Source organism: Acinetobacter sp. GD03645 (assembly GCF_029845285.1).
Classification (GTDB): Bacteria; Pseudomonadota; Gammaproteobacteria; order Pseudomonadales; family Moraxellaceae; genus Acinetobacter; species Acinetobacter corruptisaponis.
This window is the reverse complement of the sequence record NZ_JAOCLL010000002.1, coordinates 54,827-170,169: the sequence shown is the minus strand read 5'-3', so window position 1 is coordinate 170,169 and position 115,343 is coordinate 54,827. Positions and strand designations below refer to the sequence as shown.

General features: G+C 42.7%; 104 protein-coding genes and 1 pseudogene (2 of these 105 running past the window's edge). 68 read left to right on the top strand and 37 right to left on the bottom strand.

The window, feature by feature from the left end; all coding sequences use genetic code 11:
- The 8 genes from N5J47_RS02300 to N5J47_RS02265 form a co-directional block, all read left to right on the top strand.
- Positions 1 to 994 carry the 3' portion of a sulfate ABC transporter substrate-binding protein gene (locus tag N5J47_RS02300; RefSeq protein WP_267980801.1) on the top strand. It extends 2 nt beyond the left edge of the window, so the window shows 994 of its 996 coding nt (coding positions 3–996); its start codon straddles the left edge of the window (only 1 of its three bases is visible, at position 1); its stop codon occupies positions 992 to 994.
- A 197-nt stretch (positions 995 to 1,191) separates the two neighbouring features.
- A complete protein-coding gene (gene rsmH / locus N5J47_RS02295; protein WP_279958708.1) occupies positions 1,192 to 2,118 on the top strand; it encodes a 16S rRNA (cytosine(1402)-N(4))-methyltransferase RsmH in 927 nt (308 codons plus the stop codon).
- On the top strand, positions 2,115 to 2,453 hold the full coding sequence (ftsL, locus tag N5J47_RS02290) for a cell division protein FtsL (RefSeq protein WP_004683425.1): 339 nt from the start codon (positions 2,115 to 2,117) through the stop codon (positions 2,451 to 2,453). Before rsmH ends, ftsL begins: the two co-directional genes overlap by 4 nt.
- Before the next feature lie 10 nt (positions 2,454 to 2,463).
- Positions 2,464 to 4,296: a penicillin-binding protein PBP3 gene (gene ftsI, locus N5J47_RS02285; protein ID WP_279958707.1), complete on the top strand. Its 1,833-nt coding sequence runs from the start codon at positions 2,464 to 2,466 to the stop codon at positions 4,294 to 4,296.
- Between the two features lie 3 nt (positions 4,297 to 4,299).
- Positions 4,300 to 5,799: a UDP-N-acetylmuramoyl-L-alanyl-D-glutamate--2,6-diaminopimelate ligase gene (locus N5J47_RS02280; protein ID WP_279958706.1), complete on the top strand. Its 1,500-nt coding sequence runs from the start codon at positions 4,300 to 4,302 to the stop codon at positions 5,797 to 5,799.
- Between the two features lie 22 nt (positions 5,800 to 5,821).
- Complete coding sequence (murF, locus tag N5J47_RS02275; protein WP_279958705.1) at positions 5,822 to 7,231, top strand: UDP-N-acetylmuramoyl-tripeptide--D-alanyl-D-alanine ligase; 1,410 nt, start codon at positions 5,822 to 5,824, stop codon at positions 7,229 to 7,231.
- Positions 7,232 to 8,350, top strand: a complete 1,119-nt coding sequence (gene mraY, locus N5J47_RS02270) for a phospho-N-acetylmuramoyl-pentapeptide-transferase (protein ID WP_267980796.1) — start codon at positions 7,232 to 7,234, stop codon at positions 8,348 to 8,350.
- Between the two features lie 61 nt (positions 8,351 to 8,411).
- A complete protein-coding gene (locus N5J47_RS02265; protein WP_279958704.1) occupies positions 8,412 to 9,230 on the top strand; it encodes a putative RNA methyltransferase in 819 nt (272 codons plus the stop codon).
- Between the two features lie 13 nt (positions 9,231 to 9,243).
- On the opposite strand, the gene ponA is transcribed toward N5J47_RS02265, so the two are convergent.
- Positions 9,244 to 11,835: a penicillin-binding protein PBP1a gene (gene ponA, locus N5J47_RS02260; RefSeq protein WP_279958703.1), complete on the bottom strand. Its 2,592-nt coding sequence runs from the start codon at positions 11,833 to 11,835 to the stop codon at positions 9,244 to 9,246.
- A 162-nt stretch (positions 11,836 to 11,997) separates the two neighbouring features.
- On the opposite strand from ponA, the gene N5J47_RS02255 reads away from it, so the two are divergent.
- The 11 genes from N5J47_RS02255 (at position 11,998) to N5J47_RS02205 (ending at position 27,222) form a co-directional block, all read left to right on the top strand.
- Entirely contained in the window at positions 11,998 to 13,056 is a 1,059-nt protein-coding gene (locus tag N5J47_RS02255; protein WP_279958702.1) for a pilus assembly protein PilM, read from the top strand.
- The gene (locus tag N5J47_RS02250; RefSeq protein ID WP_279958701.1) at positions 13,056 to 13,685 is read left to right on the top strand and encodes a PilN domain-containing protein; all 630 of its coding nucleotides are present in this window, start codon (positions 13,056 to 13,058) and stop codon (positions 13,683 to 13,685) included. Before N5J47_RS02255 ends, N5J47_RS02250 begins: the two co-directional genes overlap by 1 nt.
- Positions 13,682 to 14,425, top strand: coding sequence for a type 4a pilus biogenesis protein PilO (locus tag N5J47_RS02245; protein WP_279958700.1), 744 nt, complete (start codon positions 13,682 to 13,684; stop codon positions 14,423 to 14,425). Before N5J47_RS02250 ends, N5J47_RS02245 begins: the two co-directional genes overlap by 4 nt.
- Positions 14,425 to 14,952, top strand: coding sequence for a pilus assembly protein PilP (locus N5J47_RS02240; RefSeq protein WP_279958699.1), 528 nt, complete (start codon positions 14,425 to 14,427; stop codon positions 14,950 to 14,952). The genes N5J47_RS02245 and N5J47_RS02240 overlap by 1 nt, the downstream gene beginning before the upstream one ends.
- A gap of 15 nt (positions 14,953 to 14,967) precedes the next feature.
- Positions 14,968 to 17,142 (top strand): type IV pilus secretin PilQ, encoded by a 2,175-nt coding sequence (gene pilQ / locus N5J47_RS02235; RefSeq protein WP_279958698.1) that lies wholly within the window; start codon positions 14,968 to 14,970, stop codon positions 17,140 to 17,142.
- 19 nt (positions 17,143 to 17,161) lie between these two features.
- Positions 17,162 to 17,722: a shikimate kinase AroK gene (gene aroK / locus N5J47_RS02230; RefSeq protein ID WP_279958697.1), complete on the top strand. Its 561-nt coding sequence runs from the start codon at positions 17,162 to 17,164 to the stop codon at positions 17,720 to 17,722.
- A gap of 21 nt (positions 17,723 to 17,743) precedes the next feature.
- Entirely contained in the window at positions 17,744 to 18,826 is a 1,083-nt protein-coding gene (gene aroB / locus N5J47_RS02225) for a 3-dehydroquinate synthase (RefSeq protein ID WP_279958696.1), read from the top strand.
- Positions 18,827 to 18,845: 19 nt separating this feature from the next.
- The gene (locus N5J47_RS02220) at positions 18,846 to 19,724 is read left to right on the top strand and encodes a hypothetical protein (protein ID WP_279958695.1); all 879 of its coding nucleotides are present in this window, start codon (positions 18,846 to 18,848) and stop codon (positions 19,722 to 19,724) included.
- Positions 19,725 to 20,188: 464 nt separating this feature from the next.
- Positions 20,189 to 24,667 (top strand): glutamate synthase large subunit, encoded by a 4,479-nt coding sequence (gene gltB, locus N5J47_RS02215; RefSeq protein ID WP_279958694.1) that lies wholly within the window; start codon positions 20,189 to 20,191, stop codon positions 24,665 to 24,667.
- Positions 24,668 to 24,738: 71 nt separating this feature from the next.
- A complete protein-coding gene (locus N5J47_RS02210; RefSeq protein ID WP_267980785.1) occupies positions 24,739 to 26,160 on the top strand; it encodes an FAD-dependent oxidoreductase in 1,422 nt (473 codons plus the stop codon).
- A 171-nt stretch (positions 26,161 to 26,331) separates the two neighbouring features.
- Positions 26,332 to 27,222, top strand: a complete 891-nt coding sequence (locus tag N5J47_RS02205) for a metal-dependent hydrolase (RefSeq protein ID WP_279958693.1) — start codon at positions 26,332 to 26,334, stop codon at positions 27,220 to 27,222.
- Positions 27,223 to 28,183: 961 nt separating this feature from the next.
- On the opposite strand, the gene N5J47_RS02200 is transcribed toward N5J47_RS02205, so the two are convergent.
- Complete coding sequence (locus N5J47_RS02200; RefSeq protein ID WP_279958692.1) at positions 28,184 to 28,657, bottom strand: BLUF domain-containing protein; 474 nt, start codon at positions 28,655 to 28,657, stop codon at positions 28,184 to 28,186.
- 184 nt (positions 28,658 to 28,841) lie between these two features.
- Here N5J47_RS02200 and N5J47_RS02195 point away from each other — a divergent pair, with 184 nt between their 5' ends.
- The 7 genes from N5J47_RS02195 to N5J47_RS02165 all read left to right on the top strand — a co-directional run bounded on the left by N5J47_RS02195 (position 28,842) and on the right by N5J47_RS02165 (position 35,258).
- Positions 28,842 to 29,432: a LemA family protein gene (locus N5J47_RS02195; RefSeq protein ID WP_279958691.1), complete on the top strand. Its 591-nt coding sequence runs from the start codon at positions 28,842 to 28,844 to the stop codon at positions 29,430 to 29,432.
- A 33-nt stretch (positions 29,433 to 29,465) separates the two neighbouring features.
- Positions 29,466 to 30,521, top strand: a complete 1,056-nt coding sequence (locus tag N5J47_RS02190; RefSeq protein WP_279958690.1) for a TPM domain-containing protein — start codon at positions 29,466 to 29,468, stop codon at positions 30,519 to 30,521.
- Entirely contained in the window at positions 30,515 to 31,075 is a 561-nt protein-coding gene (locus tag N5J47_RS02185) for a TPM domain-containing protein (RefSeq protein ID WP_279958689.1), read from the top strand. The genes N5J47_RS02190 and N5J47_RS02185 overlap by 7 nt, the downstream gene beginning before the upstream one ends.
- Before the next feature lie 404 nt (positions 31,076 to 31,479).
- Positions 31,480 to 32,022: a pilin gene (locus N5J47_RS02180; RefSeq protein WP_279958688.1), complete on the top strand. Its 543-nt coding sequence runs from the start codon at positions 31,480 to 31,482 to the stop codon at positions 32,020 to 32,022.
- A gap of 218 nt (positions 32,023 to 32,240) precedes the next feature.
- Positions 32,241 to 32,759, top strand: coding sequence for a pilin (locus N5J47_RS02175; RefSeq protein WP_279958784.1), 519 nt, complete (start codon positions 32,241 to 32,243; stop codon positions 32,757 to 32,759).
- 44 nt (positions 32,760 to 32,803) lie between these two features.
- On the top strand, positions 32,804 to 33,535 hold the full coding sequence (gene tfpZ / locus N5J47_RS02170; RefSeq protein ID WP_279958687.1) for a TfpX/TfpZ family type IV pilin accessory protein: 732 nt from the start codon (positions 32,804 to 32,806) through the stop codon (positions 33,533 to 33,535).
- Positions 33,536 to 33,617: 82 nt separating this feature from the next.
- Positions 33,618 to 35,258, top strand: a complete 1,641-nt coding sequence (locus N5J47_RS02165; RefSeq protein WP_279958686.1) for an O-antigen ligase family protein — start codon at positions 33,618 to 33,620, stop codon at positions 35,256 to 35,258.
- 69 nt (positions 35,259 to 35,327) lie between these two features.
- On the opposite strand, the gene bfr is transcribed toward N5J47_RS02165, so the two are convergent.
- The 6 genes from bfr to gmk all read right to left on the bottom strand — a co-directional run bounded on the left by bfr (position 35,328) and on the right by gmk (position 40,297).
- Positions 35,328 to 35,792, bottom strand: a complete 465-nt coding sequence (gene bfr, locus N5J47_RS02160) for a bacterioferritin (RefSeq protein WP_279958685.1) — start codon at positions 35,790 to 35,792, stop codon at positions 35,328 to 35,330.
- Positions 35,793 to 36,031: 239 nt separating this feature from the next.
- Positions 36,032 to 36,226, bottom strand: a complete 195-nt coding sequence (locus N5J47_RS02155; protein ID WP_004678751.1) for a bacterioferritin-associated ferredoxin — start codon at positions 36,224 to 36,226, stop codon at positions 36,032 to 36,034.
- 220 nt (positions 36,227 to 36,446) lie between these two features.
- Complete coding sequence (locus N5J47_RS02150) at positions 36,447 to 36,830, bottom strand: RidA family protein (protein WP_267980760.1); 384 nt, start codon at positions 36,828 to 36,830, stop codon at positions 36,447 to 36,449.
- Between the two features lie 164 nt (positions 36,831 to 36,994).
- Positions 36,995 to 39,103: an HD domain-containing protein gene (locus N5J47_RS02145; RefSeq protein ID WP_279958684.1), complete on the bottom strand. Its 2,109-nt coding sequence runs from the start codon at positions 39,101 to 39,103 to the stop codon at positions 36,995 to 36,997.
- A 206-nt stretch (positions 39,104 to 39,309) separates the two neighbouring features.
- A complete protein-coding gene (rpoZ, locus tag N5J47_RS02140) occupies positions 39,310 to 39,588 on the bottom strand; it encodes a DNA-directed RNA polymerase subunit omega (RefSeq protein WP_004678747.1) in 279 nt (92 codons plus the stop codon).
- 85 nt (positions 39,589 to 39,673) lie between these two features.
- The gene (gene gmk, locus N5J47_RS02135) at positions 39,674 to 40,297 is read right to left on the bottom strand and encodes a guanylate kinase (protein WP_279958683.1); all 624 of its coding nucleotides are present in this window, start codon (positions 40,295 to 40,297) and stop codon (positions 39,674 to 39,676) included.
- Positions 40,298 to 40,399: 102 nt separating this feature from the next.
- Between gmk and ispH the strand changes: the two genes are divergently transcribed.
- The 18 genes and pseudogenes from ispH (at position 40,400) to rplS (ending at position 59,655) form a co-directional block, all read left to right on the top strand.
- Positions 40,400 to 41,350, top strand: coding sequence for a 4-hydroxy-3-methylbut-2-enyl diphosphate reductase (ispH, locus tag N5J47_RS02130; protein ID WP_279958682.1), 951 nt, complete (start codon positions 40,400 to 40,402; stop codon positions 41,348 to 41,350).
- Positions 41,351 to 41,490: 140 nt separating this feature from the next.
- Positions 41,491 to 41,994 carry a GspH/FimT family pseudopilin gene (locus tag N5J47_RS02125; protein ID WP_279958681.1) on the top strand — a complete coding sequence of 168 codons (504 nt, stop codon included), beginning with the start codon at positions 41,491 to 41,493 and terminating at the stop codon, positions 41,992 to 41,994.
- A complete protein-coding gene (gene pilV, locus N5J47_RS02120; RefSeq protein ID WP_279958680.1) occupies positions 41,994 to 42,539 on the top strand; it encodes a type IV pilus modification protein PilV in 546 nt (181 codons plus the stop codon). Before N5J47_RS02125 ends, pilV (N5J47_RS02120) begins: the two co-directional genes overlap by 1 nt.
- Complete coding sequence (locus N5J47_RS02115; protein WP_279958679.1) at positions 42,539 to 43,543, top strand: PilW family protein; 1,005 nt, start codon at positions 42,539 to 42,541, stop codon at positions 43,541 to 43,543. The genes pilV (N5J47_RS02120) and N5J47_RS02115 overlap by 1 nt, the downstream gene beginning before the upstream one ends.
- Positions 43,540 to 44,397 carry a PilX N-terminal domain-containing pilus assembly protein gene (locus N5J47_RS02110; RefSeq protein ID WP_279958678.1) on the top strand — a complete coding sequence of 286 codons (858 nt, stop codon included), beginning with the start codon at positions 43,540 to 43,542 and terminating at the stop codon, positions 44,395 to 44,397. Before N5J47_RS02115 ends, N5J47_RS02110 begins: the two co-directional genes overlap by 4 nt.
- A 22-nt stretch (positions 44,398 to 44,419) precedes the next feature.
- Entirely contained in the window at positions 44,420 to 48,580 is a 4,161-nt protein-coding gene (locus N5J47_RS02105) for a VWA domain-containing protein (protein ID WP_279958677.1), read from the top strand.
- Between the two features lie 35 nt (positions 48,581 to 48,615).
- Complete coding sequence (locus tag N5J47_RS02100) at positions 48,616 to 49,143, top strand: type IV pilin protein (RefSeq protein ID WP_279958783.1); 528 nt, start codon at positions 48,616 to 48,618, stop codon at positions 49,141 to 49,143.
- A gap of 2 nt (positions 49,144 to 49,145) precedes the next feature.
- Positions 49,146 to 49,601 carry a prepilin-type N-terminal cleavage/methylation domain-containing protein gene (locus N5J47_RS02095; protein ID WP_279958676.1) on the top strand — a complete coding sequence of 152 codons (456 nt, stop codon included), beginning with the start codon at positions 49,146 to 49,148 and terminating at the stop codon, positions 49,599 to 49,601.
- 315 nt (positions 49,602 to 49,916) lie between these two features.
- Positions 49,917 to 50,354: pseudogene (locus N5J47_RS02090) on the top strand (GspH/FimT family pseudopilin); the annotation flags it as partial.
- Entirely contained in the window at positions 50,351 to 50,839 is a 489-nt protein-coding gene (pilV, locus tag N5J47_RS02085; protein ID WP_279958674.1) for a type IV pilus modification protein PilV, read from the top strand. The pseudogene N5J47_RS02090 and the gene pilV (N5J47_RS02085), both read left to right, overlap by 4 nt.
- Position 50,840: 1 nt before the next feature.
- On the top strand, positions 50,841 to 51,866 hold the full coding sequence (locus N5J47_RS02080; RefSeq protein WP_279958673.1) for a PilW family protein: 1,026 nt from the start codon (positions 50,841 to 50,843) through the stop codon (positions 51,864 to 51,866).
- A gap of 2 nt (positions 51,867 to 51,868) precedes the next feature.
- Positions 51,869 to 52,609 (top strand): PilX N-terminal domain-containing pilus assembly protein, encoded by a 741-nt coding sequence (locus N5J47_RS02075; RefSeq protein ID WP_279958672.1) that lies wholly within the window; start codon positions 51,869 to 51,871, stop codon positions 52,607 to 52,609.
- 14 nt (positions 52,610 to 52,623) lie between these two features.
- Positions 52,624 to 56,769: a PilC/PilY family type IV pilus protein gene (locus tag N5J47_RS02070; RefSeq protein ID WP_279958671.1), complete on the top strand. Its 4,146-nt coding sequence runs from the start codon at positions 52,624 to 52,626 to the stop codon at positions 56,767 to 56,769.
- Between the two features lie 64 nt (positions 56,770 to 56,833).
- The gene (locus tag N5J47_RS02065; protein WP_279958670.1) at positions 56,834 to 57,313 is read left to right on the top strand and encodes a type IV pilin protein; all 480 of its coding nucleotides are present in this window, start codon (positions 56,834 to 56,836) and stop codon (positions 57,311 to 57,313) included.
- 163 nt (positions 57,314 to 57,476) lie between these two features.
- Positions 57,477 to 57,734, top strand: a complete 258-nt coding sequence (rpsP, locus tag N5J47_RS02060; protein ID WP_279958782.1) for a 30S ribosomal protein S16 — start codon at positions 57,477 to 57,479, stop codon at positions 57,732 to 57,734.
- Positions 57,735 to 57,753: 19 nt separating this feature from the next.
- Positions 57,754 to 58,302 (top strand): ribosome maturation factor RimM, encoded by a 549-nt coding sequence (gene rimM / locus N5J47_RS02055; RefSeq protein ID WP_279958669.1) that lies wholly within the window; start codon positions 57,754 to 57,756, stop codon positions 58,300 to 58,302.
- A gap of 45 nt (positions 58,303 to 58,347) precedes the next feature.
- A complete protein-coding gene (trmD, locus tag N5J47_RS02050) occupies positions 58,348 to 59,088 on the top strand; it encodes a tRNA (guanosine(37)-N1)-methyltransferase TrmD (protein WP_279958668.1) in 741 nt (246 codons plus the stop codon).
- A 195-nt stretch (positions 59,089 to 59,283) separates the two neighbouring features.
- Positions 59,284 to 59,655 carry a 50S ribosomal protein L19 gene (gene rplS / locus N5J47_RS02045; protein WP_004660214.1) on the top strand — a complete coding sequence of 124 codons (372 nt, stop codon included), beginning with the start codon at positions 59,284 to 59,286 and terminating at the stop codon, positions 59,653 to 59,655.
- Between the two features lie 59 nt (positions 59,656 to 59,714).
- On the opposite strand, the gene N5J47_RS02040 is transcribed toward rplS, so the two are convergent.
- Positions 59,715 to 60,689, bottom strand: a complete 975-nt coding sequence (locus tag N5J47_RS02040; RefSeq protein ID WP_267980742.1) for a triacylglycerol lipase — start codon at positions 60,687 to 60,689, stop codon at positions 59,715 to 59,717.
- A gap of 106 nt (positions 60,690 to 60,795) precedes the next feature.
- Positions 60,796 to 61,839 carry a lipase secretion chaperone gene (locus tag N5J47_RS02035; RefSeq protein ID WP_279958667.1) on the bottom strand — a complete coding sequence of 348 codons (1,044 nt, stop codon included), beginning with the start codon at positions 61,837 to 61,839 and terminating at the stop codon, positions 60,796 to 60,798.
- Between the two features lie 137 nt (positions 61,840 to 61,976).
- On the opposite strand from N5J47_RS02035, the gene truB reads away from it, so the two are divergent.
- From truB to N5J47_RS02020, 3 genes are all read left to right on the top strand, one after another.
- Positions 61,977 to 62,870: a tRNA pseudouridine(55) synthase TruB gene (truB, locus tag N5J47_RS02030; protein WP_279958666.1), complete on the top strand. Its 894-nt coding sequence runs from the start codon at positions 61,977 to 61,979 to the stop codon at positions 62,868 to 62,870.
- A gap of 11 nt (positions 62,871 to 62,881) precedes the next feature.
- Complete coding sequence (locus N5J47_RS02025) at positions 62,882 to 63,652, top strand: TSUP family transporter (protein ID WP_279958665.1); 771 nt, start codon at positions 62,882 to 62,884, stop codon at positions 63,650 to 63,652.
- 153 nt (positions 63,653 to 63,805) lie between these two features.
- Positions 63,806 to 64,252: a hemerythrin domain-containing protein gene (locus N5J47_RS02020; protein ID WP_279958664.1), complete on the top strand. Its 447-nt coding sequence runs from the start codon at positions 63,806 to 63,808 to the stop codon at positions 64,250 to 64,252.
- 28 nt (positions 64,253 to 64,280) lie between these two features.
- Here N5J47_RS02020 and N5J47_RS02015 read toward each other — a convergent pair whose 3' ends face one another.
- From N5J47_RS02015 to serA, 3 genes are all read right to left on the bottom strand, one after another.
- The gene (locus N5J47_RS02015) at positions 64,281 to 65,150 is read right to left on the bottom strand and encodes an EamA family transporter (protein ID WP_279958663.1); all 870 of its coding nucleotides are present in this window, start codon (positions 65,148 to 65,150) and stop codon (positions 64,281 to 64,283) included.
- On the bottom strand, positions 65,147 to 66,016 hold the full coding sequence (locus N5J47_RS02010; RefSeq protein ID WP_279958662.1) for an EamA family transporter: 870 nt from the start codon (positions 66,014 to 66,016) through the stop codon (positions 65,147 to 65,149). The genes N5J47_RS02015 and N5J47_RS02010 overlap by 4 nt, the downstream gene beginning before the upstream one ends.
- 115 nt (positions 66,017 to 66,131) lie before the next feature.
- A complete protein-coding gene (gene serA / locus N5J47_RS02005; RefSeq protein WP_279958661.1) occupies positions 66,132 to 67,364 on the bottom strand; it encodes a phosphoglycerate dehydrogenase in 1,233 nt (410 codons plus the stop codon).
- Between the two features lie 356 nt (positions 67,365 to 67,720).
- On the opposite strand from serA, the gene N5J47_RS02000 reads away from it, so the two are divergent.
- The 3 genes from N5J47_RS02000 (at position 67,721) to N5J47_RS01990 (ending at position 71,428) form a co-directional block, all read left to right on the top strand.
- Positions 67,721 to 69,130: an FAD-binding oxidoreductase gene (locus N5J47_RS02000; protein ID WP_279958660.1), complete on the top strand. Its 1,410-nt coding sequence runs from the start codon at positions 67,721 to 67,723 to the stop codon at positions 69,128 to 69,130.
- A gap of 76 nt (positions 69,131 to 69,206) precedes the next feature.
- A complete protein-coding gene (locus tag N5J47_RS01995; RefSeq protein ID WP_279958659.1) occupies positions 69,207 to 70,658 on the top strand; it encodes an AbiH family protein in 1,452 nt (483 codons plus the stop codon).
- Between the two features lie 5 nt (positions 70,659 to 70,663).
- Entirely contained in the window at positions 70,664 to 71,428 is a 765-nt protein-coding gene (locus N5J47_RS01990) for a nucleotidyltransferase domain-containing protein (RefSeq protein ID WP_279958658.1), read from the top strand.
- A 28-nt stretch (positions 71,429 to 71,456) separates the two neighbouring features.
- Here N5J47_RS01990 and N5J47_RS01985 read toward each other — a convergent pair whose 3' ends face one another.
- From N5J47_RS01985 to N5J47_RS01975, 3 genes are all read right to left on the bottom strand, one after another.
- Entirely contained in the window at positions 71,457 to 71,771 is a 315-nt protein-coding gene (locus N5J47_RS01985) for a putative quinol monooxygenase (RefSeq protein ID WP_279958657.1), read from the bottom strand.
- Position 71,772: 1 nt separating this feature from the next.
- Positions 71,773 to 72,372 (bottom strand): NAD(P)H-dependent oxidoreductase, encoded by a 600-nt coding sequence (locus N5J47_RS01980; protein WP_279958656.1) that lies wholly within the window; start codon positions 72,370 to 72,372, stop codon positions 71,773 to 71,775.
- Between the two features lie 105 nt (positions 72,373 to 72,477).
- Positions 72,478 to 73,350, bottom strand: a complete 873-nt coding sequence (locus N5J47_RS01975) for a DUF4349 domain-containing protein (RefSeq protein WP_279958655.1) — start codon at positions 73,348 to 73,350, stop codon at positions 72,478 to 72,480.
- A 180-nt stretch (positions 73,351 to 73,530) separates the two neighbouring features.
- On the opposite strand from N5J47_RS01975, the gene N5J47_RS01970 reads away from it, so the two are divergent.
- On the top strand, positions 73,531 to 73,902 hold the full coding sequence (locus N5J47_RS01970; protein WP_279958654.1) for a hypothetical protein: 372 nt from the start codon (positions 73,531 to 73,533) through the stop codon (positions 73,900 to 73,902).
- A gap of 375 nt (positions 73,903 to 74,277) precedes the next feature.
- Positions 74,278 to 75,489, top strand: a complete 1,212-nt coding sequence (locus N5J47_RS01965) for an MFS transporter (RefSeq protein ID WP_279958781.1) — start codon at positions 74,278 to 74,280, stop codon at positions 75,487 to 75,489.
- A gap of 100 nt (positions 75,490 to 75,589) precedes the next feature.
- Here the strand turns inward: N5J47_RS01965 and sodC are convergent, their stop codons facing one another.
- Entirely contained in the window at positions 75,590 to 76,171 is a 582-nt protein-coding gene (gene sodC, locus N5J47_RS01960; protein ID WP_279958653.1) for a superoxide dismutase [Cu-Zn] SodC, read from the bottom strand.
- 398 nt (positions 76,172 to 76,569) lie between these two features.
- Positions 76,570 to 77,664, bottom strand: coding sequence for an AI-2E family transporter (locus N5J47_RS01955; protein ID WP_279958652.1), 1,095 nt, complete (start codon positions 77,662 to 77,664; stop codon positions 76,570 to 76,572).
- 340 nt (positions 77,665 to 78,004) lie between these two features.
- On the opposite strand from N5J47_RS01955, the gene N5J47_RS01950 reads away from it, so the two are divergent.
- Complete coding sequence (locus N5J47_RS01950) at positions 78,005 to 78,409, top strand: hypothetical protein (protein WP_279958651.1); 405 nt, start codon at positions 78,005 to 78,007, stop codon at positions 78,407 to 78,409.
- 69 nt (positions 78,410 to 78,478) lie between these two features.
- Here the strand turns inward: N5J47_RS01950 and N5J47_RS01945 are convergent, their stop codons facing one another.
- Entirely contained in the window at positions 78,479 to 79,123 is a 645-nt protein-coding gene (locus N5J47_RS01945; RefSeq protein WP_279958650.1) for a ParA family protein, read from the bottom strand.
- Positions 79,124 to 79,222: 99 nt separating this feature from the next.
- Between N5J47_RS01945 and N5J47_RS01940 the strand changes: the two genes are divergently transcribed.
- Positions 79,223 to 79,690 carry a Holliday junction resolvase-like protein gene (locus N5J47_RS01940; protein WP_279958649.1) on the top strand — a complete coding sequence of 156 codons (468 nt, stop codon included), beginning with the start codon at positions 79,223 to 79,225 and terminating at the stop codon, positions 79,688 to 79,690.
- Here the strand turns inward: N5J47_RS01940 and N5J47_RS01935 are convergent.
- Complete coding sequence (locus tag N5J47_RS01935) at positions 79,687 to 80,328, bottom strand: class I SAM-dependent methyltransferase (protein ID WP_279958648.1); 642 nt, start codon at positions 80,326 to 80,328, stop codon at positions 79,687 to 79,689. The two genes, N5J47_RS01940 and N5J47_RS01935, sit on opposite strands and share 4 nt — an antisense overlap.
- Positions 80,329 to 80,494: 166 nt before the next feature.
- On the opposite strand from N5J47_RS01935, the gene N5J47_RS01930 reads away from it, so the two are divergent.
- Entirely contained in the window at positions 80,495 to 81,058 is a 564-nt protein-coding gene (locus tag N5J47_RS01930; protein WP_267980721.1) for a hypothetical protein, read from the top strand.
- Positions 81,059 to 81,115: 57 nt separating this feature from the next.
- Here the strand turns inward: N5J47_RS01930 and N5J47_RS01925 are convergent, their stop codons facing one another.
- A complete protein-coding gene (locus tag N5J47_RS01925) occupies positions 81,116 to 81,685 on the bottom strand; it encodes a hypothetical protein (protein WP_279958647.1) in 570 nt (189 codons plus the stop codon).
- A 12-nt stretch (positions 81,686 to 81,697) separates the two neighbouring features.
- Entirely contained in the window at positions 81,698 to 82,483 is a 786-nt protein-coding gene (locus N5J47_RS01920; RefSeq protein ID WP_279958646.1) for a class I SAM-dependent methyltransferase, read from the bottom strand.
- A 121-nt stretch (positions 82,484 to 82,604) separates the two neighbouring features.
- Between N5J47_RS01920 and N5J47_RS01915 the strand changes: the two genes are divergently transcribed.
- Complete coding sequence (locus tag N5J47_RS01915) at positions 82,605 to 83,882, top strand: hypothetical protein (protein WP_279958645.1); 1,278 nt, start codon at positions 82,605 to 82,607, stop codon at positions 83,880 to 83,882.
- 52 nt (positions 83,883 to 83,934) lie between these two features.
- Here the strand turns inward: N5J47_RS01915 and N5J47_RS01910 are convergent, their stop codons facing one another.
- The 7 genes from N5J47_RS01910 to glyQ all read right to left on the bottom strand — a co-directional run bounded on the left by N5J47_RS01910 (position 83,935) and on the right by glyQ (position 90,119).
- The gene (locus N5J47_RS01910) at positions 83,935 to 84,510 is read right to left on the bottom strand and encodes a hypothetical protein (RefSeq protein ID WP_279958644.1); all 576 of its coding nucleotides are present in this window, start codon (positions 84,508 to 84,510) and stop codon (positions 83,935 to 83,937) included.
- A 155-nt stretch (positions 84,511 to 84,665) separates the two neighbouring features.
- Entirely contained in the window at positions 84,666 to 85,112 is a 447-nt protein-coding gene (locus N5J47_RS01905) for a hypothetical protein (RefSeq protein WP_279958780.1), read from the bottom strand.
- A gap of 36 nt (positions 85,113 to 85,148) precedes the next feature.
- Positions 85,149 to 85,550 (bottom strand): hypothetical protein, encoded by a 402-nt coding sequence (locus N5J47_RS01900; protein WP_279958779.1) that lies wholly within the window; start codon positions 85,548 to 85,550, stop codon positions 85,149 to 85,151.
- A 145-nt stretch (positions 85,551 to 85,695) separates the two neighbouring features.
- Entirely contained in the window at positions 85,696 to 86,526 is an 831-nt protein-coding gene (locus N5J47_RS01895; protein ID WP_279958643.1) for an OST-HTH/LOTUS domain-containing protein, read from the bottom strand.
- 69 nt (positions 86,527 to 86,595) lie between these two features.
- A complete protein-coding gene (gene glyS, locus N5J47_RS01890; protein WP_279958642.1) occupies positions 86,596 to 88,662 on the bottom strand; it encodes a glycine--tRNA ligase subunit beta in 2,067 nt (688 codons plus the stop codon).
- 46 nt (positions 88,663 to 88,708) lie between these two features.
- Complete coding sequence (locus N5J47_RS01885) at positions 88,709 to 89,104, bottom strand: tautomerase family protein (protein WP_267980713.1); 396 nt, start codon at positions 89,102 to 89,104, stop codon at positions 88,709 to 88,711.
- Between the two features lie 34 nt (positions 89,105 to 89,138).
- Positions 89,139 to 90,119, bottom strand: coding sequence for a glycine--tRNA ligase subunit alpha (gene glyQ / locus N5J47_RS01880; protein WP_279958641.1), 981 nt, complete (start codon positions 90,117 to 90,119; stop codon positions 89,139 to 89,141).
- Positions 90,120 to 90,494: 375 nt separating this feature from the next.
- Between glyQ and N5J47_RS01875 the strand changes: the two genes are divergently transcribed.
- From N5J47_RS01875 to N5J47_RS01855, 5 genes are all read left to right on the top strand, one after another.
- On the top strand, positions 90,495 to 91,682 hold the full coding sequence (locus N5J47_RS01875) for a TCR/Tet family MFS transporter (RefSeq protein ID WP_279958640.1): 1,188 nt from the start codon (positions 90,495 to 90,497) through the stop codon (positions 91,680 to 91,682).
- A 118-nt stretch (positions 91,683 to 91,800) separates the two neighbouring features.
- A complete protein-coding gene (locus tag N5J47_RS01870; protein WP_279958639.1) occupies positions 91,801 to 93,063 on the top strand; it encodes a putative DNA modification/repair radical SAM protein in 1,263 nt (420 codons plus the stop codon).
- A gap of 2 nt (positions 93,064 to 93,065) precedes the next feature.
- Entirely contained in the window at positions 93,066 to 93,860 is a 795-nt protein-coding gene (locus tag N5J47_RS01865; RefSeq protein ID WP_279958638.1) for a TIGR03915 family putative DNA repair protein, read from the top strand.
- A gap of 126 nt (positions 93,861 to 93,986) precedes the next feature.
- On the top strand, positions 93,987 to 95,252 hold the full coding sequence (locus N5J47_RS01860; protein ID WP_279958637.1) for a hypothetical protein: 1,266 nt from the start codon (positions 93,987 to 93,989) through the stop codon (positions 95,250 to 95,252).
- A gap of 701 nt (positions 95,253 to 95,953) precedes the next feature.
- Positions 95,954 to 97,063 carry an HPP family protein gene (locus N5J47_RS01855; RefSeq protein WP_279958636.1) on the top strand — a complete coding sequence of 370 codons (1,110 nt, stop codon included), beginning with the start codon at positions 95,954 to 95,956 and terminating at the stop codon, positions 97,061 to 97,063.
- A 70-nt stretch (positions 97,064 to 97,133) separates the two neighbouring features.
- On the opposite strand, the gene N5J47_RS01850 is transcribed toward N5J47_RS01855, so the two are convergent.
- Positions 97,134 to 97,403, bottom strand: coding sequence for a PspC domain-containing protein (locus tag N5J47_RS01850; RefSeq protein WP_267980705.1), 270 nt, complete (start codon positions 97,401 to 97,403; stop codon positions 97,134 to 97,136).
- A 351-nt stretch (positions 97,404 to 97,754) separates the two neighbouring features.
- Here N5J47_RS01850 and N5J47_RS01845 point away from each other — a divergent pair, with 351 nt between their 5' ends.
- Positions 97,755 to 98,399: a hypothetical protein gene (locus N5J47_RS01845; RefSeq protein ID WP_279958635.1), complete on the top strand. Its 645-nt coding sequence runs from the start codon at positions 97,755 to 97,757 to the stop codon at positions 98,397 to 98,399.
- Positions 98,400 to 98,511: 112 nt separating this feature from the next.
- Here N5J47_RS01845 and N5J47_RS01840 read toward each other — a convergent pair whose 3' ends face one another.
- Both N5J47_RS01840 and N5J47_RS01835 read right to left on the bottom strand, forming a co-directional pair.
- Positions 98,512 to 99,708, bottom strand: coding sequence for a hypothetical protein (locus N5J47_RS01840; RefSeq protein WP_279958634.1), 1,197 nt, complete (start codon positions 99,706 to 99,708; stop codon positions 98,512 to 98,514).
- Between the two features lie 150 nt (positions 99,709 to 99,858).
- Positions 99,859 to 101,682: an acyl-CoA dehydrogenase C-terminal domain-containing protein gene (locus N5J47_RS01835; RefSeq protein ID WP_267980702.1), complete on the bottom strand. Its 1,824-nt coding sequence runs from the start codon at positions 101,680 to 101,682 to the stop codon at positions 99,859 to 99,861.
- A 239-nt stretch (positions 101,683 to 101,921) separates the two neighbouring features.
- Between N5J47_RS01835 and N5J47_RS01830 the strand changes: the two genes are divergently transcribed.
- Positions 101,922 to 104,228, top strand: a complete 2,307-nt coding sequence (locus tag N5J47_RS01830; RefSeq protein WP_279958633.1) for a hypothetical protein — start codon at positions 101,922 to 101,924, stop codon at positions 104,226 to 104,228.
- 65 nt (positions 104,229 to 104,293) lie between these two features.
- Here the strand turns inward: N5J47_RS01830 and aroE are convergent, their stop codons facing one another.
- Positions 104,294 to 105,082 (bottom strand): shikimate dehydrogenase, encoded by a 789-nt coding sequence (gene aroE / locus N5J47_RS01825; RefSeq protein WP_279958632.1) that lies wholly within the window; start codon positions 105,080 to 105,082, stop codon positions 104,294 to 104,296.
- 60 nt (positions 105,083 to 105,142) lie between these two features.
- A complete protein-coding gene (locus N5J47_RS01820; RefSeq protein WP_279958631.1) occupies positions 105,143 to 106,624 on the bottom strand; it encodes a PLP-dependent aminotransferase family protein in 1,482 nt (493 codons plus the stop codon).
- 103 nt (positions 106,625 to 106,727) lie between these two features.
- Here N5J47_RS01820 and N5J47_RS01815 point away from each other — a divergent pair, with 103 nt between their 5' ends.
- A complete protein-coding gene (locus N5J47_RS01815) occupies positions 106,728 to 107,183 on the top strand; it encodes a GNAT family N-acetyltransferase (protein WP_279958630.1) in 456 nt (151 codons plus the stop codon).
- Between the two features lie 47 nt (positions 107,184 to 107,230).
- Here the strand turns inward: N5J47_RS01815 and N5J47_RS01810 are convergent, their stop codons facing one another.
- A complete protein-coding gene (locus N5J47_RS01810) occupies positions 107,231 to 108,760 on the bottom strand; it encodes a PLP-dependent aminotransferase family protein (protein ID WP_279958629.1) in 1,530 nt (509 codons plus the stop codon).
- Positions 108,761 to 108,796: 36 nt separating this feature from the next.
- Between N5J47_RS01810 and N5J47_RS01805 the strand changes: the two genes are divergently transcribed.
- Positions 108,797 to 109,573, top strand: a complete 777-nt coding sequence (locus tag N5J47_RS01805) for an aldolase (RefSeq protein WP_279958628.1) — start codon at positions 108,797 to 108,799, stop codon at positions 109,571 to 109,573.
- 9 nt (positions 109,574 to 109,582) lie between these two features.
- Positions 109,583 to 110,467, top strand: coding sequence for a dihydrodipicolinate synthase family protein (locus N5J47_RS01800; protein WP_279958627.1), 885 nt, complete (start codon positions 109,583 to 109,585; stop codon positions 110,465 to 110,467).
- 49 nt (positions 110,468 to 110,516) lie between these two features.
- Here N5J47_RS01800 and hemF read toward each other — a convergent pair whose 3' ends face one another.
- Complete coding sequence (gene hemF / locus N5J47_RS01795; protein ID WP_279958626.1) at positions 110,517 to 111,458, bottom strand: oxygen-dependent coproporphyrinogen oxidase; 942 nt, start codon at positions 111,456 to 111,458, stop codon at positions 110,517 to 110,519.
- A gap of 132 nt (positions 111,459 to 111,590) precedes the next feature.
- Positions 111,591 to 112,193 carry a GTP cyclohydrolase II gene (gene ribA / locus N5J47_RS01790; protein WP_279958625.1) on the bottom strand — a complete coding sequence of 201 codons (603 nt, stop codon included), beginning with the start codon at positions 112,191 to 112,193 and terminating at the stop codon, positions 111,591 to 111,593.
- A gap of 305 nt (positions 112,194 to 112,498) precedes the next feature.
- On the opposite strand from ribA, the gene dxs reads away from it, so the two are divergent.
- Positions 112,499 to 114,406: a 1-deoxy-D-xylulose-5-phosphate synthase gene (dxs, locus tag N5J47_RS01785; RefSeq protein ID WP_279958624.1), complete on the top strand. Its 1,908-nt coding sequence runs from the start codon at positions 112,499 to 112,501 to the stop codon at positions 114,404 to 114,406.
- Between the two features lie 132 nt (positions 114,407 to 114,538).
- A protein-coding gene (locus N5J47_RS01780) for an inositol monophosphatase family protein (RefSeq protein ID WP_279958623.1) crosses the window boundary here: on the top strand, positions 114,539 to 115,343 show its 5' portion. It continues 26 nt past the right edge of the window; only the first 805 of its 831 coding nucleotides appear in the window; its start codon is at positions 114,539 to 114,541; the stop codon falls past the right edge of the window.

Sequence of the window (115,343 nt, the reverse complement as noted above, 5' to 3'; positions counted from 1 at the left end):
GAAAAAATTAATTGCGACTGCTGTATTGGCATTGGGTCTGGGTGGAGTGGCACAGGCGGCAACAACTTTCCTGAATGTTTCCTATGATCCAACACGCGAGTTCTATCAGGAATACAATCAGGCATTCGGGCAATACTGGAAACAACGTACAGGTCAAGAAGTTGACTTTAAGCAATCTCATGGCGGCTCTGGCAAACAGGCGCGGTCTGTGGTTGATGGTTTGCAGGCGGATGTGGTGACCTTGGCACTGGCCAATGACATTGATGAAATTGCCAATGCAGGCCTGATTCGAAAGGACTGGCAAAAACAGTTCAAGGATAATTCCGCACCGTATACCTCAACCGTGGTATTCCTTGTGCGCAAAGGCAATCCTAAAAATATCAAGGACTGGAATGACCTGACCAAAGAGGGTGTGGAAATTATTACCCCAAATCCAAAAACAGGGGGTGCGCCTCGCTGGATTTATTTATCTGCCTGGGGCTATGCATTGAAGCAGCCAGGTGGAAACGATGCAAAAGCGCGTGATCTGGTGAAAAAGCTGTATCAAAATGTCAAGGTGCTGGACTCTGGTGCGCGTGGTTCATTAACCACGTTTGCTGAGCGTGGCATTGGTGATGTGCTGTTGTCCTGGGAAAATGAGGCTTTATTGGCGACTCAGGGACTCGGCAAGGATAAATATGAAATTGTTTATCCATCCATTTCAATTTTGGCAGAACCCTCGGTTGCAATCGTTGATAAGACCGTGGATAAAAATGGAAACCGCCAGTTGGCGCGTGGCTATTTAAACTTCCTTTATTCACCGTTGGGACAGGAGCTGGCGGCGAAACATTATTTCCGTCCGCGTAATCCTCAGGTTGCGGCAAAATATGCAGCACAATTCCCAAAAATTAAGTTGTTTAGCATTAATGATGTGTTCGGTGGATGGGCAAAGGCGCAGAAAACCCACTTTGTAAATGGTGCGGTCTTCGACCAGATTTATACAGAAAAGCAATAAACACTCAGAACAAAAGCAGCGTAAATAAACGTGAAAAGCAAATACACAGGATGTATTTGCTTTTTTCTTTGCCAAAAAGATCAAGAAAACGGTTTTATCTATAGAAAGTTAAGAATTCTCTACAAAAAGTCGTTTGGTACTGGCATAAAACAAGGTAATAATGTGCAGTTACATTTTTAGCTATTGATCTATTTCTTATGTCGCATATTTCTGTCTTACTTCATGAAACCGTTGATGGCGTATTGGCAGGTCGCGACACAGGCATTTATGTCGATGCCACCTTTGGTCGTGGCGGACATACCCGACTGTTGCTCTCAAAGCTGGATCAGGATGCGCGTGTTTACGCATTTGACAAAGATCCGCAGGCGCTTGAGGTTGCGGCACAACTGGAACAGGAAGATTCCCGTTTCAGGATCATCCATGCCAGTTTTGCCGATATGCAGGCTGAGCTTACTAGGATCGGCATTACTGAAGTCGATGGCATTATGGCGGATTTGGGCGTGTCATCGCCGCAGCTTGATCAGGCAGAGCGTGGCTTTAGCTTTATGCAGGACGGGCCACTGGATATGCGGATGGATAATTCGCAGGGTCCAACCGCAGCACAATGGCTGCTTGAAATCGAAGAAGAAAAACTGGCCAATATTATCTATCAATATGGTGAAGAACGTTACAGCCGCCGTATCGCCAAAGCGATTAAGCAGGCGGGTGAAATCACCACCACCGCGCAACTTGCTGAAATTGTCAAAACCGCACATCCAAAATGGGAAAAGCATAAGCATCCCGCAACCCGTAGCTTTCAGGCCATTCGTATTGCCATTAACAAGGAGCTGGATGACATTGAGACATTCCTGCCGCAGGCGGTAGAATTGCTCAAGGCAAAAGGGCAGTTGGCGGTGATCAGCTTCCATTCTCTGGAAGACCGTTTAATCAAGCAGTTTATTCAAAAAGAATCGAGTCTGGCTGAGGATTCAGGCTGGGGCATGCCACAGGCACAGGTGGATACCCGACGTTTAAAGAAAGTTTCACGTGTTCGCGCCAGTGAAGCGGAAGTCAAGGCAAATCCTCGTTCGCGGAGCGCATGGTTGCGCGTGGCGGAGCGTTTAGAGCAAAAAGGCAAACAATGAATAACAACAATAATGATGATATTTTATCAAGCGGCAACAAGGGACTAAAAAAGGTTGTTGTTTACGCTGTACTTGTTGCACTGGTGTTTGTCAGTGCAATGATGGTGGTGTTTCAGGTATTTGAGTATCGCCATGATTATCGTGACTTAAGTGCCTACATGCGTGAAAAGGATGACTTAAACGCGGAATGGGGCCGTTTGCTGATTGAGCAGCAAACCTTTGGTGCCACAGCACAGATTGGTTCCCGTGCGGTCACGCAACTGCGCATGTTTTCACCACCTGCGGCACAAACGGTTGTGATTTCTTTACCTATGACTTCAAAGCAAGACAAATAAGGCATGCTGTATGGCAGATAAGCGAAGCAAACCAATACGAAAAAAACAGCAGTCCATTTCGGAAAGACCCACCCTTGCGCTGGATATGTGGCGATTTTACTTGCTTTGGGGAACGGTGCTGCTGTGCTTTGTGGTGATTGTGGCGCGCGCTTTCTATGTACAGGTGGTCAATAAGGATTTCTTGCAGAACAAGGCCAATGCCAACATTTTACGAACTGAGCGTCTAGAGGCAATGCGTGGGGTGATCAGTGACCGTCATGGCGTGCCACTTGCGATCAGCACCCCAATTATGAAGATTGTCATCGACCCAAGGGATTATTGGGAAACCAAGCAGCTTTATGATGAAACGATGGCTGAGCTCAAAAAAGACCCGACCAGTCGTAAATTAAAACGTCAGTTGCCTGATAAAAACCTGAATCTGGATGAATTGGCGGATGCTGTGGGTGTTGATCGCCAAAGTTTGAAGAAGCAGATGAATGATCGTCCACGGTCACGCTATTTGGTACTGCAAAAAGAAATTCCACCGCAACAGGCCGATTTAATTGTTAAGCGTAACTTTCAGGGTGTCTACGCGGAAAAAAGTTATAAACGCTACTATCCGCAACCCCAGCCCAATGCCCAGATTATTGGCCTGACCAATAGTGAGGGAACAGGGATTGAGGGACTGGAAATGCAGTTGAACAAGCAACTGGCAGGACTGGATGGCGAACAAAAAATTATTCGGGATAAAAAAGGCAACCGTTTAAAAGTTTCAGAAGTCATTAAGGAAGTTGAATCGGGCGAAAATATCACCCTGAGTATTGATTCACGTTTGCAGTACATTATGTATCGTGAACTGACCGCCGCTGGGGTGGCAAACAATGCACGTTCCGCAACCGCGATTGCGGTGGATGTGAAAACAGGTGAAATTCTGGCAATGACCAGTTGGCCGTCCTATAACCCGAATGATAAAAATGGGCTTTCCAATAAGGACGCGATGCGTAACCGTGGTGCCATTGATATGTTTGAGCCAGGTTCAACCATGAAGCCGTTTACGGTTGCGGCGGCATTGGAAAGTGGCAAATATACGCCGAACACCATTGTCAACACTTCACCAGGTTCGATGCGTTTGGGTTCGCATACGATTCGTGATACCCATAACTATGGCGCCTTGACCCTGACAGGCATTATCGTTAAATCTTCGAACGTGGGGTCAGCCAAATTAGCCTTGTCCTTGCCTAAAGATGCCATACCCTCTTTCTTCCGTCGAGTGGGTTTTGGTCATCGTTCAGATGTTAAATTTCCAGGGGAAAGTGCAGGTCTGCTGTACTCAGGTGATAAGTTGAATCTATCACAATTGGGGACGATGGCTTATGGTTATGGCTTAAGTGCAACGATTTTGCAGTTGGCGCAAGGTTATGCCATGTTGGCAAACCATGGGGTGGAAGTACCATTAAGCCTGCATAAACTGGATCAGCCGCCTAAGGGTACACAGGTGCTTGATCCTAAAATTGCCGATCAAGTGTTGATGATGCTGGAGCAGGTTACCATGCCAGGCGGAACAGCGACCCAGGCCAATATTCCTGGCTATCGTGTAGGGGGTAAAACAGGAACGGCACACAAGTTGCGTGCAGACCGTAAAGGCTATTCCAGTAATGAGTACCGAGCCTTATTTGCTGGCGTTGCACCGATTAGTGATCCACGTTTGGCCATGATTATTGTCGTGGAAAATCCACAGGGACGTTATTACGGCGGTCTGGTTGCCGCACCTGTGTTTGCGCGAATGATGCAGGAGTCTTTACGCCTGCTCAATGTTCCACTGGATAAGCCACTCGATACCCCACAAAACCCAATCCGTAGGTAGATTATGTCGATTAGTTTTCAACAGATACATCAAATCAGCATAGATGCGGCTTGGTATACACAACCGTTTAAAGGCTTCTGTCTGGATAGCCGTAAGGTTGAAGCAGGGCAAATCTTTATTGCCTTAAACAGTTATAGCCAACCTGAAAAAACGCGTTTATTTGCTGAGAATGCCTTGAATGCGGGTGCATTGGCAGTGATTAGTGAAACAGATCTAGGTCTTGCAAAGGAATGGGTCTGTCCCGAAGTCCGTTATTTAATGGGTGAATGGCAGAAGCAATATTTACAGGTAGTCGATCCTGTGACAGCGCTGCGTGGAATTGCAGTCACAGGCACCAATGGCAAAACCACCATTTCACGCCTGATTGCCGAATTGATTAGCTCGCAGGGCCAAGGCTGTGCAGTGATGGGAACAACAGGCAATGGCATTCTGCCAAACCTTATGCCATCAACACATACCACTTTGGATGCCTTGCAGTTGCAGAACGCATTGCATGACTATGCCAAACAGGGTGCCAATTTTGTTGCACTTGAAGCTAGTTCACATGGTCTGGAGCAAGGCCGTTTAAATGGCTGTGCGATTGAAATTGCGGTTTATAGTAATTTAAGCCGTGACCATCTGGATTATCATGGCACACTTGAAGCCTATGCTGCGGCAAAGGCTTTGCTGTTCAGGTTTACAAGCTTAAAAGCCGTCATCATTAATCTGGATGATGCCCATTCCAGTCTCATGCTGGATGCAGCCAAAGCCAATCCATCCCAGCCTAAAATTTTGACTTATTCCCTGACCCAGACAAATGCCGATTATCATATTGCCGATTTGCAATACCGTTTGAGTGGGGCAGGTTTTACGCTTATTAGCCCAGCGGGTCGTTATACAGTTCAAAGTCCACTGCTTGGACATTTTAATGTTGAAAACCTATTGGCGAGCCTGATTGCAGCAGAATATGCAGGTTTTGCCCTGGCTGATCTGGTGCAGTTTGTACCACAGCTCAAGGGTGCGCCAGGGCGGATGCAGGTGATACAGGATGCTGACCGCTTATTTGTTGTCGATTATGCGCATACCCCTGATGCCTTGATTCAGGTGTTGACGACTTTAAAACGGCATGTCACTGGACAGCTTTGGGCAGTATTTGGCTGTGGCGGTGACCGTGATCGTGGCAAGCGCCCCCTCATGACTCAGGCCGCACTGGATCATGCCAACCCTGTGATGCTGACTTCAGACAACCCGCGTACTGAAAATCCTAAACAGATTTTTACAGATATGAAGCAAGGAATTGATTTTGCTGATCATATTGTGCATGAAATCCATGACCGTCGTGAAGCGATTAAATTTGCGGTGGCACATGCACATGCGGGAGATATTGTGGTGATTGCAGGCAAGGGGCATGAGAACTATCAGGAAATTGATGGGGTTCGTCACTGGTTTGATGATGTGGTGGAAGTACAGTCAGCGATTGCTGCACAGTCACATTCTGTAGATTCGGCTTATCCTGCACAATAGGATCAAAAGGTAAATAAAAACCATGCATACCTCAACCACCAGCACTGTACCGCTTGAACCGTGGACCGCAGAGAAACTTCAACAGGCAACTCAGGGTGAATGGCATCAGCATAAGATTCCTCAAGGGGAAATTAAGCGAATTTTGACTGACTCACGTCATGCTGAAGAGGGTGATGCTTTCCTTGCATTAAAGGGTGAGCGTTTTGATGCGCATAACTTTGTAAAGCAAGTGGCAACACAGGGTTGCCAGATCGCCATTGTCGAGCGACCAGTTGATGTGGATATTGCCCAACTGATTGTAAAAGATACCCGTGTGGCCTTGGGGCAGCTTGGCGCCTATCGCCGTCAGCAGAATCCACAGCTCAAGGTGATTGCCCTCACAGGCAGCAGTGGTAAAACCACCACCAAGGAAATGCTCGGCAGTATCCTGTCGCGTTTAGCACCCACCCTGATTACGCGGGGGAACCTGAACAATGATTTAGGTGTGCCGATGATGTTGCTGGAACTGCGTCCAGAACATCAATATGCAGTGATGGAGTTGGGAGCCAGTCATCAGGGTGAGATTGATTACACCTCAAATTTGGTGCAACCGCATGTGGCTGGGATTCTGAATATTGGAACAGCACATTTGGGTGAGTTTGGTGGACGTGATGGAATTTGCTGTGCCAAGTCAGAAATCTACACACATATCTTGCCGAATGGTACCGCAGTTGTCCCTGCACATGATGATTTCACGGCCACCATTCGCCAAAATGCAGATAATCACCCCATTCTGAGTTTTGGCGAGGGCGGTGATGTGTATGCAAGCGAAATTCAGCTTAATCCACAGTCCGCACAGTTTAACCTGCATACGCCGCAAGGTAGCCGAGCAGTGAGCCTGCCATTTGCAGGGGCGCATAATGTGCAGAATGCAGCGGCGGCAACGGCTTTTGCCTTGGCGATTGGTATCGAACTTGATGATATTGTCCAGGGTCTGGAGCAGGCGCAGGGAGCGAAAGGCCGTCTGAATTTCATTCAGCAGCAACATTGTTTATTTATTGATGACACCTATAATGCCAATCCAACCTCAATGCGTGCAGCAGCACAGGTATTGTTGCAGCAGCAGGGGGTAAAAGTCATGGTGATGGGGGATATTGGCGAACTGGGTGACAGCAGTTGGCAGGAGCATCATGACTTGGGCTGTGACCTGTCAGCATTGCCGCTAGACCATTTGGTCGTGGTGGGTGAGTTTGCTACGGCAGCCCAGCAGGGTTCGGCGCATTCAGAAAAGTTACACGCATTTGCAACACAGGCAGACGCTTTACCATTTTTAGTTAATTTAGTCCAAACATACGGATTAGGCGAATCCGCACAGCCGATCAGTTTCCTGTTCAAGGGGTCACGTTATACCCATATGGAAACGCTGATGGCTGACTTGATGGAGAAAATTTAAATGTTGTTATGGTTATTTGAACATCTGGCGGGCTATGAAAGCTCATTTCAGGTGATTCGTTATTTAACACTGCGTTCGCTACTCAGCATCCTCACTGCCTTGACGATTGGTTTGGTGCTTGGCCCAATCATGATCCGCAAATTGCAGGCATTAAAATATGGTCAGGCAGTCAGCTCATTTGCACCTGAAAACCATGCCAAGAAAATGGGTACGCCGACCATGGGTGGGGTGCTGATTCTCCTGTCGATTGGGATCAGTACCCTGCTTTGGGCGGACTTATCCAATCCCTATGTCTGGATTGTTCTAGGTGTCATGGTGGTATTTGGTGCTGTGGGCTGGGCAGATGACTGGATCAAGATTCGTTACAAAGACAATGCGGGCCTACCTGCACGCAAAAAATTCTTTTGGACTTCAGTTGCTTCGCTAGGTGCGGGTATTGCCTTATATATCATTGCAAAACAGCAGGATAATCCTGTTTATACTGCGAATATGCTGGACTTGCTGATCCCTTTCTTTAAAAACCTTTCCATCCCACTTTCGGCTGTTCCATTAGGTCTGGCATTTATTGGCTTTACCTATCTGGTGATTAACGGGGCATCCAATGCGGTGAATCTCACCGATGGTCTGGATGGTCTGGCGATTATGCCGATTGTGATGGTTGCGGCAGGTCTAGGTGTGTTTGCCTACTTGTCAGGTGACATCCGTTTTGCCAACTATCTACATATTCCATATGTGAAATATACATCAGAATTGGTGGTGATCTGTTCTGCCATGGTGGGTGCTGGTCTGGCATTCCTTTGGTACAATGCCCATCCTGCACAAATCTTTATGGGTGATGTTGGTGCTTTAGCATTAGGTGCAATGTTAGGTACGATTGCAGTGATGGTTCGTCAGGAAATCGTGTTTGCGATTATGGGTGGTGTATTTGTGATGGAAGCGGTTTCGGTATTCCTGCAAATCGGCTCCTTGCGGATGCGCAACAAGCGTGTATTCCTAATGGCGCCTTTGCATCACCATTATGAAAAACAGGGCTGGAAAGAAACCCAGGTGGTGATCCGTTTCTGGATTATTACCATTTTCCTGGTCGTGTTGGGACTAATGACGTTAAAATTACGTTAAGCCATGATTCAAGAGAGAAGCTGGTGTGAATACCAGCTTTTTTTATGTTTGGAGAAAATAGATGAGTGTATTGATGTGTCCTGTTTGTCGCCAAGCATTGAATTTGGTCGCAAATTCTTGGCAGTGTGAAAAAGGGCATCATTATGATGTGGCCAAACAAGGCTATGTCAATCTGCATGTGGTCCAGCATAAACACAGTAAAACCCCAGGCGATACGCCAGAGTCGGTACTGGCGCGCCGAGAATTTTTACAGGCTGGTTTTTATCAGCCCTTACAGCAGGTGATGGTGGAGTTGCTGCAACAACTCAAGCCCAAAACAGTTTTAGATATCGGTTGTGGCGAGGGCTACTATACCCATGCCATGCAGCCTTGTACAAAACACTGTGTTGGTGTTGATATTGCCAAAACCGCAGTGCAAAGGGCAGCAAAACTCAATTCACGGGTAGTCTGGGTGGTGGGGACAGGGGCAATATTACCTGTACAGGATCGTTCGATTGATGTCTGTAGCAGCCTATTTAGTCCCATTCCTCAGCAGGAAATTACAAGGGTATTGAAAGATGAGGGTTATCTAATCATTGCCACGCCTGCACCAAGACATCTTTATGCATTGCGTGAGGCATTGTTCGAACAGGTCAACCTGCACGAGCCGCAGAAATTTGTTGAGCAGCTGAATACTGAGTTTGAATTGAAACAGGAACAGGTTGTTGAAGCACCCCTATCATTGGATCAGCAGGCATTAAGGAACCTGATTGCCATGACACCTTATGCATATAAAGCCAACCCAGAACGACGAAAAACGATTGAGCAGCAACAGCATTTTGCAGTGACAGCCGTGTTTCAAATTTATGTTTTCCAGAAAAGAAACAGGCCATCAATTTGATGGCCTGTTTCTTTTACTGAATTTCATTGATGAGGTTTTCAATCCGATCCCGTTGAGGGGGAGGATTTTGTGGCGTAGAACCCATCGCTGGTGGTTGTTTTCGGGTGGGCACCATGATTTGCTCCTCACCCGAGGCTGAATCAGGTAGGTCTGAGAAGTCATTTTGTGCTGAGCGATCAGGTGCTGGTGGTGCTGGACGGTACAATGGACGTGCTAAAGGAGGGGATGCGCGATATTCCTTTTTGTCGTCACCTTGCTGGACCTGTAGTTTATCGCGGGAAATAGGCTCTTTTGCCTCCTTGTCCAGACGTACCCAGGCAGATGGCGTATCTTTGAGTGAGTTCGCCATAAAGTTGGTCCAGATTGGCAAGGCTGCGACACCACCATATTCGCGGCGACCCAGAGTCCGTGGCTGGTCAAATCCAACCCAGGCAATTGCAACCAGTTTTCCATTAAATCCAGCAAACCAGGCATCCTTGGCATCATTGGTGGTTCCTGTCTTGCCGCCCAAGTCATCACGACCAATTTTGAGTGCGGCGCGACCCGTACCATGCTGAATCACATCACGTAAGATATTCGCCATGTCATAGGCCGAGCTTGATTTTAAAATACGTTGTGCCTGACGATAGTCACTGTTGGTTTTTGTTTCTTTATCAGTGTCTGTAGCTGTAATTTGGGTTTCAGAAGCAGCAGTTGCATCATCCAGAGTCTGATTGGTGATTTCCTTAACGTCTCCATCTTCCTGTTTTTGAGTTTCGTCAGGTTGTTGCTCATTATAGGCATTTGGATCATTAATACATGGAATACAGGCATACTCAGGCTTGGTTTCGTAAATCACCTTACCCGATGCATCTTCAATTCGCTTGATGAAATGAGGCTGGATTCGATAGCCACCATTGGCAAAGGTGGCATAACCTGTCGCCATTTGTACAGGCAGTACCTGTGGGGTTCCCAGTGCAATGGTGTAGTTACGGGGAATCTGTTCCTCTTCCAGACCAAAATCCATAAACAGTTGGCGTGCACGCTCAATACCCACATTTTGCAATAGTCGGACTGATACGGTATTTCGTGATAAATAGAGTGCACGACGGAGTGGAATCATCCCCAGATAGCGTCCATCAGAGTTTTTAGGGGACCACTTGCCAATGGTGATTGGACTATCGTTCACCATGGTGTATGGGGTCATGCCACGTTCTATTGCAAGTGCATAAACGAAAGGCTTAATGGTTGAACCAGGCTGTCTCCAGCCCTGTACAGCACGGTTAAACTTGGACTGATAGAAGTTATAGCCGCCAACCACCGCTTCAATTGCCCCATCATTTGGATTGAGGGCAATCAATTGTCCCTGAACTTTAGGTACCTGAACCAGAGACCAGACGCTCTTGTTCTCATTTGGGCGCAGGCGAATGATATCTTTTACTTTTACAATTTGAGAGGCATTTGAGGGACCACCACCAACACTGTTGGCATTACGATAGGGTCTTACCCAGGACATACCTGACCAATTCACCGTAACTGTGGACCCATCCTGCATTAATGCTTCAAATGAATTATTATTGACCTTGACCACTTCTGCTGGATAAGTGTTGGCATAGGCCATAAACTGACTGAGTGGTTTATCATGTGCCTCAGGACCGCGCCAGCCATGACGGCGGTCATATGCTTCCAAACCCTCCTGAACAGCCTCTTCTGCATAACGCTGGCGGTTACTGTCAATGGTGGTATAGACCTTGTAGCCAGAATCAATTGCCTGTTCACCAAAATGCTCAACCAGCTCAGACCGTACCATTTCTCCCACATAAGGAAAGACATTGCTTACGGAACGGTCAATCATGTTGAGGTTAATTGGTTCAGCAACAGCTTTCTGGTATTGGGCCTGATTGATATAACCCAATTGCAGCATGCGTCCAAGAATCCAGTTTCTCCGCTCAAGCGCACGTTCTGGGTTGACCACAGGATTGTATTTGGAAGGTGCTTTTGGCAAACCTGCAATCATTGCCATTTGTGCTGTAGTTAATTCATTAATATTTTTGTTGTAATAGATTCTTGCCGCCGCCGCAATGCCGTAGGCATTTTTGCCCAGAAAGATTTTATTGACATAGGAACTTAAGATTTCCTGCTTGGTCAGGTTTTGCTCTATTTTTCGGGCTAGAAACACCTCGGTGAGTTTACGTCTTAGCGTTCTTTCAGGACTTAAATAATAGTTTTTTGCCACCTGCATGGTAATGGTTGAACCGCCTGTTTGCACATCTGAACCTGTCACGGATTCAGTTAGAGCTCGCCCCAAGCCCTTGAAACTAATACCATTATGCTCAAAAAATGAGGAATCCTCAGCAGCCAGAAAAGCATGGATAAAGGTAGGAGGAATATCTTCATATTTCACAGGGATAGAGAGTTTGCCGCCATACTCCGCAATGAGTTTGTTATCCGCCGTATAGACCTGTAATGGTTTTAATAAAGGTGCCTTTTTTAATGAACTCATATCTGGCAATGAGGGTGCTAGATAGAGATACATGCCATAAAATCCCATTGGAAGTGAGACTAAGATAATAATAAGGATCAAAAAAAATGGGCGAACAATACCAGAACTGGATAGCTTTTTCATAATAAGTAAGTTTTAATAAGAGCGAATGGCAAACTAATTGTGGTCAGTATATCCTTTAGACATACGGATTGTTAGATGAGATATTGTATCCGTATCAATTAAAGACCAAAACAGATTAGTGAGTTGTACTTTTGGGGATAAAAAAATAAATAGGAAAGAACTGTGCTCAGGTTATATCGTAAACCAAGTAAGGGGTTAGTAGGGGTCGATATTAGTTCGACAACTGTTAAGTTATTAGAGCTCTCTGTAAAGAACGGTAGATATTGGGTTGAAAGTTATGCCGTGATGCCACTGCCTGAAAACAGTGTGGTGGAGAAAAGCATTCTCAATCCAGAAGCAGTGGGTGATGCACTTGAACGAGTCATCAACCTTGCGAACCCTCACACCACTCATGTGGCAATTGCGGTGCCTACCTCAATGGTGATTCATAAGATCATTGAAATGGATGCCGATATGTCGGATGAGGAGCGAGAAGTTCAAATCCGTATGGATGCTGAGCAATATATTCCATTCCCACTAGATGAGGTTAGTCTTGATTTTGAGGTTTTGCCAGACCGTCTGGCAAACCCGAATCGTGTTAATGTGCTTTTGGTGGCCACGCGAACTGAAAACGTGGATACCCGTGTTGAAGTTTTGGAACTTGCTGGTCTAAGCGCGAAAATTGCTGATGTCGAAAGCTATGCTATGGAACGTGCTTTTAGCGTGTTCGCCGATACCTTGCCAATGGGCGCAAATACCGTTGGTATCTTGGATATCGGCCATACCATGACAACCTTGTCTGTTATGCAGAAAGGCAAGATTATTTATACTCGTGAACAGGTGTTTGGTGGCCGTCAATTAACCCAGGATGTTCAGAGTCGCTACGGTTTGTCTTTCGAAGAGGCTGGACGTGCGAAAAAAGAAAGAACATTGCCAGATGACTATGATACTGAAGTGCTAGAACCATTTCTTGATGCAGTAGTTCAACAGGCTGCCCGTTCACTTCAGTTCTTTTTCTCCTCTTCTCAATTTAATGAAATTGACCATATTTTGCTTGCGGGCGGAAATGCAAATATCCCAGGGCTGGCAAAATTGTTACAACAAAAATTAGGTTATCGCGTCACCATTGCCAATCCATTTTTACAAATGGGTTTTTCTCCCCAAATTGATATTAAAAAAATTGAAAATGATGCTTCCTCATTGATGGTGGCATGTGGTCTAGCATTGAGGAGTTTTGATTAATGGCAAAGATTAACCTACTCCCTTGGCGTGATGAGCTAAGAGAACAACGAAAGAAAAAGTTTGTTGCATTTTGTGTTGGGGTTGCCGCATTAGGGGTTGTATCAGTTTTTTCTGGGTGGGTGTATTTTGATCAGAAGCTGGATGATCAGGAACAGGCCAATCAATTGATTGTCAGTACCAACCAAAATTTGGATACGCAACTAAAATCGTTGGATGGCCTGCAAGAGCGCCGCAATGCAATTATCGAGCGTATGAAGTTGATTCAGGGATTACAGGGACAACGTCCAATTACAGTCCGCTTGGTTGATGAATTGGTACGTGTCACACCGCCAACCATGTATCTTACTAAATTTACCCGTACAGGGGATAAATTTACCATTGAAGGGAAAGCGGAAAGTCCAAATACAGTGGCTGAATTATTGCGTAATCTTGAAGCATCGCCTTGGTACCGCAATGCCTTTATGAATTCGTTCTTGGCGGCCGAAGAGAATAAAAATAAAACAGCAAGTTCTTTGGTTCCTCGCGTTGAAGAAAACTATGGAAGTTTTGTTGTAACTGTAGACTTAGGTGAAATAGGGACAACAGCTGAATCTGAATCAGCAACACCAGCCGCAGGGGTGACACAATGAGCCAAGAAGAATTAAATGATTTTAACCAAGAAGTCACTTTAAAGAAAAAGAAGATGACAGTAGATCAGTTCTTCCAACAGTTCAATACATTGGATATGAACAATTACGGTAGCTGGCCAGCATCTGTTAAAATTACCTGTTGGATTTTTATTTTCCTAGCTGTACTTGCGCTTGGTTATTTTGTGGTGATTAAGTCACAGTTGGAAGCAATTGCAAATGCGCAGGCAAAAGAGCAGAGCCTACTGAATGAGTTTAAGGAAAAAGACTCCAAACTACGTAATTTGCAACAATATCAAACACAATTGCAGGAAATGGAAGCAAATTTTAATCAGCAACTACAGCAGTTACCAAAAGAAACTGAAATTCCAAGTCTAGTTGAAGACATTAACTTGACTGGGGTGAACTCTGGTTTGAAATTTAAAAATATTCGTTTGGAAAGTGAAGTTAAGCAAGAGTTCTTTATAGAGCAGCCAATTAGCATTGAGGCCACGGGGGATTACCATGCTTTTGGTGCATTTACGACAGGAATTGCGGCTCTACCACGTATTGTAACCCTGCATGATTTTACGGTTGAAGCAAAAGAGGATACTCAGAAAAAATCTGATATTCCAGTCATTAATTATACAGTAAAAGCAAAAACTTATCGCTATGTAGGTGTGGACGAGCAAGCAGAGACCAATCCATCTACAGGTGTAACAAATTCTACAAGTACTCCACCTGCACAAGGGGGACAACATTAATGAATAATTATAAAATTTTCCTTGGATTGGTATGGGTCGTTGGATTGGTCGGGTGCGATTCCCGTATCGATGCAGTCAATCAACAGATGGCAGAAATTCGTAATCAACCACCCTTGCCAATTGAACCTGCACCAGTATTTACACCTGTGCCATTATTCAACTATGCAGCGCATCAGTTAAAAAGCCCATTTATGCCAAGTTCCTTGGCTGCTGAGCTTAAGATTATGGCAGGTAAGCGTGTTTATCCTAATTTTAATCGTCAACCACAACCATTAGAGAGTTATGCTTTAGAATCGCTTAATATGAAAGGCAGTATGCGTGGTAAAGCCAATGATACAATTGCCTTAATTCAAACTCCTGATGGACAGATTGAGCGTGTTCAAGTGGGCAGTTATCTGGGAATGAACCAAGGGCGCATTATTAAAATTAGTCCAACTCAAATCGATTTAGTGGAGATTGTGCCAGATGGGCGAGAAGGGTATGTGGAAAGGCCTAGAACACTCGTTTTAATTGGACCAGCACAGTAGATTAAGGGAATAACAATGAAAAAACAGTTTAAAGATTCTTTATTTGGGGAAGCGAAGACCATGAATCATGCATTCCGTCAGTTTTCTATGGGTGCTGTTGCTATCGCAATTATGCAGTTTGCGTCAGCACAAGTGAGTATGACCAATATTGTGCCAATGAGCTTGGCTGATCAGGGTACAGAAATCCGTGTCATGTTTAATGGCTTACCTCCCCAACCACAAGCATATCAGCTTGAACAACCAGCCCGTTTAATTCTGGATTTTGATAAGGCACAGCAAAGTCTAAAGCAGACCTCAATTCCTGTATCAACCAATGAAGCCAGTTCTATTGAGGTTGCTGCCGATGATCAGCGCTCTCGTGTAATTGTGAATTTAAAGGAGGCAGGTGCATTTACCACACGTGTGGAGGGAAATACCTTTGTTCTTAAAATTAACTCAGCACGTCCATCTTTAGCAAATGTATCTACGTTATCCCGCCAGCCTCAACAGGGTATCTCCAATATTGGATTCCAACGGGGTAAAGATGGTGAGGGGCTGGTTGTTATAGATTTGTTGGGGAATAACACTCCAGTCGATGTACAACAACAAGGTAGCAAGATTATAGTACGGACGATGGGAAATAAGGTTCCAGTGCATTTGGCTCGTCGTTTGAATACCAATGATTTCGCCACTCCAGTGGCAAGTGTTGATGCCTATAATGATAAAGGTAATGGTGTGATTACTATTCAGTCTGCAGGCAGTTATGAGTATATGGCTTATCAGGCAGAAAATAAGTTAACGATTAGTTTAAAGCGCCCAGAGGATAAATCTCCAACAAAAGCAAAAGCTCAAACTTATACCGGCAATAAAATCTCTTTAGATTTCCAGGATATTGAAGTTCGCCGTGTCTTACAACTTCTTGCAGATTTCACTGGCATCAATATGGTGGCAGCTGATACTGTACAAGGTAATATTACTCTTCGTTTGAAAGATGTGCCTTGGGATCAGGCTTTGGACATTGTATTAAAAACCAAGAATTTGGATAAGCGCCGTAATGGTAATGTGATTTGGATTGCACCTGTAACAGAGTTAATTAAGGCTGAGGAAGAAGAGGCCAAGGCAATTGCTCAAAGTGTAAAACTAGCTCCAATACAGTCAGAGTATATTACGCTAAGTTATGCTAAAGCTGCCGATGTCTTGAAACTGATAGAAGACTCTCGTGATGGTAAAGGAGCTATAGCAAATGGTACAGCAAATTCGGGCTCATTAGCGTTAGAGAGTTTATTAAGTTCTCGTGGCAGTGCTGTAGCTGATACACGAACAAATACTTTGATTGTTAATGATACTGCTCTTAATATTGATAAGATTCGTAGAATGGTTGATTTACTGGATGTATCAGTTAAACAAGTGATGATTGAAGCACGCATTGTGAGTGCAAGCACCGATTTTACCAAAGAGATGGGGGTGAAATGGGGAGTATTATCACAAGGAATTACCAGTAATCGGAATTTATTGGTAGGTGGAAGTGATACGACTTTATGGAATTTACGTGAGCCAGAAAAGGATTCCGAAACAGGTAGTTATAAGTATACAATTGAACGTCCAGATAACCTGAATGTAGATTTGGGTGCGGTAACGCCAGGTGCGAGTCGTATTGCTTTTGGTTTAATTAGCTTGTCTGACTTTATGCTGGATCTGGAGCTTTCAGCAGTGCAGGCAGATGGCTATGGTGAAGTCATTTCAACACCAAAAGTGATGACTGCAGATAAGCAAGCTGCGAAAATTGAGTCGGGTACACAAATTCCATATGCTTCCTCCTCAGGTTCTGGTGCAAATGCGGTACCGAAAACAGAATTTATTAATGCTACCCTCAGTTTAGATGTAACCCCAAGCATTACTCCTGAGGGTAAGGTTATGATGAAACTGAATATTACTAAAGATGCACCAGGGCAGCCAACCCCAACAGGTCAGTTAACCATTAATAAGAACGCCATAGATACAAATGTATTGGTGGACAATGGTGAAACGGTGGTGTTGGGAGGTATTTTTGAACAAGAAAATATCAATTCCCAAACTAAGGTGCCTTTCTTGGGGGATATCCCGTTTGTTGGAAAATTATTCCGTCGGGATACCAAAAAGGATAGCAAGCGTGAGCTACTTATTTTTGTGACCCCGAGAATTGTTAATGACACTTTGACTAGAAATCATTAATATATTTTCAATCGTTGCAATGAATATAGGTGGCGCGTTGCCAAGCAAAGCGTTTGAAACCCTACCAAATATTTATTTGGTAGGGCCAATGGGAGCAGGTAAAACAACAGTTGGTCGGCATTTGGCGGAGTTGTTAGGGCGAGATTTTCTTGACAGTGATCATGAGATCGAACGGAAAACAGGTGCTACCATTCCCTGGATTTTTGAGAAAGAAGGTGAAGCTGGATTTCGGTTGCGTGAAACCAATGTAATAAATGAGTTAACTGCTCGTTCTGCACTGGTTTTAGCGACTGGTGGTGGTGCTGTTACCCAATCTGCAAATCGAGAATTTCTTAATCAACGAGGCATTGTCGTCTATCTTTATACACCTGTAGAACTTCAATTACAGCGAACTTATCGCGATAAAAATCGTCCATTATTACAAGTCGAAAATCCAGAACAAAAACTACGAGATTTATTGACCGCACGTGATCCTTTATACCGTGAAGTTGCGCATCATATTATTGAAACAAATCAGGGTGCTGCACGTGATTTAGCACAACGGATTCTCCAAATTATTTTATCCCAGTCCGTTCAATGAATTTCTTAGTGGTTTAATTATATGCAAACATTACATGTTGAATTAGGTGAGCGTCGTTATCCAATTTTTATTGGCAGTCATTTAGATCCTAAGGTATTGCTTGAACCTTATTTGCGTGGTCGGCAAGTGATGCTGGTTTCAAATACAACAGTGGCCCCTTTATATATGCAGCATTATGTGGGTGCACTGACTGCTTTGGATAAACAGGTCGCACAATGTATATTGCCTGATGGTGAGCAGTATAAGGATATTCAGCATTTAAACCTGATTTTTGATGCTTTACTTGAGGCTGGCTTTAACCGCGATTGTACGGTGTTGGCTTTGGGTGGTGGAGTGATCGGTGATATGGCAGGCTTTGCATCGGCCTGTTTCCAGCGTGGGGTCAATTTTGTACAAGTACCAACCACCTTGTTGTCTCAGGTTGACTCAAGCGTAGGTGGCAAGACGGGTATTAACCATTCTTTGGGTAAGAATATGCTGGGTGCTTTCCAGCAACCACAAGTTGTATTGGCAGATATGGCCCAATTGGATACTTTGCCTGACCGTGAGCTGTCTGCAGGTTTAGCTGAGGTAATTAAGTATGCCTTGCTGGGTGATGTGGATTTTCTGGTCTGGTTGGAGCAGAACATGGATGGATTGGTAGGACGTGATGCCAACCTGCTGGCGGAGGCAGTATATCGTTCATGTGCCCATAAATCCAGGATTGTCGCCAATGATGAAAAAGAACAGGGTGAGCGTGCACTATTAAATCTGGGTCATACCTTTGGTCATGCGATTGAGTCCTATCTAGGCTATGGAACCTGGTTGCATGGTGAGGCCGTTGCAACGGGTATGGTGATGGCGGCAGATTTGTCCCATCGCCTGGGCTGGATTTCAGCTGAAGATGTGCAACGTACAAAAAATATCATTCAACGTGCCAATTTACCGATATCATGTCCAAAAATTCCATTAGATGAGTTTCTGGCTTATATGTCACATGATAAAAAAGTCTTAAATGGTCAGTTGCGCCTAGTTTTACTTAAGAGGTTGGGGCAGGCTGTAATCACCAAGGATTTTGATATTGAGCTCATGAAGCAATCCATTCTTGCGAATCAATCTGCATAATTAAACATTTGGGAAAAGCATGGCTGTGTCACGATCAATCTGGCAAAATATTCAACAGTACAGTTGGCTGGTTTTTGCGCTGGCTTGTTTAATTGCCGCATTGGTTTTTTGGGCGATTACAGATAATAAAGCATTGGTAGAGGTCGAACAGCCAGCTAAAACTGAAGCACAGGTGCAGATTCAGCCAGAGAAAGTTGCCGCGACCGCTCATTTGGGAGCCCTTTCTGATGAGGTAAAACCATTGGATTTAACCACACGGGTGGTGGTGTCCAATGAGCATGCGCCTGAATTTCGGGGCACAAAGTTTGTTAAGGAAAATCAGCGTCAATGGACCATGGAAATTTTCCGTAGTTCAGATGAGGCGATTGTGAAAAACTTCCTGTTAAACCGTGCTGATCGGAAAAAGTTTATCTATTTCCGTTTAAGTGGTCAGGATCAGGCTGAGCAGTATGTTTTGGCTTATGGTGTATTTACGAATTCGGAAGACGCAAACCGTCAATTTACACAATTGAATCTGGTTTTGCCTGAATCTATTCAACCCAAAGCCCAGCAACTATCAACCTATGCCGATTTTGTAAATGATTTGGGTTCTGATGAACTAAAATCTGCTGCAAATCAGTTATATGCGATTCAATTAAAACCAGTAGCTCTTCCGAAAGTTGATGAAACTCTGCTGATTGGTGCCAACACATCACAAAAAACAGCGTTAGCTGGGGGTGAACGAACACTAAGCGACCCAACCACAACCGTGAAAACGATAGTGACACAACGTGATGCGCAGGGGAATGTTGTGAATGTAAAACAGAGTCAGTCTGCACCTCAACCCATTTCCAGTTCTGAAAAATTAAAAGAAAATTCAGATTCCCAGAGAAGAGAGATCAGTGATCCATTTAACTAATATTGCACCAATATGAAACAATATTGATTCTTTTTATGGCATTGTGATTTTTTTTGGTGCAATTTTATTTCTTGGTCTTTAGTGCTTAGTTTCTATAATTTAAAGTTATTTTAATTTTTTTAATGATTTAGTAAATGTGTATTTATTTGGCATGTTTTTTGCTTTCTTGTGGTGCTAATTTGTCTGCTCATTGCCCTTTTTTGTGCTAAAAGATTCATTAATTGAGTGAAATGGAAAGTTTTTTATACTTTACAAGTATTTGTTAAAGTGTAATAACTGAAAACACTTTATATAGTGAAATACGCTGATTCTTGCATAAGAAAGGCGTATATTTGCAAATCCGCCAGTGAAAATGTTTTTGCGAAGCATTGAACTTTAAATGAGTTAATCGACAATATCGCAGAAAATGAATTGATTGTTTGTTGCTCGAAAGAGCCATGTTGAAAGAAGGGTACGCTATGCACATGCCATCGCCTAATACTGTAGCTCCCGCTCAAGGTCTATATCAGCCTGATGAGTTTAAGGATAACTGTGGTTTTGGTCTGATTGCCCATATGAAGGGTGAATCAAGCCATCATCTGGTCGAAACCGCGATTCACAGTTTAAGTTGCATGACGCACCGTGGTGGTATTGCCGCAGATGGTAAAACGGGAGATGGATGCGGATTGTTGTTGGCAATGCCAAAACAGTTCTTTCGTGATGAGGCACAGAAATTAGGTGCAAATCTCACTGAGATTTTTGCGGCAGGTACAATATTTCTCAATATTGATCCTGCATTAGCGCAAAATGCCAAGAATATCCTAAATAAGGAAATTGCTGCTGAAGGCCTGACTGTTGCGGCATGGCGTATTGTACCCACAAATAATGATGCTCTAGGTGAAATTGCACTGCAATCGTTGCCTGCATTTGAACAAATTCTGGTTAATTGCCCAATGGGCTTAACTGAGGTTGAGTTTAACCGTAAACTCTTCCTGGCACGCCGTCGTGCTGAACAACAATTACAAAATGATCCTTTGTTCTATGTCACCACTTTGGCGACAACGGTCATCAGCTATAAAGGCTTGATGATGCCAGCAGCAATTGCTGACTTCTATACCGATCTGGCTGATGCGCGTTTGACTTCACACATTGTGGTGTTCCACCAGCGTTTCTCAACCAATACCTTGCCGCGTTGGCCATTGGCACAACCATTCCGTTATCTTGCACATAATGGTGAGATTAACACCATTACTGCCAACCGTAACTGGGCATTGGCACGTACGCCTAAATTTGAAAACCCATTATTGCCAGGTTTAACTGAGCTTAATCCGATCGTAAACCGTACTGGTTCGGATTCATCAAGCTTGGACAACATGCTTGAAATTCTTGTGGGTGGTGGCATGGATCTATTCCGTGCGCTACGTATGCTTGTTCCACCAGCATGGCAAAATGTTGAAACCTTGGATGCGGATCTACGTGCATTCTATGAATTTAACTCTAAGCACATGGAAGCTTGGGATGGCCCAGCAGGTCTGGTGATTCAGGATGGTCGTCATGCGATCTGTATGCTTGACCGTAATGGCTTGCGTCCAGCGCGTTGGGTCATCACTAAAAATGACTACATTACGCTTGCATCTGAAATCGGTGTATGGGGCTATGAGCCAGAAGATGTGGTGTCTAAAGGTCGTGTTGGTCCTGGTCAAATTTTGGTTGTTGATACATTGACTGGCAAAGTGCTGGATACCAAAGATGTCAGCAATCACCTGAAAAATATGCGCCCATACCGTGAATGGTTGCGTGATCATGCGATTCGTTTACAAGCCAACCCACAGCTTGAAGAGCAGTTGCTTGATCAGGGGCTAACAGGTGACAAGCTAAAAGCCGCACAAAAAATGTTTATGGTGACATTTGAAGAGCGTGATCAACTGTTACGTCCTATCGCAGAAAGCGGTCAGGAAGCAGTCGGCTCAATGGGTGATGATACCCCAATGGCAGTATTGTCCCGCCAAGTGCGCCATGTGTCTGACTATTTCCGTCAGCAGTTTGCTCAGGTGACCAACCCGCCAATCGATCCATTGCGTGAATCGATTGTGATGTCACTGGAAACTTGCTTGGGCCGTGAACAGAATGTGTTTGAGCAAGGTCCAGAGCATGCAGACCGTATCATCATTTCCAGCCCTGTATTGTCTAATTCAAAAATGCATCAGCTTCGTGATGTTGAAAAAGAGCGCGAAGGCTATGGCGTTGTTGATATTGACCTGAACTATGCTGAAGCTGAAGGCTTACAAGCAGCAATTGCTCGTATTTGTGAAGAAGCAGCTCAGGCAGTACGTGATGGAAAAACACTGATTGTATTAACAGATAAGAATTTCCGTGAAGGCTTCTTACCTGCGAATTCAGCATTGGCAACAGGTGCCGTGCATCACCACTTAATTAAAACTGGTTTACGCACAGATGCGAACATTCTAGTTGAGACTGGTTTTGCCCGTGATCCGCACCAATTTGCAGTATTGCTCGGCTTTGGCGCAACAGCGGTTTACCCTTACCTGGCTTATGATGTGATCAATGACTTGGTTGCAAAAGGTGAGCTATTGGGTGACCCAATCCATGCGCAAGCAAACTTCCGTAAAGGCATTGAGAAAGGTCTATTAAAAGTTCTTTCTAAAATGGGTATCTCAACGGTTGCTTCTTATCGTGGTGGTCAGTTGTTTGAAGCGGTTGGTCTTTCTTCTGAGGTCGTTGATAAATGCTTCCTTGGCGTACCAAGCCGTATTCAGGGTGCGACTTTTGCTGACCTGGAAAATGACCAGAAAAAATTGGCAAGCACAGCTTGGTCAAATCGTAAACCAATTGATCAGGGTGGTTTGCTGAAATTTGTATTTGGCAAGGAATACCATGCCTTTAATCCAGATGTAATCAATGCCTTGCATAGAGCGGTACGTTCTGGTCAATATCAAGACTTTAAAGAATATGCTGAACTGGTGAATAACCGTCCAGTGGCAACCATTCGTGACTTGTTCAAGTTAAAAACAACTGATTCAATTGCGATTGATCAGGTTGAAACGATTGAAGAGATTCTGCCACGCTTTGACTCTGCGGGCATGTCTTTGGGTGCATTGTCACCTGAAGCGCATGAAGCGATTGCGATTGCCATGAATATCATTGGTGGTCGTTCGAACTCAGGTGAAGGCGGTGAAGACCCTGCACGTTATGGCACCATCCGTAACTCGAAAATCAAGCAGATTGCATCGGGTCGTTTTGGTGTTACGCCTGCCTATTTAACTTCTGCGGAAGTGTTGCAGATTAAAGTGGCACAGGGTGCAAAACCAGGTGAGGGTGGTCAGTTACCAGGTGGTAAAGTGAATGGCCTGATTGCACGTTTACGTTACTCTGTACCAGGCGTAACGCTGATTTCTCCACCGCCACACCATGATATTTATTCGATTGAAGATTTATCGCAATTGATCTTTGACTTAAAACAAGTCAATCCTCAAGCGATGGTGTCAGTGAAACTGGTGTCTGAACCGGGTGTTGGTACGATTGCTGCGGGTGTGGCAAAAGCATACGCTGACTTCATTACCATTTCAGGCTATGACGGTGGTACAGCTGCATCACCACTTTCATCTATTCACCATGCGGGTTCGCCTTGGGAATTGGGTTTAAGCGAAGCGCATCAAGCCCTACGCGTAAACGACTTGCGTGGCAAAGTCCGTGTTCAAACCGATGGTGGTCTGAAAACAGGTCTAGACGTCATCAAAGCAGCGATTTTAGGTGCTGAAAGCTTCGGTTTCGGTTCTACACCGATGATCGCATTGGGTTGTAAATACCTGCGTATCTGTCACTTAAATAACTGTGCGACTGGTGTTGCAACCCAACAGGATCATTTACGTCAGGAACACTATATTGGTGAACCTGAAATGCTGATCAACTTCTTCAAGTTTATTGCAGAAGAAACCCGTGAATGGCTGGCTGCATTGGGTGTTGCATCACTGAAAGACTTGATTGGTCGTGTGGACTTACTTGAAGTTTTACCTGGTGAAACTGACAAACATGCACACCTTGATTTAAGTGCGTTATTGACCTCACACCCTGCGGCTGAAGGTAAGGCGCAATATTGCCAGGTTCAGGGCAATGCACCATTTGATAAAGGTGTCTTGGCTGAGAAAATGGTGGCTGAAATGTTGCCAGCGATTGAAGCAGGCACAGGTGGTTCATTTAACTTTACTGTAGGCAACTGTGACCGTTCAATCGGTGCTCGTATCTCAGGTGAAATTGCTCGTCGTTATGGCAACTTGGGTATGGAAGGCAGTCCTGTTGTAATGAACCTTGTCGGTACAGCAGGTCAATCACTGGGTGTTTGGAATGCGGGCGGTTTGCATATCAAACTTGAAGGTGATGCCAACGACTATGTCGGTAAAGGTATGGCAGGCGGCCGTGTATCGATCTTCCCACCGAAAGGTTCACCGTTCCAAACGCAAAATACTGCGATTATTGGTAACACCTGTTTATATGGTGCAACAGGCGGTAAGGTCTTTGCAGCAGGTACAGCAGGCGAGCGTTTTGCGGTGCGTAACTCAGGTGCATTTGCCGTGATTGAAGGTGCAGGCGACCATTGCTGTGAATATATGACAGGTGGTGTGGTGACTGTGCTTGGTAAAGTTGGACATAACTTCGGTGCAGGTATGACAGGTGGTTTTGCTTACGTGCTTGACCTTGATAATGACTTTGTCGATTACTATAACCACGAGTTGATTGACCTGAATCGTATCTCTACGGAGTCGATGGAAGACCATAAAGAAAACCTGTTGCGTATTCTTGATGAACATATCAAGGAAACAGGTAGTGCTTGGGCATACAAAATCCGTAATGAATTTGACTTCTATAGTCGTAAGTTCTGGCTTGTGAAACCAAAAGCTGCTAATTTGCAAACGCTTTTGAAAACAACCCAAGCTGATCCACAATAATTCCACGACTGCAACGACATAGGCAGGTGCAGAGATGAATGACATCACTGCGCCTACCCACGGAGAGAGACATGGCAGAACGCCTCAATAATGACTTTCAATTTCTGGATGTACCACGTCAGGATCCAGAGAAAAAAGATATTACTGTCCGCAAAGCAGAGTTTGTGGAAATTTATAAACCTTTTACTGCGGAAGTGGCTTCAAACCAGACACATCGCTGTTTAGGCTGTGGTAATCCATATTGTGAATGGAAATGTCCAGTACATAACTACATTCCAAACTGGTTAAAGCTGATTGCGGAAGGCCAGATTTTCCAGGCGGCTGAACTTTGCCATCAAACCAATACATTGCCAGAAGTCTGTGGTCGTGTGTGTCCACAAGACCGTCTGTGTGAGGGCGCTTGTACCTTAAACGATGGTTTTGGTGCAGTGACGATTGGTAATGCTGAAAAATATATCAATGATACCGCCTTTGCTTTAGGCTGGCGTCCAGATATGTCTGGCGTGAAGTGGACGGATAAAAAAGTTGCAATCATTGGTGCAGGTCCAGCAGGTTTAGGCTGTGCGGATATCCTTGCCCGTGGTGGTGTGAAACCAGTGGTATTTGACAAGCGCCCTGAAATCGGTGGTCTTCTTACATTCGGTATTCCAGAATTTAAAATGGAAAAAGATGTGATGAAACGTCGTCGTGAAATCTTCACGGGGATGGGCATTGAGTTCCGTTTAAATACTGAAATTGGTGTGGATGTCACGATTGAACAACTGCTTGCTGAATACGATGCCGTATTTATGGGTATGGGAACCTACACCTACATGAAAGGTGGCTTTCCAGGTGAAGACCTGAATGGTGTTTACGATGCACTGGATTTCCTGATTGCCAACGTGAATCGTTGCCAAGGTTGGGAAAAAGATCCAAGTGAGTACATCAGTGTTGATGGTAAAAAGGTAATTGTTCTTGGTGGTGGTGATACTGCAATGGACTGTAACCGTACCTCATTACGTCAAGGTGCGCATGATGTGACTTGTGCTTATCGTCGTGATGAAAGCAACATGCCAGGTTCTGCTCGTGAAGTGAAGAATGCCTATGAAGAGGGTGTAAAATTCCTGTTCAACCGTCAACCGATCGAGATTGTTGGCGAAAATGGCAAAGTGACAGGCGTGAAAGTGGTGACTACACAGATGGGTGAACCTGATAGTCGTGGCCGTCGTAGTCCTGAGCCAATTCCAGGTTCTGAGGAAGTATTACCAGCAGATGCGGTGTTACTTGCATTTGGTTTCCGTCCAAGTCCAGCAGACTGGTTTGGTTCAGCAAATGTTGGCCTGGATGGTTCAGGTCGTGTGGTTGCGGCTGAACAGCAAGAGTTCAAGTTCCAAACCTCTAACCCAAAAATCTTCGCAGGCGGAGATATGGTGCGTGGTTCTGATCTGGTTGTGACTGCAATCTGGGAAGGTCGCCAAGCTGCTGAAGGAATCTTGGATTATCTTGGTGTCTAATTAAACATTCTATAAGTCGTATTTCAATAAAGCCTGCTTATGCAGGCTTTATCTTTTTCACTTCATCTTTTTGGTAGTTTTGGCAAACCTTATAAGCTTTTTCGCCCTGTCGCTGAGGTTTTTCTGGCGCAATACTCGAAGATGGACTAGGAAATCATGCAGGCAACAACGATGGCTCTTGCAAATACGAATATGGAAAAAACCTATTTAAATCGCCCCAAGGCATTGGGAATTACGGTACGACGGCTACAGTTCAACCCTAAAAAAATAAAACGGCATTATTTTGCCAACTCACCGTTAATGTCACATCTTTTAACCGCACTTTCTTCAACCTTTCCAATTGGTGAACAGTATTTTGTCAACAGTGTTCGCAATGTGCGTGATAAAGTAAAAGACCCGCAGTTGCAAGCGCAAATTGCTGCCTTTATTGGGCAGGAGGCGATGCATTCCAAGGCCCATACCGAGTTTAATGATGCATGGCGTCGTGATGATTATAATCTGGACCGCTTTCAGGCCTGGCTGGCAAAGCGTGATCATGCACTTCGGAATATCCACCCTAAATTACAGTTGGCCTTAACCTGTGCCTTTGAGCATTTTACTGCCATGCTGGGAGGGTATGTGCTTAAACATCCAGAAGTCTTGAGCACGCTGGATGATGACGCGATGAAACTCTGGGTTTGGCATGCGATTGAGGAAATTGAGCATCGTTCTGTTGCATTCGATGTGTATCAGGAAATTTATGGTGATGATCGTATTCGCCGCCTGCTCATGCGTAGTGTAACAACAGGGTTTGCGAGCTTAACATTTTATGCCACCACCCGATTGATTTGGCAGGATAAATGGGAAAGTTTGCCCAAAGTTGGTGGAAACCTGTTTGGAATCTATTTATTAGCTAAGATGTTGGTTCAATTGATCCCAGAATACCTTTCTTATTATCAGGCTGATTTTCATCCTGCAAAGCATGACTATACGAAATTGGTGAATTACTGGAAAGCACGAATGGCCGATGAGTATGGCATGATCTCTTTTCAGGAGGAAACAGCTTCAAGACTCTATAGTTGATATTGATTGGGTAAGAGCTATTTTATATATAAAATAGCTCAGTTTTTTTAGATATTTATCTTTCTGTTTCCATGAATACTGAGATTTTGTTGTTTAACATTTTATTTTGATATACTTTTAACAAGTAGTTAATTATAGCTTTTATATTTAAATAACTGGTGAGAGTAATTAAAAACATCAAAATTACTTTTGAATCTAAACTCATAAAAAGAATACTGATGTAGAAAATACTAAGTAATGAAAGAATGAATTTGGTGTTATAAAAGCAATAAGCACAAAAGACACCATATATAAATGCTGAAAGACATAGATTAAAAATGGGAGGAATTCCAATATGGTTGAAAAAAATAATAAAAAGGCATAAAGCAATCGCTGATATGGAAAACACCAGTACATCTTTCAATATATACATACTCTACTCTCACTCTAATTGAACATTAAAAATATTACCCTGTTCTTTCCGCGCTGTAGAAAGAACAGGGTACTCATCTTTGTTATTCGCTACTGTTACTTATTGAGTTTGTAAAAACCTAAAAACAGGGTCGTGAAAGCCAGTTTTTTTATAGATATTCTAATTGAATTCAATAAGTAACGCTTTCTTGCTGAGTTTTTCCATTATAAAAAAGAAGATGAAAGCGAAAATAAGAAATAACTTACATGATTGTAGGAAATGGCTTACATTTGTATAAAAAATAAACAAAATTAACAGTTCAGTTTATTGTGAAAAGTTTTTATATATCATTTGGTTATGGTTGTTTTTTGCTATTTTGTTTTTAAATTGGTTTTTACAAAAGTGTACATTACTTTAACATTATGAATTTACTGAAAATTAAGGTTTATTTATGTGGGAATAGGGTAATAGATCTTAATAGGTATGAGTTTTATGAATAAAGCAGCAATTTGATATATCAATTTAAATTACTAAAGCTAAATAAAATTCTATTGAATGGAAAATTAATTCCTATATTAAAGGGTTGACCCCCCTATACTTAAAACCAATTTTTTTCTTTGGTTGTACTTTATTTTGAGTCGCTTTTATCAATATATTTAAGCATTTGGTTAAGCTTTCTGAATCTAATTGATCAGGAGAAGACGGTTGGTCCTTTTGTTCTTTTAAGAATGCTTTTAGGATTGAATTGCGTCGTACATATTTCATTGACCATTCTCTAAAATGACGTTGTTCAATATTTTCTGTTTGTAGATGTATAACCTGATAATGTCGTTCATCAGACTGAATACTTGCAAAAAGTGTTTCAACGATACTTTTCTCTCCTTCCAGACATTGAAAAAACCTATGGTCGGCATAATAAAGCACACCACAGATATCATGCTGAGCATTAAAATTACGTGCTGTGATGAGAATATCCTGTAATTCCTCCAATAGATTTTCTCGATTTTGATCTCGTTGACTTACATAGCACAAACGGATGATCATTCACTAATGCTCTGAAAAATAAAAAATTATTATAGACTAATATGAGGGGGAAATAGTAAGTTTTCAGATGACTCTATGCAATGATATAAAGATTTCAACAAATAAATGTTACACAGCAAACAAAAAATATTATTACAATGATTTTATGCACAAATATAAAGAAAAACTTGAGGATAAATTTTTTATGAAAGTGATCAAACAAACTGCGCTCGCAACTGTATTGGCAAGCACCTTATTGTTCACAGGCTGTGGTTATAATACCTTGCAGGTGAAAGATGAGGCGGTCAATGCTTCCTGGTCTGAAGTACAAAACCAGTATCAACGTCGTGCTGACCTTGTGCCTAATTTGGTCAATGTAGTGAAAGGTTATGCCAAACATGAAGAGCAGGTGCTTACAGAAGTCACGCAGGCGCGTTCCAATGTTGCAGGTTTAAAAGTGGATAAGGAAGTGCTGGAGGATCCAGCGCTGTTTGAAAAATATCAACAGGCACAGAGTCAGTTGACGGGTGCCTTATCACGTTTGATTGCAGTTTCTGAAAACTATCCTGATCTAAAGGCTAATGAACAGTTCCGTGATTTGCAAGCCCAGCTCGAAGGAACGGAAAACCGTATTGCTGTGGCACGTAACCGTTATATTACAACAGTTCAGGACTACAATGCCTATGTCCGCCAGTTCCCGCAAGTGATGACTGCAAAAGTAATTGGGATGAAAACCAAGGAAAATTTTAAGGCAGACTCATCTGCACAACAGGCGCCAACAGTTTCATTTAATTAATCGTTGAAATTGTTTTCGGCTTAGGAGGGGCGTATGTTGATCAAGTTAAAGCAAAAATTAAAATATGTTTTAGCCATCATTTTTGCGATGCTTTGTTTTCAACATACAACCTGGGCTGAGATCGCCACTGCGACAGATCAGGGTGATCTAGTGGTTGCTGGAAAAATTATTCAGCAACAGCAGCAACAAAATAAATCAACTACAACCATAACACCAGAACAGGCTCCAGTACTACCTACAGTTGCCAATGATATGGCAGATGGGGAATCTATACGTGGTTTACCCACTTTAAACCAACCTGTGATTGATCAAGCTAAGATATTGAACGAGGCTGAAATACAGCAACTCAATCAAAAAATTCTAGCGCTTTATCAACAAGGTAAAGCTCAAATTGGTGTCATTATTGTACCCACCACAGGTCAGGAAGCGATTTTTGATTTTGCCTTGCGCACAGGTGAAAAATGGCAGCTTGGTTCAGCAAAACGTGATAATGGCTTATTAATAGCAATTGCGGTGAATGACCGTAAAATTCAGATTCTAACAGGGTATGGTCTGGAAGGTGTTTTACCTGATGTAGTGCTCAGCCGTATTATTCGCAACCAAATTACGCCTGCATTTAAACAGGGACAATATGCACAGGGAATTTCAGCTGGGCTGGATGAGATTAGCCGTATTGTAAACCTTGACCCTGAAATTGCCCAGCAGGCTGCACAAGAACTTAAGGATCGGCATGACCAAGCCTTACATGAGCAGCAAGCTAAAGACAACACATTGACTATGGCACTCTTTATCCTGATTGCTGGTGTCGTAGGTTCCTTTATTGTGGGTAATCGTTTAAGTGCTTCCACTGCGGCTGTGGCAGTAACTGTTGCGGGACTGGTCAATGGTGCTGGTCTTGTGATGAGCCTGTTGTTAGGCATCGGAATTTTCTTTCTACTGATTACTTCATTGGCACAGCTTATTTTTCAAGCCTTTTTGTCGGGTGGTGGACGAGGGGGCGGTGGAGGAGGCTTTGGTGGCGGCAGTGGAGGTGGTTATAGTGGTGGTGGCGGCAGTTTTGGCGGGGGAGGAGCATCAGGCTCATGGTAACAAAGACAGATACAACACAGATTATTACTCAGCCTAAACTGGATGCGCATGTTCAACCAAGTTTAAAGCGTTGGTTTAAACACTTCCTTTATATATCTTCTACGCATCGTTATTTCAATAAGCAAGATAGAATGCACATAGCTAATGCTGTGCAACAGGCTGAAAAAGGTCATGTCGGTGAAATTCAGGTGGTGATAGAGGGACATATTCCCTGCTCTCAGGCGTATCACCAGAATACACAATTACGTGCTCAACAGCTTTTTGCTGAGTTGGGGGTATGGGATACTGAACTCAATAGTGGTGTATTACTCTACTTAAACCTTTGTGAGCGCAAAGTTGAAATTGTGATTGATCGGGGTTTGAAAAATGCAACGCAAACTACGACATGGAATAAAATTTGCCAAAATATCGTTGTTACCTTGACTCAAAAAGAATATTTGCGAGCTGTGACTGATGGTGTGAATGAAATTGGGAAAGTTTTAGATCAATACTATGTAAAAACTGATCTACAAGATCAAAATGAACTCCCTAATGAGCCTATTATACTGAAATAAATTGGTTTTTTTGTTATTGTTTTTTTTTGGAATGAATTGTAAATATACTGATCTGTATATTTAAAGTTCCATTGAAAGGATGTTTTCTTTATTCCGATAAACGGTTGATTAAATTTTTAGCTTTATAAAGATTTTTTTTGTGATTTATTTCGCTCATTTTTAAAACAATTAGAAAATAATCAAGATTGATACTCTCTAACATAAAGGATAAAAAGCTAAAGTTGACATTTTTTGTCATTTTTTTCTTTCATGTGTCAGGATTGGTTTATATGTGAGCAAATAGAATATTCTTTAAGTCTCTGTTTTTTTGCGTTAAAATTGGCTAAGCTAAGGATTGGCATAGAACATGCTAAATACAAAGTAGCTCGAAAGGCTTATAAAAATTTATACATTGGAGAAATGTTATGAACACAATGCAAAAGGGTTTTACTCTTATCGAATTGATGATTGTTGTAGCGATCATTGGTATTTTGGCTGCAATTGCAATTCCTGCATATCAAAGTTATACAGTACGTACAAAAGTAACTGAAGGTCTAACTTTAGCAAATGCTGCAAAAACTGCAGTTGCTGAAACTTTTGCAACACGTAACTCAGGTACGATTGCGGCTTATTCAGGAACTGGTACTTCTGCCGCAGGTTCTTATGGTTATGAGTATACTGCGGGTGAAAATGTAGCTTCTATTGAGATTGCAGAAATTACAAATGTATTAGCTCCTGTATTGAATACATCAGGTGTAATTACAATTACTTATGCAGGTCAATTGGCTTCTACATTAGCTTCTACAATTCGTTTGGTACCTGGTAGTGGTGTGGTCAATAGTGGAACTACAGGTTTACCTGCAGCTGCATTATCGCAAGCTGCACCAGTAGTTTGGGGTTGTACATTACAGTCTGGTAAAGAAGCATCATTTAAATATGTACCATCAAATTGCCGTTACGCTAACTAATATTTAGTTGTATATAATAGTAAAACGCATCTTCGGATGCGTTTTTTTATTTTTATTGCTATAGAGGCCCTAATCGCAATAAATGAGAATAATCTGACAAAAATTGTTATCAATAGCTCTATGCTTTAAATTAAGATGTTGTTATATATGAAAAAAAAAGTTGGCATCAAAATTGTAGTAATAAAATTAGTTATGCTTAAAGGAGTTAGATAATGAAGATCATAAAAGGTTTTACACTTATTGAATTGATGCTCGTTGTTGCTATTATTGGGATATTGGCTGCGATAGCTATTCCTGCATATCAGAGCTATACCATACGTACAAAAGTTTCCGAAGGACTACTATTGGCTAGCGGTGCGAAACTTGCAGTGGTTGAGATGTTGGGGTATATGATTAGTGGGAGTGTGGCACCTTATAGTGGTTCTGGTCCTAATATAGGAGGATCTTATGCTTTTCAATTCACTCCTACTGAGAATGTGAGTAGTATTAGTATTTCGGGTATTATTAATCTAGCCGCACCAGTCATGGATGAAGGGCAAATCGAAATTGAGTATACAGGTGTTTTAAATGCTGCATTAGGTTCTAATCTGATATTGACACCAGGTTCGGGAAATGTAAGCAATTCAGCTCGTCCTAGTACTGCTGTTATTTCAGGGCAACCCATTGTATGGGGATGTGGTGTACGTTCAACTATGGCTTATAAATATATCCCAAGTAATTGTCGTTATATATTATAAGGCATAAAATATACAAACTTTCATGGATGGAATATAGGAATCAAATGTCTGCTCGTCTTAAAGCTTTTTTAATACATGCTTTGTTTTCTATTGGTATTGCACTTATAGTTATAGGAATAGTATTTTTTATTTGGTATCCAGCGCCGTTGGCAAAAGCAGTTGGTGTAACAAATATCTTTTTTATGATGTTGGGGATAGATGTTATTTTAGGGCCACTTTTGACATGGGTTGTTTATAAGCAAGGGAAAAAAACACTGATTTTTGATTTAACTGTCATTGTGATATTACAAGTTTCAGCTCTAGGTTACGGTCTATGGACAATTTCTCAAGGTAGGCCAGTTTGGTTGGTTTATAATGTAGATCGTTTTGACAGTGTTCGGGTAAATGATATTGACAGCCGTGGTCTTGCTAAAGCAAAAGTAGAATATCGAAACCCCTCATGGATTTATCCGCAATGGATTGGAGCAACAGCTTCAAACAATACAGAGGAAAATAATAAAATTATCTTTGAGTCAGTTTTTTCTGGTATTGATATTCCACAACGTCCAGAGCGATATGTTTCTTTATCTGAAGTTAAGTTACAGATTCAAAATCGTAAACAAAATTTAGAGTTACTTCAACAATATAATAATTCACAGCAAGTCAAAAATGTATTAGGCCAATATCCTCAGGCAACAGCTTTTGTACCTTTAAAGGCGAATGTTGTTGATATGGTGGTTTTGTTGGATAAAAACAACGATGTTATTAAAATTGTAGACCTTCGCCCTTGGAAGTAAATTGTAGTTTTTATCTTATATTTGATTTGTATGTTAAGGCTTAGCGATATAATTCAATGAGCTTTTCTATCCTGTAAAATTTATGCCATCTGTATGCCTCATTCTCGCTAGCCTCTTACTTAGTTTTGCGTGGCTAGCTCCATTTCATACCTATCCCTGGGTGACTTTTTCCAGTGAATTGGCAACTTTCGGTGCTGCATTAGCTTTATTTTCACTCTTTCTCAATCAAAATGTTCAGATACCCAAACTACAACTTTATATATTGCCAGTTGCATTTGTTCCCTTATTGCAATGGAGTAGGGGCTTAGTCTCTGATTTTAGTGTTGCCTTATTGAGTATAGTATATCTATTGGGTTTTTGGGCCATGGTGGTGATGGGGTATAACCTATTGTTACAACCAAGTGTTCGTGAACAGTTGATGCAAAGGGCTTGTTGGCTGTTACTTATTATTGCGAGTGTTACTAGCCTGATGGCGATGATACAATGGCTGGGGCTTGAATCAAGTGTATATGGCATTATGGAGCTTAAAGGCAATCGTCCCTATGCCAATTTTGGTCAGCCAAACAATATGGCGACTTTTTTGGTGATGGGGTTAATGGGGGCTTTATATTTATATGAGAAACAAAAGGCTTCCGTATGGTTGCTTGCTTCTGCAAGTTTAGTCATCCTGTTTGCAATTGCATTGAGTCAATCCCGAACGTCATGGGTAGTATGTTTATTTATTTTCATCTATTGGATTTACAAACAGTTTAGACAAACCCCACGTTTAAATGTTCTCAAGCTGTCGTTATGGTGTGCTGGTTTTTTCGCAATAGCAGCTTGGGGGATTCCTGCCTTTACCCATGCGATTGAAAGTTCTACTGGAACGGCGGTCATTGAGGCTGATAGCATTGTAGAGCGAGCAAGTTCAGGCTATCTGCGTTTCGAAATCTGGACTCAAATGCTTTTGGCATTAAAAGAGCAGCCTTGGCTTGGATATGGCTGGAATCAAACCAGTGTTGCACAAATGACGATTTTCCATCTACATCCGTCACATGAATGGGTGACTAGCGGACACAATGTGTTGCTGGATATTCTCGTCTGGAACGGGATTCCTCTAGGGCTTTTGATTATTGCCTATATGGCGGTATGGCTACTTTGGCTTAATAAAAATACGAAAGACACTACTTCAATTGTTGCGATGCTGATGGTGAGTGCCATCCTGATCCATGCAATGCTTGAATTTCCACAGCGTTATGCCTATTTTTTATTGCCCATGGGCTTTCTGTTGGGATTGATTCAGGCTCAAACACCTAACTTAAAAGCTATCACACTTCATAAAAATGTGATTCTTGGTTGCTGGGTACTTTCACTTATTTTGCTATTCATAATCTGGAGGGACTATAAGGTTTTTCAGGAAAATAGCCAATTGTTATTCAAGGGACAGCAACCTACAGCAGAGATTATGGGGAGTTCACGTATTTTATTACTGACTCAATTCCAACAACGCCTAGTTTGGATTGCATTAAAACCAACGGTATCTATGTCGGATCAGGATTTAATGCAGTGGGGGGATATGGTTAAGAACAAGGCAACGCCTTATAACCTGAAGAAATATGCCCAGTTATTGGTTTACAACCAAAAGATGGCTGAAGCAGAGCAACAGCTTTTTATATTGCAACAGTTGTATGGAGAGAATATAGGGTTGGCTGACATTGTTGAAGTAAATCATAATTTAAAATAATAACTTTTACTTGGTTCTATGCTAGGCTGAAACCAAAGATTACCTTGGTTTCAGCCTGAAACTGATTGTTTAAATCTGGCTTTGGATATAGTTTTCAATACCCACATTTTCAATGAGGTCGAGTTGGGTATCGAGCCAGTCCCAATATTCTTCTTCTTTCTCTAGGATTTCCTGTACCAAGTCACGGGTAACATAGTCCTGTTGAGCTTCTGCCAGTTCAACTGCCTGTTTAATTGCGACTATATTTTCCTTAACCTTGCGAATATCGCAATTAAGGACTTCTTCTGTATGCTGACCGATATAAAGCTTGCCGAGGTGCTGTAGATTCGGTAATCCCTCTAAAAACAAGATACGTTCAATGACCTTGTCCGCATGCTTCATTTGGCGAATGGACTCTTTATATTCAGCTGAACCCAGTTGTGAGATTCCCCAGTCGTTAAACATGCGGGAATGTAAAAAATATTGGTTGATTGCAGTCAAATGGTGATAAAGCACCTGATTCAGTTGATTAATGACTTCACGATTGCCTTTCATTGCCCTTACTCCAAAAACACCAAGTGATGCCCTAGCAACTAAGGCAATTTATATGATTTTAATCAACAAATAATGATCTGGCGAGTGGTTTATGGAACGGCAAATGAAAATCACAATCAAAAACATCCTGATATTATTATGATTTTTATAAAAAAACCGCTTTGATGAGGAACGGTTAAAGTTCTACAGGAAGCGGTGGAGTCGTAAAATAATAGGTTAAATATAGTTAAAGAAAGAGGTTATGCAGCAACAGAAATACGTGCGGCAATTTCAGCAAGCTCATCACTGATGATGGCGCGAGCTTCTGGAGCACAGCGACCACAGCAGGTGCCTAAGTCGAGTAAATCACGAATTTCACGATAACTTTCAGCGCCATTTGCAACGGCATCCTTGATATCCTGATCTGTGATTCCACGGCATAAACAAACATACATGGGAGTGATCCACAAATATAAATGCGATAATTGATATTATTGATAATTATTATTGTTTGTCAATGAATTTCATTCTAACAAGGGAAATATTATCATTGGGAATTTGAATAAAAAAATATCACCTGAGCGGAAATCCGAGTGCTGCTCGGATTTTCACGCAAGAGTGATGCATAATTTAGGACTAAAATCTTTTAAGTTGAATATTAAACTTATTTTTAATTTATTGATTAATAATAACAATACCATCCATTTCTACCAATGCTCCTTTTGGTAGGCTTGCCACACCAAGTGCGGCACGCGCTGGATAGGGTTGAGCAAAATATTCACCCATGATCTGGTTTACAAGTTGAAAATGGGAAAGGTCGGTCAGGAAAATATTCAGTTTGGCAATATCTGCCAAGCTTCCGCCAGCAGCGGCACAGACCGCCTTAAGGTTGTCAAATACTCGGCGAATCTGGGCTTCAATTCCTTCAACAAGTTCCATACTGTACGGGTCTAAACCAATCTGTCCTGAAAGGTAGAGCGTATTGCCAACCAGAATTGCCTGAGAATATGTTCCAATAGCAGCAGGGGCGTGTTCAGTATGAATAACTTGACGTGACATTAAGCTCTCCTATGTCATTTTTTCTATCTTGCAACCCTGTGACTTTAACACAAAAGTATAGGTGCGAAACTGTTGAATACTGTGTAGTCGTTATTGTTTTCAAATTTTTATTTTTGGTAAATCAGCTTCAATATTTACCTGACATATCTTTGCCTCAAAATACCTTAGCCGACTTTGGCGACGTCAGCCTGCACAATTGGCATATTTAGGCGCTCAATGCGAGGAAAGCCAAAGTGCATACGCAGGTCACGGATGATTTGAGCAATCTGTTTACGGTTGCTGACCACGATATTCACGTAGGTTTTTTGATCATGGGAATCGACTGTTTCCACCCCGATTTTGGCTTTACGGCATTGGTAGATCAACTCTGAAATCTGTTCATCATTCATGATCATATGGATGCAGAGATAGGCACTGAAACGTACATCATCCACTTCTTCAGACTGCCAATGTAGTGGCATGATATTTTCTGGATGCAGGTGTTGTTCATGTAGTAAATTACGACAGCGCGAGCGATGCACGATTAAGCCACGTCGAGATAAATGTCCCTGAATGGGATCACCCAAAACGGGATTGCAGCAGTGCGCATATTTGACATCAACCCCTTCAGTACCCAGGATCAGGCGATCAGATGTCTCATGGTGCTGTGAATGGTAATCTTGTGCAAATAGATGGTTTGCGACGAGTTGGGGCAATAGGTCACCCACCGCAATTTGTTCGAATAGGGTGTCTTTACTACTCAAATGTCGCCATTCTAAAACGTTAATCCAGTCAGTTTGGGAAAGGTCATCAATTGAGCGATGAAATAGTTTTAAAGCACGATTGAGCGCCTGTTGGCCAACCAGACGTTGTTCGTCAATATCCTGTTCTCTTAGCATGTTTTGCAAGGCACGACGTGCTTTCTGGGTATTAATGAAGCTCAGCCAGTCTGGGTTTGGGGTTGCTAGTACATCAGTAATAATTTCGATGACCTGACCACTATGCAACGGGGTGGAAAGAGGGCGAATTTCACCATCAACCTTAGCACCTACCGCATGGTTACCTAGGAACAGGCTTGCGGAATAGGCAAAGTCCACCACAGTCGCACCTTGAGGCAGTTCATGCAATTGTCCATGTGGCGTGTATACCCAGATTTTTTCCTGATGCAGGTAGTCAAGCAAATCGCTAAATGTGGTTTTGGCGCAGTCACTATCAATCAGGGTGTTAAGATTCTGCATGGAGGCCTGAATGGCTGAACGGCAGGCCTGAGGCGCATTTTCCCCCAGTACCACCCCAAAGCGGGCAGCCTTACGCATCAGTTCAGTCTGGATGGTCAATGAAAGTGTGGTTTTTTCACCTTTCAGTTTGATCATTAAGGACTGGTTGCCACCAGGTAAGGGGCGGCGAATATGGTCTTTATATTGTAGAACCTGAAAGTTGTCTTTAAGCGCATCTACCAGACGGTCACAATCTGCAATGCTTTGTAAAATAATTTCAAAGGCATGACTATGACTAAGTTCGTTTAGGTCAATCTCATTTTTTACAAAGTGGCGCAACAGTTCAATATTATTATTTTTCTTTTTAATACGACCTTTCAGGTCATGGCTTTTTAACAAATTAGTTAGTTTCTGTTCCCATACCGCCTGATATTCACAGCGTTTAGGCTTGGTTTCTAACAATGCGGTTTGCACATCATTAAACATGTCCAGATCAAGGTTCTGATAACACAGATGTTCCAGGTTGTCCGCCATTTCATTCATACCGACAAGACGGGCCATAGGTACAAAAATATCAAAGGTTTCCTGTGCAATGCGTGCGCGCTTGTCTGGGCGCAACGCACCCAATGTGGTCATATTATGATAACGGTCAGCGAGTTTAATAATAATGACACGTGGGTCCTGTAAGGTGGCCTGCAGAATTTTTCGGAAAGAGGCTGCCTTGTTATATTCCTTGTCACTGGAATGGCTGAGCTTGGTCACACCATCAACTAGTTCCGCAACCACAGTACCGAACTTCTGGCCAATTTCTTCCTTGGAGAACTCCGTGTCTTCAATCACATCATGTAATAAGGCTGCCATAAGTGTATCCGCATCAAGACGCATATGTGCCAGAATACAGCTGACAGCAATCGGATGCAGAACGTAGGGTTCTCCACTTTTACGGGTGATGCCACTATGCGCTAAATCGGCAAAATCACAGGCAGCAAGCACGTGTTGAACATCACTATCCTTAAGATAGGCATCAATAATCACTTTAAGTTGTTGCTTGGCTTGGCTGACCTCTTCGCCTGGCATAAAACACCTTTTTGATATGAATTAGAATAAAATGACACTAGTCTCTAATGAAAAGCATATTACTAAACTTGTCAATTTGTTCATTATAAAAACTCGTAAATTTTTCCAATGAAGTATATTGCTTTTATCAATATATAAAGCAGTTTTTTTCCAAAACAAAAAAGCCCAGTGTATTCACAGTGGGCTTTATGCAAAGCAAATTCGTTTTAGAAAGTGAAGCCTTCTAAATTTAATGAATTTGTAGACAATACCATATCAAGGTTTGAAGTCTGATAGTCCTGGTCGCGTTGTTTTAGAATCTCTTTAGTGACATGACCCACTGCAATTTCACGTAATGCAACCACGGTTGGTTTGTCATTATCCCATTCTACAGTTGGTTCGATACCTTGACGTGCCAATTGACGTGCACGTTTACTCGCCACCAGTACCAACTCGAAGCGGTTATCTACATGGTCTAAACAATCTTCAACGGTTACACGTGCCATAAGTTGTCTCGTCTGAACATCACATTTGAAAGACTGAGTAGTATAAAAGGCTTTTATGCAAGACTCAAGCCATTCCTGACTAAAGTCAGTCGCGATTAAGCGTAATCAGGTTTGCGATGAGCTGTTGGTGGCGAGCGCTTTGCTGCAAGGTGACCAAGCGGTTGGCAGTGATGATCGCCTCCAAATCATGAACGGCCTTGTTAAAATCGTCATTGATAATCACGTAATCAAAATTTGCAAAATGACGCATATCTTCCACTGCACAGCTCAGGCGGTGTTCAATTACTTCAACTGAGTCTGTACCACGGTTGGAAAGACGTTGTCTTAAATCGTACTGGGTCGGGGGGAGGATAAAAATTTGCTTGGATTCAGGAAAAAGTCGACGCACCTGTTCAGCACCCTGCCAGTCAATTTCGAGTAATACATCGTGGCCTTGTTGTAGTTGTTCTTTTACCTTGGCTTGCGATGTGCCGTAATAATTTCCGAATACGTCGGCGAACTCAATAAAACCGCCCTGTTCAACCTGGGCTAAAAAATGGTCTTTGCTGGTAAAATGATAGTGAACGCCGTCAAGCTCACCAGGGCGTTGGCTTCGTGTGGTGTGTGAGACAGAAACATGCAAGTTGCTGACACGATCGAGTAGGGCTTTAACCAAGGAGGTTTTGCCTGTTCCTGAGGCCGCAGAAACGACAAACAATAGACCCGACATGATATTTTTCCTGATATGATAAAATATCTTGGCTATTGTAGTGTAGCGTGCCATGAAACGAAATAGTTTGGCATAAATATTCAGATGATGAGAGAGGATGTTATGGAAATTGTACTCGCCAATCCACGAGGTTTTTGTGCTGGTGTTGACCGTGCGATTGCCATCGTCAATCGAGCATTGGAATGTTTTAATCCACCAATTTATGTACGCCATGAAGTGGTGCACAACAAGTTTGTGGTGGATGACCTACGTCAGCGTGGTGCTGTTTTTGTAGATGAGCTTGATCAGGTTCCTGATGATTCCATTGTCATCTTTAGTGCACATGGTGTTTCCAAGGCTGTACAGCAGGAGGCGGATCGCCGTGGCTTAAAAGTGTTTGATGCAACCTGCCCACTCGTCACCAAGGTTCATATTGAAGTGACCAAGTACGCGCGTGAGGGTACTGAAGCGATTCTGATCGGGCATGAGGGGCATCCTGAAGTTGAAGGAACGATGGGGCAATACGATAAGTCCAGAGGTGGAGAGATCTATCTGGTTGAGGATGAACAGGATGTTGAGGCCTTAATGGTGAGACATCCTGAAAAAGTGGCATTTGTGACCCAAACAACACTCTCGATTGATGATACGGCCAAAGTAATTGATGCCCTAAGAACCAAGTTTCCAAAAATTCAGGGGCCACGTAAAGATGACATCTGTTATGCAACGCAGAATCGTCAGGATGCAGTACGTGATCTTGCAGAAAAATGTGATGTCGTATTGGTCGTGGGTTCGCCAAATTCATCCAATTCAAACCGTTTGCGTGAACTGGCTGAACGTATGGATAAATCAGCTTATTTGGTTGATAATGCGGATGAACTTGAAAAAGATTGGTTTAAGCCAGACAGTAAAATTGGTGTGACAGCTGGTGCATCTGCACCTGAAATTCTAATCAAGCAGGTCATTCAGCGTTTACAGGATTGGGGAGCGACCCCTCCTCAAGAGCTTCAAGGGCGAGAGGAAAATATCACTTTTAGCCTACCTAAAGAGTTACGAATACAGGTGATACAGGCCTAATTTGTATAGAAAAATGTGAACTTAAAACGGATGGACGACACTCCATCCGTTTTTTTATAATTCTTATCTGCTTTGTATTGGTTCTGTAAAAAATAAATTTAATATAGAGTAAGGAATTTTAAAAGAGTTGGGTGTAGGCGATGGGGAAAAATCGGGGATTCACCTTAATCGAGTTGATAGTGACAATTGCTATATTGGCGATTATTGTGACATTGGCTGCTCCATCTTTTGGCAATATGATGACAGAGCAAAAGCTCAATGCATCGACACGTGAATTAGCCCTTGCAATTAATCAGGCAAAATCACAAGCCGCAATGATGAAAACAACTGTAGCATTATGTCTAAATAAAACGAATACAGATAATGATTTTACCAAAGACAAATGTGCAACAGCAGTTGTACTTCCTGGCTATGCAGCCATGTCAGCAGCAGAAAAAGTAAAAGCACAACAAAATCGTGTAATTTCTGTGCAGATTGATTCACTAATCGTAGTTGAATCTACAAGTGCGGTAGGAGTTCTATTTACTGAAATAGGTAGTACCACTACAGCAACAACAATATTTAGTTTCTGTAAATCAGGCAAAAAAAGAGAAATAAAAGTAACAAGGTTTGGAAATGAGAAGCCAGTTGAAGGAACATGCTAATGAATCTCAATAATAGATATCAAAAAGGGGTGGGGTTGATCGAAGTATTGGTTGCTTTGCTACTACTTGCTGTTGGCGTGTTGGGATATACCATTTTACAGCTTAGAGCTGTTGATGCTTCTGGTGAGGCTTTAATGCGCTCTCAAGGAATCATGGTCTTGCGTGGGTTGACAGAGAATATGCGAGCGAACCCTGCTGCTCAAAATAATTATCCAGTTGCTGTAAGAAACTATACCAATATAACTTCGACACCTACAGCCCCGACAAAAACCTGCCTAAACCCATCTATAACCTGTACTCCAGCAGAAATGGCAACCTATGATGCTTTTTTGACAGCAAAAAATGCCTTTGATCTTGGCATGAATATTACTATGGATATTTGTCCTGGAGTTACGTCTGCGCCAGTAAAAAGACAATGCCTATATGCCGCTTGGGGGGATACTACAATTAGTGCAACTAACATGGCTGCTGATGTAAGTAAATGTATGAGCGCGACGGGTGTATATGTAAATAGTTCTAACTGTTTGATGATGGAGGCATATTAATGAAAACTCCATATACTGTTTTTCATAGATCAATGCAGCAACAAGGTTTTACCCTGATTGAACTCATGGTCGCTTTAGCATTGGGGTTGGTTATCACAGCCGCAGCTATACAACTTTTTACTGGAGGGCTATTGAGTTCTAGAATGCAAGAAGCAAATGCGGAGTTGCAAAATAGTGGTGTATTTGGTTTGGATTATGTAGTGCGTGATATTCGTTTAGCCAATTATACCAACATTAATAATCCAGCACTAACTGAACAAACTCCTTGGGGGGGGGTTGTATTAACTGCCCGTACTGGAGCAGGAACAAATGTTAACCTTCCAATTCCAGACAAAGCGCCTTTTATCTCAAACGGTTTACTCACACATAGCGTAGGGTCAACTGAGGCTGCCAGTACAGTGAAGAATGAGTGGCGCGGCCTCTCAAATGTTGATTTGTCAAGTGATCAACTCACGATTCAATTCATTGCACCAAATGCAATGGTCAATTGTGAGGGAGCAAACGTGCAGGAGGGCGATTATGTGATTCAGCGTTATTTTTTACGCCCTGCTGATGATCCTGATAGTACAACAAGCACAGAATATGGCTTGGCTTGTGATGCAAATACTCCCGTATCATCAAAACCAGACCCACTAAAAATCGTACCTACAGGTTTCGGTGATGCAGGTCAGGTGATTATGCCACGAGTTGACCACTTTACGATACAGCTTGGTACACGGGCGGCAAATGGTAACCTTGCCTATTATACAGTGAATCAGTATCGGACCCTTGCAGCTGCAGCGCGTGCGGCTGCTCCTCCTACAGTTCCACCTCGAATTGTTTCTGTAAAACTGGGGGTGTTGGTTCGTTCTGTGGACAACACTCGCAATAGTGCAATTGATCCCACCCAAAAAATTGATATTTTAAATCAAAAAGTCGAATTAAAAGATAAAGATACCAAATATGCACGTCGTGTATATAGTACCACGGTTGCGCTTCGCAATGGTTTGGGAGAAAGACTATGAAGTCCAGGACAATATCTCGCCATCAACAACAAGGCGCAACCCTGATTGTTGTACTGATTCTATTATTGCTCATTACGATTATTGGTATTATTGCAATACGTACAGCCATTACTTCACTCAACATTGCAACTAATAGTCAAATTGGGCAACTATTGGTACAGACAGGTGATACTCCTACGAACCAGTTCCTTAATGTGGCAGATTATAAAATGCTTAATGGGGTTGATATTGTGATTGGGGCTGCAGTAAAGGAGCATCAAACTGCACCTGGCAAAGAATATATTTTTTGCTATAAACCTACATCAAATCAACAAATGGCTGCGAGTATGGATGCAACGGTTTTAGTTCCTCCTGATGCAAATGCTGTTTGGGATACCAAGGCGACTATAGATTCAACGCAAACGAGTCGAAATGGCTTTTGTAACTTGGAACAGGATTTTGGTAGCGCACGTGAAGCTGTGGTGACTCAGGTTGCTGTCAGAATTCCGACTGATGCAGACAAAAGTTTGGAGGCTGGCGCACTTTTAGAATCTGGCGGTGATTTATCTCTCAATTCAGTTGCACAGAATAGTAAAACACCAGTTACACGGGTACGGATAACAACCACGTCGATTTTACCAAGTTATGCAAGCGCTGATTTGGCTACAGTACAAAAAGACTGTATTGGTGGTGCCTCATCGGTAGGCTATATCAATGACGCCTTGGACGAGGGAGTGGCAGGTACGACTGGTAAAAGAACGGTGGCAGATTGTTTGGCAAGTTATGGTATTCCTGTCAATGTGCAAGTACAGGAAATCATTTTGCGTGAACTTGAACCTGAAAACACTTCACCAGCATCGGCATGGTCACCATGATCATAAAAATTGGAGAATGATGATGACAAAATTAAAAAATAGGTTAATTCCAAAAAATCATACTCGTCATGTTCAGCATGGTGTGTCGTTTATATGGGCGTTTACGGGAACCATGTTGGTTGCTTCATCCATTGTGCAAGCAAGTGATTTGCAGATTTATGCAGTGCCGACCGCAGGTAAAAAAACCATTGTAATGATGCTGGATACTTCTGGATCAATGGCGTACACGGATTCAGGTCAAACGGGAACACGATTAGCCCGTTTAAAAACAGGAATGAACACCTTTCTTGATAGTAATAATCCTATATTGGACGAGGTACGAGTCGGTTTGGGGCATTACTCTGTAGGTGGAGATGGAAAATCTAGTCGTATCCTTGTCAAAGCTGAAAAATTAGGTCCTGTAGGTTCTACTCAGCGTACAGCTTTAAAAAATGCAGTAAATGGTTTGACTGCAACAGGCGGTACACCAACAGCTCATGCTTATGCGGAAGCTGCCGCATATTTGATGGGGACTTCCACACGAAGTGAAGCTGAGATACAAAAGGATTTATATAAAAAGATCACGACCCAGGTTTTTGATAAATATGAATGTCAAAATAGTTCAAGACCTTATTTGAATTCTGCAAATAATATTTGTTATCAATATAACACAGGTTTTTCTGGTAGTTATCAAACTGCTTCAAATGGGAATTACGAGTGTACACAATCCCCATATCTTTATTTAAGGAATACAAGTAGATGTTATAACCAAGCAAGTGGTGGTAGTTATATAAATGCTACGCGGCCTAAGGTATGTAATAGCAGCTCCTATCCATATTTAGATACAACAACCAATAGGTGTTATCAATACCAGAATTTTTCTGGTAGTACCCAGAATGCAACAGCGGTCTATTTACCTGTAGATACTTATTACAAATGTTTGACTTGGCGGACAACAGATTTTACCAATGGTGTTCAATATTGTGGCACTGGTTCAACAAGTCAAAGAACAAGTACGAGTACTTCTTATTGGCAAAATTTGGGTAGCACAGAGCCTTCAGATTTTGCTGGAGATGGTAATGAAACTGTTTCAGGTGTTGTTTATTCTTATACTTTAGAAATGCAGTTAGGACCAAATGCAGATAGTGGTTTTGACAGCTCAATTGCCGCATCTAAAGATGGTCTAAAATATATCTCTCCTTTACCTCCAGAGGCTGATCGTGTCAGTTGTGATGGGCAAGGTGTATATATTTTATCTGATGGTGCTGCTAATGGGACAAGTACCACAAGATCGACTTCTATTATGAAAGCTGCCTTGGATACTAGTGGCTCAGGATTTAATTGTTCTGGTGGTCTAACAGATGCAAATGACCCTGATGGAAATGCTGGTGGATGGCATTGTATGGGAGAATTTGCAAAAAGACTTTTTGATAAAACAACGAATCCTGCTGGAGTTTCAATCCAAACAGCATTTGTTGGGTTTGGTAATGATATGAATAGCTTGAGTGCAGGATATGTAAAACGTGCCTGTGCATTAAGTTCAAGAACTCAGAGTGACCGTACAGGTAATGACTCCTGTTCACCAGGACAAGGGAGTAATGCTGTAGATGCTCCTGGTTATGGTAATGGTGGTTTCTTTACCACTCAAAGTGCGCAAGGGGTCACCGACAGCGTAATTGCTTTTATTAATAACCTGGGAGCCGCGCCCCTCGAGCCATTAACCACTGGGGCTATTTCTGTCCCTCTTGATGACTTAAATCCCTCTGGGTTACAGCCTTATGGATATTTGCGTGCTTTAGAGCCAAACCCACAAAGTAATAAGGCAGTTTGGACAGGAAACCTGAAAAAATATAAAGTGGTTTTAACAGGCACAGATGCAGGTAAATTTGCCGCAGCGAACGGCACCACCTTGGTCTATGATAAATATGGTGCATTTAATACCAATACCAAAGACCTTTGGAATAATGCCAGTGCCTATAAAAACACCAGTTATAATGATGGTGGCATTATTAATTTAGGTGGTGCTTATTCAAAAGTTCCAATGCCAATCAATGGGCAGAATCAAGATTTAACCAAGAATCCGAAAGAATACGCACTTACTGCGACACCTAATGCCTTACGTACGCTATTTACTGATGTCGCTGCAACAGGTGGTGCAACACTGACAGGTGCAGCAAATGGTACAAGTTTGTTACGTATTCCAGAAAGTGGCGCGCCAACAACTGGAGTGGCGGCTTATGTTCTAGGTAAATTTAGTACGCAAGCCATACTTAAAGATTTCCCATTAATAGTGAAGCAAAAATTACTGAATTATTTGGGTTATGCTGTGCCACTAGATGAAACAGCAACCGCTTTGCCAAGTTCATTGGTTATTCCAAATACCCCTAATTTGGCAATGGGAGGAAGTATTCACTCGTTCCCTATCCAATTAACCTATTCAGGAACATTGGATGCAACAGGTAAACTGACTAATATCCGTAGCCAATCAGTGCTGTATGGCACAATGGATGGTGGTTTGCATATTGTGGATAATGAAACGGGTGAGGAGCAAATGGTATTTGTTCCTGCTGAATTGCTCAAAAATACCGTTGCTTCAAAAGCATTGGTAAAAGGGCAAGACGATGTGAATGCACCTGTACATGGTTTGGATGGTGCATGGGTTGCCGATCCTGCCTATAAAGCCCAAAAGTCTAGTGGGTCAGGTGACAGTTTGATGAAAGCACGTCAAATGAATGTCTATGGTGGCTTACGCATGAGTGGTGAAAGCTATTATGGTTTGGACGTACTAGATCCGAAAACGCCGAAGTTATTATTTAGGGTTGGGCGAGATCAAAGTGATTTCAATCGTATGGGACAATCATGGTCTAAGCCTGTACTGACCAATATTCGTTATAATAATAAGATTACTCGTGTGATGATTGTGGGTGGCGGTTATGATCAATGTTATGAGAACCCTCGTTTCGAGTTTGGTAAAGTATTGTCTACTGTGACCAATGCGAGTGGCGCAACTGTCCCAAGTGATTTCCCTGACGCATCTTGTGATAACCGTACAGAAGCAAAAGGAAATGCGGTTTATATTATTGATGCACAAACAGGTAAACGTTTGTGGTGGGCAAGTAGCTCAGCAGGCGCGGATACATCTAATACTAATATGAAGCATAGTATTGTAAGCCGTATCAGTGCAATAGATCGTGATGGTGATGGTTTAACGGATCACCTTTATTTTGGTGATTTAGGTGGCCAGGTATTCCGTGCAGATCTGAATAATACCATAGGAACCACAGCAGCAAACTTTGGTAAGCGGGTAGTACGTTTAGCGAATTTAGCAACAACTAATACAGGGTCAGCCCTGACACTTGGAAAAAATCCACGTTTCTATGAGGCTCCAACAGTGACGATTCACCGTCAGGACGCATATACTTTTATATTGGTAGGTTTGGCATCAGGAAACCGTAGTACGCCATTGGATGTTTATCCAACTATTGGTCGTGATGGTATGCTGCCAAGTACTGCACTTACAGATCGTTTAGTGAACAACGTCTATGGTGTCATTGACCGTGATTTTGCTAAAAAGAATCTGATTACTGAAGAAAAAAATGCAGATGGGTCGGCTTTTGCTTTATCAACAAAGGATAAAACCTTACTAAATCTACAAAAAGATCCTCAAAAACTCACAGGTAATATTCCTGCGGTGTTTATTGGTGCAACGGCAACCAAAGATGGATGGTATCGTTCATTATCAAGTAAGAGTAACGGTACAGAAACAGCGCCAGGCTTCCGTGTTGCAGGTGGGATGAAAGCTTTTGAAGAGCCTCTTGCAATTGCAGGTAATTTAATTGTTCCTGTATATGATCCTCAGGGTACGGGTATTGCACCACAAAATCCATGTTTACCTCGTGTGGTAGGTGAGACAGATCGTCAGGTATTTGGTATACCATTTGGCGTGTATTTGAAGTCAGACAATACAGCTGATAGTGGTGGTAGAGAGCAATATACAGGTTTCTTAACAACAACAACTGGTTGTCCAGGAGGCGTTTCGGAGTGTAATGCAACACCAATTGGTGGAGGGATTCGGGGTATTGCTCTTGTTCCAAAAGGAGGAACAGGAAATGTCTGTACGAAAGGATTGTCTGCTGGCCCTGGTGAGTGGGATTGTATAGGACAGATTAACCCAACACGGTGGTATGAAAAATGGATCAAATAAATAAAAAGTCCATATCATTTAATCAATCTACTTGCATGGCAAGTAGATTGGATTATCAAGTCAAAGGGTTCACTTTAATTGAGTTAATGATTGTCTTGGTTATCGTTGCAATATTTACTGCAATAGCTATTCCTAGCTATCAGGCATATGTTAGGCGCACGGATGTATCAATGGTTCAGCAAGAAATGCAGAAAATTGCAGAGCAGTTGGAGCGTCATAAATCAAAGAACTTTACTTATAGAGGCTTTGATCCTAATTATATTTATGGTATACCAGCAGGAACCCCATTGAATTCAGTGACTTTACCAAGAGGAGCGACGGCTCCCAATATCAAATATACAATTACAATCAGAGATGCAGAAGATCCAACCAAATTATTAACGGATCCAACAATTCCTCCTGTAATAAGAGCACGGGCTTGGGTAATGAAAGCTGAAGGGAGTGATGCCAGAAATTATGACTTATTAATGACAAGTTCTGGATTACGCTGCAAAAATAAAACCAAATCTCTCGTAACCTACACGGATTGTGGTTCTGTTGCGGCTGGTCGTGAGGAGTGGTAACGATGTATAAGCAAGGTTTTACACTGATTGAACTTATGATTGTTGTTGCGATTATTGGTATTTTAGCAGCAATTGCTTATCCATCATACGTCGCTTATAAAATTAGAACAGATCGTGCAGAGACACAGGCTGAAATGATAGAAATTGCACGTACTTTGGCAAATTTCCGTATGGCAAATAATAATTATTCAGGAAGAACAATAGCAAATGTGTATGGATCATCAACCTTGCCAAAGACAAAACCCTTATATGATGTTAGCTTGACAGATGTAGATGGGACTGCACTTACCGTGGCTACTGCAAAAGTGCGGACATGGTTGTTGATTGCCAAGCCGAAAACAGGAACTGCGCAAGCAAATAATGGCTGGATTTGTCTAAACGATCAAGGGCAAAGATCATGGGCAAAAGGTGTAAACTCATGCAGTTTATCCGCAACATCAAACTGGGATGGTCGCTAGTTTTATAATTGTTTAATTCAAAAAAGTTTTATTGAAATGAGAAAGGCGAGTATGTATACATACTCGCCTTTCTCATTTCAATAGGATTCATTCAAAAGTAATTTTATTAAAATTTGTGAATTGTTTATCTATTTTTATTTAAAAAATGATTTATTTTGAATTATTTTTCGATTATCTGATGATTTATGCCTTTTATCTATAAAAAATAGCTTTCATATCATTTTGGTAGAAAACTGATAATCAAATATAACAAAACAGATTAAAACAATAAGATTTGTGCATATGGAGGGCTATATGCAACAAGTAAATAATAAAGGTTTTACACTGGTGGAGCTGATTGTCACAATTGCAGTCCTAGCAATTATTGTGGTCATGGCAGCACCCTCTTTTGCAACAGCTTATACACGTCAGAAGCTGGAATCTTCTGCTCGTGAATTGGTTTCAAAGATATCAGAAGCAAGAAGCAAAGCTATTTTGTTGCGTAAAACTACAGGTGTATGTCTAGATTCTTTGTCTGAGACAGAGTGTGCCACTGCATTGGCAATTACAAATACCTATAAAGACCGAATTTTTGTTGCTTATTTGGATCGTGGGGTAATGGCTGAGAGCCTTTCTGCAAAAAGTATCCAATTTCGTAGCAACGGCAGTATTCCTGTCTCTGTGAATTTCATTTTATCTCGAGACGCGCTTTCTTATTGTATCAATGTTGGTATTACAGGTGATACAAGGATAAAAGAAGGGGTTTGCACATGAATATAATTAAACAAAAAGGTGTAGGCTTAGTTGAGGTGTTGGTCGCTTTAGTATTGTTGGCGATAGGTGTATTGGGCTTCGCATTACTACAGCTTAGAGCGATTGATGCAAGTTTGGAGGCAAACAATCAGGTTTTAGCTTTGACTATTGCCCAGGATTTAGCAGAAAGAATGAGGGCAAATCCACAGGCGTTAAGAGATGGTCAATATAGTATTGGACCATTAACTGCCCCTACAACTACAATAGAAAATGTGGCAGCGAATCCAAAGAAAATAGCAGAACAAGATTTGCAGGGTGCAGCTCTTCAGGCGAAACGTAATGGAATGAATGTGTCAGTGAGTACCTGTCCAACGGGAAATACTCGACAATGTATTTATGTGGCTTGGAATGAAACATCATTAAGTGGAGAAAAAGGACTAGAAAATTGTATTAAAGATGGTGTGTATGTTCAGGGTTCACACTGTTTATTTTTGGAGGCTTATTAAAATGAAAAAAGAAAGCCTTACAAGTTCTAAACTTAGCCAAAAGAGACAATCAGGTTTTACGTTGATTGAACTTATGATTTCAATTGCCTTGGGACTCATTATTGTTGCAGCCGCGATTCAACTTTTTATTACAGGTATTACTAGCTATAAGTTACAAAAAGCGATGGCTCATATTCAGAACAATGCAAGTTTTGGCTTAAACTTTATTATTAATGATATTCGTAAAGCAAATTTAAGTGCCCCTGTTGCAGCCATTAATGACCAAATTCCTTATGCTGGGATATTACTGACCTCAAGCAATGTGGGAGAAAAAATTAATTTAAATTGCTCTGCATGCTTCTCTGATAATAAATTGACCAGTTTTGGTGATGCTCACGTCACTGGCTTAACCAATGATCAATTATTGATCCGCTATCAAGCTCCTCAAAGCGGTTTTGATTGTTCTGGTAATACATTGGCAAAAGATGCCTTTGTGGTGCAACGCTATTATGTCGGTTCAACCTCTACAGATTCACGGCATTCGCTACGGTGTCAGGCTGCTCAATATACCCAATCACAATTAGATGCAATTAAAGTAACTGATAAGCCTATACAACTAGATTGGAAAGACAGCCAGGTCATTTTACCTAATATTGATTTTTTTCAGGTCAAGCTGGGGTATATCGATGGTGATCTGGATAAGGCGAATAGCACACTTGCCTATACTGATATCAAGAATTATATGGCTTTGACCGCCAAGAAAAAAAATGTTGATGGTGTGATACAAGCTGTGCGCCCTCATGTTCACGCCATTCAAATTGGTGTCTTGGTGCAATCAGAAGATAGTGCAGGTAATCAATCAACGGTTAAAGAAAGAAATAAAGAACCATTTCAGGTACTGGGTACGAAAGTAACTTTGGCACCCACCTATCAGGATACTCATTTGCGTCAGGTGGTTGACCAAACAATTTCTTTAAGAAATGCAATGGGTTGGATCTCTGAGGGGTGTGATAGTACTAAAACCGCATCCTGCACAGGGGGGACTTAAAAATGATGAGACATGAACGTGGTTCCACACTGATCGTGGTGTTAATGATTTTACTGTTGATCACAATTGTTGGGACACTCGCTATTCGTGAAAGCATTAGCTCATTAAAGTTAGTGAGTAATAATCAGGTGCAAATCTTGTTATTAAAAAACTCCGATGCTGCGCTAATGGCCTTTCAACGTCCTGAAACAACACAAAGAATTGCTGGGGCAAATGGGATTGTTGGTTTTTTCAGAAATGAAGATAACTGGAATAAAGAGCTGATTTTCTGTTTTAAAGGTAACTCACCATTTGATCTAACAAATGCCAGCTGGTTGTATTGGCAAAATGCGACCAAACAAAGCCAACTGATGGCAACCAATGGTGGTGCATGTCATGCAAGTGATATTTCGGCTGGACGTTCACAGGTGGTCACACAAATCCATATCAAAAGAGCGACTTCTACAGCACAACCTTTTTCAGAGTTGGCAAGAGGAACAGATGTTGTTACGGCTAAGACTGAAAACAGTATGCGCTTAAAAGTCTATGTAACCTCAGTAATGAAAGGCTTGCTGTCAAATCCTGAAGCAGACTTGTTTGATGCGAATGGTGGGTGTTTGAATAAAAGCATGGAACCACCAGCAGAAGTCTTGCAAAAAGGGGAAAAGGGACTGGTTCAGTGCCTTAAGGATAAAAATATTTTATATAGCACACAAGTTGCAGAATATCGCTTCTTATCTGATTTTGAGCCATCTGGTTCATAAGGGAGAGAGATCTCATGAATAACAATAAAATGAAACAACAAAAAAATATTGAGTCTAATCATAAAACTGCCTACAAACCAAAGAAGAAGTGGATGTTGTTTGCAGGTTCTGTATTAACTGGATATTTCATATTGTCACCTGTGGTCTTTGCCAGTGATATTGAGATTTATCGGCAGGGTAATAATGCTGGAAAGAAAACAATTATGCTTATGGTGGATACCTCCCAGACGATGGGATCGCCAACTCTCGATTTATTGAAAGATTACCCTCTTTGTATCAGTAGTAAAATTTTTGGCGTGGTAGGTGCCTTGCCAGCGGTAGATGTGCGATTAACTCCACCAGCGGGAACAGAGGCTTATTGTGATGTGGTATTCCCAAAATCAGTTTTAGATTTAATTGGAACAGTCGATACAGTTACGGGAACAGGTCAAAATAGTTTATTGGGATTGCAAAGTTCATTGGACTATATGAGAGCCAGTTGTACGCCATTTTCAGATTTGCCATCTGGTGACCCTAAACCTGATAGTGGTCGGCTGAAAGTGAATGTTAGCCTTGGGGAAGGGTATCGTTGCTATAGTCGTTTATCCCGTATCAGAACAGCTGTTAAACAAGTCTTGGATGGTAACTCAAGCAAAGGAATTGAGGCATTGGCAGACAATGTTGTGATTGGACTGTCAACTTTTCCTGCTAAGAATAGCTCAGGAGTCAACGATCAGGCAGGAATGATCGTGGTTCCTGCAAAGGCATTGAGTGAGCCAGGACAAAAAGAAGCATTAAAGTCGGCAATTGACAAGCTTTTTCCAAGCTCTGATCCATTAGGGGATGTATTGGACAGTGTGGTGGGTGTACTCAATAGTGTATTGGATGGTTTAAATATTGCAGGGTTATTAACTAATGTTTTAAACCTCATTGGTGGATTACCAACAGCAGTATTGGGCTTATTGAATGATGTGGAAACTCCAACCGCCACGGCTTATGCTGAAACGGGTGCATATCTACTTGGTAAAAATACAAAAGGTACAGGTGAGAAACTTTTAGAATATGAATCTCCTGTCAATACAAATTACGCTTATAAATGTACAACAAGGGGAAGTGATAATAACTGCTCACAATATGAAAAAGAGCCTTGCAGTGGGTTACTGTGTATTCCACAAAATAAACGTTATAGTATTCCAGGCTATTCAAGATCTGAAGAAGTCAGCACAGGATTATTGGGATTAAATAGGGTTGTTCGCTATTATAGTATTGGTGACTCAACATATTCTGGTTATGACTATCGCGATAGTAGTGTTCCGATGCAGGGTGAGAATTATCTCAATCCTGAAAATATCCGCCAGCAAGTCAGTGGGTCTGCTACTAAGGAATGTCGGGGACAAGGAATTTTTGTTCTAACAGGCAGTATTCCTAAGCTTAGCTCTGCCGATAGTTTGGGTGTGCAGCGTGTAATGCAAAAATCACTTGGAAAAACTCCAACAAATAATTTATCCGATTTCTGTGGTAATTCTCCCGCAGGATGGGCTAGCCGTGGTTCTGCCACTGCAACATGGTCCTGTATATCGAATTACTCAAAAGCATTATTAGATAAAAATAGCGACTATCGTACACAGGTTGAAATTAAAACGGGTGTGGCAGGAATTGGTAAAGAGTTTACTTATGTACGTTTGGATGATGATACTGTCGTTGGTGCAGGAGCAGATGGCAGCATCGTAAATACACTACTTAATACAGTTAAAGGACTTTTAAGAACAGCTTTAGGAGTGGTGAGTATTATTGTTGATCTAAAACCACTTCTTAACTTGGTTGATATTATTTTACCAACATCACCTACGAATACGGCTGATATCGAAAATCTAGTAAATTGGGGCAAAGATGGTAAAGGTGGTTGGTACACTGAAGCAAGCAAAGGTAGCATCGCCCAGAGCATCCTGGATTTCAGCCAACAAATTGTTGAGGCAAAACAAGACCCTTTCTTGGGAATAGCCACCATTCCAGCAGACCCATTGACTCCATATCAACTTAATAATGATGTGTATAACAGTATGTTTATTCCAACCAATCACCAAAGCTGGTTTGGTAATCTAAAAAAATATTCTGTTTTGACTGAAGATAAAACAGATGGTGGGCAAGTTATTAAACTGAAAAGCACGATTGACTTCAAAGATCAGTGGAATGCCAACAAAGAAGAGAAAAAAGATGGTTCAGAGATTTTGCTTGGAGGTATGGTTGATCAGTTAAAGACATTGCGTGAGAAAAATAAAGATTCGACACGTAAATTATGGATTAACCGTGATTGTGAACAGAAAGACAATAATTACATTTTTAATGAAAGCAAAAGTTTGAAAGCAATTACACCTGATTATCTAGCAGATGCCAGTAGTACACGTTGTCAGTCGAATAGCTCAGCAAAAGATATTCTAGGTGGTTATTTGATCAACTTATTGGGTTATAAGGTTGATGCACAAACAGCAAAAGCGAAAGACCTGAAAGAAAGTCAGCCACTATGGCAACTCGGTATGCCTTTACATTCCACACCTTTCAAAATTACACAATCAGGTAAATTTAAAGCAGATGGCAGTATAGAGCGCGACGATTATATTGTATTTGGTACAACACAAGGTTTATTGCATGTGGTTGATGCAAAAAATGGTAAAGAAAAATTTGCCTTTGTACCAAATGAAATGCTTGAAAATACTGAACAACGTAAGGCATTTACCGCCAATCGCGAGGGTACATATCGGAATATGCCTTATGGTATTGATGGTGCGTGGACTGCATATACTGAATATGTCTACGGTATGAATGATGGCAAGGTTTTCACTACTGTTGGGGAAATCAATAGTGGCAGCAATAAGTTAAAGGGTAAACAAGTGCTGTATGGAGGTTTGCGCATGGGAGGGAGCGGTTATTACGCGCTGGATTTAACGGATATAGATCAACCTAAATTGAAATTTCATATCGACCCTGCGCAGGCTGCTGTGAATACGCCGCTGAGTTACATGGGGCAAAGCTGGTCTAAACCAACATTGGCTTATGTGAATTGGAAAGGACAGCGTAAGTTGGTGATGTTGGTCGGTGGTGGCTATGATATGGGGTATGAAGACGCCAACTATAAACAAGATGAAAACCGAACTGACCCAAGAAAAGGGGCGGGTGTCTATATGTTCGATGCGGACAATGGTGATTTGTTATGGTGGGCAAGCGCAAATGCAACAACCAGGAATGATGGTAATAAAGAGCATGGCTTAAATGTCAAAACCCTGCAATATAGCGTGGTAAGTAGAATCAATACTATTGACCGAAATGGAGATGGTTTGATGGACCATCTTTACTTTGGCGACTTGGGTGGGCAGGTTTGGCGTATTGACTTAAATCAGGAAATGAATGCCACTGCGGGTGCTTTTGCAAAGAATGCAACACGGTTGCTGAACTTGCATAAAGCGGATGGTAGTAGCCCTAGATTCTATGATGCACCCACTTTTAGTGTATATGGATATGAAAAACCATTAGCAGTGATCAGCATTGCTTCTGGTAATCGTAGCTTACCTGTAACTGATGAACGTTCAGGTGAAATCTATAATCTATTTGATCGTGATGTCACAAGAACTGATTTATATGCAACAACTGCTTTCACACCATTGACCAAAGATATTGATTTAACAACTTCTGGAAATTCTTTACATGCGGCATTAACGCAAGAGGAGATTAAAGGTAAAAATGTTGAAGAGGTAAAAGCCTTGATGCCAAATGGTTGGGTCATTTCTTTTGATCCAAATGCAGGAGTGGGAAAAGATCCTGATGCAGCTAAAGGTAAAAAGATTCTTGAAGAAATGGCGGTGGTGAATAAAAACCTGTATGTGAGTGTATATGATCCAGGTTTAAGTATTGATTGCCCTGTTCAAGTTCGAGGTGAAACAAAAATTCATCGTTACTGTCTACCTTATGGTATCTGTGAACAGGATCTGCAACCAGGACAAGTGAGTAACTTTGTGGCAGGTAAGGGAATTGTACCTTTAAATATAGGTGCTGGAATTACTAATGCGAACAGTAAATTACAATCGCGTGGTTTAATTCAAAATGGAACGGACAATACAGGCCAGATGCCAGTGAATCAAATGCGCCGTCAGATTGTGCCATTAACATGGTATGAAAATAATGAATAAAAATAAATCTTCTGATTTCGAACAAAGCTCCTATCCTTATAAGGATAGGTCTCTGAAAGGGAGCATGCTTCGATTGAATCAAGCTTCAGGTTTTACCCTGATAGAGTTGATGATCACGGTTGCAATCGTTGCAATTATCGCAGCGATTGCCATACCTGGTTATGACACCTATATCCGCCGTGCAGACTTATCCACGGCACAACAGGAAATGCAGAAAATTTCTGCCCTGTTAGAGCAGCATCGTACACGTAACTTTAGTTATGATGGCTTTGTATTAAAAGGTACATCGACCAACAAAGGTCCTTATTTTGATGTTCCGAATGCAACTAATACGACTTTATTGCTGCCATTGGACAAATTAACGGGCAATCAAAAGTTTACACTTACCCTTACCGTAAATTCACAAACCTGGTCACTGAAAGCCGTAAGTGAAAACCCCCGAAATTATTCTGCTTTATTAACAAGCACAGGTTTTAAATGCAAAACCAAGACAGCAGCTAGTATTACGAGCAATGGTTGTGGCAGCAACTCAGAGGACTGGTAAATACAGATGGTATAAAGATTAAATTCACAGTTGTGGATAAGCCTTAAATTAATCTTTCTTTCAGGGCAAATATGACGTAGAATATCGCCCTCTATGAAAGGGGTTTGAAGTGTTGCCGATGGTCGGTGCAGGGATAATCCGTAAAAATTATAAGGTTGTTCTCATGGTTGTTATTCGTTTAGCGCGCGGTGGTGCAAAAAAACGTCCATTCTATCAAATCGTTGTGACTGATAGCCGCAATGCACGTGATGGTCGTTTCATCGAACGTATTGGTTTCTTTAACCCAACTGCACAAGGTCAAGCGGAAAAAGTTCGTTTAGATGCTGACCGTTTTGCACACTGGATTTCACAAGGTGCCCAACCTTCTGAGCGTGTTGCTTCTTTAGCTGCTCAAGCTAAAAAAGCTGCGGCTACTGCATAAGTATTGTAGTAGATAGCCCATGACACCAATACAGAATGTACCCGAAGATCGTATTCAGATTGGACAGTTACGTTCAGCTTATGGACTGAATGGGTGGCTCTGGGTTTACTCCAATACTGAACCCATGAGCAATATATTTGACTACCTCCCTTGGTACATTGAGACCAAGGCAAGTTGGCAAATAGTCGATGTAAAACGCTGGAAACCACATGGCAAAGGTCTGGTTGTTTCGCTAAAGGGTGTGAGTGATCGCACTGGTGCGGAAAATCTGGTGGGTGCCAATATCTGGATTGCCAAATCTCAGCTTCCAAAAGCAGATGTAGATGAGTATTACTGGTCAGATCTAAAGGGCTTAACCGTGTTGGGTCTTGGTGATGATGAGCAGGAAGTCAATCTCGGTCAAATCTTTGAGCTTTTTGAAACAGGTGCCAATGATGTTATGGTGGTCAAGGCCACTGCTGACAGTATTGATGCCGAAGAGCGCATGATTCCGTGGCATAAAGATGTGGTGCAACGTGTTGATCTTGAAGCTGGTCGCATTTACGTCAATTGGGGCGTAGATTACTAACTCTTTAGAGGGTGGTAGCGCAGCAGGAAAATAAAGGAGTCTGCGGTGTTTTTTGCAGTCATCACATTGTTTCCTGAAATGTTTGAAGCGATTACAGCGTACGGGATTAGTGGTCGAGCCGCAAAAAAACAGATTGTACAAGTTACTTGTATTAATCCGCGAGATTTTGCAGAGGGCAACTACAAACGCGTGGACGAGCGTCCTTTCGGTGGTGGTCCTGGTATGGTGATGATGGCTGAGCCGTTGGCAAAAGCAATTACCCATGCCAAACAACTTGCCTCGCAAGTAGGTTGTGTTCATGCTCCTGTGGTGTATATGTCACCGCAAGGCAAAACCCTAAATGAACAGGCGGTACAGCAATTCGTTGATTATGATGGTTTGATTGTATTGTGTGGACGTTATGAAGGAGTCGATGAGCGTTTAATCCAGCATTATGTTGATCAGGAATGGTCAATTGGGGATTACGTGTTGTCGGGTGGTGAACTTCCTGCCATGGTATTGTTGGACAGCATTATTCGCCGTTTGCCCAATGTCATGTCTGACGAGCAATCTGCGATACAGGATTCTTTTGTGGATGGTCTGCTGGATTGTCCACAATATACCAAGCCTGACCATTTTGAGGGTTTGGATGTGCCTGAGGTACTTAAATCAGGACATCATGCCAATATAGAGAAATGGCGTTTTTTGCAGCGATATCAACGTACTTTGGATCGCCGACCAGAGTTGGTGGAAAAATTCGAGTTGAGCAAGCAGCAAAAAAAATGGCTAAAAAATTCGCAGGATTAAACCTATATCGGTTGATCCTTGCACCAGACGAGAAGCCTGGCTTCGAGTTCTACTTAAACCTAGTTTAAGTTAAAAATAGGCTCTTTAAGGCAATGTTGTCCTAAAGGGAAAGTTAAACGGGAGATATGCGCCTTAGCCTCTATTCCCAGCGGTGTAAGAGACCTCTTCTCTCCCGCACATATTGGAGATTCCACAATGAGTGGTAAACATCCTTTAGTTCAAGCTGTTGAAAATGCACAGTTAAAAACTGATATCCCTGCTTTTGCTCCTGGTGACACTGTTATTGTCCAAGTTAAAGTAAAAGAGGGTGACCGTGAGCGTCTTCAGGCATTTGAAGGTGTTGTAATCGCGAAGAAAAACCGTGGTTTAAACTCTGCTTTCACAGTTCGTAAAATTTCTAGCGGTGTTGGTGTTGAGCGTGTTTTCCAAACTCACTCTCCAATCGTTGCTAAAATCGAAGTGAAACGTCGTGGTGACGTTCGTCGTGCTAAACTTTACTACCTACGCGAGTTGTCTGGTAAAGCTGCACGTATTCGTGAGAAGTTGCCAGCACGTAAACAAGGTTAATTTTAGCCTCGTTTTAAAGCAAAAAAATGCGCCATCTGGCGCATTTTTTTATACCTGTTTTACAGTCCCTGCAATTTTAGGCGGTTGGCATGTTGACGGTAAATATCCACAGGGTCAGGTGCGAAAATTGATTTCAACCCCAGCACCTGATTGACCTCATCGGCATGGTTCCATGGCAGGTTGTCCCGAACTGTCTTGCCAAACTTGGCACTGCAACGGCTGACCATGCCATCATTGTCACCCTTGATGTCAACAATCAGACTTGTACCTGCAAACAAGGGGTCGAGTGGGTCAAGGATGTTGGTCAGTGCCTGTGTGCCAGAGAATGAATACATATAAATGCCTTTATCCTGATAAGTGCCCTCGCCACAGGCTGTGGTTGGTACGCCCATTGGGAATCGGGTGTTAAATGCCGTTGAGCCCTCAACCGAGATGCTGCGTCCTGCCGCCATCGCGTCATGTGGATAGCTTTTCGGGTTGAGTCCCTGTGACCATGTAATCGCGCCTGAGAAGAAGTTGGCCATGGCTGCTCCAGCAGAGCCAAAGATGGTTCCATCGGTCTTCATCAGTAGGCTGGCAACAGGCGAGCCTTTATGCGTACCACTGACACTGGTCAGTGATGCCACCTTGCTCGGCATGATACCTGCAACATAGCGGATGGTTGGCCCCCCCTGACTGTGACCAATCAGGTTGACCTTTTGCTGCCCAGTAATGGCAAGGATTTCCTCAACTTGCTGCACTAGCTGTTCACCACGAACCTCAGTTGAGTTAAAGGGGGAAAGGCGTGTGGTCCAGACATTGGCACCATTTCGTGCAAGGTCAGGCAATATCTGGTGCCAGTAATCGACACCTAGAGGATCACTGCCAACGCGTGAAAATCCTGCCACCCCATGTACAAAAACAATGGGATACTTGGTTTTGGCATAGCTGGAGAGCACAAAGCTTTCCTTGACCTGGGTTGCATTGGAAGCGTAGCTGGCTGATGCACTGATTGCCATAATGGATACGGCAAGATAGCGAATAAGTTTTTGCATGATATTACTCTCAATTTTTGTTTTTCATATGGGTCTTCATGTTCTTGCGAACTGACATTGCATCCGTGCTAAATCGCATTATTTCAATGTCTTGTATTAGGTGTTCCTAGTTGCTAAAGGGTAAGGGACCTCCTTGGTCATAGACCGTTTCAAATGTTTGTAGACGTTGCTGTTCCTGTGTGGACTGGAACTGTTGTTGTTTGAGCTGTTGAATGGCCTGATCTTTGGCCGATGCACTCATATTGCTGTCCACAATGGTCTTGCGCTCATCCAGATAGGACTGTACGCGTTGTTTCCAGTCTGAGCGTTGCTGGTCCAGTTGTTCCAGACGTTGGGTGGCAGCCTCGCCAACCAAGTTGACCCGCATATCCCGCAATTCCTGTGCTGAACCATTTCTGGCCTTGATCTGTTCAGTTAAGGAACGTAAATCCTCCAGTTTGGACAAATCCTTGAGGTTTTCCTGCCAATCCTGTGGAAGTTGGTCAAAGCGCTGTTGTAGCTGTTTAGCCTTGCTGACGGCATCCAGGTTTTTATTTTCTAAAATGCGCATACGGTCAAGCGTATATTGCTGGTAGATGTCCTCTGTACCAAACAGGCCCTCAATTTCAACTTGAGAAAAGAAACGCTGCTTTAGGTCATGCATTGCATCGAAGATTGCCTGAAAATAGCCATAACTTTCCTGAGCAGGCTGATTCATCTGCAATTTGCTCAGCTGTTCCCGATAGCTCAAATAACGTGACCATAATTCCTGAATCTGCTGCTGCTCCGATGCCTGAAAACCTTTGGCAATATAGCGCTGAAAATTTTGTCGGATTTCATGAATATTTCGTTCGCCATATTGGGAAATGAAATATTCAAAGCAGTCTCGGGTTAGCTCATTCACGACTAATTTTTGTGATGCATTAAACTGTAGTTTGCAGTTGATTTCAGTATCCATTTGGCTTGTGCTGTTAAAAGCTGCGTCACGTGCATGTGCTGGGCCTGAATTATCTGAATGGTCTGCTGAATTAAATGTGCTGCTGGATTGACCAGTTGATTTGAACTGTGGCTGCTGATCTTGAGGGTATAACCAATACACAACACTCAGCATTGAAACTGAAATGATCAATAAGCTACATAATAGGAATATTTTTTTTCTAATTTTATTCATTAAGCATGATCCATTTGCTTTTAATTTCGAAAACGAAAGAAAATCTATCATATTTGTTGCTTTTTTAAACACGTAATTTTTAAAAATCCGATGAATAGTTTTGATAAAATACCGCTTTATAGTTTGACTTTTCATTTATGAAAAAAAGTTCTTATCGCCATCTCAGTGGTGTCTTCTTATTAAATAAGCCCTTAGGTTTAAGTTCCAATTCCGCACTTCAAAAAGTCCGCCGACTTTTTAATGCGCAAAAGGCAGGGCATACAGGTGCCCTGGACCCACTTGCAACAGGCCTGTTACCGATCTGTCTGGGGGAGGCGACCAAGTTCTCACATTATCTGCTGGATTCAACCAAGCGTTATCAAACCACGGTGAAGCTGGGGCAAACCACCGCCACAGGTGATGTTGAGGGTGAGATTCTTCAGCAGAGAGATGTGCCTGTTTTAACGGCAGAAAGAATTGAACAGGTATTGGCGCAATTCCGTGGTGACATTCAGCAAGTGCCACCGATGTATTCAGCCCTGAAACGTGATGGCCGTCCTCTGTACGAACTGGCGCGTCAAGGCATTGAGATTGAACGTGCAGCACGTCCTGTGACGATTTATGAGTTAAAACTGATTGATTTCACAGAGGACAGCTTAACTTTAGATGTAACTTGTTCAAAGGGAACTTATATTCGGGTCTTAGGTGAAGATATTGGTGAAGCTTTGGGCTGTGGTGGACATTTAACAAAATTACATCGTACTCAAACAGGGCATTTTGAGATTAATCCAGACTATACCATTGAATATCTGGAAAGCCTGACTCTGGAACAGCGTGATGCATTATTACTATCTGTTTGTGCGCCTGTTGAGCATTTTCCCAAAGTGCAGTTACCCGAGGGCCGTGAAAAGTATTTCTGCAACGGTCAGGAAAGCAATATTGAGCATGAGGCGGCGGCTGAGGTGCTGGTATTTGATGGCGAACGTTGTCTGGGGCTGGCGGAAATCACCGATAAAAAACGTCTTGTACCAAAACGCCTGTTAAATCTATAAGGTTGCTGTTGATGGATTGGGAACTGATTCTGGGTCTGGTGTTCTTTGCCTTTTGTGCGGGAACCATTGATGCCGCGGTTGGTGGTGGTGGACTGATTCAGATTCCAGCATTGATGGGTGCATTACCACAAACAGCGCCAGCAACCCTGTTTGGAACCAATAAACTGGCCTCGATTTGTGGGACAGGTTCAGCCGCATTTTCATTTATACAACGTGTGAAGTTGCAGTGGTCGCTATTGGCCGTGATCGCCGTGTTTGCCTTTATCAGCGCTTTTGTTGGTGCTGCCTGCGTCTCAATGGTGCCCACCCATATCCTGAGACCGATTGTATTGGTCATGCTGGTGGTGATCGCCATCCATACCTTTATGAAAAAACAGTTTGGGCAAGTGCATGTGGACCAGCGAATCACTCCAAAACTGCTGATTTTCGCTGTAATCGGCAGTCTCGCCATTGGTTTCTATGATGGAATCTTTGGTCCAGGCACAGGCAGCTTCTTTATCTTCTTTTTTATTCGTTTTTTACAGGTTGACTTTTTACATGCTTCGGCATTGTCCAAGATCGGCAATTTCATGACCAACCTTGCGGCACTGAGCTTTTTCATTCCAACAGGCCATGTAATGTTTCAGCTGGGCTTGTTGATGGCGATTGCCAATATTGCGGGTTCATTATTGGGTGTGCGGTTGGCGTTAAAATATGGCAGTGGCTTTATCCGTATTTTATTCCTGATACTGGTCAGTATTCTGATTTGCCGATTGGCCTACCAGATTTTGATTGCAGCCTGATCTATAAAAATAAATTTTATATACAAAAACATACTGAAACAGCGCTGTTTTAGAAAGTGCCATTTTCTAATATGAAAGCTAGCCAAGCAGAACAGCCCAATAAAGAATTTAAATATGGGTGTGAATGATGTCAGCCAATCATAGAGGTGAATAATGAATATATTTGAAGCACTGAGGGAAAGTCACGAACAACAGCGCAGTCTCTCACAACAGCTCATTCAAACCAGCGGACATACTGAGGAAAGGGAACAGCTGTTTAAACAGCTCAAGAACGAACTTTATGCGCATTCGGTTGCTGAAGACCGTTATTTATATATCCCCTTAATGTTTAATGATGTGGGGCTGGACATTACACGGCATGCACTGGCTGAGCACCATGAAATGGATGAACTGGTGGAGAAGCTTGAGGAAACCGACATGAGTAATCCAGGCTGGCTTGCCATCGCCAAACAGCTCAGTGAAAAAGTCCATCATCATTTAAAAGAGGAAGAACACAAGTTTTTCCAGCAGGCGGGAAAAATCCTGGAGGATGCTGAAAAAGAAACTTTGGCCAAAAAATATCTTGCTGAATATCGTAAATACAAAACCGTAGAAGCCTAATATTTTCAATGAGGGAGAGAGAACAGCATCATGCTGATGCCGCTGTTTTCTCTCCACGCAAGGTGACGCCAATGGAGGCAATCATAATACAGCCCAATGCCACCCATTGAATCAGGCTAATCTGTTCATGCAGTAAAAACAGTCCTGCCAATGCGGCCAGCGCGGGCGCAAGGCTGGACAGTGTGCCATAACTCAGCTTGCTCAATTGTTTCAGTGCCATCAAATCCAGTGCATAGGGAATTGCGGTTGCCAATAGGGCAATGAGCAGTGCCTTGCCCCAGTATTGAGTATCCAGCAAAGCGGGTGCATTATTCCACAAACCAAAAGGCAGTAAAGTGATGGCGGACATACTAATCGCGATGGTTAGCGCATGCATACCAATATTTTGCTGGACCACCCGATGCCCGAAATAGATATACAGTGCCCAAAAGAAACCAGCCCCGAGTGCGCATGCCGCACCGATATAGGAAAAGTTTTGGGCATTGGCATCATGCCACGGCACCATCAGGGCAATCCCTAAAATTGCGAAAGCCACCCAGATATAATCGCTACGCTGTTTAATTGAAAGCAGGGCCAGACCCAAGGGGCCAATAAATTCCAGCCCCACAGCAATTCCCTGTGGCAATTTTCCTAAAGAACTGTAGAACAGGATGTTCATACAGCCTAAAGAGGCACTGTAAAGTAACAGGTCACGCCATTTGAGCTGTTTGAGCCTGGATAAAATCCTCCATGAACGGAACATGAACGCAACCAGAACCGTGGCGAAACTGAGCCTTAAAATCGTGACGGTCAATGGATCAAGGGTTGCAATCAACTGTTTGGCAAATGAGGCACTGATCTGGTAGGCCATCATGGATAAAACCATATACAGCACGGCAAGCAACTGGAGATTTTTCATAGGGCCTCTTTTTGCTGACGGGCATGCTGGGTGGTCACGGTGCAGCCAATGGATGCAATGATAATGGTCATCAAGGCCAGCCATTGATTCCACAGTAATGTTTCACCCAGAAAAATAAATCCAGACAGCGCCGCCACAGCGGGTTCCAGACTCATCAAGGTGCCAAAGCTCAGTGGGGTTAAATTACGTAAAGCAATCATTTCCAAAGAGAATGGTAAGGCACTGGCTAAGATGGCTAGTCCAATAAAATAATATAAATTTGGCAGTTCAAACACATGCCCGCCTGCACCAGAGAAAGCCGCGAAAGGCAGCAAGCATAGCATACCAATGCTCATCCCTAAACAAACGGTATGATTGCCAGAAATGCCAGAGGGTCTTTGCCCTGCAATGATATAAAATGCCCAGCATGCACCTGCACTGACCGCAAACAATACACCGATTAGGTCGAGACCCTGCTGGGCCTGTTGTAAGGGAAACAGCAGCACCAAGCCCAGAATGGCACAGCCCACCCAGATAAAGTCGTATTTTTGACGGGCATGGTACAGCGCCACACTCAGTGGCCCAATAAATTCAAAGGCTACAGCCAAACCTAATGGCAAACGTTCAAGGGACAAATAGAACAGGGCATTCATCCCTGCGAGCGCCATACCGTAGCTGAGGATTGCTTTCCAGTGTACATTGCTGAAATTGATCTTCCAGATTTTAAAGATCACTGCCAAGATCATTGCGCCAAAAAATAAACGCATGGCGGAGACGGTTAAGACTGGAAAACTTTGAAAGAGAATCTTTGCTAAAGAACCACTACCCTGTACACATAACATGGCAATCATTAATAACAGTAAGGCATGTACAGGTGTCTTGGACATGGGAGCAACTTAATTATTGGAACGATTGGTATAAATAGAATCTATTTCACATAATAATTCAAACGCCCATAAAAAAGCCACAGCTTAAACTGTGGCTTTTCCTGAATTGTCCTGATTAGAACAATACACGTACGCGGATCGTACCTTCAACATTGTGCAAGGTATCCAGTGCTTCCTGAGATGCAGATGCATCTACATCCATCACAAGGTAACCAATGTCACCTTTGGTCATTAAAGACTGACCTGAGATGTTGATGCCTTGCTCAGCAAACAGGGTGTTGATTTTGGACAATACACCTGGAATGTTCTTGTGGATGTGAAGTAAACGATGTTGGCCTTCAGTCAGTGGCAATGCGATTTCTGGGAAGTTCACTGCAGATAGGGTCATACCCTTATCTGAGTAAGCCACAAATTTCTCAGCAACTTCCAGACCAATGTTCGCCTGCGCTTCCATGGTCGAACCACCTACGTGAGGAGTTAAAATCACGTTGTCCAAGCCACGAAGTGGAGACTGGAATTCTTCGCCATTTGCTTTAGGCTCTTTTGGGAACACGTCAACCGCCGCACCCGCAATGTGGCCAGATTTAATCGCATCAGCCAAATCTTCGATGATGACACAGGTGCCACGTGCAGCATTGATGAAGATCGAACCCTCTTTCATCTGTGCAAACTGTTCTTTCTTGAAGAAGTTACGTGTAGATGGCACATCTGGAACGTGTAGGGAAACCACATCAGCAGTTGCCAAAAGCTCATCTAAAGAACCAACTTGACGTGCATTACCCAGTGGTAACTTGGTCACGGCATCAAAATAGATGACTTTCATACCTAGGCTTTCTGCTAAAACAGAAAGTTGTGAACCAATTGAACCGTAACCAACTATACCTAAAGTCTTACCGCGTGTTTCAAACGAACCTACCGCAGACTTGTTCCAGCCACCCGCATGTGTGTCCTTTGATTTTTCAGGAACACGGCGAAGTAATAAAATGGCTTCAGCAAGAACCAATTCAGCGACTGAACGCGTGTTTGAATACGGTGCATTGAATACAGGAATACCACGGGACATCGCCGCTTTTAAATCGACCTGGTTGGTCCCGATACAGAAGCAACCCACCGCAATCAGTTTATTTGCCGCTTCAAAGACTTCCTCAGTCAATTGAGTACGCGAACGGATACCAATAAAGTGCGCATCCTTGACCGCTTCTTTCAAAGCTTCGCCTTCAAGCGCAGTCTTGTGGTAGTCGATGTTGGTATAACCCGCTGCATTTAAGGTATCGATGGCATTTTGATGCACACCTTCTAATAAAAGAAAACGGATTTTGTCTTTAGGTAGAGAAAGATGTTGGCTCATTACGGCTCCGCTACAAAGGCCAAAATTTAGTTGCCGTATCATAGCATAGAGCATGCAGTTATAGATATTTGCTTTAAAATTACCACAGCAGAATTGTTGATAATTTTTCAGCTCCACATGAATTTTATGGCTGATACACATTTTGTTGTCACAGTATCTTGATCCTGCGCTTTATCCCATGCCTGCTTCAATGTAAAATGCATGCAACTGATGGTCAAACCTCAACGAGATAGGGTTTGTGCTGTCCTGTAGCGTTTCTATATTTTGGATGTTTTTATCATCTGTTTTAATAGATTGAAAAATATGATGTTGTCATCCAGAAATCCGATATTTATTTCTTGCTAGGCCTGTAAACGATGAATGCTTCAGTCGCTTTAACACCTGAGTTATTGACCCAACTAACGGCAATTGTGGGTGAAAACCGTATTAAAACCGATGCCGATAGTCTGCAAAACTGGGGGCGGGACCATACCAAACATTTTGATCCGAACCCATCAGTCATCGTTTTCCCGTCAAGCACGGAGCAGGTTCAGGCTATTGTGAAACTTGCCAACCAGTTTAATGTGGCAATTACACCATCTGGTGGTCGTACGGGTCTTTCTGCGGGTGCGGTGGCAACCAATGGCGAGATTGTCATCAGCTTTGACAAGATGAACCAGATTCTGGAGTTCTTCCCAGCCGACCGTATGGTGCGTGTACAGGCAGGTGTGGTGACTGAACAGTTGCAGAACTATGCCGAAGAGCAGGGCATGTATTACCCAGTGGATTTTGCATCAGCAGGTTCAAGCCAAATCGGTGGCAATATTGGAACCAATGCAGGCGGCATCAAGGTTATTAAATACGGCATGACCCGTAACTGGGTGCTGGGCCTGACTGTGGTGACAGGTAAAGGTGATGTGATCCGTTTAAACAAGGGTATGATTAAAAATGCCACGGGTTATGCCTTGCAGCATTTATTCATCGGTGGTGAGGGTACGTTAGGACTTGTGACTGAGGCGGAAATCAAGCTTGAGCGTCAACCACAAAACTTGCAGGTGATGGTGCTGGGTACGCCTGACTTTGAAGCGGTGATGCCTGTGTTACATGCATTCCAGAAAGAAATCGACCTGACTGCATTCGAGTTCTTTGGTGAAGTGGCGATGCAAAAAGTCCTGGATCGTGGTCATGTACAACGTCCATTTGAAACCCAATGTCCGTTCTATGTGTTATTGGAATTTGAAGCGCCGTATGAACCAATTATGGACAAAGCCATGCAAATTTTTGAGCATTGCATGGAACAGGGTTGGGTGATTGATGGGGTAATGAGCCAAAGTCTGGAACAGGCACAAAGCTTATGGCGTTTACGTGAAGATATTTCAGAGTCGATTGCGCCGTTTATTCCATATAAAAATGATATTTCTGTGTTGATTACGCATGTGCCTACATTTATTGCTGAAATTGATGCAATTGTTGCAGACAACTATCCAGACTTTGAGATTTGCTGGTTTGGTCATATTGGTGACGGTAATTTGCATTTAAATATTTTAAAACCTGAAAACCTGACTAAAGATGAGTTCTTTGCCAAGTGTCAGGTGGTCAATAAATATGTGTTTGAAACAGTGAAAAAATATGATGGTTCTATTTCTGCTGAGCATGGCGTGGGAATGACCAAGAAGCCATATCTGGAATATTCACGTTCGCCTGAAGAAATTGAATATATGAAAGCTCTAAAATTAGCTTTTGACCCGAATGGGATTATGAATCCAGGGAAGTTATTTGATCTTTAATGCTTGATTAAACAAAAGAAGTTCTGCTAAAAGCGTATTGGATGATGCGCTTTTTTATTTTTGAGAATTTATAACAATGAATATTCTAATAGTTGGTAATGGCTTTGATTTATCTCACTACTTGCCTACAAAGTATGATCATTTCATGGATGTCATGAGGGCCATAGAATTCAAGGAAACAGGTGAAAAAGTAGTTGATCTATCTATTCATACAGTGAATGAGTGGATGAGAATGCTCGATCAAATATTTGAGAAACGAAAGGAGGCAGAACAACCAAATTATGATATGGATTTTAATGAGCTATTTTCTTGCATAAGAGATAAATGGTTTATTGAGAAAACGAAGGAACTCTATTTAACTGAGCAAATCAAAATATCGTGTCAAGATGTATTGAAGTTGCAATATCGTTTAAAGCTCAATGACTGGTATCAATATTTTAAAAACCATGTTGAGGAAATAAAAACTTGGATTGACTTTGAACAGAAAATTGAAGAAGTACTTGGGGTTTTAGCAAGTTGTATTATGGAAATAGAAAAAATAAAAAGTCCAAAAGAATTTTTTAAATATTTTCAATATGACAAAAGAGAGGAAAATCAAATTATAGAAAAAGATTTTAAAATATTAAGTTTTTTTAAATTTATTAAACCTGAAAGCTATCAATATAAATTACCTTCAGTTTACATAGATTCTAGACCATCATTTAAAGAAAAAAACAGGGATAATTTAAATCCTATTTTTTGTCATGGTGCAAACTTAGAAAATGGCTTCAACCCATCAGGTTTTTTAGCTTACTTATATTTACAGCTAGAGGAATTTATCGAAATTTTTAATCTTTATTTAGATTTGATAGTAAATGAATTTCGACCTCAAGTACAATTACACATTGACACTAAAGAATGGAATTATCCAGATCTAATTTTTTCATTTAACTATACAAACACTTATGCACGGATTCACGATTCTGTGAAAATAGAGTACTTACATGGTAGTCATGGTGAATTCCAAAATATTGTTTTAGGAGTTTCAGATATAGAACATGAAAATTTAAAAAAGTTAAAGGCTTATGGTTTTACCAAGTATCATCAAAAGCTTTTGAAAAACACGGATTACTTATTTTTAGAAAAATATAAAAATAAAGTGAAGGATAATATTTACCAATTAAATAAGCACGAAAATTATTCTTATACTGATATTCCATCAGAACAAAATCGTATGAAACAGATTACAGAATCTGGACAGTTGGATCTCAATTTTCATATTTGGGGGCATTCATTAGATGTTTCTGATAGGGACTATATTTTTGATTTGTTTAGTCTAAATGATGAGATGGATCGAAATGTTAAAATTACAGTGTATTACTTTGATAAGAATGCAAAATTTTCACTTTTGAATAATTTATTGGCTATTTTAGGAAAAGATAAAGTTGAACTTTGGATGAAAAAAGGTTGGTTGAAGTTTGAACCTAATCCTAATATTGTAGAAATTAATAATATCCAATTAGTTGATTTACCTAAGCTTGAGCAGTAATACAAATGAACATCCATCACGAAATTGAAAAACTCTTTCAACAACGCCAGGACATTCCTCTTTTTTATATTGAAAGTGGTAGCCGTTTATGGGGAATGGCAAGTCCTGACAGTGACTATGATGTACGGGGTTTCCATTTACCGAGTAAAGACCAGTATTTTGACTATAAAAAATACCGTGACCTGATCGAAGTCATGGACGGTGATTTTGACTTTGTGTCCTATGATCTGGATAAAATGTTTGGACTGCTTGCTAAAAGTAATCCAACAGTTCTGGAATGGGTGCGAGCGCATATTGTTTATTTTAATGCCTTTCCAGAATGGCAAGGTTTTCGGGATGGTCTGCTTGAACGCATTGATTATAGCGCCTTGTATCACCACTATTTGTCATTGGCGAAAGGTGGCATGAAAGTGATGCAAACCGCGGATAACTTTACTTATAAAAAAGTATTTTATTCGATTCGTGGCTTGATGTCGGCAGAGTTAGCCATACAGGAAATCATGCCTGAATTGCTGATCACCACATTATTTGAACAGGTTTCTGAGCATGATCCGTTGCGCCATTGGGCTGAGGATTATCTGGAAATCAAAAAGCAGCAGAAAGAAAAGGCACAGTTACCCGAAGCTGAACAGACGGCCATTCTCAAGTTGCTGGATAATAAAATTGAGCAGCTAGCGGCAAGAGAGATGCAGAAAGCTGATCGACGTGCGAGTCTGGAAGCGTATTTAACCGAATATAGCCGTCATTTGAAACAGCATTATTATCAGTAGAGGCTTGGTCTACTGATCATTTTATCTGTCAAATTCCGCTTTTTAAGATACGGATTTTCACATCAGCAACATGCGCTTTGGTCGCTTCAAAATGCTGCTGCATGTGTGCAGTTTGCATATGGGCTTCCAGATGTGCTGTGCTTTGCCATTTCTCCAGCATGACAATGCTGTTTTCATCCTGTGTCTGCATGGCAATTGCTGGAAGATGGTCAACCAGCGGCTCATAACCATGACAGCCATCTTCCGCCAGTACGGTTGGAATGATTTCTTGAAAGGCATCCAGAACGGCCTGACGATGTTCCGCACCTGCATGGGTGCGGATTTCAGCAATAATGGTCAGCATGTTATTTTCCTGTTTGTGCAGTTGCAAAAAGTTGATCTAAATGGGTTTTGTAGGCTTCAAGATAACTTGGCACATTTGGCATCTTGATCACGTCATTGACGATAAATGTTGGCAGTGCTTTCATGCCTAGAAACTGGTTGGCTTTATGGAATGGTAAATACACGCCATCAACGCCTACGCCATGAAAAAACTGCTCTGGATCGGTAAAGGCCTCCATCGGGGCATTCCAGGTCAGCGACAGCATGTATTTCTTGCCCTGAATCAAGCCACCTGAACCATATTTTTTTGAGGCATCTGAACGGCTGCGTCCATCGCTGGCATACAGTGAACCATGACCAAACGTGAAAACCTCATCAATGTATTTTTTCATGGTCCACGGCGCACCCATCCACCAGCCTGGCATTTGGTAAATCACCACATCCGCCCATAAATATTTTTCAATTTCGGCCTGAATGTCATAGTCGCTATCAGTACGTGTGACCTGTACCTTATGGCCCAGCGTTATTAAATAACTTTCAGAAAACTGGGTAAGGGTGTCATTCAATTCGCCATTGGAATGTTCAAATTGTTTGGCACCGTTAATAATTAGAATATTGCTCATGGGATACTCAAAAATAGATTGCTAAAACTTGAATGCATTTTAGGGAATCTATTCATGAGTAAAAATGCGTAAATCAGCAAAATACTATTGATCAAAAATCAATAATTAGCTGCTGTGCTTTGTTGCCTTATACACTTTACGAACCATCCAAATGGCAAATATGACTAGGTAGAATGCCCAGAATTGAATCAGCCAGAGTAGGGTTTCTTTAAAATAAGCTAAACCGACTTTGAATGATTCTGCAATTCGTGTCATTAATGGATCACTGTCCAATGTAGCGATGCGATGGATATTTAAATCATGGCGTTTACGGACTTTCGGCTGTTGATAGAACTCAAGCCGAATGGTGCTATAAGCCAGGCGGTCCTTGACTTCCAAATCGGTCAATTGTTGCAGTTGGTTGTTGACCGCATTGGATGGGCTGTTACTTTGGTTTGCGGTATTGAGCTTTTCTTCGAGTCGCTTTAATTCATAGCGTTTTGCCTCATAGCTTTGGCTGTTAAAGTTCAGCATAAGCGGCAGAAGATTATTCAGAAAAGTTGTGACTTGGTCATTGGGTAGGCGCACGGTGAGCTGTACGGTTGGCGTGATCTTTTCATAAATATCGACACTGCCATCAATACGGTTACGCTGGGAACTGTCACTGACCTGATAATTGACCTGTTTTTCTTCAATATAGCCATTGTATTGCAACAACTGTTGTTCCAGTGTTGATGTGGTTTTTAACACATCTTGTACTTCAAATTGCAGTTGGGCACTTTTGACCAGTTGACGGCTTTGCTCCAGGGCACTTTGCTGGGTACTGACCAGTTTTTCTGGGTTTTTGGCGGCGTTGGTGCGAATCGCTTCACTATCTAAGGCTGCGCTTTCTGTGGCAACCGCGGCATCACTTGCCGCACTTTCTTCTTTTTTGGAGCAGCCAGCCAAAGTGCTGCCCACGATTAAAATAATCGTTAAATTTCTGGCTAAATCTGCCATATCATGATGCCCAATCTATTGTGATATTGATGTTATAAAATCAGTCTTTTTAATACTTTATGTCATTATCAATCATCTGATCATGACAACAAATCTTTTGCAAGCCATAACATTTTATTGCTTGGCAATTAAGTTTTGCATAGTAGCATAAATGAATCGGGCAAATTGGAACGATACAAAATGCATAAAATCTGGATGATTCTGGGATGCAGCCTGTTTCTGGCAGCATGTAATCCACCTATTGCGCAATCACAGCAACAGGCGGCGGTGCAAAAAAGTACCGTAATGCATGCGGTTTTATTGGATCAGCCAAACCTGTTCCATGATGAAAGCAACCTAAAAATAGACCAGCAGTTTAACAGTGCTGAGAACCCAACCGATGCACAGGTGACGGTTGAACAGGCCCAGCAGGATGATTCAGTGATTGCGGTACGAACTGAATACCAGTTGAAACGTGATCAGGAGGTCTGGAAGATCGTGAACAAGAAACAAAGTTATCAATGTGCAAGGGGAGACAATACCGATAAATTCCAGTTTGAGCTTTGTCCATGATTGACCTGTGAACTGTGGTTCAGCCTAAAAGATAGACAAAACTGTGGATAACTTTTCGGTTATTCACATATCTAAACAATCATTCGGATTGTACAAATTGCGGTCATTTTGAAAAAATGCTAAAGTTGCGTCTGGCAATTTGGCCAAAAGGTAAAAAATATTTACCAGTCTCACGTAAATAAATCATTTTTCTTATATACACCCTGTGAATACGGTGTTTTCACATTTATCACATGCTGTCTCACAGCATGACATCAAAATTTAAATCTCAACCATAAAGTCTTGTGGTGATGATTCCATTTCCGTTTATGGGAAATGGAGCGAACCCGAGTTGGTTATTTTTGTGAATGGAACATGACAACAAATCATCAAAACATGACGTTAAACCGTATAACGCTTATGTTTCCATTAGCCTTGGTGCTATTCGAATTTTCAGTCTATATCGGTAATGACCTGATTCAGCCAGCCATGCTGGCAATTACGGAACAATTTGGGGTCAGTGCCACCTGGGCGCCATCCTCCATGTCGTTTTACCTGCTTGGTGGAGCTACTGTCGCATGGCTATTGGGACCATTGTCTGATCGGCTTGGACGTAAAAAGGTTTTATTGGCTGGTGTGGCGTTCTTTACTCTCTGTTGTTTGCTTATTTTACTGACCCATAACATTGAACAGTTTCTCGCCCTGCGTTTTTTACAGGGCATCGGCCTGACCGTGATTTCAGCGGTGGGCTATGCCGCCATTCAGGAGACTTTTGAGGAGCGTGATGCCATTAAGGTGATGGCGCTGATGGCGAATATTTCCCTGCTTGCGCCTTTGCTTGGTCCTGTACTGGGTGCTTTCCTGATTGATTATGTGTCCTGGCATTGGGGCTTTGTTGCAATTGCCGCCGTGTCATTTCTAAGCTGGTTTGGTCTAAAGAAATTTATGCCATCCAGACAGGAGAGCCGAGCCAGACAGCCTTTTATCTATATTTTTGATGACTTCAAAAAGGTGTTTACGGACCGCCGTTTCCTCAGCCTCAGTCTTGCCTTACCTTTGGTTGGCATGCCCTTAATGCTCTGGATTGCGCTTTCTCCGATTATTTTGGTGGATGAACTCAAGCTGAGCAGTGTGCAATATGGTTTGGCGCAGTTTCCCGTGTTCTTTGGACTTATTGCGGGCAACATTATCCTGATCAAGGTCATTGACCGCTTTCCCTTGGGTAAAACCATCTTGATAGGTTTGCCAATTATGCTGCTGGGAACACTGTTTCTGGTGTTAGGCGTGATCTGGCAAAGTTATCTGGTGCCCTGCTTGCTGATTGGCATGACCTTGGTGAGCCTGGGTGAGGGAATCAGTTTTTCCGTAATGTACCGCTTTGCCCTGATGTCTTCAGAGATGTCAAAAGGTACGGTGGCAGCCGCTGTTTCCATGCTGTTGATGATCAGCTTTTTTGCGATTATTGAGCTGGTACGTGTGCTGTACACATATTTCCATATCTGGGCTTTTGCTTTGGCAAGTGTGGTGTTGATTGGCATCTGGTTTACCCAGCCACGGGCGGTACTGAAACAGATTATGCTGGAACGTAAAGCTGAGGGAATTCATTAATAAAAAAGCTGGGAAATTATCCCAGCTTTCAAATTTCTGTTTAAAACATCAACACAACTGTGGATATCTTTTAGGATATCCACAGTGCCTAAAATACTTTTTACTTAATCACACCACAGGCAACCCGATCTCCGCCACCGCCCAAAGGCTTAGGTGAATCTGAATAGTTGTCGCCACCTGCGTGAATCATGATTGCTCGACCCTGAATATCGGCAAGTTTCAGGCGTGGGGCAAGCACAGGCGTTGTTGCAAAACCCTTGTCATTCACGGTTAGGGCAGGTAGGTCACCTAAATGTCCATCCAGTGGCGTACCGTGATGGGCAACTTTCTCTGGATTGAGATGCCCGCCCGCAGCGAGGGCGGCTCCCATTTTGCCCTCTTTTTCAGCAGCTTCACATGAGGCATTTTCATGGATATGGAAACCATGCTCACCTGGAGAAAGTTTTCCAAGTGCAGGCGTGATGAGCAGGCCTTTCGGTGTTTGCTGGAAAGACACGGTGCCAATGGAGGCACCCACACCATTGGCATCCACCTGATGAACCGTGATCAGTTGTTTTTGGTCTGGTGATGTAGGCTGTGTCTGGATTTTATCTGCGTTGTTATCCAGATTAACCGATGAACAGGCGACGATACTTAGGCCTAGGCAACTCAGTAGGGAAAACTTTTGAATCATTGAAGTCATTGCGAGGCATCCTTAATTGATTATCTTTATCAATTAAATTCAAGCAAAGTTTAGGAGAACTCGCAAGCTTCTTTAATTATTTGATAACAAAAAGGTTAAATAAATTACTTAACCTAAATTCGATTTAAATATTTGTTTAACTTACGGCAAAAATATCTTGGTGGAATCTTGCCGAGTTTTCATCCAATTTCAGGATAAGCCGTCGGCTGGACCTACTTTTGTTTCGGCAAAAGTAGGCAAAACCTGAGCTGCGACTAAAGCAGCGTAAGATTCGCAAAACTCGTTGACTACTGTCAGCTAATTTAATGAATCGCAGAAACAGCATTTTATTAACGGAGTCCTGTCTCAAACAATTGCGAATGACATTTCCGAGTATCATATCTCTTGCCGAATTCAGGTCACTTGGTCTCAGGTGGAGCCTCAAGTACGGCAACTGGTTCTTCCACATTCTCATGTAGCCATTCGCGCCAAATTGCCAACAGGATTGCCAGAATGACTGGACCAATAAACAGGCCAACCAGACCAAAGCTTGCGATGCCACCTAGTACACCAAACATGATCAACAGGAATGGAATCTGGGTTGCGCCTGAAATCACCAATGGGCGGATCACATTATCCGAAGTGCTGACGATACAAACACCCCATGCAATCACACCAATCGCTTCAACAGTCTGGCCCTGCGCAAACAGCCACAGACCGACACCGAAATAGGAGACTGGTGTACCAAATGGAATCAGGGCTAAAATAAAGGTGACCATCGTCAGTAGCATTGGGTTCGGTACACCCGCAACAAAATAACTGAAACCTGCCAAAAGGGCCTGTGCAACGGCAGTCAGGCCTACGCCGTATACCACCGCACGGGTTGTTTCTGAAATGGTGTCAAGGTAATGATGCACACGTGGGCCAATCACCATTTCCATGGCGCGGCTGACCTGTGCCAGAATCATCTGCCCATCCCGATAGAAGAAGAACAGGGTCATGATGGCAAACGTCAATTTGACCAGGTTACGGCTAATCTCACTGAGAACAAAACGCCCATAACTTAAATGGCTTTGAATCCATTCCGCAATATTCTTGGTAATGCTGTTTGGGTCATTACTCAGTTCGTTCACTGTACGGCTAATGTCCTTGCCCACCACAGGCAGGTTTTTAATGAAGTCAGGAATCTGGATATGCCCTGAAAACAATTGTCTCTGTAAATTAAAATAGAGGTTACGCCCTTCCAGTTGCAGCATGAAGATGGCGCAAATAAATGGAACCCCAATCACCAGAATGACCAGACTGATCATGATGGTGGCATTGAGGGTAGGGCGATTTTCCCCAAAGAAACGGTGCTGTACCCATAAATACACAGGCCAGGTCATATAGGCAATAATTGCCGCCCAAAGTACAGGTACAATAAAATATTTGAGAATACTGAATCCCAAATAGATTAAGACAAAGAACAGTCCAAACAATAAAACACGTTGTAATGTGGGAGCGTATTGTTGCACAAGCGTCCGTCTCTAAAGATAAAAGTTGAATAAAATCATATTAACTGAAAAATGTGTCCAGTAAAATTTTCATTCGGTAATTTCACGTTTAAATATCTGGATGAAATGAGGAGGATAAAGCTGATGATATATCCAGCCAGCCGATTATTTTCAATGGAATGGCCCGTGATTGGCAATATGTATATCTCAGCATTTACCAAAGTTTTAAGGCTGCAATACAGCAACTTACCATAGCAACATTTGCTATCGACTTTAATACAGGAGTTGGCAAAGAGTTACAAAGCGTATTGCTATATTGAATTCATCATACATCCATAAAGTGAATTTAAGGAGCAGTTCGATGACACATTCAAATAATCAGGACAATACCTCTCCAAAAACAGGTCAGGACCATCATTCACAACCGAATAACAGCAATGGTACACAAGCCGAAAGTGCAGTGGCTACCCTCTTAAACGGTGATAAACTCAGTTATCAGCAGGTGGAAGGCCTGACGGACAGTGATCAATTACAGCAGGCTATAGAAAAGGAAGATATTCCTAAAAATCCTGAAAATGCACTACAGGAGCAAGGCGCGGAGCGTGAACAGGCAATCCAGTCAAATGATGGCAGTCACGGTAACGAGACCATCCGCAAAGCTGTGGAAAACCTCGATAGTGATGAAATGAGACATAACCTGAAAGATGAGGGTGATGACACAGATCAACCTAGTCCAAATCCAGCACCTTTCATTGAACCTAAATAAAAATAGGTTTTAGCAGTTGCATAAATGCCCCATGCCTTGTTCCATCCTGCCGTGATGGAACAAGATGGTTTAAAACCATTGGCTTGGATCATCCACCAACTGATTTAAAACAGGCTGCCACTGACTCTGAATACTGACAAAGTTCTTCTGTGGCTTATCAAAAACACTGAGTCCCTGCATCGCCAATGTCCCATAGGCACTCCGTTCGGAAATCCATGCCACAGGCTGCTGCTCAATCTTGCTAAAGAAGTCCTGAATATCCTTTGAGCTGGCGCTGTTTGGCTTGACCCGATTGGCAATCAGCAGAATCTGAACTTTGCCCTTACGAATCCGTTTGATGTCCTGCAAATGCTTGAGGAAGCGACGGGTACTGTCAATGTCGAAAAACGACGGCTGTAATGGCGTGACAATCGCATGTGCCTCACTAACCAGTTGTTCCGCATGTTCCCCTGAAAGGGCACCAGGCGCATCAATGATTAGGTAGTCCAGATTCTTGGGTGCCTCACCAATGGATTTCTCATGTCGCCAGTCCAGACTCTGAATTTCGGTCACCGTTTTAGGACGCTGCTTGAGCCATTGTAAGGCGGATTTCTGGTTGTCCGCATCGGCCAGCGCAACCTTATAACCTTTTTGTGATAATGCCGCAGCAAGTGTAATCGCCGTCATGGTCTTGCCACAACCGCCTTTCTGATTTGCAATTAATATGGTTTTCATGAAATTTGCGTTTTAACGAGTCTCTTATATTCCATTCTACCTTAGCATCTTTTTCAGCGTGGTAGGTTACACTTTAGGCTCAGAACAGGGGGAAATTTTATGTCGGTTTGGTTGGCAATGCTGATAGGCGGATGCATTGGTGTGGTGATCACCACCATTATATTATCCAGCACACGCAATGGGCGTATTCAGGCAGAATATGAACAGTATATTGCTGAACTTGAATTGGCACATAAACAGGCGCTGGTCGACGCGCAGAAGCGCAGTGTCAACACCAGCCGCGCGGTGCTAAAGGGTAAAATGGCCGAGCAGTTTGCCCCCATTCTGCCTGAGTTTCAGTATCTTCCCAGTGATGCCAAGTTTCTGGGTGACCCTGTGGATTATGTGGTGTTTGATGGCTATACCAACTTCCGTGATGGCGATGGTGATGCCGAAGACATTGAGGTGATCCTGCTGGATATTAAAAGTGGCGGTGCGCGCCTGAGCAAGGGACAGCAGGCTATTGCCCAGGCGATACGTGAGGGACGGGTGCGCTTTGAAACCCTGCGTATTGATTTTAATGATTAATCCGCAATCTCAAGATTGAGCTTTTGTACCCGTGCCATCAGCATCTTTTGTGCAATGCTTGGAATGCCCTCTGCATCAAAATATTGCTTTTCGATAAACTTGAATTTTGCCTGTTGCAGGCTGCGTTCAATGTCCCGATTCAGGTGGCAGCCATCGCCAATACGTTTTTGAATTGGGGTAAGCAAGGTCTGTAAAGACTGAATCTTGACCGAGTTGGGATGCTTGACGTGCTCAACCAGATGGAAAGTTCCCGTAGGTTTCAGCACACGATAAATTTCTGCCAGTGCCTGATCCAGTCGGGCAATACTACACAGTGTCCAGGTGGAAACTACATGATCTAGGGACTTGTCGGCAAAAGGCAGTTTCTCTGCATGTGACTGCACATGCTTGACATGGAATGGTGCATGCTGAACCCGTTCAACCGCCAGATGGTAAATGTCTGGATTTGGTTCAAGCGCATACAGTGCATCGACATTGCCATAAAATGGAATGTTTAAACCTGTTCCAAAACCAATCTCAAGCACTTCGCCCTCAATCGGCAGCAGCAGTTCACGGCGTTTATCCATCAGGCTGGCGGTTTGCATGACCTGATTGAGCAGGTGCGGGAAAACCCGACGTTGATAAAATTGATAAATCATAGAGTTCCATTCATTGATTTAAAAAAAGGGGAGTGGAGTTGTCACAAAAATATGACCAGAGAGCGTTTGACTGTTACCAAAAAAAGCACTTTCTTGCATGGTCTAAGCATACTATGAAGAGAAATGATTTTCTAAACTTTCAGCGTTATTTTTGAGGATGGTCAGCATGAACAAAAGCTTATGGATCAGTTTATGCATGGTGGCTGCGATTGGACAGGCACATGCATCCACCAGTGGTGCGGAATATAATATTGCCAATGGTTTATCGCCTATTTTAAAAGACCAGTCCATCTCTGTGTTGCAGCCTTTTTATGGTAATTTCCGTATCCTTGGTTCAAAGGTTTATCAGGATGATGAACAGGCAAAATTCTCGCCAATTGACTATGCGGTGAGTTGGGGGCTGTTTGCCCAGCCTGAGATTGCCCGCACCATTTCAGTCACCCAGTATGACCGTTACCTGAACTGGAAAATGGACAGGCTGCCTGTCCCTGCCAATCAGGCCATGCAGATGGTGTCGAATATGCACATCATTCCCGCCAATCCCAAGATTGCCCAGCAGATTAAACAGGTAAAGCGCGGTGATTTGGTGCAGCTCAAAGGTGAACTGGTTGAGGTGCGTGACAAGGATCTGGTGTGGAAGTCGTCATTGACCCCCACAGACACAGGGGATGGTGCCTGCGAGCTATTTCGTGTGAACTCCATCCAGTGGATTGAGAAGCAGAAGATTTAAATTGGATCTTTCTTGAGATGTAGAGGGGCTAAATGCTCCTCTACATATTTATAGGTTTTATTCGGTTTGCATTTTTGAGTCAGCAGTTTGAGTGCTTTTCCAGTGATGCAACTGGCTTTGTGCATGCAGGTACTGGTTTAACTGATCCACCTGTTTGCCTGTGTCGGTTGTGCCTGTACCCGATAAAGTGCTTTGTTCCAGAGCTTTAGCCTGATTCTGCCAGTAATCCGACAACAAACCCTGAATATAACGGCCTTGCTCGGTTTTTAATTCCAGATCTTTCAGCATCGTCAGTGCAGAGTGGATATTATCTTTCTGGCGCTGCTGTTCAAATTCTGGTGTCAGTGTATTGGCCTCTTTCATTTTCGCCAACTCGATTTCCATACTGTCACTCATTGCGGTAAAACGCTGGTCATAATCTTCCAGAATGGCAATGTCATGTCCATCATCAGGCGTGGCAGGGAATTGCTTGATGGGTGTCTGGTTCAGTTCGCCAATTGAATTGTTGACTGAACTGCCTTGCTTTTCATTATTTGGGGCAGGTGGTTGGTCCTTGTTACAGGCACTGAGCAGTAGGGTGGTGCTGAGTACACAGCTTATTGCAAATATTGTTTTGATGTTTGGCATGGTCAACTCGATCTATAATGAATTTGATGTTTTCTGAAAATGATATGCAAAAGTGGTGTAAGGAAAATCTATCTGATCTTGCGCAGTTAGCCCTGTAAAATCAAATACAATTTGTTCAAACCTTGCTTTAAGTTTTTGTTGCTGTTGTGCTGGCATTGCCGCAATAAAACTGGTGGACAGCAGGCGTTTGCTGACCACCTGCTCGACTGTTCCCTGATGCAGTAACTGAAAGGTCCCTAGTTCCACAAATTTAAAGAGCTGCTGATTTTCAAACACCTGTTTCCATTTTTCACTATGGTAACGAGGGGTGTCTTCCTCAAGTGGTGCAATTTCATCCGCCAAGGCCCTGACCCAGTCAACCTGAATATCACGTTGGTTCCAGACCAGTCCCAGATGCCCTGATGGTTTTAATACGCGATGCATTTCGGTCAGTGTTTCAATGTTTGAGAACCAATGGAAAGACTGGGCACAGACCATGGCATCAACCGATTCATTTTGCAAAGGCAGTCGGTCACTAAAAGCCTGTACACATGCAACTGTTGGATGAACCTGTTGAAGCTGTTGCAGCATTTCCGCCACGGGTTCCACCGCGATCACTTTTGCCTGGGTTTGAGTAAGGTAGGGTAAGAATTTGCCAGTCCCCGAACCGAGGTCAATAACAGTGGAACTTTCACCTATCTGGAGGCGATCTTGTAGCCAAACCACTATTTCTTGCGGGTAACTGGGACGGACCTGCTGATACAGTTCAGCACCTGAACCGAAGCCTTTCGCAGCGGATGGATGTAGGGATTGTGTCATTTTTTGCGCTTTTTAATCTGTCTTATCTCTATAAAATAAGATACTCCGCAATAATGAATTGGCAAAGCCCTCATTTGATGCGTTTTTGATACCCGCCTAGGATCAACTTTTTAGTGTGAGCATGGATAAGCAAATAATATTTGAAGATGAACATATTCGCGTTATTTTTTTAAAAGGTTCAAGTGACGCTTTGGTGATTTCTTTTGGCGACCTGATTAGCCGTGCCAAAGGCATGTCGATTAATGCTGAAAAATCATTATTCAAATATCAATACAATGTGATTGGCATTATGCCGAAACAGAAATCGTGGTTTCCTAAAGGCAGCATGTTACAAATGCAGCAACAGATTCAATCCATTTTGCAGCAATTCAAGGAAATTGTTGGCTATGGCGGTTCAATGGGGGGATATGCCGCAATTAAGTATTCAAACTTGTTGAATATGCAAAAAGTGGTGGCATTTGTCCCGCAATATTCAATTGATCCCGAAGTGGTACAGGATCGCCGTTATGCCGAATTTTTTGATGCCGCATTGCATCAGGATATGCAGATTCAAGCGGATGAGGTTGATCCAGCGCGGGAATACATTCTGGTTTATGACCCCTACTATGCGGAAGACAAAGAGCATTTCCTGAAAATACAGCCTTTGCTGCCGAATATGCAGGTGATTCATCTGCCATTTACAGGCCATGAAGCCTTGTCTGTGCTGGCAAGTTCACAACTGCTGCATGATTTTGTTGAGCAGCCTTTTGACATCACCTATTTCTATAAACGAGTGAGGGAGGTCAAAAAGCAAAGCAAGTTCTATTACCGTCAGGTAATTGATCATTTACTTGCTCGACATCCTCAAGCCTTGTTAAAGATTTTACAGCAGAATGATTTTGAGCTGGATGAACGTTATTTTGATGCCGTGTTAAAACAAAAACTGGTGCAGCAATTGTTTCGTTTAAAGCAGGGCACTGAACAGAACCTGCATAAATTGGGAATACCCATCCATTTTGTGCAGCATGCTCAGGCACAGGCTGCCAATGTAAAAACAACTCAGGATACTGATCTGGTTTTTAATTTGGTGAGTTTAAAACTCGAAAGTTATACGGCTGAGATCATTGAGGCTAACTCACAATACCTGCTGCCCTTAACAGCACAAGCCAATACTTTGGTTTCCCTTGAACTTAATAATGAACTTTATTTATTGACCATGAATGACCGTGGGATTCATAAGCTAATCAAACAAGGTGAAGCTTTGCCACTTGATCAGTCTCCACTGGTTTTCAAGCAGTATGCGGATTTTTGTAGTATCAGCTATAAACAACTGACCTTGAGTTGTGATGCACAGGGGTTGGGTCAGTTTGTTGAAAATAATGTGGATGAGCAAACTCACCTACATCTTGTTGAATCGTAAATAAAAAAGCCCTCTACAGTCACAGAGGGCTTTTTAGATTGAATTGAAAAGACTAGTTTGCACCCACTTTGGCATTGGTACCGACATTGGCATTTACGCCCAAGACTTTCACGCCAACATTTGTACCTGCCTGAGCCTGTTTCTTATCTGCATTTAAGCCCGTTTGCGCTTGAATGGATGAGTTTCCAACATTAACCCCTGCTTGGGTATTCAGACCAACCGATTTTTGCTCAGCCTGATGTTGCTGATGACGTTTTTTTGCTTCCGCTCTTTTTTCGGCAGCAAACTCCTTGCCATCAGCAGCTTTCTCTACCGCATAATCCTTACTGTTTTTAACCACTTTCGCGGTTTTATCCACCACCTGTGAACCCACATTGCTTGCTGTAGCCACCGTTTTCTGGGTTGCCTCCACACCTGTGTTTACAGCGGCATGACCGACATGATGAGCTGCGTGACCTACGCCTTGGGTGGTATTTTTGACTGCGCCCGCAACGCCGCTAATCAAGCCACCAGACTGTACATTGACCTGAGCTGAGCCATTGGCATTTACCCCGACGTTTTGTGCAAAAATAGAGGCAGAAGCGAGAATACTTGTTGTCACGATAGCTGTTTTGATCATTTTCTTCATTGCGATTTCCTTAAGCGATGTACCGTTTGGGGTACTTCATCAACGCAACTGCATCATAGCGGGCAAAAAAGCGGAAATGTATGGATTTCAGCAAAACTTTACAACCAGATTACAGCTTAAAAACACTCTGGATAGAAATTATGGAGATGGAAAATTTAGCCACACTGATCTAAGGCACTTTGGTTAAAGTAGCTTGTTAACTTGTCAAAGTTATGTTTTACCTCAGGTTTCTGAATGTCAAATACTGTGGTTTTTCGCGTTTTCTGATCTAATACAGGTTTTTCAGTGGTCGCATTCAATAAACGATTCGGTGCATATTGGTAGGTCTCAGAAAAAGCCCGACTCAACTGATTACCTTTAAATTCCCATGATTCCGTGCTCTGACCACCATCAAAATAACCTGTAAACTGGATCATGCAATGATCCTTATATTTATTTAAGGATGCCGCATTGGTCTTGGTATCGGGTAGGGCATCAATGTTCTGAACCTGTTGCAGTTGTTGCAAAGGTGGCTCGGTTTGGGGGGATAATGTAGAACATGCAGTGAAGCCAATACTACTGATTAAAGAAAGCAAAATGGTTTTAAAAGGCGTAACAGTCATTGTTTCATTCATTCCTGTAAATCTTGTTCAATCGTATTAATTTGATGAAGGTTGGCTGAGTTCAGCACGCTCAATAGGCACATTGCCATCTTTGGTGTCCTGCCATTTTTTAGCAGTATATTGTTTGGCTTTTTCGGTTTGTTCCTGAACAATGACGGATTGTTCAGCAGTGTATTCTTTTGTGGTTTTCCACTTTTCACTCATTTTTTGAGATGTGTTTTCAGATGCACCCTGAATTGAGTCGCCAAGATTTTGTAGGCCTTTGCCTGTTTTATACAGCAATACACGGCCTAAGCTTGGATTGTCACCATAAGGCATGCTTGGAGATGATGCTGTACTAGATGCATTTGCGGTAGTGGAAGTTGTGTCGCTTGCCCATAGGGAAGATGATGCAGTGAGTGCAGCAGTCAAAGCCAATATCTGTACTTTATTCATGATCTTTCTATCCTTTTGGTTCTCTAAGCATTTGAAGTTTTTATAGCTTATTGTTGACCTAAATAAAAGGGTGAGAATGATAGGGAATTGATACAGTGCGTAATTCGATTATATGAATATAAATGATATTTTAGTGAAATGAAAATGATTATGGTTCTTTGATAAATGTCATTTCTTCACTATTTAAACGAAATAAAACTTTTTCACCCTTTGAGGTTTGTTTTGTTTGTAGCTGATATAAGCCACTATTTAAAATTAAGTCGGAAAGACTTTTAAATCCATATTGCTGTTTAATTCTAGTATTACAATCTGGAAAATTTCTAGTTATGTGTTGAAGAGCTGTAGTCAATGAAAGCCAACCTGCATTTCTTTTATTGTTTTCAATGAGTGTACAAATCACTTGATAAATTTCATCTGTTGGAAAAAGAAAAATAGTGCGTCCAACTGATGATTCAAGAAAATCTTTATATTCATCCATAGCCCCAGCAAAAACCTTACAGTAATTATTAAATTGATCAATAAAATAGATTTGTTCTTGATATAGGCGTTTTAAGTCATTTAAAGCATGTATACAACTGATTTCATCATTCAAGTTATATTTGGAATAAAAATGATGGATGAGGAAATTTCTACTTTCTACAAATTGATGAAAACCTTGTTGTAAGACTTCCCAGCTTTGCTTTTCTAATGTCAGGCTCATAGAAAAGTGCAAATGATCGATTTGTTCTGGGAGAAAATCTTGATATGTTTCGCCATTCTTGCGAAAGAAACTTTGCAAGGCGTAATTCTTGAGTCCACCTAGTGTTTGATTGTTAAAAGCAGAAATGGAAGTTAGTTCAGTTTGTTTTTTTAAGGAAAATGATTTATTTGATACATCTAATAGGGCTTTTAAACGTATTTCAATATTTTGATAATTTAAAACTAAACGACCAATAAGCTCAAAAATCTGTTGTTGTAGGTGACTTAAATTCTCGTTCATACTATTTTAAAAATAAAACCCCACTCATATATAGCGGGGTTTATTTAAAAGATCAAGTATTCTAAATATTTAACCCTGCAATACACTCACATCTGCAATTGCTGTAAATAAATCACGCAACTGGGCCAATAAGCGTAGACGGTTGGCTTTCAATTCAACATCATCTGCCATCACCATGACATTTTCAAAGAAAGCATCAATTGGCGCACGCAATGCAGCAAGTTTGGAAAGTGCCTCAGTATAGTTTCGTGTAGCAAGTAAAGGCTGAACCACAGGTGTCAACGCTTGAAGCTCTGCATAAAGTGCTTTTTCAGCCGCTTCAACTAGGTTTGTCTCAACCACAGCAGCCTCTGGTGCTGCTTCTTTGGCAAGAATATTGGCAACACGCTTGTTTGCCGCAGCCAAAGCAGCCGCTTCTGGCAAGGTGCGGAAATGATTAACCGCAGTGACACGCTTGTCAAAATCAAGTGGAGATTTTGGTGCAAGTGCCTGAACCGCCTGAATCACATCAACGGCAACGCCTTGGTCTTCATACTTGGCACGGTAACGACCTTCAAGGAAAGTCACCGCATCGGCACGGGTTTTGTCGTGATCTTTAACAACGTCACCATAACCTTGTAAGGCAAAGTCCACTAATTCTTCAATGGTCACATCAAGTTCATTTTCAATGATGAGACGCAAGATACCAATCGCAGAACGGCGTAATCCAAACGGGTCTTTAGAACCTGTCGGTGCCTGACCAATCCCGAAAATACCAACCAGTGTATCTAAACGGTCAGCAAGGGCAATGGTTGTACCTGTCTTGGTTTGCGGTAATACATCACCTGCAAACTTCGGTAAGTATTGCTCACCCAACGCTTCTGCAACTTCGTTGTTTTCACCCTCAAGGCGTGCATAATATGTGCCCGCAATGCCTTGAAGCTCAGGGAATTCACCCACAAGTTCAGAGGTTAAGTCACACTTCGACAATAACGCCGCTTTTTCAGCATCGGCAACATTCGCACCTGTAATAGGTGACAATGCCACTGCCAATTTTGCAATACGTTCTGACTTGTTCCAAAGCGTACCCAATTGAGCCTGAAACACCATATTGGCTAATTTTTCTTTACGGCTAGCGAGAGGCTGTTTCTGGTCTTGCAGGAAGAAGAATTCTGCGTCAGACAAACGTGGACGTACAACTTTCTCATTCCCTTCAATAATTTGAATTGGGTCTTTCGACTCAATATTTGAAATGGTAATGAAGTAAGGCTGTAATTTACCATCGGCATTGATTAAGCAGAAATACTTCTGGTTATCCTGCATGGTGGTAATCAAGGCTTCTTGAGGAACGGCTAAATAACGCTCTTCAAAGCTTGCACGCAAAGCGACAGGCCATTCAACCAGACTAGTGACTTCATCCAGCAGGTCTGCTGGCACAATGGCAGTGGCATTGACTTCATCTGCCAACTTTTTCACTTGTTCCTGAATGGTTACCTGACGCTTTTCAAAGTTGGCAACCACATACGCTTTTTCCAGCACTGCCAAGTAGTCATTGGCATGTGCCAAAGTCACTGCTTCTGGTGCGTGGAAACGGTGACCATAGGTAACATTGCCCGCTTTGTGATCCTGAATGGTGGCTTCAATGACTTGATCATCTTTTAGTAACACTACCCATTTGACTGGACGAACAAATTCAGTACGGCTTGCCGCTGAACGCATCCGTTTGGCGATTGGCAAATTGTCCAACGCTGTTTGTAGAATCTGTGGAAGCAATGCATCAAGGCTTTGACCTTTGACATCTTTCAGGAAGCAAACCTTTTCAACTTTACCTGCCTGAAAGGTGGAAAGCTGGTCAACGCCAATGCCCTGACCACGCATAAAGCCTTCAAGTGCTTTGGTCGGTTTACCCTCAGCATCATACGCTGCCTGAACAGCAGGGCCATCAAAGCGTTTTTGCGTGTCGGCCTGTGCTGCATCAATATCCACAATCTTCAGCGCTAAACGACGTGGCGCGGCATAAGCCTCAATAGAGGCAAAGTTTAAGCCTGCATCCTTTAAACCTTTTTCTGTTTCTGCCTTTAAGGCATCACGTAAGGTTTTTAGACTTTTGGGTGGAAGTTCTTCACAGCCCAATTCAAATAATACGGTATGTGTCATGTTCAAATGTCTTCTAAAAATATTTATCTGTCATAAGCAAGATGATCTAAACATCTACCTTAAACCCTAATGCAACATCGCAAGCCGCCTGACCACCACGAATCCCCCAGTTTTCCAATGGAAGATCGCGAACAATGATCGTCACGTACTTGGGTGGAATACCAAGCAACTCAAGATTGTTGACAATGCCTTGATAAAGGTTTCGTTTTGCATCCACAGAACGCCCAGCAAAGGCATCAATGCTAATCTGTGTATAAAACTCAGGCTGTTCCTGATGCGGTGGGCAGGCAAAACGATGCGGTAAATGGGCGATGAAACGGATATGTTTATCTTTTTCAGGAATCTGGAAGTGTTGAACCAAAGCCGAGTGAACAGCCTCAATGATGGCGATTTCCTGCTCAGTTGAGTATTCACGTCTTACTTCAATCACAACACTTGGCATTTTGATCTTCCTAAATCAGATGTTATTTTTCCATTTATGTACTGGCTTTGTTCTGTGCAGCTTCCGCTTCAACCTGTGCCTTGAGTTGGGCCAATACCTCATCACGCAAATGCGGTTCTGCCATTGGGAAGCCAAGTTCCGCACGCGCCTGTACATAGCTTTGGGCAATGGCACGGGCAAGGGTACGCACACGCAAGATATAACGTTGACGCTCAGTCACAGAGATTGCACCGCGTGCATCCAGCAGGTTAAAGGTATGCGATGCCTTAACCACTTGCTCATAGGCTGGCAGGGAAAGCTTGGCTTCGATTAAACGGTTGGCCTCTGATTCATAGAAGTCAAACAGTTCAAACAGCTTGTCAACAGGCGCGTATTCGAAGTTATAGGTCGATTGCTCGACCTCATTTTGATGGAATACATCACCGTAGGTCACAGTACCAAACTGACCTTTGGTCCACACCAGATCATAAACCGAATCGACACCTTGCAGATACATCGCCAGACGTTCCAGACCGTAGGTGATTTCACCTGTCACTGGATAACATTCAACGCCACCGACTTGCTGGAAGTAAGTGAACTGGGTTACTTCCATGCCGTTCAGCCAAACTTCCCAACCTAAACCCCATGCACCGAGTGTTGGCGATTCCCAGTTGTCCTCGACAAAACGAATGTCGTGCGTCAGTGTATCAATGCCGATGGCTTTTAACGAATCGAGATAAAGCTGCTGAATGTTGTCTGGGTTTGGCTTAAGCACAACCTGAAACTGATAGTAGTGTTGCAGGCGGTTTGGGTTCTCGCCATAACGGCCATCTTTTGGACGGCGTGATGGCTGAACATAGGCCGCATTCCAGGTTTCTGGGCCTAATGCACGTAAGAATGTTGCAGTGTGGAATGTTCCCGCACCCATTTCCATATCATAGGGTTGTAATACGACGCAGCCTTGCTCCGCCCAATAGTTTTGTAGGGCAAGAATTAAGCCCTGAAATGTGTCAATATGCGAGATCGCACGGCTCATGCTGTATCCGTTATAAATTTAGGAAAAATTGTCCCTAAGTATAAGGATTTTGGGGGGGAGTGGCAAAGGCTTAATGCGGGGAAAATTGCTGAGGCGATAGCCTGGGTTTTTGCGTTTCCATCATCCTGCTGATCAGATTGTGAGCCTCATCATTTTAATGTTAGGATGTGCAATGTAATCTTTTTCATTGTTACGATAAAAAACCGCGAAAAATCGACTTGAGGTTCATTTCCTATTCTTTGGGAAAATACTCAGTTCGACACATATCCCAATCTTTAAGGTTCGGTCAGCGTTCATCAGGGCTTGAGATGTTATCAGGCATCGTTAACAGGTTTCCACAGTTTTACTGTGCCTGATTTTTCGATAGGACGCTTTATGAATCGACCTTTATTTATTATTTTTGCAACCATTGCGCTGGATGCTGTTGGTATCGGGCTTATTTTTCCGATTCTTCCCTCATTACTGCAAGATATGACACACAGTACCCATATTGCCGTATATATGGGGATATTGGCCAGCCTGTATGCGGCCATGCAGTTTATCTTTTCTCCCTTGTTGGGTGCTTTAAGTGACCGATGGGGACGTAGGCCGATCCTGCTGATTTCACTTGCTGGTTCAGCAGTTAACTATCTGTTTCTAGCCTTTTCACATAGCCTGCTTTTCCTGTTTCTGGGGCGTATTGTTGCTGGCATCACCAGTGCCAATATGGCTGTTGCAAGTGCCTATATTGTCGATGTTTCTCAGGAAAGCAGTCGTGCAAAATATTTTGGTTTAATCAATGCCATGTTTGGCGCAGGCTTTATTATTGGTCCTGTGCTGGGTGGATTCCTGAGCGAGTATTGGCTAAGGCTACCTTTTCTGGTGGCGGCCATGCTGACAGGATTTAACCTTTTACTTACCTATTTTGTTTTACCCGAATCTCGATGGGTGACCTCAAGGAAAGGGCCATTACCCCCATTAAATCCTTTGAAAGTATTTGCTGGTGTTGGCTCAGTTCATGGTGTACTTCCCTTGATTGCAACTTTCTTTATCTTTAGTGCCATAGGGGAGGTGTATGGGGTTTGCTGGGCATTGTGGGGACATGACACATTTCAGTGGAATGGGTTCTGGGTTGGTCTTTCGCTAGGGATGTTTGGTCTATGTCAAATGCTGGTTCAAGCCTTTATCCCACGCCATGCTTCAAGGATATTGGGTGACCGTAAAACTGTGCTGATAGGTATAGCCTGTACCTGTGTGGCTTTATGCATGATGGCATTTGCTAAAAGTGGCTGGATGATTTTTGCGATTATGCCTATTTTTGCATTGGGAAGTATGGGTACGCCCTCACTGCAAGCCTTGGCTTCCCAAAAGGTTTCTGCCGAACAGCAAGGCCAGTTTCAGGGTGTGATTGCATCTACAGTGAGTTTGGCATCCATGATTGCCCCCTTGTTTTTCTCCATGCTTTATTTCCAGTTCCAGACGCAATGGCCAGGGGCAATTTGGCTGAGCGTGATTGTGATTTACCTGATTGCCTTGCCCGTTGTTTTGTACAGTACCCGAACTGTTTTATCTAAAGGAACTTGAAATAACAGTGCATTGAAACGACAAGCCATGACGTAAAACTGCTTTTGATCACTTATGTTCGAGCAAAAGCTTATGTTAATTTTTTACCTCTCGTTCGTTGTGTATGGTGGTGAAAGGCGTGTCTGATCGCATTCGTGAAAAACTGCAAATTCTTGCGGACGCCGCCAAATATGATGTGTCCTGTTCTTCCAGTGGCAGTGACCGTAAAAATAAGGACAAAGGTTTAGGCGATGCCAGTCATGGTGGGATTTGCCACAGCTATACCGAAGATGGCCGTTGCGTTTCACTGCTCAAAATCCTGTTGAGCAATGTCTGTATTTTTGACTGTGCCTATTGCGTGTCGCGCCGTTCCAATGATGTCAAACGGGCTGCTTTTACCGTTCAGGAAGTGGTTGATTTGACCATGAACTTCTATCGGCGTAACTATATTGAAGGGCTGTTTCTAAGCTCAGGCATTTTCAAGTCGGCAGACCATACGATGGAGCGGATGCTTCAGGTAGTGAAGAAACTGCGTTTGGAAGAAAACTTTAATGGCTACATTCATCTCAAAACCATTCCAGGCGCATCGCCAGAACTGATCCATGAAGCGGGGCTTTATGCAGACCGAATGAGCATCAATCTGGAAATGCCGACTGAAATTGGTTTAAAAGCCTTTGCCCCTGAAAAATCCCATCAGGAAGTACAGAAAGATTTGGGACTGGTTCGAGATCGCCTGATTCAGCTCAAGGATGAACGCCAGATCATCAAGCATGTGCCGAAATATGTACCCGCAGGGCAGACCACACAAATGGTGGTGGGGGCACATCAGGAAACCGATCAGGATGTTCTACTCATGGCAGATCATCACTATAAGGAATTTAAACTCAAGCGGGTCTATTTCTCAGGCTATATCCCGATCAATACAGAGAATAACTACTTACCTGCCGTGGGTTCCGCACCACCACTTTTGCGCGAAAATCGGCTTTATCAGACCGATTGGCTGATGCGTTTCTACGGTTTTCAGGTCAATGAAATTGTCAATGAACGATTTCCAAATCTGGACCTTGATGTTGATCCCAAACTGAGTTGGGCGCTACGCCATCCTGAACAGTTCCCAGTGGACTTAAATCGGGCGGATTACCACATGATTCTGCGTGTGCCAGGGATTGGGGTGAGATCAGCCAAGAAAATTGTACAGGCACGCCGTTTTGGCAAGATCCATATCGATTTATTGAAACAGCTTGGTGTGGCCTATTCACGGGCAAAATTCTTTATCCGTTGTGAAGACAGTCCACGTTTCCAGAAAGAACTTTCCTCCAGTTACATTCGTCAACAGATTTTAACGCAGGGCTCATCCAAGTATGTTCAGCAACTCTCTCCACAGTTAAGTCTGGGGTTTTAAGGATGTGGGGTGGAGGAATGGTCTATTATTATTTTGATGGCTCAATGGTTGGATTACTGAATTGTGTGTTTCGGGCATTCCAGTTCAGGGAGTTTCAGGTCAAGCTCTGTTTATTTGAAAATGCTCAACATGGACTGTTTTCCAGCATTGTTGAAATCCCCAATCATGAACAATATGCGCAACGGGTCTGGTCGGCACTCCAGCGTAAACTTTCACAGTCCGCCTTAAGGCAGTTTTATTTTGCCTATCTGTCTGAATCTCTGGAAGCGCACCAGCACTTACTCAATTACTGTATTTATGTGTTTAGTCAGCAGGGTTCAGTCGAAACGGATTATTCGCATCCCAGTGTGTTGGCAATTTCTCAATGGACAAAAAAGGTGGGACGTGAAAAGCATCGTATGGAAGCCTTTATCCGTTTTAAGAAAACCACCGATGGGCTATTTTTAAGTCTGGTTCGTCCAGACTTTAACGTGCTGCCCTTAATCCAGCCACATTTTAGGCGGCGTTATCAGGATCAACGCTGGCTGATTTACGATGAGCAGCGCAAGTTTGGCCTGTATTATGATTTGCACGAAATCCATGAGGTTTCACTGCAAGCGGATGAAATTGATCGCAATCTCGAAAATGGTTTCAGCCAAAGCTTTCAGTTGCAACTTGACGAGCAGGAGGTTTTATATGATCAGCTCTGGAAAGACTATTTTAACAGCATCAATATTAAGGAACGTCAGAATATTAGGCTGCATGTGCAGTATCTACCAAAACGCTACTGGCGTTATCTCAATGAAAAACTCATCTAAACCAGCTTATTACTGTCTGTAATCTTCCTCATTCAAATAAAACTTAAAAAATGCTGAATAATTTGTTATTGTTATGTTATAACGTAACAATAACTTAAGATCATTTGTCCAATAGGGGAAGTTACAGTGAAGAAAATAAAACAAGGCTATATGCTGAGTGCGTTGTTGAGTAGTGTGTTGCTTTCAGCATGTGGAGGGGATTCTTCAGGTTCATCATCAACAGTTACACCCAAGCCAGAGCAACCTGCAAAAATCTATGAGGGGCGTTTGGCTATTGCCAATGATGACAGCGTTCGTCCCTTGCTCTCAGTTTATGATTTGGCGGATCAAAAAGTCATTCATACAACAGCGTTAAGTTATATCCCATCCGCGATGTATAGCAGCCCGCAGTCACGTTATGCGGTAATGCTGAGCCGCAATGAGGGTGTAGTGCAGTTTGCAGACAGTGGCGTGCTGAACAAGGATAATCTGCTACAGAAGAATATGCCGCATGTATTGGCGTTTCAGCTCAAGGGTGCAACACCCGCACACTACCGTAGCTTTAATGGTTTGGCTGCATTGTTCTACGATGGCAGCGAAGTTGAAAGCTCCAAGTTTGATGTGTTTAATGATTCAGCGATTGAGAAACAGTCCATTTCCAGTCAGAAACTGCCTAAAAAACATCATGGTGTGGCTGAACCGCGTGGTGCCTATGTGCTCAGTACCTATTTAGCCAACGATGCCGATACACTCAGTATTGTGAAGAGCTATGAGTTGCATGGTGACCATTTCCATGAGGAACAGACTTTGGCAAATGGCTGTAACCGTTTGCATGGCGCAGCCTCCATCCAGCAATATGCTGCCTTTGGCTGTGAAGATGGGGTACTGGTGGTTGAGCAAAAGGGAAGTCAATTTATTGATAAGAAAGTTTTAATTGATCAACGAATTACCACCATTGCTGGACATGAAAAACTGGACAAGTTTGCTGCCTTTGCCACAGGAACACATGCCTTGTTTGTTGTTGATCCAAACAATTTAAATGCAGTGAGTCTGGATTGGTCTTTAGGGGCAAAAGAGGCGGATGGCACAACGCCAGTGAAGCGTTTTCAGCAGGTGGTCAATGCCTCAGGCCATTATCTTGCGATTCTGGATAGTATGGGTATGGTGCATGTGGTGGATACGCAAAGCTGGCAACGCATCGGGCAAATCAAGGCCCTCCAAAATGTAAATGCGACTGAACTTGCTAAAAGTCGTCTGGTGGTCAATGCAGCCACAGAGACGGTCTTTATCAATGATACGCAGGCTAAAACCATTGTGGAGCTGGACCTGAAAAATCTCAAAATAAAACAGACGATTCAGTTGAGTGATGTACCAAATACCTTTACCTGGCTAGGTGTTGCAAAGACATTTTAAGACAAGTCATGAATAGACTGGCAGCCCATAGAATGGGCTGTTGGTCTTTTAGATATTTCGGATAGAGATAATTATTTAGTTCAATTGTTTTTTCGAATAGAGATGAATCCAAAATAAGAGTAGCAACCAATAGCTGATAGCAAATGTTTGAGTAACGATGTTACTTTTCAATAAAACGCTAAATTCAGGAGGCAGTTCCATCGTGAGCAGGCTCACCCAAAATAAGGTCAGGCAAAATGCGGTAAGGAGTGTAGTGCAAAAATTGATGAGATGATATTTGTATAATAATTTATGTAGTGCATATACATAAGGAAAAACAAAAACGAAATAAATAATGGCAAGGATGACAAGCCCACCTAGATAAGAGATTAATCCTACTGAAATTGGCATTTGTAGAAAGGAGTTGTAATTGAATAGTAAATCATAAAAAAATCAGGAAACTATACGCCAATATAGGCGTATATCTTAACGCCTGTAAAATATGGCGCTCAGTCATTAAAGGCGGTTGAGTAAACAAGGTTTTTATTATGCTTTTCATCTATTGTATAAGTTTTAAATAATAACTTTTTATCATAAATCTAAAATTACGCTTCAACAAATTTACTCATAACCTAAAACTATAATTTAAATACATCTTTGTTAGGAGATAGGCGTATACTGCGCAACGAATCAAAAACAACACTATTCCAGCAAGGTGCATTGTGAGCTTTACCCAATCAGACTGGCTAAATTTTTTAAAACCCAACTATAAAGTTCTTCCCCTAAAAGAACGTCTTTACTCAGGCATCGGTGCATTGTGTGGCCTTGCCATATCATCACTGGTCAGTTGGTATGTACTGGGTGGCATGAATGCCTGGTATATCGCACCGATGGGTGCATCATCAGTGCTTCTATTCGCGGTTCCCAACAGTCCATTGGCACAACCCTGGAATGTGGTTGTTGGAAATACGCTGGCAGGGATTATTGGGGTGGCCTGTACTCAATATTTACCTGATCTGACCAGCGCCTTTAGCGTGGCGGTTGGGTTTGCGATTTTTATGATGATGACTACAGACTCCTTGCATCCACCGAGTGGGGCAGTGGCGATTACCGCAGTTTTGGGTGGTGAGGCGGTACATCGTCTAGGATTTCATTTTGTACTGTATCCAGTGCTATTGAACTCGATTTTACTGTTGCTGTTTGCGGTATTTTTTAACCGTTTAATTGGGCGGCATTATCCCATTACCGCGCATGTCAATGAGCGCTCGAAAGACCCGACCCCAACACAGAAAGTCTCGATTCAACCCAAGGATATTGAATATGCCCTGGAGCAACACACCGAGTTGTTGGACATCAGCCAATATGATCTGGAAAAAATCATTCTGGAAGCACAGGAACACGCAAGCGAACGCCTGAATAGTTACTTTGTCTGTCAGGATATCATGAGTCGGGATGTCATCAAGTTACATGAAGATGATGATATTCATCAGGCCTTAGAGAAGTTCAAGGAAGTCAACCTCATGAGTCTGCCTGTCGTCAATGCGGAAGAAGAACTGGTTGGAACGCTGGCCTTATATGAGGTGGTGGAATGGTTTAAGGGTGCCGCTGATCCAAGAAATTCATGGCAGCATTATGTGAGACAGATCATGAGTCGCCGTGTCGTCACTGTGGAGCCATTACAGCCGATTCAGGATTTAGTCCCCTATTTTGTGGAGAAATCCTTTAACTATATTCCTGTGGTGGAGAACCAGCGTCTCATTGGAATTGTGAGCCGTGCCGACATGATCGCAGCATTACAGCAACTCCTCAACCAGCAATATGTTTTAACCTGATTCAGGAAAAAAAAAGCTACGGTTGTATTAGGGGTAAATCAACCGTAGCGACCAAAAGAGGAAAGTGGGATTAGCGTTTTATGTGTTGATCTTCATAAACTGTCTTAACAGGTTGATGGTAGCCTTGAACATGGTCAACACGTGCTGTCTGCTGTTTCGGAATTACCAGCCATAAAATCAGATAGACCAAAATGCCAGGAAAGGCCGCACTCATGAGTGAAACCACCACAAAGATCAGGCGTAACAAGTTTGCATTCCAACCAAAACGTTCCGCAATACCGCCCATTACACCAGCGATCATGCTTTGTTGGTTTGAGCGATATAAACCAGAATTGGCCATTAAGTCTATCTCCTTAAATAAATGAAACAGCAGTAAAAATAAAAAGGGTTTTGTTCAATGCTGTTAATTAGGAGATAGGGGCAAAGCTGATTTTTTAAAGTTTCAATAGGCGAGAGAATAGTTACGGTATGTAACTTGTTGATGGAAAAACCAACAGTATCGCCTAAAATGCACCGACTTAAAGCATATGGCTTGGGTTAATCGAAATTTCCGTCTTATCAAAATACTCCACGAATGGACTTTTGGAGGCATATAACAAAACGGTTCAATCGTTTTGATCTTTCCAAAAAGTTTATTTACTGGAATGGTGAGGGGAAATGGTCACGATATCGATGTTAGAGATTTATGGATATGCAGTTCAGGTTATTCTTATCGTGGTTTAGCGTAGGTGCTCTCTTGAGCTTTGGGTTGAGTGCCTGTGATAGCCATCACCCCGAATCAGCTAAACAACAGGCCCAGACGCAACCGAGTCATGAAGTCATGGAATCAGACCAGCAGCAAGGGATGTCATTAACCCAGGTTGCGGGACAGGCCACCCTCCCTCATCCTGTGACACACAAGCATACGCCGACTAAACTGTCTGAAACCGAGCTGGCCTATGTGGGGCGTTATCATGCGCGTATTCCATGTACCGATGCTTTCGCGGGTTGTGTCAATAACGAGAAAGAAGCGGAATATATTATGAACTTGCTGGAGGATGGCTCTGTCTACTGGACCAATACCAGTTTCGGGCGTCTGGGTTCAGATTCATCTCGTAATGTTGCCAAAATTGAGCAAACCTGTAAGCAGGTGCAGTGGCATGTTGAGCCAGCGGAAAAAGAGATTGTGGTGCGCTGTGCTGCCGCTGACGTGAATTTATATTATGAGATCAATCAGGACCAGAATCTTGTGATGGATCTGGATAAAATCTGGAATGGAGATCAGGGCCGCAATCGCAAGTTCTTTAAAGAATATCCATTTCCCAAGAAAGCCTATGTTTTTGAAAAGGCGGAATGATTTTTTAATTTATCTTTAAATAAACGAACAATAAAAAAAGTACCTCATGAGTTTCATTAGGTACTTTATTTTTATAAAACCCAAGATTAAAGTATCTAATAGGATTCCAAGATTATAAAAAGGTTAGAATTTCTTGAGCTAATTGTTGAGCCTTGTTTCTGGACCAACCAATAGCAAAATGTTTCTGTGCTAAAACGGGTGTGTTCAAATTAATGGATTTTATATGTCGTTCAGCATCTACACCATGTGTAATCATTACTTTGGGTTGAAGATGTTGAATCAGGAAATCAAAAATAAAGGTGTCTTGATCAGATTGTGTCAGATCGGTTTTTTTGCGCGTCGGCAGGGCATAAATATTTGTTTCCATGACAACTAGATTTGGATGAATACTGAATAATGCATCATTGATCCATTCGATGACTCGGCGAGTATTACTGAGCGCAGGTTTGCCAGCATCTATACGGTCTTGTTGATAGGTTTGTAACCAGTCATTTTTATTGAAGCCTGTAGCTGGATCAAAATAGTTCCAAAAGTCATCTGCTTGAGTCGCTGGATTAAAACCAATAATTAAAATGTCAGTTTTTAGTGGATTGCCATTACAAACAAAAGGTCTGATGTTTTGATTGCCCGCCAAATTTTTTAATTCTTTATAAAATTTTTCCAATGATGTGGATGTATCAAAAATCTCTTTACTGAACTGTTGAATTGCTGGCTGGAATTCAGGTTGAACAATTGAATATCTTAAGGGCAGGGGTTCCTGATAAATTACTTTGCGGATGGGTATGTCATGTTGATCCATATTCCCTAAAACATATTTACGATGGTGTGTGGGTATGGCTTCATAAGCGACTCTTAAATATTCAATATTTTCTGCACAAGGGTGGGTTAAACAGTTTTCCCAAGCAATTTGACAACGTGCGCTTGAATCTGGACGATCATTGAGTTCATCAATAATATCTATAACTTCCTTTATTAAATCATCATTGTTTTTATAGTATGAAAGAGAGGAGTAAATTCCAAATTCACCGAGGCTTTCTATCTCAAGTTTAGAACTTTCAGCGATTTGAACAGTAATTTTTCCCTCTTGAATCTTTTGCTTAAGTTGTTGCAGGTTAAAGTGCTGATAACCACATCTGATTGTACCATCCTGATAAATAGACAGTGTTTCTAAAGAATATAAACACCCTGCTTCGTCAGGATCATATATTTCAAGTAAGACAAATACTGGAAGTGTTGTGCCAATGATAAAAGTTCCATCTTCTGCCTTTTTATAGATGCCATAATTTAGATTGCCTTTCCTAAATGTCATTTTTATTTGCCTATATGATGTGGAGCTGTTTTATTTTTTTAGAATAATCGAGAGGATAGGGAAATCACAATAAATCAGCGACATCATTTGACGTTGCTGTTTGGAAAATAAAAAAAGAGCGCATCAAGCGCTCTTTTTTGTCAGTTCCGATTAGTAATCGAAGCTGAAGTGTTCTGGTGCAAGTGAAGTCAAGGTACGAGAAGTCGAAACCATTGATTCTGCATGACCCTGCGCACGTGGCAACAAACGGTCAAAGTAGAAGTCAGCAACCTTGATTTTTGCTTTATAGAATTCAGGAGTTTCAGCACCGTTGCCTGCTTCCAGTTTTTCAGAAGCAATCACGGCCTGCTGAGCCCAGAAGTAAGCCATCATCACATAGCCAGAGAACATCAAGAAATCAACAGAAGCTGAAGAAACGATGTCACGGTCTTTACGTGCAGCAAGCATGATACGAACAGTCAATGTGTTCCATTGAGCGCAAAGCTTGGTTAGGTCCCAGGCGAAGCGGCGTAGATACTTGTTGCGGGCATGTGTAGCACAGAACTTCAAGATTTCAGCAGTATAGTCACGAACAACCTTGCCTTTTGAGCTTAGAAGAACTTTACGGCCGATTAAGTCAAGTGCCTGAATACCTGTAGTGCCTTCGTACAAGGTAGAGATACGTGCATCACGCGCGATTTGTTCCATACCCCATTCACGGATATAACCGTGACCACCAAAAACCTGCATACCATTGTTGGCAGACTCTAGGCCAAGCTCAGTCAGGAAGCCTTTAAGAATTGGTGTATAGAAACCAAGTTTGTCATCGGCAGCTTCATAAGCGGCTTGATCACCACTTGCCAACGCATCCGCCATCTTGTCTGCAAGTTTTGCAGCATGGTAGATCATTGAACGACCGCCTTCAGCAATCGCTTTTTGAGTCAGCAACAAACGACGAACATCAGCATGGTGGATAATCGCATCACCTACACGCTCAGGCTCTTTCTTGCCAGAAAGGGCACGCATCGACATGCGGTCTTTCGCATAAGGCAAAGCGCCCTGGAAAGACAATTCAGCATGTGCAATACCCTGAACTGCTGTACCGATACGTGCAGTGTTCATGAATGTAAACATGGCATGTAAGCCTTTGTTCACTTCACCAATCAGGTAGCCTGTTGCATTGTCAAAGTTCAATACCGCAGTTGCAGAAGCCTTGATCCCCATTTTGTGTTCGATTGAACCACAAGTCACTGGGTTGCGTTCACCAACAGAACCGTCAGCATTCACGATGAATTTAGGTACGATGAACAATGAAATACCACGAGTTCCTGCTGGTGCATCTGGAAGACGCGCAAGCACGATATGGATAATGTTTTCTGTTAAATCATGCTCACCCGCAGAGATGAAGATTTTAGTACCAGAAATTTTATATGTGCCATCAGCAGCAGGTTCTGCCTTGGTTTTCACCTGACCCAAGTCTGTACCACATTGAGGTTCAGTTAGGCACATTGTGCCAGACCAAGTACCTTCAACCAGTTTAGGCATATAAGTCGCTTTTTGCTCATCTGTACCGAACTGGATGATGGTGTTCATACAACCTGTACTTAAACCTGGGTACATGGTGAATGACCAGTTTGCAGTACCCATCATTTCAGACTTGATGAGGTTTAAAGACATTGGCAGGCCTTGACCACCAAACTCTTCAGGGTAGGAAAGACCTTGCCAGCCACCCATGACGAACTGGTCATACGCTTCCTTGAAGCCTTTAGGTGTAGTCACTTCACCATTGTTAAAGGTACAGCCTTCTTCATCACCTGACTGGTTAAGTGGAGAAAGTACGTTTTCGCAGTAATCTGCCGCACCTTCAAGAATCATATCAACCGTATCTGCATCTGCATTTTGACCACTTGCCAAAGTTTGGTAGTGTGCAGGATAATCAAACACTTCATTCATTAAGAAGCGAATATCACGGAGCGGGGCTTTATAAGCTGGCATAATCTTAATCCTGTATTTGAATCGTTTTGGATTATCTGTTTCGATACTTTGATTATTCACAATGGTGATAAAAATACATTGATAAACACTATGGAAAAGACTGTCAGAAAAGCGAATTGATCAGGCGGTAGGGGCGTAAAAAAGTCATCTTCCCACTGGTGTTTGAAACTCATTTTAAATATTAAGATGATTAAATTTACAGTTGTAAATATAATGATATAAAGGTGTTTGGTAAAACTATGCGTTTAAAATATTTAACTTTATGTGTGTTGGGGTTTAGTCTTTCTGCATGTTCTCAGCATGTCATTAAAACCAATTCTGGTGTTGCAAACCTTGAGCAGAAAGCCATTAACAGCATCAATGCGATGTATGAATATCCAAGCTATGACTACCGTGGAAAGTTTAATGTCCATGTTGATCTGGACCAAAATAAAACCGTAGGCAAAGATGACAAGGCAGCTCTGGATGCCAATGTAAAGCAAAAGGTCGATCAATATCTGCGCGACCAGAAAGTCAACCTGAACACCGCACAGAAGCAGGCTTTATATGAAGCCCTTGCACAACAGCCAAAACAGTTTGGCGGCAGCAAGGCGGACAAGTTTACCCGTGTCATGGCCAATGTTCTGAATGACATGCAGTTTGAATATGATGGTTCAGTGCATTACCGTCAGAAAATGGGATCATTCAACCTCACCGCGCGCTATGAAAAACCGACCTTGCTGGTACAGGCGAAAGTGCCCATGGTGCTTGACCTGAATGATTATAAGTTCTATATCAACTACTTCGCCCTGATGCCCTATCTGGTGAATAAGGAAAACCAGAACAACCTGGCCTATCTGGACTTTTCTAAATACCAGCATCTGTTCAAGCAGGTGGATATCAAGAAATTTGCTGAGTATGTCAAGGCATCCAGTGCGGTGTATTACCGTCTGGCAAATCCAAATGACATACAGGCGCTTGCGGTTTCTTCAAATGACCATGCAGCAGGGGTTGTGGAAAAGATTCGCCTTAAAACATCAGTTGAGGAGCTCATTCTTCAGGCAAACCTGTATAGCAAGGTCAATGAAAAATATCTGGTACAGCAGGTTCTAAATTTCAAGGAAAAGAGTTTAGAGAAACTGGTTGCAGACGAAGTGGATGCTGTGGTTCAGTCAAAAGTCAAATCAGCAGATTCCTCTGTGCTGGCTTCAAAAAACTCGGCCGATGATGCCAGTGTGGTCAGTCAACAGCTTTATCGTCTGGTAAATCAACATCTGGGTGTTGATGATGCAGATGAGTCTTATGGTTCTGCTTCTGAAGATGCGGCGCAGGCCGCTGGACAGGTACAAGACACAGTGGATGCACTGGAGAACACCGATGAGGCTGCTGTGGATGAGCAGGGATTGACTGCTGAACAGTGTCTGGCACTGCAAAATACCGCTAAAACCACTTATGGTGATGTGCAGTATTGCCAAACTGTTTACGACGTGGATGTATTTGGTCAGGAGACCACGCCACGCCTGGGGGCTTATCTGGAAAAACTGCAAGCCTTGGAGAAGATATTTGCAGCGTATGACCAAAACCAGTTTATTGATGATCAGGCATTTAAGGCACTCTGGATCAAGCATCAGGCAGACATAGATGCAGCCTTGCCACCTGTGAGTCAACGCAACCCGTTTGTGATGGATGTGGGACTGGATGCGAAAGGACGTGCAATTAAGCTGGATTATGACCTGAACTATGCCTTACCAGAATTCAAGTCACGCTTTAACCTGAAAGCGGATATGCAGATTTCAAACTACGGCAAGGCCACCCCGATTGATCAGGCACAGTTGAAACGTGCAAAAACATGGGCGGAAGCAAGCAAGGGTTCAATGCTGGAACAGGCGATTGGCAGCTTCTCGGAAAAACTAGGCCAGTCTACCATTCAGGAACGTTCTGCACAGCCTTATACCCTGTCTCTGGATGACCAGCTAAAAGTGATTGCGGAACAGCGTTATGATGCAACCCATTCCTATGAACAAACCTATAAAGCTGTATTTATTGCCAAGCTGACTGAAAGCCAGCCACAGGTTGTGCAGCGTTATTCCACTCAGGAGTTGCAGGAAATCGCCAGTGTCTATGCCTACTGGTACTCGGATGAGGAGGTGTATAACCCAGAGGGCAAGGCACTGAAAGCGATTGAGGGTTTACAAGGCAAGCACCACCTTGAACAGGAAGACCAGTTTGATGACAAGCTGGGGCGGGCGGTGGACCGTATTGTGAACGATGCCATACGTGGTGATCAGGATCGTCAGGCCCTGAAAAAGTTAAAGGCACAATATAAACAGCCACAGCAGATTTTTGCCAAACAGTATCAAATCCAGTTTGAACGTGAAAATGGCGCATATCCTGAGGAAAAAAACGTACTGGAACAAACAGCCAATATTCTGGGACAGGTTTATGTGGATGCACGTAAAAATCAATTGTCTGAGAAGTCAATCAAGAACTTAAAGGCTGAACATAATGAATTTATTGATTATGAAATCTTTAAGGATGTGTACCAGAAAATGCTGAGCAGCAAATAATTTAATCCCCAAAAAGAGAACCTGCTGATTGCGCAGGTTCTTTTTTGCCGAATTTTACTGAGCAATTATAAAAAATCTTTGAGTTCAGGTTTGACTCCATTCCAGATTGAAAAGGCCTCAATTGCCTGTCCAACCAGCATACCAAAGCCATCGGTGGATGGAACCTGACGTGCCTGAGCCTGATCCAGAAAGCTGGAGGGTTTGCCATAGGCCATTTCATAGGCATGATGGAAAATAAGTGTTTCAGGAAGTTGCAATGCATCACCCGTTAAACTTGCAGAAGTGGCATTAATCACAAAATCAAACTCGCCAGCAAGCTGTTCTAGGCTGGTGGCTATAAGTTCAGCTTGTGGTACGGCATCTTTTAAATCTTCAACCAGTTGTTCGGCACGGGCGAGGGTACGGTTGGCAATCACGATTTGTTTTGCACCTGCCTGTACTAAGGGATAGATTACACCACGAGTCGCACCGCCAGCCCCTAAAATCAGGATGCGACTATTTGCAAGATTCCAGCTCAAAGCCTGAATGGCTGCAACCAAACCTTGTCCATCAGTATTGTCACCATACAGTTTGCCATTCTGCATCCATAAGGTATTCACGGCTTTGGCAATTCTGGCGCGTTCAGTCAGTTGATTACATAAGGCAAATGCCTGCTCTTTAAAGGGAACAGTCACATTCATTCCAGCACCGCCTTGCGCAAAAAAATCCTTTGCCGTACTTTCAAAGCCATCCAGCGGTGCAAGAATTTTTTTATAATTTAAATCAACGCCCGTTTTTGCTGCGAATGCATGATGTAATTCTGGTGAGCGGGATTGTTCAATTGGATTTCCAATTACAGCAAATTGTTTGGTCATGGCGAAAATGATAAATAAAGAAAATAGGGGCAGTGTATAAAGTTGTGGAAATGATCGCAATTAGCACGAGTGATTTTTAATCTCAGTTGCTAATTTTTGGATATTTTCCTTAATTTCATCAACCGTATGTGCGGCATATCCAAATAGCACACCTGCCCTTTGAAATGACGTTTGACAGTAACGGGATAAAGGCTGGACAGCTAGTCCTAGTTTGTTACATTGAGCAGTGAAATCCTGTTCTGTCCATGAATCTTTCAGCCAACAGACCAAATGAATTCCTGAATCTGTGGGCTGAATCGTCAATACATCAGCGAGATATTGCTCAATTGCTGCAATTAAAGCCTGTTGGCGTTCATAACAGGCTTTGCGGACTTTACGTACATGCCGTGCATAATGCCCCTCTTGAATAAACAAGCTCAAAACAACCTGTTCCAGATAAGAACTGCGAGTATCAATATGATTTTTTGCCAAACTGAATAGGTCAATAAGAGACTCGGGAATCACCATAAAACCTAAGCGAAATTCAGGAAACATCATTTTGGAAAATGTGCCTGAATAAATTACACGTTGCTGTTGGTCCAGACCCTGTAAGGCTTGAATAGGTCGAGTGCCATAACGAAACTCACTGTTGTAGTCATCTTCAAAAATCCATTTTTGTTGCTGGGCTGCCCAATCCAACAATGCCAAACGCCGAGTTAAACTGAGTGTGCCACCCAGTGGAAATTGATGTGAGGGTGCGGTGTAAACCAGTTTGGCTTGAGCATAGTGCTGGATGATGTCGGGAACTTTCATTCCCTCCTCATCACTACAAACTGGATGAACATTTGCCCCAAAACTACGAAAAACCGCCAATGCGGCATCATAGCCTGGCTCATCCAGACATACCTGATCCTGTGCTTGTAATAGCGCATAAGCGGTTAAATGAATAGCCTGTTGTGTCCCGTTCACAATCAAAATTTGTTGTTCAGTACAATTGAGGCCACGTGTAGAGCGTACATATTGGCAAATGGCCTGTCTTAAAGGCAGGTAGCCTTTTGAATCATGGGCCTGTCCAATCTGATGATAGGATTGCCGCCATGCTCGCCCAAGTAGTTTTCCCCAAAGTTGATGTGGAAATAAATCCACGCAACCCACGCCAACATGAAAGGTGCGTTTACCTTGTGGTAACTGTTGTTTTTGCCAGCAAGCTAAATGTTGGGCAAGGTGGGGATTTACATTCAGCGTTTCAGTTTTGGTTGATAGATGAAGATACTGTTGGGTTTGCGCTTGGATCAACTGGTCAGGAATGGTTTCTGACACATAGGTTCCTGAGCTTGGTTTGGTCAATAAATAACCCTCATCCAGTAGTCGGTCCAAAGCCGATAATACGGAATTACGGGAAATGGACATCATTTCTGCCAAAACTCGGCTTGAGGGCAGTTTTGTGCCAGCACATAAACGACCATCTAAAATGGCATCCCTGAGCACCTCATATAACCCATCCCTGATGGAACCTTTTGGTAAAATCAAGTGTGGAAAATAGGCAGAGGATGAAATCGCCATAATCAACTGGTACTTTAAAAATTACAATAACTGTATCTTATGATGATACCACTCTCAACACTACACTTTGATCTTCCATAACGAAAGATGACGGAGTGTCAGGATGCAGACTCAGGAAATACAGGTTATCCCTGTCCAGCAACAGGATTATCAGCAGTGGATACCATATTGGCTGGCGTATCAGAATTTTTATAAAGTGGCACTTGCCAGTTCCACCACACAAACCACATGGCAACGCTTTTTTGATGAAGCTGAACCCGTTTATTGCGCCGTTGCCAAACGAGGTGAACAGGTGTTGGGGTTTGTACATTATGTCATTCACCGTTCAACTTGGGCTGAGCAAAATTATTGTTATTTAGAGGATTTATTTGTTTCACCAGAGGTGCGGGGGCAGCATATTGGCAAGCATTTAATTGAATATGTTCAGCAGCAAGCCATTTTACAGCAGTGTGACCGCCTATATTGGCATACACAGGAAACCAATCATACCGCACAAAAACTCTATGACTGGATTGCTGAAAAGCCTGGAATTATTGAGTATCGGATGGCATTGAAATAAAATTTAATCAGGCTAGGGTCTTGGGATTTTGGCCTTTTCTTTTAAATCTATTGATCTATGTTAGAGACCATTGCCTGAAATAAATGTTGAATTACCTGTTCGATTTCCAGCTCTGACGAGGCTGCAAAACCAAAACGGATATAAAAATGTGGGTTCTCAATCGTTAAATCTGAACCAAAGTCAAATTCTGAATGAATGTTTAACTGTTTTAATGGTTCTATATACTGAGTTTGAAAAGGAAAATTAAATTTCACCCATAATGCCATTCCTCCCGCAGGTGTCGCAATTTCAACATTATCCTGAAAAATCTGCTGAAAGGTCATTACCGCAAAATCTCGACGGCTTTGGTAGATTTTCCGCATCTTGCGGATATGCCTTTTAATTTCACCTTGCTGCATCAGTTCAGCAATGGCCAGTTCTGTAATCGCATTGCCTTGTTTATCAATGAGTAAAATATCCTGATTCATGGCTTGGACAATATGAGGATTTGCGACAACGTACCCGACCCTTAAACTTGGCGCAAACACTTTGGACAGTGAGCCAATATGAATCACCTTATCGGCATGAGGTAAGCTGATTAAGGGGGGAATGGGGCGGCTGTCATAATGGAACTCATGGTCATAGTCATCTTCAATAATATAAAAATCAAAACTTTTGGAGAGTTCCAATAGTTTTAAACGCCGTTGCATCGACATGGAAACTGTGGTGGGATATTGGTGATGCGGTGTGGTATAGATCGCAGCGACCTGATAGGTAGATAAAATTTCGGTTAAATGATCCGTATCTAAACCATACTGATCCAAACGCACCCGTACAACCTGATAACCATGCGATAAAAATGTGTCAATTGCAGGTGGATAAGCCCATTGTTCCACCACAACCACATGACGCTGGGCTTTGGATTGAGCCAACACCCTTGAAGCCAGAAAAATACCCATTTGGCTACCCCGAACCACACAAATATGTTCAATTGAACTTTGGATAAAACGTTCCATTGCCAACATCTGCTGTAAGGCTTGCCGTAACTCGATGCTACCTTGCGGATCACCGTAGCCCATACTCTGATGACGGGTGACCTTGATCAGGGCATGGCGATAGGCACGAGAAAATAATTCATAGGGAATTAAACGGGTGTCGGGCACACCATCATTCTGAATAAGATGTGCTGGGCGGGGTATATCTATTGTCTGTGAGATAGGCCTGGCTTTGGGCTGGTCTTTGTATTTTAAGTCTGGAAGATGCGCTGAAACAAAAGTGCCTTGTCGAGCTTTGGAAACCAGCCAGCCTTGTGCCTCTAAATCCTCATAGACGGATTGTACCGTTTTACGATTAATTTTTAATTCATTGGCTAAAGTCCGAGAGCCTGCCAGCCGTGTTCCTGAAGCTAACCGTCCCGATAAAATATCCTGAATAATCTGATTCGCCAACTTGAGAAAAAGGGTCTTTTCTTCACGATCTTCAAGGTGTAGCCGAAATTTCCATGACTGTTGCCCGATTTTCTGAACCATCATTTGCTGGACCATATAAGTTTTAAAAACTGGATATTTTAAACCATCCACAGACTTTCTATTCTGCATATGTCCCATCTACAAATCAACTGAATAGGAGGATTTATGGAGACAGCATTACTTGATAAACAGCAGTTGATGCACAACGCACAGCAAAGTATGCAGCAGCTTTTTCAGGATGTGGAATATACCGAACAGCAAAAACTGGCGTTGACCTGCCGCATTTTATTTGATCATGGACATGATTCAGGTTTGGCTGGGCAAATTACCAGCCGCACAGCCAAAGGCAATACTTTTATTACCCAGCGTTTTGGACTCGGTTTTGATGAAATTACCGCAACAAACCTGTTGGAGGTTGATCAAGACCTTAAACCTTTAAATGGTCAGGGCATGGCGAATCCAGCCAACCGTTTTCACACATGGATTTATAAACAGCATCCAGAGGTGAACTGCATTATCCATACCCATCCTACCCATGTCGCGGCTTTGTCAATGTTGCGTGTGCCCCTGATGATTGCCCAAATGGACACCTGTGCATTGTATGGGGACTGTTCTTTTGTTGGTGAATGGCCAGGTGTACCTGTGGGTAATGAAGAGGGGATTCTAATCTCCAATGCTTTGGGAAATAACCGAGCAGTTCTGCTCTCCCATCATGGGCAACTGGTCACAGGCAAAACCATTGAAGAAGCCTGTAACTTGGCCATTTTGATTGAGCGTGCTGCACGTTTGCAATTGCTTGCCATGTCCGCAGGACAGATTCAACCCATTCCCCATGAGTTGGCAAAAGAAGCCCACGACTGGGTATCCACCGATAAACGTAACAAGGTTAATTTTGCTTATTACGCGCGTAAGGCATTGAAAAAACATCAGGATTGTATCTAGGAGGTCAGTATGAAACTAAACGGTATTATTGCCTATCCCATTACACCATTTAAAGCGGATGGTCAGGAAGTCGATTTTGATGCACTGAGCATTAGCTTAAATGCCTTATTGGAAAATCAGTGTGATGCAATTGCACCATTAGGGAGTGCAGGGGAAAGTGCCTATTTATCTTGGCAAGAATGGCAACAAGTCGCACAAAAAAGTATTGAAGTGGTGAATCATCGTGTACCTGTGATTTTGGGGATTTCGGAATTGACCACTGCAATGGCGATTCAAAAAGCTAAAAAAGCTGAAGAATTGGGTGCGGATGTGATTATGGTGATTCCTGTGTCGTATTGGAAACTGACTGATCAGGAAGTCTATGAATATTATCAACAGATTGCGGCATCCACCAAATTACCGATCATGGTGTATAACAATCCTGCCACCAGTGGCATTGATATGAGTCCTGAACTGATCGTGAAGATGTTCCAGAATATCGACAATATTTGCATGGTAAAAGACAGCACAGGCGATATTCAGCGTATGCACAAGTTCCATGAACTCAGCAATGGACAGCTACCATTTTATAATGGTTGTAACCCATTGGCACTGGAAGCGTTTTGTGCAGGCGCAAGTGGTTGGTGTACGGTTGCACCAAATTTATTGGGTAATTTGCCAAGTCAATTGTATCAGGCAGTTCAGGATGCTGATTTGGTGCAGGCGAAAGCATTATTTTATCGCCAATTGCCATTATTGCGTTTTGTGGTGCAGTACGGTTTGCCTAAAACGGTTAAAGCAGGTCTAAATGAATTGGGCTTTGCGGTGGGTAAACCCAGAAGTCCTGTGCAAGAAGCCAGTGCAACTGAGCGACAACAACTTAAAGCCTTAATGAAATTGGCGATAGCAAATTAAATTTTTATCAAAAGCCCCATTGTCCAGTGTAATGGGGCTTTTCTTTATTTTATTTCTCTAAACCCAACCAGTCTCTTGGTTTTAAATAATAATCAGTGAGACGTTTTTCAGGCGAGTTTTCATCCCATTCAGGACGATACGACCAGCCTGCAAGATTCGGTAAACTCACTAAAATGGATTCAATCCGTCCACCTGTTTGTAAACCAAACAAGGTGCCACGGTCATACACCAAGTTATATTCAACATAACGACCACGACGATACAACTGGAACTCACGCTGAGCTTCGGTATATGGCTGCTCACGATGCTTTTCAAAAATTGGCAGGATTGCTGCTAAATAACCATTACCAACAGCCTGCATATATTGAAAACAGGTTTCAAAATCCCATTGATTGAGATCATCAAAGAACAAACCACCCACGCCACGCTGTTCATCACGGTGTTTTAAATAGAAATAATCATCACACCATTGTTTATGCTCGGCATAAACATGTTCACCAAATGGCTGACATAAGTCATAGGCAGTTTGATGCCAGTCTAAAATATCCTGATCATCGGGATAGAACGGGGTTAAGTCAAAACCACCGCCGAACCACCACACAGGGTCTTGACTTTCAGGTTCAGCCACAAATAAACGGACATTGGCATGGGAGGTTGGAATATTCGGGTTTTTAGGGTGAATCACCAGCGACACACCCAAAGCCTGAGCCTTTGCGCCCGCAATCTGCGGATGGCGTTCAGTTGCGGAAGCAGGCAGCTTGCTGATATTGATGTGGGAGAACATGACCCCACCTTTTTCAATCACTTCACCATTTTGCAGAACACGGGAGCGGCCACCGCCGCCTTCGGTTCGTTGCCAATCATCAATGATAAATTCAGCGGTTCCACCGCCTGCATGTTCCTGCTGCTCTAGTCCTGCACAAATCCGTGCCTGTAGGTCGAGTAAAAACTCACGAACACGTTGAATATCAACTGAAGTTGGATGCTGCATGATGATCCTCTTAAAGTGATCTAGGAATTGCTTATATCAAAACATAAAATCCATAAAAAAAGTAAGGGATTTTTGCCTTTTACCATAAAAATCCCTTAATTGCCTTATTTTTAAACATTTTGAAAAAATGAATCAGAAGTCATCTTTTTTATATAGGTGATCCATCCGTTCACGTTTGGTTTTTAAATAATGCTCATTGAATGGATTACGACCTACTGTAAGTGGAACACGCTCCACTACATTAATGCCTAGATCAGTCAATGCCTTTAATTTTAAAGGATTGTTGGTGATCAACTTCACTTCTTTGACTTGCAGATAATCCAGCATAATGCTGCACATATCGTAACGGCGGGCATCGGCAGGCAAGTTCAACAGCAGGTTGGCATCGACCGTATCGTGTCCCTGATCCTGTAGGGCATAGGCACGAATTTTATTGGTCAGGCCAATCCCACGGCCTTCCTGACGCAAATATAAAATCACACCCTGACCCGCCTCATTGATCAGCCGTTGTGTGGCTTGCAGTTGAGGTCCACAGTCGCACTTCAATGAGGCAAAGGCATCACCAGTCAAACATTCAGAATGGATACGCACGAGTACGGGCTGATTTGGTGCAGTTTCTAGTCCTTTGGAAAGCGCCACATGCTCTTCGCCCGTTGCTGGGTCTTGAAACACGGAAATATTGAAGTCACCAAAAGCGGTTGGTAGCCTTGATGTTGCAACAAATTCAATTGGCACAGAACGCTCACTATGATAATAAAAAACAGTCAAAGTATAGCTTAATGTGTGAAGATTGCGTGAATTGGAATTTCTGATTTTTCACATAAGTTTTTCTTTTTCATACAAAGCACACAATAATGGTTGATAAACAGTGACATAATTCAGGATAATCTGCCAGCCAGTCCCTGAGACTGGCATGAGAATGTTTAGCACGACATCATTCGCCCATGTGGCTGATTGAAGGTAGATCATATTTAATTGTATGATTGCCCCCATTTAACCCAGCTTCGGATTTGCCAGGCTTAAAAAGGCTTCGCCACATTATGTTGTATACCGAAATTCCAACTCAACGTCCTGTTACGCCATTGTTAGATGGAATTGATCATCCACAACAGTTACGTCAGCTCGAACAAGGCCTGCTCCCACAAGTGGCGGATGAGTTGCGTCAATATATTCTGTATGCGGCGGGACAAAGCGGTGGCCATTTTGGTGCAAATCTGGGGGTCGTTGAACTGACGGTTGCCCTGCATTATTGCTTTAATACACCCCAGGATCGTCTGGTTTGGGACGTGGGTCATCAGGCTTATCCACACAAGGTGTTGACGGGTCGTCGTGACAGAATCACCACGATTCGTGCCAAAGATGGTTTGGCTGCATTTCCTGCCCGTGAAGAATCCGAGTTTGATACCTTTGGGGTAGGGCATTCATCAACAGCAATTTCTGCTGGTCTTGGTATGGCACTTGCGCGTCGCTACCAAAAAGACCCATGTGATGTGGTTGCCATTGTAGGTGATGGTGCAATGACCGCAGGTATGGCCTTTGAAGCCATGAATGATGCGGTTGCCCATGATGCCGACCTGATCGTGGTACTGAATGACAATGATATGTCGATCTCGTGCAGTACAGGCGGCTTTGCCAAGCACTTGGCGGCGATTTGGGAAACAGGTCAGTTGATTAATGTCAATGAACAGGGTGAAGCCTATGTTCAGCCACATCCAAAATGGACCTATAACTCACGTCTGCACCAGTCGGCGACAAATGCGGCAGATAACCTGTTTAAAGCGATTGGTTTCGATTATTTTGGGCCGTTTGATGGTCATGACGTGGAGCAGTTGGTACAGGTTTTCCATGCCCTGAAAAAACGTAAGGGTCCACGTCTGGTGCATGTCTATACCAAAAAAGGCAAGGGCTTTGCCCCTGCGGAAGCAGACCCAATTACCTATCATGCCATTACCAAAATTGCGCCCGTAGCTTGTGCGCCAACGAAAACTTCTTCTTCAAAAGCAGCGCCAAAATATTCGGATGTGTTTGGGCAATGGCTCTGTGATGAAGCAGCGCAGGATGATCGTTTACTGGCGATTACCCCAGCCATGTGCGAAGGTTCAGGCATGGTGCAATTCGCACAGCAATATCCTGAACGCTTCTTTGATGTAGCAATTGCAGAGCAGCATGCGGTGACACTGGCAGCAGGCATGGCTTGCGAAGGTTTAAAGCCTGTGGTGGCAATTTACTCCACATTTTTACAGCGTGGCTATGACCAGTTGATCCATGATGTTGCGTTGCAGAATCTGGATGTGACTTTCGGTATTGACCGTGCTGGTCTGGTTGGTGAGGATGGCCCAACCCATGCGGGTGCGTATGATTATGCCTATATGCGTACCGTTCCAAACATGGTGATCATGGCGCCAAAAGATGAAAATGAATGCCGTCAAATGCTGCATACCGCCTATCACTATAAAGGACCAACAGCAGTACGCTATCCAAGAGGTGTAGGAACAGGTGTTGAAATTCAACAACAGATGACTGCTTTGGAGATTGGTAAAGCTGAAATCGTTGCTGAATTTAATCAGGATGCGGATCAACAGATCAGTATTCTCGCCTTTGGTAGCCGTGTGGCAGCTTCAGTTGATGCCGCAGCGCAGTTTGCCAATCAATATGCAGTTGGTGTGCGTGTGGTGAACATGCGTTTTGTGAAACCACTGGATGAACAAATCATTCGTAAGCTTGCTGAAAAGACCGACTTTTTTGTTACGGTGGAAGAACATGCAGTGATGGCGGGTGCGGGCAGTGCGGTGAATGAATTTCTGGCGCAGGCGAAAATTGTGAAAGCCATCTTGAACCTTGGTTTGCCAGATGCCTTTTTACATCAGGCAACACACCAGCAAATGCTGGCGGACTGTGGTCTGGATAGTCAGGGTATTTCAGCCTCAATTCAAAAGGCATGGTTTTAATCAACAAACCATGTGAATGTGGAAATAATTTTTCGCAACATTTATTCCCTAAAAGCGCTTATATTTGATAGAATATGAGCGCTTTTATGCATTATTCTTTGTCAAAGTCTTCAAATTTGTAGTGGGTGTTCAATGGAACCTATGGTGGTTATGGCTGCGCGTGCGGCTCAAACAGTTGGTCAAGAGCTTTTAAAGGCACATCAAAATCGTCATAAACTCGATTTACAAGTTGAAGAAAAAGGCATTGATGGTCCAGTAACGCGTGTTGACCGTTACATTGAGCAACTTACCATTGATACCCTCCGTAAAAGCTATAAAAACCACAGCTTCCTTGGTGAAGAGTTTGGTATGCAGGAAGGTAAAGGTCACGATGCAGACTGGTGCTGGGTGATTGATCCCTTGGATGGCACACAAAACTTTATTCATGGTTTTCCACATTTCTGTATCTCAATTGCAGTACAACACAAGGGCGTAACTCAACACGGTGTGATCTATGATCCTGTGCGTGATGAATTGTTCTCTGCCAGCCGTGGCCGTGGTGCAGTGATGAACCAGCGCCGTATTCGTGTCAATGTCAAAGATTCTTTGGAAAATACTTTCCTTGCAGTTGGTCATCCTTACCGTGCAAAACGTAATGGTGAAATTGTTTCTTATGCAGAACAGCATTTCGCTTCATTATTGGCTGTAACCAAATCAGGCGCGCAAATCCGCCGTGGTGGTTCTGCTGCGCTAGACTTGGCTTATGTAGCCGCAGGTCGTTTTGATGGTTTCTTTGAGCTTGGCTTAAAACCGTGGGATATTGCTGCGGGTGAGTTAATTGTGAAAGAAGCGGGCGGTGTCGTTGTGGATGCTCGTGGTGGTAATGAATCATTTGATAATGGTCAAGTACTTGCTTGCTCATTGAAAATGTTAAAACCCTTGATGCAAACAGTTGTTC

Coding starts and splice junctions, on each gene's coding strand:
- rsmH (WP_279958708.1), top strand. CDS start 1,192: ATGTCGCATATTTCTGTCTTACTTCATGAAACCGTTGATGGCGTATTG.
- ftsL (WP_004683425.1), top strand. CDS start 2,115: ATGAATAACAACAATAATGATGATATTTTATCAAGCGGCAACAAGGGA.
- ftsI (WP_279958707.1), top strand. CDS start 2,464: ATGGCAGATAAGCGAAGCAAACCAATACGAAAAAAACAGCAGTCCATT.
- N5J47_RS02280 (WP_279958706.1), top strand. CDS start 4,300: ATGTCGATTAGTTTTCAACAGATACATCAAATCAGCATAGATGCGGCT.
- murF (WP_279958705.1), top strand. CDS start 5,822: ATGCATACCTCAACCACCAGCACTGTACCGCTTGAACCGTGGACCGCA.
- mraY (WP_267980796.1), top strand. CDS start 7,232: ATGTTGTTATGGTTATTTGAACATCTGGCGGGCTATGAAAGCTCATTT.
- N5J47_RS02265 (WP_279958704.1), top strand. CDS start 8,412: ATGAGTGTATTGATGTGTCCTGTTTGTCGCCAAGCATTGAATTTGGTC.
- ponA (WP_279958703.1), bottom strand. CDS start 11,835: ATGAAAAAGCTATCCAGTTCTGGTATTGTTCGCCCATTTTTTTTGATC.
- N5J47_RS02250 (WP_279958701.1), top strand. CDS start 13,056: ATGGCAAAGATTAACCTACTCCCTTGGCGTGATGAGCTAAGAGAACAA.
- N5J47_RS02245 (WP_279958700.1), top strand. CDS start 13,682: ATGAGCCAAGAAGAATTAAATGATTTTAACCAAGAAGTCACTTTAAAG.
- N5J47_RS02240 (WP_279958699.1), top strand. CDS start 14,425: ATGAATAATTATAAAATTTTCCTTGGATTGGTATGGGTCGTTGGATTG.
- pilQ (WP_279958698.1), top strand. CDS start 14,968: ATGAAAAAACAGTTTAAAGATTCTTTATTTGGGGAAGCGAAGACCATG.
- aroK (WP_279958697.1), top strand. CDS start 17,162: ATGAATATAGGTGGCGCGTTGCCAAGCAAAGCGTTTGAAACCCTACCA.
- aroB (WP_279958696.1), top strand. CDS start 17,744: ATGCAAACATTACATGTTGAATTAGGTGAGCGTCGTTATCCAATTTTT.
- N5J47_RS02220 (WP_279958695.1), top strand. CDS start 18,846: ATGGCTGTGTCACGATCAATCTGGCAAAATATTCAACAGTACAGTTGG.
- gltB (WP_279958694.1), top strand. CDS start 20,189: ATGCCATCGCCTAATACTGTAGCTCCCGCTCAAGGTCTATATCAGCCT.
- N5J47_RS02210 (WP_267980785.1), top strand. CDS start 24,739: ATGGCAGAACGCCTCAATAATGACTTTCAATTTCTGGATGTACCACGT.
- N5J47_RS02205 (WP_279958693.1), top strand. CDS start 26,332: ATGGCTCTTGCAAATACGAATATGGAAAAAACCTATTTAAATCGCCCC.
- N5J47_RS02200 (WP_279958692.1), bottom strand. CDS start 28,657: ATGATCATCCGTTTGTGCTATGTAAGTCAACGAGATCAAAATCGAGAA.
- N5J47_RS02195 (WP_279958691.1), top strand. CDS start 28,842: ATGAAAGTGATCAAACAAACTGCGCTCGCAACTGTATTGGCAAGCACC.
- N5J47_RS02190 (WP_279958690.1), top strand. CDS start 29,466: ATGTTGATCAAGTTAAAGCAAAAATTAAAATATGTTTTAGCCATCATT.
- N5J47_RS02185 (WP_279958689.1), top strand. CDS start 30,515: ATGGTAACAAAGACAGATACAACACAGATTATTACTCAGCCTAAACTG.
- N5J47_RS02180 (WP_279958688.1), top strand. CDS start 31,480: ATGAACACAATGCAAAAGGGTTTTACTCTTATCGAATTGATGATTGTT.
- tfpZ (WP_279958687.1), top strand. CDS start 32,804: ATGTCTGCTCGTCTTAAAGCTTTTTTAATACATGCTTTGTTTTCTATT.
- N5J47_RS02165 (WP_279958686.1), top strand. CDS start 33,618: ATGCCATCTGTATGCCTCATTCTCGCTAGCCTCTTACTTAGTTTTGCG.
- bfr (WP_279958685.1), bottom strand. CDS start 35,792: ATGAAAGGCAATCGTGAAGTCATTAATCAACTGAATCAGGTGCTTTAT.
- N5J47_RS02155 (WP_004678751.1), bottom strand. CDS start 36,226: ATGTATGTTTGTTTATGCCGTGGAATCACAGATCAGGATATCAAGGAT.
- N5J47_RS02150 (WP_267980760.1), bottom strand. CDS start 36,830: ATGTCACGTCAAGTTATTCATACTGAACACGCCCCTGCTGCTATTGGA.
- N5J47_RS02145 (WP_279958684.1), bottom strand. CDS start 39,103: ATGCCAGGCGAAGAGGTCAGCCAAGCCAAGCAACAACTTAAAGTGATT.
- rpoZ (WP_004678747.1), bottom strand. CDS start 39,588: ATGGCACGTGTAACCGTTGAAGATTGTTTAGACCATGTAGATAACCGC.
- gmk (WP_279958683.1), bottom strand. CDS start 40,297: ATGTCGGGTCTATTGTTTGTCGTTTCTGCGGCCTCAGGAACAGGCAAA.
- ispH (WP_279958682.1), top strand. CDS start 40,400: ATGGAAATTGTACTCGCCAATCCACGAGGTTTTTGTGCTGGTGTTGAC.
- N5J47_RS02125 (WP_279958681.1), top strand. CDS start 41,491: ATGGGGAAAAATCGGGGATTCACCTTAATCGAGTTGATAGTGACAATT.
- pilV (WP_279958680.1), top strand. CDS start 41,994: ATGAATCTCAATAATAGATATCAAAAAGGGGTGGGGTTGATCGAAGTA.
- N5J47_RS02115 (WP_279958679.1), top strand. CDS start 42,539: ATGAAAACTCCATATACTGTTTTTCATAGATCAATGCAGCAACAAGGT.
- N5J47_RS02110 (WP_279958678.1), top strand. CDS start 43,540: ATGAAGTCCAGGACAATATCTCGCCATCAACAACAAGGCGCAACCCTG.
- N5J47_RS02105 (WP_279958677.1), top strand. CDS start 44,420: ATGACAAAATTAAAAAATAGGTTAATTCCAAAAAATCATACTCGTCAT.
- N5J47_RS02100 (WP_279958783.1), top strand. CDS start 48,616: ATGGCAAGTAGATTGGATTATCAAGTCAAAGGGTTCACTTTAATTGAG.
- N5J47_RS02095 (WP_279958676.1), top strand. CDS start 49,146: ATGTATAAGCAAGGTTTTACACTGATTGAACTTATGATTGTTGTTGCG.
- pilV (WP_279958674.1), top strand. CDS start 50,351: ATGAATATAATTAAACAAAAAGGTGTAGGCTTAGTTGAGGTGTTGGTC.
- N5J47_RS02080 (WP_279958673.1), top strand. CDS start 50,841: ATGAAAAAAGAAAGCCTTACAAGTTCTAAACTTAGCCAAAAGAGACAA.
- N5J47_RS02075 (WP_279958672.1), top strand. CDS start 51,869: ATGATGAGACATGAACGTGGTTCCACACTGATCGTGGTGTTAATGATT.
- N5J47_RS02070 (WP_279958671.1), top strand. CDS start 52,624: ATGAATAACAATAAAATGAAACAACAAAAAAATATTGAGTCTAATCAT.
- N5J47_RS02065 (WP_279958670.1), top strand. CDS start 56,834: ATGCTTCGATTGAATCAAGCTTCAGGTTTTACCCTGATAGAGTTGATG.
- rpsP (WP_279958782.1), top strand. CDS start 57,477: ATGGTTGTTATTCGTTTAGCGCGCGGTGGTGCAAAAAAACGTCCATTC.
- rimM (WP_279958669.1), top strand. CDS start 57,754: ATGACACCAATACAGAATGTACCCGAAGATCGTATTCAGATTGGACAG.
- rplS (WP_004660214.1), top strand. CDS start 59,284: ATGAGTGGTAAACATCCTTTAGTTCAAGCTGTTGAAAATGCACAGTTA.
- N5J47_RS02040 (WP_267980742.1), bottom strand. CDS start 60,689: ATGCAAAAACTTATTCGCTATCTTGCCGTATCCATTATGGCAATCAGT.
- N5J47_RS02035 (WP_279958667.1), bottom strand. CDS start 61,839: ATGAATAAAATTAGAAAAAAAATATTCCTATTATGTAGCTTATTGATC.
- truB (WP_279958666.1), top strand. CDS start 61,977: ATGAAAAAAAGTTCTTATCGCCATCTCAGTGGTGTCTTCTTATTAAAT.
- N5J47_RS02025 (WP_279958665.1), top strand. CDS start 62,882: ATGGATTGGGAACTGATTCTGGGTCTGGTGTTCTTTGCCTTTTGTGCG.
- N5J47_RS02020 (WP_279958664.1), top strand. CDS start 63,806: ATGAATATATTTGAAGCACTGAGGGAAAGTCACGAACAACAGCGCAGT.
- N5J47_RS02015 (WP_279958663.1), bottom strand. CDS start 65,150: ATGAAAAATCTCCAGTTGCTTGCCGTGCTGTATATGGTTTTATCCATG.
- N5J47_RS02010 (WP_279958662.1), bottom strand. CDS start 66,016: ATGTCCAAGACACCTGTACATGCCTTACTGTTATTAATGATTGCCATG.
- serA (WP_279958661.1), bottom strand. CDS start 67,364: ATGAGCCAACATCTTTCTCTACCTAAAGACAAAATCCGTTTTCTTTTA.
- N5J47_RS02000 (WP_279958660.1), top strand. CDS start 67,721: ATGAATGCTTCAGTCGCTTTAACACCTGAGTTATTGACCCAACTAACG.
- N5J47_RS01995 (WP_279958659.1), top strand. CDS start 69,207: ATGAATATTCTAATAGTTGGTAATGGCTTTGATTTATCTCACTACTTG.
- N5J47_RS01990 (WP_279958658.1), top strand. CDS start 70,664: ATGAACATCCATCACGAAATTGAAAAACTCTTTCAACAACGCCAGGAC.
- N5J47_RS01985 (WP_279958657.1), bottom strand. CDS start 71,771: ATGCTGACCATTATTGCTGAAATCCGCACCCATGCAGGTGCGGAACAT.
- N5J47_RS01980 (WP_279958656.1), bottom strand. CDS start 72,372: ATGAGCAATATTCTAATTATTAACGGTGCCAAACAATTTGAACATTCC.
- N5J47_RS01975 (WP_279958655.1), bottom strand. CDS start 73,350: ATGGCAGATTTAGCCAGAAATTTAACGATTATTTTAATCGTGGGCAGC.
- N5J47_RS01970 (WP_279958654.1), top strand. CDS start 73,531: ATGCATAAAATCTGGATGATTCTGGGATGCAGCCTGTTTCTGGCAGCA.
- N5J47_RS01965 (WP_279958781.1), top strand. CDS start 74,278: ATGACGTTAAACCGTATAACGCTTATGTTTCCATTAGCCTTGGTGCTA.
- sodC (WP_279958653.1), bottom strand. CDS start 76,171: ATGACTTCAATGATTCAAAAGTTTTCCCTACTGAGTTGCCTAGGCCTA.
- N5J47_RS01950 (WP_279958651.1), top strand. CDS start 78,005: ATGACACATTCAAATAATCAGGACAATACCTCTCCAAAAACAGGTCAG.
- N5J47_RS01945 (WP_279958650.1), bottom strand. CDS start 79,123: ATGAAAACCATATTAATTGCAAATCAGAAAGGCGGTTGTGGCAAGACC.
- N5J47_RS01940 (WP_279958649.1), top strand. CDS start 79,223: ATGTCGGTTTGGTTGGCAATGCTGATAGGCGGATGCATTGGTGTGGTG.
- N5J47_RS01935 (WP_279958648.1), bottom strand. CDS start 80,328: ATGATTTATCAATTTTATCAACGTCGGGTTTTCCCGCACCTGCTCAAT.
- N5J47_RS01930 (WP_267980721.1), top strand. CDS start 80,495: ATGAACAAAAGCTTATGGATCAGTTTATGCATGGTGGCTGCGATTGGA.
- N5J47_RS01925 (WP_279958647.1), bottom strand. CDS start 81,685: ATGCCAAACATCAAAACAATATTTGCAATAAGCTGTGTACTCAGCACC.
- N5J47_RS01920 (WP_279958646.1), bottom strand. CDS start 82,483: ATGACACAATCCCTACATCCATCCGCTGCGAAAGGCTTCGGTTCAGGT.
- N5J47_RS01915 (WP_279958645.1), top strand. CDS start 82,605: ATGGATAAGCAAATAATATTTGAAGATGAACATATTCGCGTTATTTTT.
- N5J47_RS01910 (WP_279958644.1), bottom strand. CDS start 84,510: ATGAAGAAAATGATCAAAACAGCTATCGTGACAACAAGTATTCTCGCT.
- N5J47_RS01905 (WP_279958780.1), bottom strand. CDS start 85,112: ATGACTGTTACGCCTTTTAAAACCATTTTGCTTTCTTTAATCAGTAGT.
- N5J47_RS01895 (WP_279958643.1), bottom strand. CDS start 86,526: ATGAACGAGAATTTAAGTCACCTACAACAACAGATTTTTGAGCTTATT.
- glyS (WP_279958642.1), bottom strand. CDS start 88,662: ATGACACATACCGTATTATTTGAATTGGGCTGTGAAGAACTTCCACCC.
- N5J47_RS01885 (WP_267980713.1), bottom strand. CDS start 89,104: ATGCCAAGTGTTGTGATTGAAGTAAGACGTGAATACTCAACTGAGCAG.
- glyQ (WP_279958641.1), bottom strand. CDS start 90,119: ATGAGCCGTGCGATCTCGCATATTGACACATTTCAGGGCTTAATTCTT.
- N5J47_RS01875 (WP_279958640.1), top strand. CDS start 90,495: ATGAATCGACCTTTATTTATTATTTTTGCAACCATTGCGCTGGATGCT.
- N5J47_RS01865 (WP_279958638.1), top strand. CDS start 93,066: ATGTGGGGTGGAGGAATGGTCTATTATTATTTTGATGGCTCAATGGTT.
- N5J47_RS01850 (WP_267980705.1), bottom strand. CDS start 97,403: ATGGCCAATTCTGGTTTATATCGCTCAAACCAACAAAGCATGATCGCT.
- N5J47_RS01845 (WP_279958635.1), top strand. CDS start 97,755: ATGCAGTTCAGGTTATTCTTATCGTGGTTTAGCGTAGGTGCTCTCTTG.
- N5J47_RS01840 (WP_279958634.1), bottom strand. CDS start 99,708: ATGACATTTAGGAAAGGCAATCTAAATTATGGCATCTATAAAAAGGCA.
- N5J47_RS01835 (WP_267980702.1), bottom strand. CDS start 101,682: ATGCCAGCTTATAAAGCCCCGCTCCGTGATATTCGCTTCTTAATGAAT.
- N5J47_RS01830 (WP_279958633.1), top strand. CDS start 101,922: ATGCGTTTAAAATATTTAACTTTATGTGTGTTGGGGTTTAGTCTTTCT.
- aroE (WP_279958632.1), bottom strand. CDS start 105,082: ATGACCAAACAATTTGCTGTAATTGGAAATCCAATTGAACAATCCCGC.
- N5J47_RS01820 (WP_279958631.1), bottom strand. CDS start 106,624: ATGGCGATTTCATCCTCTGCCTATTTTCCACACTTGATTTTACCAAAA.
- N5J47_RS01815 (WP_279958630.1), top strand. CDS start 106,728: ATGCAGACTCAGGAAATACAGGTTATCCCTGTCCAGCAACAGGATTAT.
- N5J47_RS01810 (WP_279958629.1), bottom strand. CDS start 108,760: ATGCAGAATAGAAAGTCTGTGGATGGTTTAAAATATCCAGTTTTTAAA.
- N5J47_RS01805 (WP_279958628.1), top strand. CDS start 108,797: ATGGAGACAGCATTACTTGATAAACAGCAGTTGATGCACAACGCACAG.
- N5J47_RS01800 (WP_279958627.1), top strand. CDS start 109,583: ATGAAACTAAACGGTATTATTGCCTATCCCATTACACCATTTAAAGCG.
- hemF (WP_279958626.1), bottom strand. CDS start 111,458: ATGCAGCATCCAACTTCAGTTGATATTCAACGTGTTCGTGAGTTTTTA.
- dxs (WP_279958624.1), top strand. CDS start 112,499: ATGTTGTATACCGAAATTCCAACTCAACGTCCTGTTACGCCATTGTTA.